Origin of the sequence: Chitinivorax sp. PXF-14, assembly GCF_040812015.1 — a bacterium.
Classification (GTDB): domain Bacteria; phylum Pseudomonadota; class Gammaproteobacteria; order Burkholderiales; family SCOH01; genus JBFNXJ01.
This window is the reverse complement of record NZ_JBFNXJ010000012.1, coordinates 1-112,884: the sequence shown is the minus strand read 5'-3', so window position 1 is coordinate 112,884 and position 112,884 is coordinate 1. Positions and strand designations below refer to the sequence as shown.

The 112,884-nt window shown below is 64.2% G+C and carries 101 protein-coding genes (1 of these 101 only partly in view); 62 read left to right on the top strand and 39 right to left on the bottom strand.

The window, feature by feature from the left end; translation table 11 throughout:
- The 3 genes from gyrB to dnaA form a co-directional block, all read right to left on the bottom strand.
- On the bottom strand, positions 1–1,056 hold the 5' portion of the coding sequence (gyrB, locus tag ABWL39_RS14935; RefSeq protein WP_367792815.1) for a DNA topoisomerase (ATP-hydrolyzing) subunit B. It extends 1,374 nt beyond the left edge of the window; only the first 1,056 of its 2,430 coding nucleotides appear in the window; the start codon lies at positions 1,054–1,056; the stop codon falls past the left edge of the window.
- 107 nt (positions 1,057–1,163) lie between these two features.
- A complete protein-coding gene (gene dnaN, locus ABWL39_RS14930; protein ID WP_367792812.1) occupies positions 1,164–2,270 on the bottom strand; it encodes a DNA polymerase III subunit beta in 1,107 nt (368 codons plus the stop codon).
- Between the two features lie 87 nt (positions 2,271–2,357).
- Positions 2,358–3,719 (bottom strand): chromosomal replication initiator protein DnaA, encoded by a 1,362-nt coding sequence (gene dnaA / locus ABWL39_RS14925; RefSeq protein WP_367792809.1) that lies wholly within the window; start codon positions 3,717–3,719, stop codon positions 2,358–2,360.
- Between the two features lie 246 nt (positions 3,720–3,965).
- Here dnaA and rpmH point away from each other — a divergent pair, with 246 nt between their 5' ends.
- From rpmH to mnmE, 5 genes are all read left to right on the top strand, one after another.
- Entirely contained in the window at positions 3,966–4,100 is a 135-nt protein-coding gene (gene rpmH, locus ABWL39_RS14920; protein ID WP_367792806.1) for a 50S ribosomal protein L34, read from the top strand.
- Between the two features lie 15 nt (positions 4,101–4,115).
- The gene (rnpA, locus tag ABWL39_RS14915; protein WP_367792804.1) at positions 4,116–4,478 is read left to right on the top strand and encodes a ribonuclease P protein component; all 363 of its coding nucleotides are present in this window, start codon (positions 4,116–4,118) and stop codon (positions 4,476–4,478) included.
- Positions 4,454–4,663: a membrane protein insertion efficiency factor YidD gene (gene yidD, locus ABWL39_RS14910; protein ID WP_367792801.1), complete on the top strand. Its 210-nt coding sequence runs from the start codon at positions 4,454–4,456 to the stop codon at positions 4,661–4,663. Before rnpA ends, yidD begins: the two co-directional genes overlap by 25 nt.
- A 22-nt stretch (positions 4,664–4,685) precedes the next feature.
- Entirely contained in the window at positions 4,686–6,329 is a 1,644-nt protein-coding gene (yidC, locus tag ABWL39_RS14905) for a membrane protein insertase YidC (protein WP_367792798.1), read from the top strand.
- Positions 6,330–6,421: 92 nt separating this feature from the next.
- Positions 6,422–7,762 carry a tRNA uridine-5-carboxymethylaminomethyl(34) synthesis GTPase MnmE gene (gene mnmE / locus ABWL39_RS14900; protein ID WP_367792795.1) on the top strand — a complete coding sequence of 447 codons (1,341 nt, stop codon included), beginning with the start codon at positions 6,422–6,424 and terminating at the stop codon, positions 7,760–7,762.
- A gap of 37 nt (positions 7,763–7,799) precedes the next feature.
- Here mnmE and ABWL39_RS14895 read toward each other — a convergent pair whose 3' ends face one another.
- The gene (locus ABWL39_RS14895) at positions 7,800–8,906 is read right to left on the bottom strand and encodes an S-(hydroxymethyl)glutathione dehydrogenase/class III alcohol dehydrogenase (RefSeq protein ID WP_367792792.1); all 1,107 of its coding nucleotides are present in this window, start codon (positions 8,904–8,906) and stop codon (positions 7,800–7,802) included.
- 443 nt (positions 8,907–9,349) lie between these two features.
- On the opposite strand from ABWL39_RS14895, the gene ABWL39_RS14890 reads away from it, so the two are divergent.
- The 8 genes from ABWL39_RS14890 to fabG all read left to right on the top strand — a co-directional run bounded on the left by ABWL39_RS14890 (position 9,350) and on the right by fabG (position 19,850).
- A complete protein-coding gene (locus ABWL39_RS14890) occupies positions 9,350–11,002 on the top strand; it encodes an acyl-CoA synthetase (RefSeq protein WP_367792789.1) in 1,653 nt (550 codons plus the stop codon).
- Between the two features lie 97 nt (positions 11,003–11,099).
- Positions 11,100–11,873, top strand: coding sequence for an ABC transporter ATP-binding protein (locus ABWL39_RS14885; RefSeq protein WP_367792786.1), 774 nt, complete (start codon positions 11,100–11,102; stop codon positions 11,871–11,873).
- A gap of 38 nt (positions 11,874–11,911) precedes the next feature.
- Positions 11,912–12,631: an ABC transporter ATP-binding protein gene (locus ABWL39_RS14880; RefSeq protein WP_367792932.1), complete on the top strand. Its 720-nt coding sequence runs from the start codon at positions 11,912–11,914 to the stop codon at positions 12,629–12,631.
- Between the two features lie 266 nt (positions 12,632–12,897).
- Positions 12,898–14,109, top strand: coding sequence for an ABC transporter substrate-binding protein (locus tag ABWL39_RS14875; RefSeq protein ID WP_367792783.1), 1,212 nt, complete (start codon positions 12,898–12,900; stop codon positions 14,107–14,109).
- 169 nt (positions 14,110–14,278) lie between these two features.
- Entirely contained in the window at positions 14,279–15,181 is a 903-nt protein-coding gene (locus ABWL39_RS14870; RefSeq protein ID WP_367792780.1) for a branched-chain amino acid ABC transporter permease, read from the top strand.
- A 1-nt stretch (position 15,182) separates the two neighbouring features.
- Positions 15,183–16,163, top strand: coding sequence for a branched-chain amino acid ABC transporter permease (locus ABWL39_RS14865; protein WP_367792777.1), 981 nt, complete (start codon positions 15,183–15,185; stop codon positions 16,161–16,163).
- A gap of 80 nt (positions 16,164–16,243) precedes the next feature.
- A complete protein-coding gene (locus ABWL39_RS14860; RefSeq protein ID WP_367792774.1) occupies positions 16,244–18,916 on the top strand; it encodes a 3-hydroxybutyrate oligomer hydrolase family protein in 2,673 nt (890 codons plus the stop codon).
- Positions 18,917–19,109: 193 nt separating this feature from the next.
- Entirely contained in the window at positions 19,110–19,850 is a 741-nt protein-coding gene (gene fabG / locus ABWL39_RS14855; protein ID WP_367792771.1) for a 3-oxoacyl-ACP reductase FabG, read from the top strand.
- 246 nt (positions 19,851–20,096) lie between these two features.
- Here the strand turns inward: fabG and ABWL39_RS14850 are convergent, their stop codons facing one another.
- Entirely contained in the window at positions 20,097–20,684 is a 588-nt protein-coding gene (locus ABWL39_RS14850) for an OmpW family protein (RefSeq protein ID WP_367792769.1), read from the bottom strand.
- A gap of 216 nt (positions 20,685–20,900) precedes the next feature.
- On the opposite strand from ABWL39_RS14850, the gene ABWL39_RS14845 reads away from it, so the two are divergent.
- Positions 20,901–21,701, top strand: coding sequence for a sulfite exporter TauE/SafE family protein (locus ABWL39_RS14845; protein ID WP_367792767.1), 801 nt, complete (start codon positions 20,901–20,903; stop codon positions 21,699–21,701).
- Positions 21,702–21,714: 13 nt separating this feature from the next.
- Here the strand turns inward: ABWL39_RS14845 and ABWL39_RS14840 are convergent, their stop codons facing one another.
- The 4 genes from ABWL39_RS14840 to ABWL39_RS14825 form a co-directional block, all read right to left on the bottom strand.
- Positions 21,715–22,281: a cytochrome b/b6 domain-containing protein gene (locus tag ABWL39_RS14840; protein ID WP_367792764.1), complete on the bottom strand. Its 567-nt coding sequence runs from the start codon at positions 22,279–22,281 to the stop codon at positions 21,715–21,717.
- Between the two features lie 138 nt (positions 22,282–22,419).
- The gene (locus ABWL39_RS14835; protein WP_367792761.1) at positions 22,420–23,187 is read right to left on the bottom strand and encodes an SDR family oxidoreductase; all 768 of its coding nucleotides are present in this window, start codon (positions 23,185–23,187) and stop codon (positions 22,420–22,422) included.
- Positions 23,188–23,293: 106 nt separating this feature from the next.
- The gene (locus ABWL39_RS14830) at positions 23,294–23,437 is read right to left on the bottom strand and encodes a hypothetical protein (RefSeq protein ID WP_367792759.1); all 144 of its coding nucleotides are present in this window, start codon (positions 23,435–23,437) and stop codon (positions 23,294–23,296) included.
- 103 nt (positions 23,438–23,540) lie between these two features.
- Complete coding sequence (locus ABWL39_RS14825; protein ID WP_367792756.1) at positions 23,541–24,947, bottom strand: sigma-54 interaction domain-containing protein; 1,407 nt, start codon at positions 24,945–24,947, stop codon at positions 23,541–23,543.
- A 164-nt stretch (positions 24,948–25,111) separates the two neighbouring features.
- Here ABWL39_RS14825 and ABWL39_RS14820 point away from each other — a divergent pair, with 164 nt between their 5' ends.
- A complete protein-coding gene (locus tag ABWL39_RS14820) occupies positions 25,112–26,518 on the top strand; it encodes a C13 family peptidase (protein WP_367792753.1) in 1,407 nt (468 codons plus the stop codon).
- 294 nt (positions 26,519–26,812) lie between these two features.
- Positions 26,813–28,447 (top strand): methyl-accepting chemotaxis protein, encoded by a 1,635-nt coding sequence (locus ABWL39_RS14815; RefSeq protein WP_367792750.1) that lies wholly within the window; start codon positions 26,813–26,815, stop codon positions 28,445–28,447.
- Between the two features lie 64 nt (positions 28,448–28,511).
- Here ABWL39_RS14815 and ABWL39_RS14810 read toward each other — a convergent pair whose 3' ends face one another.
- From ABWL39_RS14810 to ABWL39_RS14790, 5 genes are all read right to left on the bottom strand, one after another.
- A complete protein-coding gene (locus ABWL39_RS14810) occupies positions 28,512–29,573 on the bottom strand; it encodes an NAD(P)/FAD-dependent oxidoreductase (protein ID WP_367792748.1) in 1,062 nt (353 codons plus the stop codon).
- 1 nt (position 29,574) lies between these two features.
- Entirely contained in the window at positions 29,575–30,114 is a 540-nt protein-coding gene (locus ABWL39_RS14805) for a glutathione peroxidase (protein WP_367792745.1), read from the bottom strand.
- A 235-nt stretch (positions 30,115–30,349) separates the two neighbouring features.
- Complete coding sequence (locus ABWL39_RS14800) at positions 30,350–31,750, bottom strand: exonuclease domain-containing protein (protein WP_367792742.1); 1,401 nt, start codon at positions 31,748–31,750, stop codon at positions 30,350–30,352.
- Positions 31,751–31,775: 25 nt separating this feature from the next.
- Positions 31,776–32,318: a DinB family protein gene (locus ABWL39_RS14795; RefSeq protein WP_367792739.1), complete on the bottom strand. Its 543-nt coding sequence runs from the start codon at positions 32,316–32,318 to the stop codon at positions 31,776–31,778.
- 30 nt (positions 32,319–32,348) lie between these two features.
- Positions 32,349–32,855, bottom strand: coding sequence for a TlpA family protein disulfide reductase (locus ABWL39_RS14790; RefSeq protein ID WP_367792736.1), 507 nt, complete (start codon positions 32,853–32,855; stop codon positions 32,349–32,351).
- A gap of 187 nt (positions 32,856–33,042) precedes the next feature.
- Between ABWL39_RS14790 and cls the strand changes: the two genes are divergently transcribed.
- From cls to ABWL39_RS14775, 3 genes are all read left to right on the top strand, one after another.
- A complete protein-coding gene (gene cls, locus ABWL39_RS14785) occupies positions 33,043–34,470 on the top strand; it encodes a cardiolipin synthase (protein WP_367792732.1) in 1,428 nt (475 codons plus the stop codon).
- Positions 34,471–34,505: 35 nt separating this feature from the next.
- Positions 34,506–34,784 (top strand): PsiF family protein, encoded by a 279-nt coding sequence (locus ABWL39_RS14780; RefSeq protein ID WP_367792730.1) that lies wholly within the window; start codon positions 34,506–34,508, stop codon positions 34,782–34,784.
- A gap of 135 nt (positions 34,785–34,919) precedes the next feature.
- Entirely contained in the window at positions 34,920–35,699 is a 780-nt protein-coding gene (locus ABWL39_RS14775; RefSeq protein WP_367792727.1) for a sulfite exporter TauE/SafE family protein, read from the top strand.
- Between the two features lie 7 nt (positions 35,700–35,706).
- On the opposite strand, the gene ABWL39_RS14770 is transcribed toward ABWL39_RS14775, so the two are convergent.
- Positions 35,707–36,024, bottom strand: a complete 318-nt coding sequence (locus tag ABWL39_RS14770; protein ID WP_367792724.1) for a DUF2322 family protein — start codon at positions 36,022–36,024, stop codon at positions 35,707–35,709.
- An 87-nt stretch (positions 36,025–36,111) separates the two neighbouring features.
- Positions 36,112–36,882, bottom strand: a complete 771-nt coding sequence (locus ABWL39_RS14765) for an FCD domain-containing protein (protein WP_367792720.1) — start codon at positions 36,880–36,882, stop codon at positions 36,112–36,114.
- Positions 36,883–37,251: 369 nt separating this feature from the next.
- On the opposite strand from ABWL39_RS14765, the gene ABWL39_RS14760 reads away from it, so the two are divergent.
- From ABWL39_RS14760 to ABWL39_RS14725, 8 genes are all read left to right on the top strand, one after another.
- Positions 37,252–38,004, top strand: coding sequence for a (Fe-S)-binding protein (locus ABWL39_RS14760; RefSeq protein WP_367792717.1), 753 nt, complete (start codon positions 37,252–37,254; stop codon positions 38,002–38,004).
- The gene (locus ABWL39_RS14755; protein ID WP_367792714.1) at positions 38,001–39,446 is read left to right on the top strand and encodes a LutB/LldF family L-lactate oxidation iron-sulfur protein; all 1,446 of its coding nucleotides are present in this window, start codon (positions 38,001–38,003) and stop codon (positions 39,444–39,446) included. The genes ABWL39_RS14760 and ABWL39_RS14755 overlap by 4 nt, the downstream gene beginning before the upstream one ends.
- 4 nt (positions 39,447–39,450) lie before the next feature.
- Positions 39,451–40,110, top strand: coding sequence for a lactate utilization protein C (locus ABWL39_RS14750; RefSeq protein ID WP_367792711.1), 660 nt, complete (start codon positions 39,451–39,453; stop codon positions 40,108–40,110).
- Between the two features lie 8 nt (positions 40,111–40,118).
- Entirely contained in the window at positions 40,119–43,007 is a 2,889-nt protein-coding gene (locus tag ABWL39_RS14745; protein WP_367792708.1) for an FAD-binding and (Fe-S)-binding domain-containing protein, read from the top strand.
- Between the two features lie 69 nt (positions 43,008–43,076).
- Positions 43,077–44,828 (top strand): lactate permease LctP family transporter, encoded by a 1,752-nt coding sequence (locus ABWL39_RS14740; protein ID WP_367792704.1) that lies wholly within the window; start codon positions 43,077–43,079, stop codon positions 44,826–44,828.
- A gap of 705 nt (positions 44,829–45,533) precedes the next feature.
- A complete protein-coding gene (locus ABWL39_RS14735) occupies positions 45,534–46,652 on the top strand; it encodes a Re/Si-specific NAD(P)(+) transhydrogenase subunit alpha (protein ID WP_367792701.1) in 1,119 nt (372 codons plus the stop codon).
- A gap of 91 nt (positions 46,653–46,743) precedes the next feature.
- A complete protein-coding gene (locus tag ABWL39_RS14730; RefSeq protein WP_367792929.1) occupies positions 46,744–47,037 on the top strand; it encodes a proton-translocating transhydrogenase family protein in 294 nt (97 codons plus the stop codon).
- 12 nt (positions 47,038–47,049) lie between these two features.
- Complete coding sequence (locus ABWL39_RS14725) at positions 47,050–48,429, top strand: NAD(P)(+) transhydrogenase (Re/Si-specific) subunit beta (RefSeq protein ID WP_367792698.1); 1,380 nt, start codon at positions 47,050–47,052, stop codon at positions 48,427–48,429.
- 97 nt (positions 48,430–48,526) lie between these two features.
- On the opposite strand, the gene alaC is transcribed toward ABWL39_RS14725, so the two are convergent.
- Positions 48,527–49,732 (bottom strand): alanine transaminase, encoded by a 1,206-nt coding sequence (gene alaC, locus ABWL39_RS14720; protein WP_367792695.1) that lies wholly within the window; start codon positions 49,730–49,732, stop codon positions 48,527–48,529.
- Positions 49,733–49,883: 151 nt separating this feature from the next.
- On the opposite strand from alaC, the gene ABWL39_RS14715 reads away from it, so the two are divergent.
- Together ABWL39_RS14715 and ABWL39_RS14710 are read left to right on the top strand one after the other, a co-directional pair.
- Positions 49,884–51,134: an exonuclease SbcCD subunit D C-terminal domain-containing protein gene (locus tag ABWL39_RS14715; RefSeq protein WP_367792692.1), complete on the top strand. Its 1,251-nt coding sequence runs from the start codon at positions 49,884–49,886 to the stop codon at positions 51,132–51,134.
- Complete coding sequence (locus ABWL39_RS14710; RefSeq protein WP_367792689.1) at positions 51,131–54,832, top strand: AAA family ATPase; 3,702 nt, start codon at positions 51,131–51,133, stop codon at positions 54,830–54,832. The genes ABWL39_RS14715 and ABWL39_RS14710 overlap by 4 nt, the downstream gene beginning before the upstream one ends.
- A gap of 6 nt (positions 54,833–54,838) precedes the next feature.
- Here ABWL39_RS14710 and ABWL39_RS14705 read toward each other — a convergent pair whose 3' ends face one another.
- Entirely contained in the window at positions 54,839–55,633 is a 795-nt protein-coding gene (locus ABWL39_RS14705) for a substrate-binding periplasmic protein (protein ID WP_367792686.1), read from the bottom strand.
- A gap of 82 nt (positions 55,634–55,715) precedes the next feature.
- On the opposite strand from ABWL39_RS14705, the gene ABWL39_RS14700 reads away from it, so the two are divergent.
- Positions 55,716–56,270: an O-acetyl-ADP-ribose deacetylase gene (locus tag ABWL39_RS14700; RefSeq protein WP_367792683.1), complete on the top strand. Its 555-nt coding sequence runs from the start codon at positions 55,716–55,718 to the stop codon at positions 56,268–56,270.
- Positions 56,251–56,385 carry a KTSC domain-containing protein gene (locus ABWL39_RS14695; RefSeq protein ID WP_367792680.1) on the top strand — a complete coding sequence of 45 codons (135 nt, stop codon included), beginning with the start codon at positions 56,251–56,253 and terminating at the stop codon, positions 56,383–56,385. The genes ABWL39_RS14700 and ABWL39_RS14695 overlap by 20 nt, the downstream gene beginning before the upstream one ends.
- Here ABWL39_RS14695 and ABWL39_RS14690 read toward each other — a convergent pair.
- The 5 genes from ABWL39_RS14690 to amrB all read right to left on the bottom strand — a co-directional run bounded on the left by ABWL39_RS14690 (position 56,366) and on the right by amrB (position 61,199).
- Entirely contained in the window at positions 56,366–57,451 is a 1,086-nt protein-coding gene (locus tag ABWL39_RS14690; RefSeq protein ID WP_367792677.1) for an IS630 family transposase, read from the bottom strand. The genes ABWL39_RS14695 and ABWL39_RS14690 overlap by 20 nt on opposite strands.
- A 185-nt stretch (positions 57,452–57,636) precedes the next feature.
- Entirely contained in the window at positions 57,637–58,677 is a 1,041-nt protein-coding gene (locus tag ABWL39_RS14685) for a diguanylate cyclase (RefSeq protein ID WP_367792673.1), read from the bottom strand.
- A 28-nt stretch (positions 58,678–58,705) separates the two neighbouring features.
- Positions 58,706–59,779, bottom strand: coding sequence for an AmmeMemoRadiSam system radical SAM enzyme (gene amrS, locus ABWL39_RS14680; RefSeq protein WP_367792670.1), 1,074 nt, complete (start codon positions 59,777–59,779; stop codon positions 58,706–58,708).
- 74 nt (positions 59,780–59,853) lie between these two features.
- Positions 59,854–60,399 carry an AmmeMemoRadiSam system protein A gene (gene amrA / locus ABWL39_RS14675; protein WP_367792667.1) on the bottom strand — a complete coding sequence of 182 codons (546 nt, stop codon included), beginning with the start codon at positions 60,397–60,399 and terminating at the stop codon, positions 59,854–59,856.
- Positions 60,396–61,199, bottom strand: coding sequence for an AmmeMemoRadiSam system protein B (gene amrB, locus ABWL39_RS14670; protein ID WP_367792663.1), 804 nt, complete (start codon positions 61,197–61,199; stop codon positions 60,396–60,398). Before amrB ends, amrA begins: the two co-directional genes overlap by 4 nt.
- 242 nt (positions 61,200–61,441) lie before the next feature.
- Here amrB and mnmG point away from each other — a divergent pair, with 242 nt between their 5' ends.
- The 15 genes from mnmG to glmS all read left to right on the top strand — a co-directional run bounded on the left by mnmG (position 61,442) and on the right by glmS (position 76,041).
- Complete coding sequence (gene mnmG / locus ABWL39_RS14665; RefSeq protein WP_367792660.1) at positions 61,442–63,331, top strand: tRNA uridine-5-carboxymethylaminomethyl(34) synthesis enzyme MnmG; 1,890 nt, start codon at positions 61,442–61,444, stop codon at positions 63,329–63,331.
- Positions 63,328–63,951: a 16S rRNA (guanine(527)-N(7))-methyltransferase RsmG gene (rsmG, locus tag ABWL39_RS14660; protein ID WP_367792656.1), complete on the top strand. Its 624-nt coding sequence runs from the start codon at positions 63,328–63,330 to the stop codon at positions 63,949–63,951. Before mnmG ends, rsmG begins: the two co-directional genes overlap by 4 nt.
- 1 nt (position 63,952) lies before the next feature.
- On the top strand, positions 63,953–64,732 hold the full coding sequence (locus tag ABWL39_RS14655; RefSeq protein ID WP_367792653.1) for a ParA family protein: 780 nt from the start codon (positions 63,953–63,955) through the stop codon (positions 64,730–64,732).
- 15 nt (positions 64,733–64,747) lie between these two features.
- Positions 64,748–65,590: a ParB/RepB/Spo0J family partition protein gene (locus ABWL39_RS14650; protein WP_367792649.1), complete on the top strand. Its 843-nt coding sequence runs from the start codon at positions 64,748–64,750 to the stop codon at positions 65,588–65,590.
- A gap of 202 nt (positions 65,591–65,792) precedes the next feature.
- A complete protein-coding gene (locus ABWL39_RS14645) occupies positions 65,793–66,128 on the top strand; it encodes an ATP synthase subunit I (protein WP_367792646.1) in 336 nt (111 codons plus the stop codon).
- 11 nt (positions 66,129–66,139) lie between these two features.
- Positions 66,140–66,943, top strand: a complete 804-nt coding sequence (atpB, locus tag ABWL39_RS14640) for a F0F1 ATP synthase subunit A (RefSeq protein WP_367792643.1) — start codon at positions 66,140–66,142, stop codon at positions 66,941–66,943.
- Positions 66,944–67,004: 61 nt separating this feature from the next.
- A complete protein-coding gene (atpE, locus tag ABWL39_RS14635) occupies positions 67,005–67,295 on the top strand; it encodes a F0F1 ATP synthase subunit C (protein ID WP_367792640.1) in 291 nt (96 codons plus the stop codon).
- 37 nt (positions 67,296–67,332) lie between these two features.
- On the top strand, positions 67,333–67,803 hold the full coding sequence (locus ABWL39_RS14630; protein ID WP_367792637.1) for a F0F1 ATP synthase subunit B: 471 nt from the start codon (positions 67,333–67,335) through the stop codon (positions 67,801–67,803).
- 7 nt (positions 67,804–67,810) lie between these two features.
- On the top strand, positions 67,811–68,347 hold the full coding sequence (locus ABWL39_RS14625; RefSeq protein ID WP_367792632.1) for a F0F1 ATP synthase subunit delta: 537 nt from the start codon (positions 67,811–67,813) through the stop codon (positions 68,345–68,347).
- 8 nt (positions 68,348–68,355) lie between these two features.
- Positions 68,356–69,897, top strand: a complete 1,542-nt coding sequence (gene atpA / locus ABWL39_RS14620; RefSeq protein ID WP_367792630.1) for a F0F1 ATP synthase subunit alpha — start codon at positions 68,356–68,358, stop codon at positions 69,895–69,897.
- Positions 69,898–69,926: 29 nt separating this feature from the next.
- Positions 69,927–70,790, top strand: a complete 864-nt coding sequence (gene atpG / locus ABWL39_RS14615; protein WP_367792627.1) for a F0F1 ATP synthase subunit gamma — start codon at positions 69,927–69,929, stop codon at positions 70,788–70,790.
- A 46-nt stretch (positions 70,791–70,836) separates the two neighbouring features.
- A complete protein-coding gene (gene atpD / locus ABWL39_RS14610) occupies positions 70,837–72,234 on the top strand; it encodes a F0F1 ATP synthase subunit beta (RefSeq protein ID WP_367792625.1) in 1,398 nt (465 codons plus the stop codon).
- A gap of 25 nt (positions 72,235–72,259) precedes the next feature.
- Positions 72,260–72,688, top strand: coding sequence for a F0F1 ATP synthase subunit epsilon (locus ABWL39_RS14605; protein ID WP_367792622.1), 429 nt, complete (start codon positions 72,260–72,262; stop codon positions 72,686–72,688).
- A 102-nt stretch (positions 72,689–72,790) separates the two neighbouring features.
- Positions 72,791–74,158, top strand: a complete 1,368-nt coding sequence (gene glmU / locus ABWL39_RS14600) for a bifunctional UDP-N-acetylglucosamine diphosphorylase/glucosamine-1-phosphate N-acetyltransferase GlmU (RefSeq protein WP_367792618.1) — start codon at positions 72,791–72,793, stop codon at positions 74,156–74,158.
- A 56-nt stretch (positions 74,159–74,214) separates the two neighbouring features.
- Positions 74,215–76,041 (top strand): glutamine--fructose-6-phosphate transaminase (isomerizing), encoded by a 1,827-nt coding sequence (gene glmS, locus ABWL39_RS14595; protein WP_367792615.1) that lies wholly within the window; start codon positions 74,215–74,217, stop codon positions 76,039–76,041.
- 509 nt (positions 76,042–76,550) lie between these two features.
- On the opposite strand, the gene ABWL39_RS14590 is transcribed toward glmS, so the two are convergent.
- Positions 76,551–77,561 (bottom strand): AraC family transcriptional regulator, encoded by a 1,011-nt coding sequence (locus ABWL39_RS14590; RefSeq protein ID WP_367792612.1) that lies wholly within the window; start codon positions 77,559–77,561, stop codon positions 76,551–76,553.
- Positions 77,562–77,685: 124 nt separating this feature from the next.
- On the opposite strand from ABWL39_RS14590, the gene ABWL39_RS14585 reads away from it, so the two are divergent.
- From ABWL39_RS14585 to ABWL39_RS14575, 3 genes are read left to right on the top strand one after another with little or no spacing between them, the layout of a single operon-like run.
- Positions 77,686–78,624, top strand: coding sequence for an alpha/beta hydrolase (locus ABWL39_RS14585; protein ID WP_367792926.1), 939 nt, complete (start codon positions 77,686–77,688; stop codon positions 78,622–78,624).
- Positions 78,625–78,632: 8 nt separating this feature from the next.
- Positions 78,633–79,517 carry an SDR family NAD(P)-dependent oxidoreductase gene (locus ABWL39_RS14580; protein ID WP_367792609.1) on the top strand — a complete coding sequence of 295 codons (885 nt, stop codon included), beginning with the start codon at positions 78,633–78,635 and terminating at the stop codon, positions 79,515–79,517.
- On the top strand, positions 79,514–80,344 hold the full coding sequence (locus tag ABWL39_RS14575) for an SDR family NAD(P)-dependent oxidoreductase (RefSeq protein ID WP_367792606.1): 831 nt from the start codon (positions 79,514–79,516) through the stop codon (positions 80,342–80,344). Before ABWL39_RS14580 ends, ABWL39_RS14575 begins: the two co-directional genes overlap by 4 nt.
- A gap of 415 nt (positions 80,345–80,759) precedes the next feature.
- Here the strand turns inward: ABWL39_RS14575 and ABWL39_RS14570 are convergent, their stop codons facing one another.
- Positions 80,760–81,026: a hypothetical protein gene (locus ABWL39_RS14570; RefSeq protein WP_367792603.1), complete on the bottom strand. Its 267-nt coding sequence runs from the start codon at positions 81,024–81,026 to the stop codon at positions 80,760–80,762.
- A gap of 131 nt (positions 81,027–81,157) precedes the next feature.
- Here ABWL39_RS14570 and ABWL39_RS14565 point away from each other — a divergent pair, with 131 nt between their 5' ends.
- Positions 81,158–82,321 (top strand): dipeptidase, encoded by a 1,164-nt coding sequence (locus ABWL39_RS14565; protein WP_367792600.1) that lies wholly within the window; start codon positions 81,158–81,160, stop codon positions 82,319–82,321.
- A gap of 65 nt (positions 82,322–82,386) precedes the next feature.
- Here ABWL39_RS14565 and ABWL39_RS14560 read toward each other — a convergent pair whose 3' ends face one another.
- The 10 genes from ABWL39_RS14560 to ABWL39_RS14515 form a co-directional block, all read right to left on the bottom strand.
- Positions 82,387–84,870, bottom strand: coding sequence for an esterase-like activity of phytase family protein (locus tag ABWL39_RS14560; protein WP_367792597.1), 2,484 nt, complete (start codon positions 84,868–84,870; stop codon positions 82,387–82,389).
- A gap of 190 nt (positions 84,871–85,060) precedes the next feature.
- The gene (locus ABWL39_RS14555; protein WP_367792594.1) at positions 85,061–86,095 is read right to left on the bottom strand and encodes a porin; all 1,035 of its coding nucleotides are present in this window, start codon (positions 86,093–86,095) and stop codon (positions 85,061–85,063) included.
- A gap of 432 nt (positions 86,096–86,527) precedes the next feature.
- Positions 86,528–87,391: an SHOCT domain-containing protein gene (locus ABWL39_RS14550; RefSeq protein ID WP_367792591.1), complete on the bottom strand. Its 864-nt coding sequence runs from the start codon at positions 87,389–87,391 to the stop codon at positions 86,528–86,530.
- A gap of 139 nt (positions 87,392–87,530) precedes the next feature.
- Complete coding sequence (locus tag ABWL39_RS14545; protein WP_367792588.1) at positions 87,531–88,172, bottom strand: uracil-DNA glycosylase; 642 nt, start codon at positions 88,170–88,172, stop codon at positions 87,531–87,533.
- Between the two features lie 54 nt (positions 88,173–88,226).
- Positions 88,227–89,414: an AGE family epimerase/isomerase gene (locus tag ABWL39_RS14540; protein WP_367792585.1), complete on the bottom strand. Its 1,188-nt coding sequence runs from the start codon at positions 89,412–89,414 to the stop codon at positions 88,227–88,229.
- A 90-nt stretch (positions 89,415–89,504) separates the two neighbouring features.
- Positions 89,505–90,620, bottom strand: coding sequence for an ABC transporter ATP-binding protein (locus tag ABWL39_RS14535; protein WP_367792582.1), 1,116 nt, complete (start codon positions 90,618–90,620; stop codon positions 89,505–89,507).
- 102 nt (positions 90,621–90,722) lie between these two features.
- Positions 90,723–91,670 (bottom strand): carbohydrate ABC transporter permease, encoded by a 948-nt coding sequence (locus ABWL39_RS14530; RefSeq protein WP_367792579.1) that lies wholly within the window; start codon positions 91,668–91,670, stop codon positions 90,723–90,725.
- Entirely contained in the window at positions 91,663–92,556 is an 894-nt protein-coding gene (locus ABWL39_RS14525) for a carbohydrate ABC transporter permease (RefSeq protein WP_367792576.1), read from the bottom strand. Before ABWL39_RS14525 ends, ABWL39_RS14530 begins: the two co-directional genes overlap by 8 nt.
- 384 nt (positions 92,557–92,940) lie before the next feature.
- Positions 92,941–94,146, bottom strand: coding sequence for an ABC transporter substrate-binding protein (locus tag ABWL39_RS14520; protein WP_367792923.1), 1,206 nt, complete (start codon positions 94,144–94,146; stop codon positions 92,941–92,943).
- Positions 94,147–94,552: 406 nt separating this feature from the next.
- A complete protein-coding gene (locus tag ABWL39_RS14515) occupies positions 94,553–96,370 on the bottom strand; it encodes an ABC transporter ATP-binding protein (protein WP_367792573.1) in 1,818 nt (605 codons plus the stop codon).
- A gap of 172 nt (positions 96,371–96,542) precedes the next feature.
- Here ABWL39_RS14515 and ABWL39_RS14510 point away from each other — a divergent pair, with 172 nt between their 5' ends.
- The 4 genes from ABWL39_RS14510 to aqpZ all read left to right on the top strand — a co-directional run bounded on the left by ABWL39_RS14510 (position 96,543) and on the right by aqpZ (position 100,327).
- The gene (locus ABWL39_RS14510) at positions 96,543–98,420 is read left to right on the top strand and encodes a methyl-accepting chemotaxis protein (protein WP_367792570.1); all 1,878 of its coding nucleotides are present in this window, start codon (positions 96,543–96,545) and stop codon (positions 98,418–98,420) included.
- Positions 98,421–98,513: 93 nt separating this feature from the next.
- Positions 98,514–98,978 carry a hypothetical protein gene (locus ABWL39_RS14505; RefSeq protein WP_367792567.1) on the top strand — a complete coding sequence of 155 codons (465 nt, stop codon included), beginning with the start codon at positions 98,514–98,516 and terminating at the stop codon, positions 98,976–98,978.
- A 93-nt stretch (positions 98,979–99,071) separates the two neighbouring features.
- Entirely contained in the window at positions 99,072–99,533 is a 462-nt protein-coding gene (locus ABWL39_RS14500) for a hypothetical protein (protein ID WP_367792564.1), read from the top strand.
- Between the two features lie 98 nt (positions 99,534–99,631).
- Positions 99,632–100,327 (top strand): aquaporin Z, encoded by a 696-nt coding sequence (gene aqpZ, locus ABWL39_RS14495; RefSeq protein ID WP_367792561.1) that lies wholly within the window; start codon positions 99,632–99,634, stop codon positions 100,325–100,327.
- A 75-nt stretch (positions 100,328–100,402) separates the two neighbouring features.
- Here the strand turns inward: aqpZ and parC are convergent, their stop codons facing one another.
- Positions 100,403–102,802: a DNA topoisomerase IV subunit A gene (parC, locus tag ABWL39_RS14490; RefSeq protein WP_367792558.1), complete on the bottom strand. Its 2,400-nt coding sequence runs from the start codon at positions 102,800–102,802 to the stop codon at positions 100,403–100,405.
- On the opposite strand from parC, the gene ABWL39_RS14485 reads away from it, so the two are divergent.
- The 4 genes from ABWL39_RS14485 (at position 102,801) to ABWL39_RS14470 (ending at position 105,007) form a co-directional block, all read left to right on the top strand.
- Positions 102,801–103,028 carry a hypothetical protein gene (locus ABWL39_RS14485; RefSeq protein WP_367792555.1) on the top strand — a complete coding sequence of 76 codons (228 nt, stop codon included), beginning with the start codon at positions 102,801–102,803 and terminating at the stop codon, positions 103,026–103,028. The two genes, parC and ABWL39_RS14485, sit on opposite strands and share 2 nt — an antisense overlap.
- Before the next feature lie 72 nt (positions 103,029–103,100).
- Complete coding sequence (locus ABWL39_RS14480) at positions 103,101–103,928, top strand: M23 family metallopeptidase (RefSeq protein ID WP_367792551.1); 828 nt, start codon at positions 103,101–103,103, stop codon at positions 103,926–103,928.
- On the top strand, positions 103,928–104,107 hold the full coding sequence (locus ABWL39_RS14475; protein WP_367792548.1) for a hypothetical protein: 180 nt from the start codon (positions 103,928–103,930) through the stop codon (positions 104,105–104,107). The genes ABWL39_RS14480 and ABWL39_RS14475 overlap by 1 nt, the downstream gene beginning before the upstream one ends.
- A gap of 63 nt (positions 104,108–104,170) precedes the next feature.
- On the top strand, positions 104,171–105,007 hold the full coding sequence (locus tag ABWL39_RS14470) for an EpsD family peptidyl-prolyl cis-trans isomerase (protein ID WP_367792544.1): 837 nt from the start codon (positions 104,171–104,173) through the stop codon (positions 105,005–105,007).
- A 25-nt stretch (positions 105,008–105,032) separates the two neighbouring features.
- Here ABWL39_RS14470 and ABWL39_RS14465 read toward each other — a convergent pair whose 3' ends face one another.
- Positions 105,033–105,395: a hypothetical protein gene (locus tag ABWL39_RS14465; RefSeq protein ID WP_367792541.1), complete on the bottom strand. Its 363-nt coding sequence runs from the start codon at positions 105,393–105,395 to the stop codon at positions 105,033–105,035.
- Between the two features lie 214 nt (positions 105,396–105,609).
- Here ABWL39_RS14465 and dusB point away from each other — a divergent pair, with 214 nt between their 5' ends.
- The 4 genes from dusB to purD all read left to right on the top strand — a co-directional run bounded on the left by dusB (position 105,610) and on the right by purD (position 109,959).
- Positions 105,610–106,632, top strand: a complete 1,023-nt coding sequence (dusB, locus tag ABWL39_RS14460; protein ID WP_367792538.1) for a tRNA dihydrouridine synthase DusB — start codon at positions 105,610–105,612, stop codon at positions 106,630–106,632.
- Between the two features lie 69 nt (positions 106,633–106,701).
- Positions 106,702–106,938: a DNA-binding transcriptional regulator Fis gene (fis, locus tag ABWL39_RS14455; RefSeq protein ID WP_367792535.1), complete on the top strand. Its 237-nt coding sequence runs from the start codon at positions 106,702–106,704 to the stop codon at positions 106,936–106,938.
- A gap of 53 nt (positions 106,939–106,991) precedes the next feature.
- The gene (gene purH / locus ABWL39_RS14450) at positions 106,992–108,557 is read left to right on the top strand and encodes a bifunctional phosphoribosylaminoimidazolecarboxamide formyltransferase/IMP cyclohydrolase (RefSeq protein WP_367792920.1); all 1,566 of its coding nucleotides are present in this window, start codon (positions 106,992–106,994) and stop codon (positions 108,555–108,557) included.
- Positions 108,558–108,687: 130 nt separating this feature from the next.
- Complete coding sequence (gene purD / locus ABWL39_RS14445) at positions 108,688–109,959, top strand: phosphoribosylamine--glycine ligase (protein ID WP_367792532.1); 1,272 nt, start codon at positions 108,688–108,690, stop codon at positions 109,957–109,959.
- An 86-nt stretch (positions 109,960–110,045) separates the two neighbouring features.
- On the opposite strand, the gene ABWL39_RS14440 is transcribed toward purD, so the two are convergent.
- Together ABWL39_RS14440 and ABWL39_RS14435 are read right to left on the bottom strand one after the other, a co-directional pair.
- Positions 110,046–110,609, bottom strand: a complete 564-nt coding sequence (locus ABWL39_RS14440) for a GNAT family N-acetyltransferase (RefSeq protein ID WP_367792530.1) — start codon at positions 110,607–110,609, stop codon at positions 110,046–110,048.
- A 498-nt stretch (positions 110,610–111,107) separates the two neighbouring features.
- On the bottom strand, positions 111,108–112,568 hold the full coding sequence (locus tag ABWL39_RS14435; RefSeq protein WP_367792527.1) for a Calx-beta domain-containing protein: 1,461 nt from the start codon (positions 112,566–112,568) through the stop codon (positions 111,108–111,110).
- Between the last annotated feature and the right edge of the window lie 316 nt (positions 112,569–112,884).

The following is a 112,884-nucleotide window of genomic DNA, read 5'->3' as shown; positions in this document are numbered from 1 at the left end:
GAGCTTGTCCTTGGTCTGCGAGCTAAATTTCGGGTCCGGCAGCTTGACTGAGAGCACGCAGGACAGGCCTTCGCGCATGTCGTCGCCGGTGGTTTCGATCTTGGCCTTCTTGGCGATCTCGTTCTGTTCGATGTACTGGTTCAGCGTGCGCGTCATCACGTTGCGCAGCGCGGTCAGGTGCGTGCCGCCATCGCGCTGCGGAATGTTGTTGGTGAAGCACAGCACCGATTCCTGGTAGGAGTCGTTCCACTGCATCGCACATTCGACCGACATGCCTTCCTTCTCGCCCAGCGCGTAGAAGATGTGCGGGTGCAGTACGCTCTTGTTGCGGTTCACGTATTCGACGAAGGCCCTCACGCCGCCCTCGAATGCGAAGGTTTCTTCCTTGGCGTTACGGCGGTCGATCAGCTCGATCTTCACGCCGTTGTTGAGGAAGCTCAGCTCGCGGATGCGCTTGGCGAGGATCTCGTAGTGGAACTCGACCAGGCCGAAGGTTTCGATCGAGGCGAGGAAGTGCACCTCGGTGCCGCGATGATCGGTCTGCCCGACCACGCGCAACGGCTCGACGGCAACGCCCTGGCGGAATTCCATCGAGTGCACCTTGCCCTCGCGGCGGATGGTCAGGCGCAGCCAGTCGGACAGCGCGTTGACCACCGACACGCCGACGCCGTGCAGGCCGCCGGAGACCTTGTACGAGTTCTGGTCGAACTTGCCGCCGGCGTGCAGCTCGGTCATCACGATTTCGGCGGCGGAGCGCTTGAATTCGTCGTCTTCCTTGATGTCGGTCGGAATGCCGCGGCCGTTGTCCTCGACCGAGATCGAGTTGTCCGGGTGGATGATGACCTTGATCGTGTCGCAGTGGCCGGCCAGCGCCTCGTCGATGGCGTTGTCGAGCACTTCGAACACCATGTGGTGCAGGCCGGTACCGTCACCGGTATCACCGATATACATGCCCGGGCGCTTGCGCACGGCCTCCAGCCCTTTGAGGATGCGGATGCTGCTGGAGTCGTAGCTGTTGCCGTTTTCGCTTGGTGCCGGGTTCTGGATATCAGACATGGTGCCCTCTTACTGCTTTTGGCTGCGGATTCGCGTTCCGCCGCTCGTTATCTAAAAAACGCTGACGCCGGCTGGAGGCCGGCGTGTGGTGTGATGCGGTGCGTGGACTAGATGCGCATCGGCATCACGACATACTTGAAGCGGTCATTGTCCGGCAGCGTGATCAGCGCACTGCCCATGGCGTCGCCGAACGAGAAATTCATCGTCTCGACCGGCACGTTCGCCAGCACGTCGAGCAGGTAGGTGATGTTGAAGCCGATGTCGAGCGGCTCGCCGACGTAGTCGATTTCGAGCTCTTCCTGCGCTTCTTCCTGCTCGCTGTTGTTGCACAGGATGCGGATCATGCCGTTCATCAGTACCACGCGCACGCCGCGGAACTTCTCGTTGGACAGGATTGCGGCACGCTGTAGTGCCTGTTGCAGCAGCTGGCGGTCGATCACCAGGTGCTTGTCGTTGCGCGTCGGGATCACGCGGTTGTAGTCGGGGAACTTGCCGTCGACCACCTTGGAGGTCAGCACCACGTCCGCGAAGGTGAAGCGCACCTGGTTCTGGCCGATCTCGATGTTGACCGCGTCGTCGCTGTCGCCGAGCTGCTTGTACAGCTCTAGCACGGTCTTGCGCGGCAGGATCAGGTCGCTCTTTTCGACTTCGCCATCGAGCTCGTGGCTGACCAGCGCGAGGCGGTGGCCGTCGGTGGCGACGAGCTTCAGCTCGCGGCCGTCGGTGACGATGCACAGGCCGTTCAGGTAGTAACGGATGTCCTGGTGTGCCATCGAGTATTGCACTTGCGACAGCAGGTGCTTGAGTGTCTTTTGTGGCAGCGCGAACGCGATCTGGCCGCCGGCGGCAGGCGCTAGCTTGGGGAAGTCTTCCGCGGGCAGCGTCTGCAGGTTGAAGCGGCTCTTACCGGCCTTCACGGTCAGCTTGCCGTCGGCGTGGTCGAGCGTGACCGTGGCTGCATCGGGGATGGCGCGCAGGATGTCTTGCAGCTTCTTGGCCGATACGGTGATGGAGAAGTCTTCGCCCGCCAGCTCGCCCGGTGCCTGGGCCACGATCTGGATTTCCAGGTCGGTGGCGAGGAAGGACAGCTGTGGGCCCTTCTTCTCGATCAATACGTTGGACAGGATGGGTAGCGTATGACGGCGCTCGACGATGCCGGTCACCGTGGTCAACGGCTTCAGGATGAGGTCGCGTTCAGCCTGCATCAATACCATTTGCATTCTTCCTGTTCTGTGCTTCGGTCTATGCCGAAAATTTTAATGAAATCAGCAATTTTGATCAAATTTATCTATACCGGGTGATCAGCCCTTGATCATTTGCATCAGCACCTGATAGTCGTGCTTCAGTTGCGGATCCGACTCGCGCAGGTCGGCAATGGTTCGGCAGGCATGCAGCACCGTGGTGTGATCGCGTCCGCCAAAGGCCTCGCCGATCGCCGGTAGCGACATCTGCGTCAGCTCCTTGGCCAGCGCCATCGCAATCTGCCGTGGCCGGGCGATGTTGCGGCTGCGCTTCTTCGAGTGCATGTCGGACAGCTTGATCTTGTAGAAATCCGCCACGATCTTCTGGATGTTCTCCACCGACACTAGCCGGTTTTCCACCGCCAGCACGTCCTTCAGCGCATCCTTGACCAGATCGAGCGTCACCGGGTTGCCGGTGAAGCGCGAGTAGGCGAGCACCCGCTTCAGGGCGCCTTCGAGGTCGCGCACATTGGAGCGGATATGGCGAGCGATGAAGAATGCGACATTGTCGTCGAGCTTGAAGTTCTCCTGCTCGGCCTTCTTGAGCAGGATCGCCACGCGCATCTCGAGCTCCGGCGGCTCGATCGCCACGGTCAGCCCCCAGCCGAAGCGAGACACGAGGCGGTCGTCCATCTCCTTGATTTCCTTGGGGAAGGTGTCGCAGGTGATGACGATCTGCTTGTGCGATTCGATCAGCGTGTTGAAAGCGAAGAAGAATTCTTCCTGTGTGCGGTTCTTGCCGCTGATGAACTGGATATCGTCGACCAGCAGCAGGTCGAGCGAGTGGTAGTAGTCCTTGAACTTATCGAAAGCCTTGTGCTGATAGGCCTTGACTACGTCGGACACATAGCGTTCGGCGTGGATGTAGCGGATTTTGGCCTGCGGGTTCTGCTGGTGCACCAGGTTGCCGATGGCGTGCACCAGGTGGGTCTTGCCCAGGCCCGAGCCGCCATAGATGAACAGCGGATTGTAGGCGACGCCGGGGTTCTCCGCGATCTGCATCGCGGCGGCGCGCGCGAGCTGGTTCGCCTTACCGGTGACCAGATTGTCGAAGGTGTAGGTCGGAATCAGCCGCGTGGTCTCGTGGCTCGCGCCCATCTGCTTGAAGGCGGCCGCCTTGGCCGCCGGCTGCGGCTTGCCGGGCTCGGCACTCGTGCCGTTCCTGGGTTCAGCGATGGGCGCAGCAAGGCTCAGTGCGACGTTGACTGGGCGGCCGTAATACGTGCCTGCGAGCTCTTCGATGCGCGACAGGAAGCGGTCCTTGACGAACTGGATGGTGAAACGATTGGGTGCGATCAGGCGCAGCGCGTCTTCGTCCTCTTCGAACTTGAGCGGCTTGATCCATGTGTTGAACTGCTGAGCTGACAGCTCAGTTTCAAACGTGGACAGGCAAGAAGGCCAAAACTGCTCTTGTAGCGGCATTTCTAGTTTTTTGAGGTCGGAGTGGTTTGTGGTGATGCCGCGCGGCTGTGGAAACCCGCGTCGGGCCTGGCTGGACAAGGCGATGCGCCCGTCCGGGCGGAGTGCGCCCAAGCCGGCAAAGAGAGGCACATTCTAGCCAGTTTGCGAGAACTTATCCACAGCGGGGGGAAAAAATAAGCATTGACAATGCCTTGTGGTTCGGCGTCTAATTTCTCGTTTATTTCGTCCAGCATTTGGGGTAGCAACATGAAACGCACGTATCAACCGTCCGTGGTTCGCCGCAAGCGCACCCACGGCTTCCTGGTTCGCATGAAGACTCGTGGCGGCAAGGCTGTGATCGCCGCACGTCGCGCCAAGGGTCGTCATCGCCTGTCCGTATAAGGTCGGGTAAGCGCTTTGCCGCGCTTTAGCCGTCAGCAGAAGTTGTTAAAAGCGGATGAGTTTTCATCCGTTTTTAATTTGCGCTGCTCGGTTCGTGGCGACCGCCTGCAGGTTCTGGCCCGCCCCAATGGGCTGACCCACGCCCGGCTGGGCATGGTGGTCGGCAAGAAGGTGGCGCGCCGGGCTGTCGCCCGCAACTATATGAAGCGCTTCGTCCGCGAGACCTTCCGTCTCCATGATGGCGACGTGAACGGACTGGATGTTATAGTCTGGCCGCGCTTGGCGTTTGGCCCGGAAGAGGCTGTAGCGGTGCGGGAAGAATTGTTGAGCCTGTTCAGGAGGCTCGCGAAGAAATGTCGCGCATCCTCGTCTTCCTGATCCGCATCTATCAGTACACGATCAGCCCGCTGCTCGGGCCTCGCTGCCGCTTCACGCCGTCTTGCTCGCAGTATGCGATCGAGGCCGTACAAAAACATGGCGTGGTGAAGGGGGGCTGGCTGGCCACACGCCGTATCTGCCGCTGCCACCCGTTCCACCCCGGTGGGCACGATCCGGTGCCCTGACCCGAACCAATACAGGACTTGCATGGAAACCCGTCGTCTTATCCTGTTCATGATTCTCTCGATCGGTATTCTGTTCGGTTGGCAGAAATACGAAGAGAAATACAATCCGAAGCCGCACGCCAGCGCATCCGCGCCGGCAGGCCAGGCGCCCGCAGCGGTCAACACCGCCGCGGCCGAAGCCCGCGTGGCCCTGCAGTCGGCCAGCCGTATGAAGGTCGTCACCGATCTGCTGAATGTCGAGATCGACGCCATGGGCGGCGATATCCGCAAGCTGTCGCTGGTCAAGCATGGGGCGGTGGAGGACTCGAAGCAGCCATTCACGCTGCTCGAAGACGGCAAGGAACGTGTCTACATTGCGCAGACCGGGCTGTTCGGCCAGAACCTGCCCAATCTACCGACGCACCGCACCCTGTTCAAGCTGCCGGCCCAGGCGGTGCAGCTGGCTCAGGGGCAGGATAGCCTGCAGGTCAAGCTCGAAGCGCCGGAAACCGGCGGTATCAAGGTCAACAAAATCTACTCCTTCAAGCGCGGCAGCTATGTCGTCGATGTCGATTACGAGATCGTCAACGGCTCGAACGCGCCGGTCAGCCTGTCGGCCTACTTCCGCCTGCTGCGCGACGGCCAGGCGCCGGTCGGCGACACCCGCATGGTGCATACCTTCACCGGTGCGGCGGTCTACACCGAGCAGAAGAAATTCCAGAAGGTCGATTTCAGCGCCGTCGACAAGGGCAAGGCAGATTTCGTGCCGGCCTGCGACAACGGCTGGATCGGCATCGTGCAGCATTATTTTGTCGCTGCCTGGCTGCCGCAACAGATCAAGCCCAGCGCCGGTGACGATTGCACCAAGCAGCCGGACCGCCGCTACGACATCAAGAAGATCGACAACCTGTATTCGGTCGGCGTGATCCGTGACCTGCCGGCGATCGCCCCGGGCCAGACCGGCAAGATCGGCATGCCGCTGTTCGCCGGCCCCGAGGAATACAGCGTGATCTCCAAGCTCGCGCCAGGCCTGGAGCTGACCAAGGATTACGGCATCTTCACCATCATCGCCTCGCCGCTGTTCTGGCTCTTGGCGCAGTGCCACAAGCTCGTCGGCAACTGGGGTTTCGCCATCATCCTGCTGACCATCATCGTCAAGGTCGTGCTGTTCCCGCTGTCGGCGGCCAGCTACAAGTCGATGGCGCAGATGAAGGCGCTCGCGCCGCGTCTCGAGCGCTTGAAGGAGCAGTTCGGCGACGACCGCCAGAAGATGCATCAGGCCATGATGGAGCTGTACAAGACCGAGAAGATCAACCCGCTCGGCGGCTGCCTGCCCATCCTGCTGCAGATGCCGATCTTCATCGCGCTGTACTGGGCGCTGCTGGCCTCGGTCGAATTGCGCCAGGCGCCGTTCGTGGGCTGGATTCACGATCTGTCGCAGCCTGACCCGTTCTATGTCTGGCCGCTGCTGCTGGCCGGCTCGATGGTGCTGCAGACGATGATGAGCCCGGCGCCGACCGACCCGATGCAGGCGAAGATGCAGAAGATCATGCCGATCGCCTTCTCGGTGATGTTCTTCTTCTTCCCTGTCGGCCTGGTGCTGTACTGGCTGGTGAACAACCTGCTGTCGGTTGCGCAGCAGAAGTTCATCGAGCATCAGCTGCGCAAGGCCAAGAAGCCCGCCTGAGCGACGCGCTGGCTATACTCGAACGGCAGACCGGCATGGTCTGCCGTTTTCGTTTCCCGACCTCAACCCGATTGACGCAAGCGAGCCCAACGATGATGACGAGCGATACCATTGCCGCGATTGCCACCGCGCCCGGACGCGGCGGCGTCGGCGTGATCCGCATCTCCGGTCCCGGTGTGGCGGCGCTTGCACAGGGGGTGCTGGGCAGGCTGCCGGCGCCGCGCCATGCGAGCTTCGCACGTTTCCGGGCTGAAGACGGTGATGTGCTCGATGAGGGCATCGCGCTCTATTTTCCCGGCCCCAACTCGTTCACCGGCGAAGATGTGCTGGAGCTGCAGGGCCATGGCGGCCCGGTGGTGCTCAAGCGGCTGCTGCGCCGCTGCGTCGAGCTCGGTGCGCGGCTGGCCGAGCCTGGTGAATTCAGCAAGCGCGCCTTCCTCAATGACAAGTTCGATCTGGCCCAGGCCGAGGCGGTGGCCGACCTGATCGACGCCAGCTCGGAAGAGGCAGCACGCTCGGCCATACGCTCGCTGCGTGGGGCGTTCTCGGGCGAGATCCGTACGCTGGTCGACCAGGTGATCAACCTGCGCATGCTGGTCGAGGCGACGCTCGATTTCCCTGAAGAAGACATCGACTTCCTCGAGGCGGCCGATGCGCACGGCAAGCTCAAGGGCATCCAGGCCCAGCTTGCCGCGGTGCTCAGGACGGCGCGCCAGGGCAGCATCCTGCGCGAGGGCGTGCATGTGGTGCTGGTGGGGCAGCCGAATGTCGGCAAATCGAGCCTGATGAACGCGCTGGCGGGCGACGAGGTGGCCATCGTCACCGATATCGCCGGCACCACGCGCGATACGTTGCGCGAGCAAATCCACATCGACGGCGTGCCGCTGCACATCATCGACACCGCCGGCCTGCGCGAGACCACCGACACGGTCGAGCGCATCGGCATCGAGCGCACCTGGGCTGCGATCGACAAGGCCGACATCGCGCTGATGCTGCTCGATGCGCGCCATGGCCTGACCGAGGGCGAACAGGCGATCCTCGCGCGCTTTCCCGACAAGCTGCGCCGCCTCAAGGTGTTCAACAAGATCGATCTGTCGGGCGAAGCAGCTGGGCTGTCCGAGCTCGGCGGCGTACCGGTGGTCTATCTGTCGGCCAAACGCGGCGAGGGCGTCGATCTGTTGCGCAGCCAGTTGCTGGCGGCCGTCGGTTACGAGAGCGACGGGCAGGGCGTGTTCATGGCTCGCGAGCGCCATCTCGACGCGATCCGCCGCGCCGCCGCCCACCTCGAACTGGCCGAATTGCAATACCGCCAGATCGAGCTGTTCGCCGAGGAACTGCGGCTCGCGCAGAACGCGCTTAACGAAATCACCGGCGAATTCACCGCCGACGACCTGCTGGGCGAGATTTTCAGCCGTTTCTGCATCGGCAAGTGAGGCCTGCCCCCGCCCGGTGTCCCGCCGATCCGTCCGCTCAGTAGAGCACGACCGAGCGGATCGACTCGCCGCGTTTCATCAGCTCGAAGCCTTCGTTGATGCGTTCGAGCGGCAGCGTGTGGGTGATCAGGTCGTCGATGTTGATCTTGTGGTCCATATACCAGTCGACGATCTTCGGCACGTCGGTGCGGCCGCGTGCGCCGCCGAAGGCCGAGCCTTTCCAGACGCGGCCGGTGACGAGCTGGAACGGCCGCGTGCTGATCTCGGCGCCGGCCTCGGCCACGCCGATGATGATCGATTGCCCCCAGCCCTTGTGGCAGCACTCGAGCGCCTGGCGCATGACCTGGGTGTTGCCGATGCACTCGAAGCTGTAGTCGGCGCCGCCGTCGGTGAGCTGGATGATGTGGTCGACGACGTTGTCGACTTCGTTCGGGTTGATGAAATGCGTCATGCCGAATTGGCGCGCGAGCGCCTCGCGGCGCGGGTTGAGGTCGACGCCGATGATCTTGTCGGCGCCCACCAGCCTGGCGCCCTGGATCACGTTGAGGCCGATGCCGCCGAGCCCGAACACCACCACATTGGCGCCCGCTTCGACCCTGGCGGTGAACACCACGGCACCCACGCCGGTGGTCACGCCGCAGCCGATGTAGCAGACCTTGTCGAACGGCGCGTCGGGGCGGATCTTCGCCAGCGCGATCTCGGGCAGCACGATGTAGTTGGAGAAGGTCGAGGTGCCCATGTAATGCAGCAGCGGCTTGCCGCCGAGCGAGAAGCGCGAACTGCCGTCCGGCATCAGCCCCTTGCCCTGGGTGGCGCGGATCGCCTGGCACAGATTGGTCTTGCGCGACAGGCAGAACTTGCACTGGCGGCACTCGGGCGTGTAGAGCGGGATCACGTGGTCGCCCGCCTTGACGCTGCTGACGCCCGGGCCGGTGTCGAGCACGATACCGGCGCCCTCGTGGCCGAGAATGGCCGGGAACAGGCCTTCCGGGTCGGCCCCCGATAGGGTGTAGTAGTCGGTGTGGCAGATGCCGGTGGCCTTGATCTCGACCAGCACCTCGCCTGCGCGCGGGCCTTCCAGATCGACTTCCTCGATGGTCAGCGGCTGGCCTGCTGCCCAGGCGACGGCGGCACGGGTTTTCATGGCTTGCTCCTTGGTGCGGGTCGTGACGGTGACGGACTCACTATAGTCGGGCGTGGGCCGGTATGCCTTGCAGCAGGCCGCCCATGCACATTGCCGGTGCCGGCTTGTGGCGATTGTCTGGAAAAGCTGACGCTACATGTGCTTTAGAAAAATACCTTTACGAATCAGCTTGTTGCTATGCCGTCGTGCGGTACGCCCAAGGACAACCAGCATCGATGCGTGTCTGGAGAAGCAGACACGGAGAGGCGTGTTTTTACTTAATGATTAGGTTGGCAGCTCTAATTCTGTCTGGATCGGCAGGCAGTTGCCCGCGGTGAAAACAGCCGTCAAGCCCTATGGGTTATCGAAAAATCAAGTAAAAACAATGAGCTGAACGCCCATGGCACGGCTGTTGCTGAGATGGAGGAAAACCCGCGGCCCACAGGGCGCAGAGGATGGAGACCATGACAGACTCGGCAACCGAGCTCAACCCGTATCGCATTGGCCTGGACCCCAATCCGGCCAACTATGTGCCACTTTCACCGATCACGTTTCTGGCGCGTTCGGCCAGCATATGGCCCGACAAGGTCGCCGTCATCCACGGCAGCCGCCGCTACAGCTGGCAGCAGGTGTATGAGCGCAGCCGCCGGCTCGGTTCTGCCCTGCAGCAGCGCGGCATCGGTGTGGGGCAGACGGTGGCGGTGCTGTGCCCGAACATCCCCGAGATGGTCGAGGTGCATTTCGGCGTGCCGATGAGCGGCGCGGTGCTCAATACCATGAACTACCGGCTCGATGCGCGCACGCTGGCGTTCCAGATCGACCACGGCGAGGCCGCGATGCTGCTGGTCGACAGCGAGTTTGCCGAGCTGGCGCGCGAGGCCGTGGCCATGGCGAGCCGCAAGCCGCTGCTGGTGGATGTCGTCGACAGCGAGTTCGATACCGGCGCTCGGGTCGGCCAGTTCAGCTACGAGCAACTGCTCGCCGAGGGTGAGGCGGACTTCGACTGGCTGCGCCCGGACAACGAGTGGGAGGCGATCTCGCTCAACTACACCTCGGGCACCACCGGCAACCCCAAGGGCGTGGTCTACCATCACCGTGGCGCCTACCTCAACGCGGTGGCCAACATCCTTGCAACACAGATGACGCACGATACCGTCAAGCTGTGGTCGCTGCCGATGTTCCACTGCAATGGCTGGTGCTTCGTCTGGACGCTCGCCGCGCTGGGCGGCACCTCGGTCTGTCTGCGCCGGGTCGAGGCGCGCGCCATGTACCAGCTGATCGCCGAACACCAGGTCAACACCATGTGTGGCGCGGCGGTCGTGCTCAATATGTTCATCAATGCACCGCAGGAAGACCGGCGCGCCTTTCCGCGCACTGTGCGCTTCAATGCGGCCGCCGCCCCGGTGCCGGTGCCGATCATCCGCGCGGCCGAGGCGCTCGGCTTCAAGGTGCAGCACATGTACGGCCTGACCGAGACCTATGGCCCGGCCACGCTGTGCCAATGGAAGCCGGCTTTCGATGGGCTGTCGGCGGACGAGCAGGCGCGTATCCTCAAGCGCCAGGGCGTGCGCTACCACATGCTCGAAGCGGTCAGCGTGCGCAACCCCGACACCATGGAGCAGGTGGCGGCGGATGGCGAGACCATGGGCGAGGTGATGTTTCGCGGCAACATCGTGATGAAGGGCTACCTGAAGAACGCCAAGGCCACACACGAAGCCTTCGCCGGCGGCTGGTTCCACTCAGGCGATCTTGGCGTCCTGCACCCGGACGGCTATATCGAACTGAAAGACCGCTCGAAGGACATCATCATCTCGGGTGGCGAGAACATCCCGTCGATCGAGGTCGAGGCCACCCTGTACCAGCACCCGGCGGTGCTCGAAGCCGCCGTGGTGGCCAAGCCCGACGACAAGTGGGGCGAGGTGCCGTGTGCCTTCGTGACACTGAAGGACGGCGCCGATGCCCCGAGCGAGGCGGAGCTGATCGCCTTCTGCAAGGCGCGCCTGGCTGGCTACAAGGCACCGAAGCAGATCGTGTTCGGCCCCCTGCCCAAGACCTCCACCGGCAAGATCCAGAAATTTCTGCTGCGCGACCAGGCAAAAGGGGCGATGCCTGCCTAGCCGGCGCACATCCGTGCTGACCCGTACAGAGGCCGAAGGCCCGGGGGCAGCGATCGCATGAGGACGCGATGCGCGGCATCGCGAAGAAGGAGACGACATGAGCGACATCATTCTGGAAACCCGCGGGCTCACCAAGGAGTTCAAGGGTTTCGCGGCGGTCAGCGAGGTGAGCCTGCAGGTGCAGCGGGGCCACATCCACGCGCTGATCGGCCCCAACGGCGCGGGCAAGACCACGGTCTTCAACCTGCTGACCAAGTTCCTGATTCCGACCCGCGGCACGATCGTCTACAACGGCGTCGACATCACCCACGAGAAGCCGGCTGACACGGCGCAACGCGGGGTGATCCGCTCGTTTCAGATCTCGGCCGTGTTCCCGCACATGAGCGTGCTCGAGAACGTGCGCATCGCGCTGCAGCGCAAGACTGGCCTCTCCACGCGTTTCTGGCAGTCGAAGAAGGTGCTCGATCAGCTCAACGAGCGCGCGATGCTGCTGCTGGACGCCGTCGGCCTGCGCGACTTCGCTGATACCGTGACAGTGGAGCTGGCCTATGGCCGCAAGCGGGCGCTGGAAATCGCCACCACGCTCGCGCTCGAACCCGAGCTGATGCTGCTCGACGAGCCGACGCAGGGCATGGGGGTGGAAGACGTCGACAAGATCACGCGGCTGATCAAGCAGGTGTCTGCCGGGCGCACTATCCTGATGGTCGAGCACAACCTAAAGGTGGTGTCGACGCTGGCCGACCGGCTGACCGTGCTGGCACGCGGCCAGATCCTGTCTGAGGGCGATTACGCCACCGTGTCGCGCGATCCGCGCGTCATGGAAGCCTATATGGGCGTATCGGTCGACGAAACCGAGGAGGCTCAAGCATGAATGCCCCACGAGATTTTTTCGGCAAGGAAGGCCCGATCATGGATATTGCCCAACGCCGCGACGAGATGCTGCGCATCGCCGGCCTGCATGCTTTCTACGGCGAATCGCACATCCTGCATGGCATCGACCTCGAAGTGCGGCGCGGCGAGCTGGTCACGCTGCTCGGGCGCAATGGCGCCGGCCGCACCACCACGCTCAAGGCCGTGCTCGGCCTCGTCGGCAAGCGCAGCGGCTCGATCATGGTCAACGGCCGCGAAGTGATCGACATGCCGACGCACAAGATCGCCCACCTCGGCGTGGGCTGGTGCCCCGAAGAGCGTGGCATCTTCGCCAGCCTCAATGTCGAGGAAAACCTGCTGCTGCCACCCAAGGTGCGCTCGGACGGCATGGGCCTCGATGAAATCTACGAGATGTTCCCCAATCTGTACGAGCGCCGCAGGAGCCAGGGCACACGGCTGTCGGGCGGCGAGCAGCAGATGCTGGCGATGGCACGCATCCTGCGCACCGGCGCCAACCTGCTGCTGCTCGACGAGATCACCGAGGGGTTGGCCCCGGTCATCGTGAAGACGCTGGGCACGGTTATCCGCAAGCTCAAGGACAAGGGCTACACCATCGTGCTGGTGGAGCAGAACTTCCGCTTCGCCGCGCCGCTGGCTGACCGCCACTACATCATCGAGCACGGTCACGTGGCCGAGATGATCGAGAAGAAGGAACTGGCCGCCAGCACGGACAAGCTAAACAAATACCTGGGCGTTTAGTGCCTGCGAGATTTGCCTACGGCAAATCCGCAGGGCACTTATCTGAGGCCGGCCCGTAGGGGCGGACTCAGGTGCATCGGCAGGCACAGGTGGTTCCGAGCCTCGCCGCAGGCGAGGGTTGGCAGGCAGGTATCCGGGGCTGGCCCCAGGTGAAGGGGGCCGGGCAACAAGCAGCATGGCGCGGGCAGGCGTGGCGCCACATAACAGGGGTGCACGGCCACCGGCCGGTGACACTCGAACAGAAAACATTCCAAGGAGACAACAGCATGACTCGCATGACCTCTCTCACCGCATCCCTTGCGCTGGCCTTTGCCTCCGGTGCCGCGCTGGCCGGCCCGGTATCGGGCGACAAGGTGGTGATCGGCGTATTGACCGATATGTCGGGCGTGTATTCGAGCGTGGCCGGCAAGGGCTCGGTCGCCGCGGCCGAGATGGCGGTCGCCGATTTCGGCGGCAAGGTACTGGGCAAGCCGGTCAGCGTGGTGTTTGCCGACCACCAGAACAAGGCCGACATCGGCGTGGCCAAGGCGCGTGAATGGTTCGACAAGGACGGTGTGGACATGATCGCCGACCTGGTCAACTCGTCGGTCGGCATCGGCGTGCAGAAGCTCGCCGGCGAGAAGAAGCGCATCACCATCAACAGCGGCGCCGGCTCGACCGCGCTGACTAACAAGGAATGTACGCCCTACGGTGTGCACTACACCTACGATACCTACGCGATGGCGAACGGCACGGGCCGCGCGCTGGTCAAGCAGGGGCTGAAGGACTGGTTCTTCATCACCGCCGATTATGCCTTTGGCCAGTCGCTCGAACGCGATACCACCAATGTGGTGAAGGAGATGGGCGGCAAGGTGCTCGGCAGCGTGCGCCATCCGCTGTCGACCGCCGACTTCTCGTCCTACCTGCTGCAGGCGCAGAGCTCGGGCGCCAAGGCGATCGGGCTGGCCAATGCCGGCAACGACTTCACCAACGCGGTGAAGCAGGCCAAGGAGTTCGGCCTGACCAACAGCGCCACGCTGGCGGGCATGCTGGTGTTCGACAGCGACATCAAGAGCCTGGGGCTGCCGGTTGCGCAGGGCATGATGTACACCACCGGCTACTACTGGGACATGAACGCCGATACGCGCGGCTTCGCCAATCGCTTCTACTCCAAGACCGGCATGATGCCGAACATGGTGCAGGCGGGGGTGTACTCGTCGGTGACCACCTACCTCAAGGCCGTGCAGGCCGCCGGCACCGATGATTCCGACGCGGTGATCAAGAAGATGAAGTCGCTGCCGATCAACGATTTCTTCGCCAAGAACGGCAAGATCCGCGAGGACGGCCGCATGGTGCACGACATGTATCTGGTGCAGGTGAAGAAGCCGGCCGAGTCGAAGAGCCACTGGGACCTGCTCAAGGTGCTCGAGACCATCCCGGGCGAGCACGCCTACCAGCCCTTGTCGAAGAGCGAGTGCCCGCTGATCAAGAAGAGCTGAGCGTTACTTCGCGATCGCCCGCCTGCCGCCGCCGAGTGCGCCGGGCGGGCCGATGCGGTGTCGCCGCTGTTCCCGCACAGGCCGGTCGTCCTGCCCGGCGCTGCCAGCCAGCGCTTAAGGGCCACGGCTGATCGCGGGGCATCACACCCGGATTCTGGAGGTAGGTTTCATGTCCACCCAAGCCCTGCTGTCGCAACTGATGCTCGGCCTCAACAACGGTGCCTTCTATGCGCTGTTGAGCCTGGGGCTGGCCGTCATTTTCGGCATGCTCAACATCGTCAATTTCGCGCACGGCGCGCTCTACATGCTGGGCGCCTTCGTCGCGCTGCTCGGCGCCGACTACCTCGGCCCCTGGCTCGGCAACCCCGATCTCAAGATGAGCTTCTGGCAGGCGTTGATTTTCGCCCCGGTCGTCGTCGGCACCGTCGGCGTGATCGTCGAGAAGACCATGCTGTCGCGGCTGTACAAGGTCGATCCGCTGTATGGCCTGCTGCTGACCTTTGGCCTCGCGCTGGTGCTCGAAGGCACCTTCATCGCGCTCGGCTTCAATGTGTCGGGCGAGCCCTACAGCGCCAAGCCCGAGAGCCTCGAAGGCGTGGTCAATCTCGGCTTCATGATGTTTCCCAAATTCCGCCTGTTCTCGATCACGCTGTCGCTCGTCGTCTGTTTCGGCACCTGGTACCTGATCGAGCGCACGCGGCTTGGCGCGCTGCTGCGTGCCGGCACCGAGAAGCCCGAGCTGGTGCGTGCCTTCGGCATCAATATGCCGCTGCTGATCACGCTGACCTATTTCTTCGGCCTCGCACTCGCCGGGCTCGCCGGCGTGGTGGCGGCGCCGATCTACTCGGTCAGCCCGAAGATGGGGGCTGACATCATCATCGTGGTGTTCGCCGTGGTCGTCATCGGCGGCATGGGCTCGATCGCCGGCTCCATTGTCACCGGCTTCGGGCTCGGCCTGATCGAGGGCCTGACCAAGGTGGTCTACCCGCCGCTGTCGAATACCGTGATCTTCATCATCATGGCCCTGGTGCTGCTGTGGAAGCCGGCCGGCCTGTTTGGCAAGGAGGCCTGACATGAGCAGGAATACCTGGATCGTACTGGCGCTGCTCGGCGTGCTGGCGCCGTTCGTGATCTATCCCGTGTTCGCGATGGAGATGCTGTGCTTCGCCCTGTTTGCGGCGGCGTTCAACCTGCTGCTCGGCTACGGCGGCCTGCTGTCGTTCGGGCATGCCGCGTTCTTCGGCAGCGGCGCCTACCTGTGCGGCGTGGCGGCGCGCGACTGGGGGCTGACGCCCGAGCTCAGCATCCTGCTCGGTGGTGTGGCCGGATTGGTGCTGGGGCTGGCGTTCGGCCTGGTGGCGATTCGCCGCCAGGGCATCTACTTCGCCATGGTGACGCTGGCGCTGGCGCAGATCGTGTTCTTCGTCGCGCTCAAGACCCCCGTTACCGGCGGCGAGGATGGGCTGCAAGGCATCCCGCAGGGCAAGGTGTTCGGCCTGATCGACCTCGCCACCACCTACGAGGTGGCCGGGCAGAGCCTGCCGCTCAATCTTTATTACTTCGTGTTTGCCGTGTTCGCGGCCTGTCTGTGGCTGATCTACCGCACCGTCAACTCGCCCTATGGCCAGGTGATGGCCGCGGTGCGCGAGAACGAGCCGCGTGCGCTGAGCCTCGGCTACCGGGTCGACCGCTACAAGCTGGGGCTGTTCGTGATGTCGGCCGGGCTTGCGGGCGTGGCCGGCGCCACCAAGGCCATCGTGATGCAGCTCGCCTCGCTGACCGACGTCAGCTGGCAGATGTCCGGCGAAGTGGTGCTGATGACGCTGCTGGGCGGCATGGGCACCATCACCGGCCCGGTGCTCGGCGCGGCCATCGTGCGCTGGCTGCACAACCAGCTGGCCGCGCTCGGCGCCACCTCGGCCGATCTGTCGCCGCTGCTCAAGATATTCCTGTCGGTCAACGTGGTGATCGGCCTGATCTTCATCGCCAGCGTGCTGCTGTTCCGCCGCGGCATCGTCGGCGAGCTCGGCCGGCTGTTCAAGCGCTCGTTCTGACCCTGGATCGCGGTCCCGGCATCGCCGGCCGGGCCCACTGCCTGTTTGCACAAGCTTCGACAACAACACGAGGAAGAGACATGAACCAAGCTGGATTCAAGCTCAAACTGGCCGCCGCGCTGGTGTCGCTGGCGCTGGCCGCCTGTGGTGGCGGGGGCGGTGAGGGCGATGCGCTGAGCGGCACGCTCGGCGGGACGGCGGCGACCGGCGCCGCCATCGCCGGGGCCACGATCAAGCTCAAGGATGCCAACGGCACCGAGCACACCGCCACGACGGGCGCCGATGGCAGCTTCAGCATCAATCTCGACGGCCTGCACGCGCCGCTGATCATCGAGGTGGCCACGGCAGACGGCGTGCTGCTGCATTCGCTGGCCAATGTCGGCGACCTCAAGGGGCCGGTCAACGTCAACCCGGTCACCGAGCTGGTCGTCCAGCGTGTGCTCGGCGCCAATACGGCCGCGGCCTACCAGCAGGCGGCACAGAAGGCGCTGGCGCAGGACAAGCTCACGGCCGCTGACAGCGAGGTGCGCCAGGCGCTGATCGATGGCGGCGCGCTGCCCAAGGATTTCGCCGGCGATTTCCGCCATGGCGCGATGCAGATCGGCGACGACCTCGACCGCACGCTCGACACGCTCGGTCTGCTCAAGGAGGCCACCGTCGGCAACAGTGGCGCGCTCAACCTCAAGCTGATCAACCGCAAGCCGGCCTTCATCAACGGCGACGTGGTCAAGCACAGCTACGACGGCGCGAGCGACGACCTGCTCACTGCTGGCCTCGGCAAGAGCGGCCTGGCCGGCGCGCAGCCGCTCTACGCCAACGCAGCCCAGCCGACAGCCGCCGAGCTGCGCCGCAACGCGATCTGGAACCAGTATCGTGCGCTCGTCGACATCTCCGCCGCCGGTGGCTATGGCCGGCTGTGGGGCCCCAATATCGACAGGAACGGCGTCGATACCCAGACCGAAGGCAAGATCGCCGGCACCGAGTACACGGCCTATGCCGGCGACCGCTCGGGTAACGAGAATGTCGTGCTGATGGTGCAGGTGCCGGCCAGCTTCGATCCCCAGGCGCCATGTGTGGTCACCGCCACCTCGAGCGGCTCGCGCGGCATTTATGGTGCGATCGGCACGGCCGGCGAGTGGGGACTCAAGCATGGCTGCGCCGTCGCCTACAGCGACAAGGGCACGGGCGCCGGCGTCTACGATCTGACCGCCGACACCGTGATGCTGCAGGACGGCACGCGCACCACGGCCGATGCCGCTGGCAAGTTGTCGCACTTCACCGCGCGCCTGTCGGCCAAGGCACGTACCGATTTCAACGATGCCTATCCCAACCGGCTGGCGGTCAAGCACGCCCACTCGCAGCAGAACCCCGAGCGCGATTGGGGCCGTAACACGCTCGATGCGGTGCGTTTCGCCTACTACGTGCTGAACGAGCAGTTCGGCTCCGATGCCGGCAACGGCCTGCACTACCGCGATGGCGTGAAGCCCAAGAGCACGCTCGTCATTGCCTCCAGCGTATCGAATGGCGGCGGCGCCGCGATTGCCGCCGCCGAGCAGGATGGCGGCGGCCTCATCAATGGCGTGGCGGTGAGCGAGCCCAATGTGCAGCCCGACAAGGTCGACGGCCTGAGCATCAAGCAGGGCAGCACGGTGGCGCCGCTGATCGGCAAGCCGCTGATGGATTACATCAGCTACGCCAACCTGTACCAGCCGTGCGCCGCGCAGGCGAGCTCGATCGCCGGCCTCAACGCGCCCTACAACACCGTCAACGTCGCGCGCGCCGCCGAGCGCTGCAGCCAGCTGGCCGCCAAGGGGCTGGTGAAGGGCACGACACTGGTCGACCAGGCGCAGGATGCGCTTGACAAGCTGCACGCCTACGGCTGGACGCCCGAGAGCGACGTCGCCCAGCCGTTCCAGTACGCCTTCAACGCCACGCAGGCCATCGCCGTCACCTATGCCAACGCCTATGCCAGGGCCAGCGTCGCCGACAATCTGTGCGGCTTCAGCTTTGCCTATGTCGATGCCACCTTCAAGCCGACGGCAGTCAACCAGACCGCGCTGGTGCGCGCCTATGCCACGCTCAATGGCGTGCCGCCGTCCGACGGTCTGAGCCTGATCTACAACGCGAGCCTGGGCGGTGCGATCCGCGAGGACCTGGCCTTCAACGCGGCCGGCAAGCAGGACTACAACCTTGACGGCGCGTTGTGCCTGCGCCGGCTCGCCACCGGCATCGACCCGGTCAGCGGTGCCAGGCTGACCGGCCAGGACAACGCGCTGTACGAGCATGTGCGCGATGGTGTGCGGCAGACGCTGCGTAGCGGCAAGCTGCACGGTAAGCCCGTGCTCATCGTCACCGGCCGCTCGGATGCGCTGCTGCCGCCCAACCATGCCTCGCGTGCCTACGTCGCCGCCCACAAGGCGGTGGACGGCGCCAGCAGCAAGCTCAGCTACATCGAGGTCACCCATGGCCAGCATTTCGACGCATTCCTTGCCAGCGGCGACATTGCCGGCGTGGCGAGCGGCTTCGGCACCCGCTTCGTGCCGGTGCACTACTACTTCAACCAGGCGCTCGATGCCATGTACGCCTATTTGAAGAACGGCACGGCGCTGCCCGCGAGCCAGGTGGTGCGCGCTACGCCACGTGCCGCGCAGGCCGATCAGCTGACGACGGCTAACCTGCCTCCGATCGTGAGCACGCCGGCGGCAGCCGATGCCATCGGCTTCAGCGCCAACACGTTGCTGATACCCCAGTAAGGGATCGAGATTCTGTCCACGAAAGGCAAGAAAAGCGGGACCACCCGCGAACGCTGTACGAAAGCGTTGTTTCCATGTCGAGTTAGACCGGCGGGAGCGCCCGTCCCCGCCGGTACTTTTTCGACCTTCCGCGTTCGGCCTGCGCCCGATCTGGCGCCACTGCCGGGCGAACACCAGCCGACATAGGTTCCATATGCGACTCAAAGACAAGGTTTCCATCATCACTGGCGCGGCCAACGGCATCGGCCGTGCCACTGCACTGAAGTTCGTGCGGGAAGGCGCACGCGTCACGCTCGCCGACCTCAACCAGTCCGCGCTCAACGACGTGCTGGCCGATATCCGTGAGCTCGGCGGCGACGCCATTGCCTGTGTGGTCAACGTCACCAGCCAGGTGCAGATCGACGACATGGTGCAGCGGACGCTCGCGCGCTGGGGCCGTGTGGATGTGCTGGTGAACAACGCCGGCATCGTCGCCGACGCCAGGCTACAGAAGATGACCGACGAGCAGTTCGACCGCGTCATCGACATCAACCTGAAGGGCGTCTATCGCTGCACCAAGGCCGTGGTCGACATCATGGTCGGGCAGGGCAGCGGCAGCATCCTCAATGCCAGCTCAGTGGTTGGCCTCTACGGCAACTTCGGGCAGACCAACTACGCCGCTGCCAAGTTCGGCGTCATCGGCTTCACCAAGACCTGGGCCAAGGAGCTCGGTCCCAAGGGCATCCGCGTCAACGCGGTGTGTCCGGGCTTCATCGCCACGACGATACTCGACAGCATGCCCGAAAAGGTGATCCAGCAGATGGAAGAGAAAGTGCCGCTGCGCCGCCTGGGCACGCCGGAGGAAATGGCGAACGTCTACGCATTCCTCGCCTCGGACGAGGCCAGCTACATCAACGGCGCCGCCATCGAAGCGACAGGAGGCGTGATGCTGTAACACGGCGCGCGCAGAATACTCTCCTTGGACACGCGGCCTCCCGCCATTTGGGGCCGCGTCTTTTTTAGTACCGATGAGCTTGGCACCCCGCTTGCGGGGCGCCAAGCCATCGAGTACTTATCTGCCCTCAGCCCCACAGGGGCTGGGGGCAGGCGTACCTACCGCTCCACCCCGCTTGCGGGGCGCCAAGCCATCGAGTACTTATCTGGCACGGGCCCTGCTACGCGGGAAATGGTGCAGTGCGCCTTAGAAGCGCCAGCCATAGCCTACGCTGAGCACGTAGGGATCGAGCTTCAGTTCGGTGACGGTCGAGCCGGCGCTGTCCTTGACGTCGGTCTTCATCCAGATCTTCTTGGCGTCGAAGTTGACGAAGCTGCGCTTGTCGATCGAGATGTCGAGGCCGGCTTGCAGCGCGGGGCCGAAGCTATTCTTGTCGATCGTGAGCGCGCCGTTGGCGAGGCCGATGCGGTAGAAGCGGGTGTAGTTGAGGCCGGCACCGAAGTAGGGGCGAACCGTTGCCTCAGGCGTCGGGTGGTATTGCACGGTCAGGGTCGGTGGCAGCACGCTGACCTTGCCGAGCGATGCGCCGCCGAGCGTGACTTCGTGGCGCGATGTGCCGAGGATCAGTTCGACCGCAGCATTTTTGTGCACGAAGTAGGAGAAATCGAGTTCGGGAATCGTGTCGTCCTTGACGTCGAGATTGGACAGCTTGGACTTCACATCCGGCTTCACGTAGGCGATGCGGCCACGTACTAGGATGTCGCCTTGGTCGGCGTGTGCAACAGTCGGCAGAACGAGGGCGGCGCCCAGCATGGCCATGGCGAAGGTCTTCATATTTCTCTCCCAGAGCGTTATTTGATCGTTGTCATGAATAACCATGAACGTAGTCAGGATATTCCCGCCCGCCGCCCACAACTTTGACTCACGTCAAATCCGATGGTGCGCCGCAGCGCAAATGTTGCGCTGAATCAAATTTTCGATCCCCGGAAAGCCACAATCGACCCACCCTCCGTCGCCACGCACAATCGTCGCTCAGGCAAGGAGATGGGCATGCAATGGTGGCTGGATTTGGCGCTGGGGATGGGGCTCGGTTTCGTTGGTGGCTTGTTTGGCATCGGCGGTGGCCTGATCGCGATCCCGGTGCTGGCCATCGGTTTCGGCCTCGACCAGCAGTTGGCGCAGGGCACGGCGATGCTGATGATCCTGTCCAATGTGCTGGTGGCGATCCGCCGTTACGCGGCTTACCACCGCATCGAGCCGCGCGAGGCACTGTTGATGGGGGCGAGCTCGATGGGTTTTGCCTGGTCGGCTTCGCTGCTCGCGCTGTGGATCTCGGCGGCGGCGCTTGCCAAGGCGTTTGCATTGTTCCTGATGGTGCTCGCCGGCTATCTCGCCTGGCAGCTGCTGCGACCGGGGGCGCCCAAACCCGGGGCTATCCTGCCGGAGGCTATCCAGCCAGGAGCGAGCCGGTCGGGGGCGCCGCAGCCTGGGCCTGCCGTGTCGCGGTGTTGGCTGGGGCTCGTGGGGGCGCTGGGGGGCGTGCTGTCCGGCTTGTTCGGCGTGGGCGGTGGCGTGGTCGCGCCGCCCATCCTCACGCGCTGGTTCGGCAAGAGCCAGACCCAGGCGCAGGGGCTGGCCTTGTGCTCGGTGGTGCCGGGCGCGGTGATCGGCCTGGCGACCTACGCCTTGCATCAGCGCGTCGACTGGTGGCTCGGCCTGCCCTTGTCGCTGGGCGGCCTGTTCACCGTGCCGGCCGGCGTCAGGCTCGCCCATCGGTTGCCAGAACGGCAGCTGCGCCTGATGTTTTGCGGCCTGATGCTGCTCACCGGCACGACGCTGCTGCTCCGCTAAGCAGCGGGCTGACTCAGCCCTGTGGACGAGTCACGGCAGGGGGCTGGCTGCCGCCGATGCCGAGCATCCCGAGTATCATCTGACGGCGGAAGGCGAGCAGGAAGGCCACGTGCAGACCGGCCAGCAGCAACGTGCCATTGGCGATGGCTTCATGGGTTTCCTCCAGCCATTCGTTCCGCTCCCCGCCGGGCAGCAGGCCAGCCTCATCCGATTCGTGCCCGTCGTCATCGGCATGCGCGGCCGGCACGGCCTGTGCCGCGGCGAGCGTCAGCAGGCGCGCATTGTCGACCATCATCATGCCGGTGACCGACGAGCCCACGATGCCGGCCAGCAGCGCCAGCGTCAGCAGGCGGCCAAGCAGGCCGACGCCGGGCTGCCGCAGCATGGTCGTCGACGGCAGCAGCGGCGGCAGGCCGCGCAGGCGGACGATCCACAGCACCACCCGCAGCGCCACCACGGCGATAACGGCATAGCCGAGCCAGGCGTGCAGCAGGCCCTCTTCCTCCGCCGTGACATAGGCCAGCAGGAAGCTGCCCGCGAGCAGCCAGTGCAGCAAACGGAAACGGTTGAACAGTGACATGATCGTGCTCCCGGGCAACAGATGACAGGAGCAGCTTACGGCGCCGAGCTTATGGCGGGCTTAGCGCCGGCAGAGGGCACATCGCATTGCGAGCCCCGCAACACGGGGCCAGTGCGCCGGGGAGGGGGCTGCGCGGCCTTAGTGCCCCGACAGCAGCCGCATCACGCGCGCCGTCATACCATCCGGCGTGAGCTTGGCCAGCCCGTACATCAGCCGGATCGGTAGCGAGACCGGGTTGTGCAGGCTGCGCCGGCGCGCCAGGCCGACGATCTCGTGGGCGACCTGGTCCGGCGTCAGGTTGACGCCCAGGCGCGAGAAAAAGCGTGATTCGCTGGTCTGGCCGTCGATCATCGCGGTGCGCACAAACGGCGGCATGATGTCGCACACGGCGATGCCGTCGCGCCCCCACTCGGCCGCCAACGCCTCGGTGAGCCCGCGCACGGCAAACTTGGTGGCCGAATAGCTGGCGAAATCGGGTGTGCCGAAGATCGCCGAGGCCGAGCTCAGATTGATCAGCAAGCCCCGTGCGGCCTTCAGATAAGCGTGGGCCGCGTGGGCGCAGTTGATGACGCCGGTCACGTTCACATCGACCAGCTGCTTGTGGCGCGCCAGCGCGATGCTCTCGAAGCGCCCCACGCTGAGCAGGCCGGCATTGTTGACGAGCACGTCGAGCGTGCCTGCCGGGCAGAATGCGGCAAGCGCCGTCTGCACCTGCGCGGGCTCGGTCACATCGACCCGATACGCGCTCGTCTGCGGGCCGAGCTCTGCCGCTAAGGCTGCGAGTGGCGCCAGATCGAGATCGGCGAGGCCAACGCGCCAGCCCGCTTGGGTGAAGGCTACGGCAGTGGCGCGGCCGATGCCCGAGGCGGCACCGGTGATGAATACGGAGGAGCTTGGCGTCTTCAAGGTGGTCGCTTGTCATGGTCGGGATGATGGAGCGCCAAGCATAGGGGCGCGGCGGGGGCCGTGGAATGATGTTTGCGGCTGTCTGATCGATAAAAACGGACAAGGGCTATTTAGGTGCCGTCAGCTGGGGCGGGTGCTTTGCCTCTGCATCGAGCCAGCTCTTGAGTACCACGCCGAATACGGTAAACAGGCCCGCCGTGATGGCGACGGCAAGCGGAAGGTAGACGTGCCACGACTGGGCGCGCCGCATCTCGCGATCATGCAGTTCGACGGTGTGCAGCAGCAGTCTGGCCGCATAGTCGGGCGACAGGACGCGGATTTTCTGCTCGTTGCGTGGCGTGGCGGGCAGGGCATCAGCCCAGCCCCAGCGCCGCCCATTTCTCGTAGAACGTGGCGCGCGAGATGCCGAGCAGCTTGGCGGCTTCGGTCTTGTTGCCGCCGACGGCCGCCAGCGCGTTGCGGATGGCCTGGCGCTCCGCCTCGGCCACGACCTCGGCCAGCGGCTTGACCGGGGTGCTGCCGATGGCGGTATCGGGCAGCAGGCGATCGAGGTCGGGCGCGTCGATCACCAGGCTGTCGGACAGCAGGCTCGCCTGTTCGAGCACATTGCGCAACTGCCGCACGTTGCCGGGCCAGACCTGGCGCGCGAGCCGGGCCAGCGCCGCATCGGCGACACCACGGCGCGGCAGGCCGGTGCGCTCGGCGATCTGGCCGAGGATGGTGCTGCACAACGACGGCAGGTCGCCGATGCGCTCGCGCAGCGGCGGCAGGCGGATCGGCAGCACATTGAGGCGGTAATAGAGGTCGGCGCGGAACTTGCCCTCGGCCACCAGGCAGTCGAGATCGTGGCTGGTGGCGGCGATCACGCGCACGTCGATACGTACCAGCTGGTTGCTGCCGAGCGGCTCGATCTCCTGCTCCTGCAGCACGCGCAGCAGCTTGGCCTGCAGGCCGGGCGACAGGTCGCCGATCTCGTCGAGGAACAGCGTGCCGCCGTCGGCAATCTTGAATTTGCCGTCGCGCCCCTTGCGCTCGGCGCCGGTGTAGGCGCCGCCAGCCGCACCGAACAGCTCGACCTCGAGCAGCGTCTCGGGGATGGCGGCGATATTGAGGCCGACGAAAGGCAGGTCGGCGCGCGGGCTGGCCGCGTGGATGGCCTGGGCCAGCAGCTCCTTGCCGGTGCCCGTCTCGCCCAGCAGCAGCACCGTGGTGTCGAGTGCGGCGGCGCGCTGCGCGATCCGTTTCATGTCTTCGCAGGCCGGGCTGCCGCCTACGATGTCGTCGAAGCTGTAGCGCGTCTTGCGGCTCTGGCCGAGCTGGCGCCGTGCCTGCTCGAGCTCGGCCTGTAGCAGCTTGAACTTGGCCATCAGCGGCTTGAGCGGCTCCCAGCGCTCGTACAGCAGGATGCCGACGGCGCCGATGATGCGGTCGTCCTGGTCCTTGATCGGAAAACGGGTGACGACGAAGACCTGATGCCGGTAAGTCATGAAATCGAGCAGGATCGATTCGCCGGTTTGCAGCACTTCGCGTAGCCGCGAATGCGGGATCAGCGCCTCGACCGGCAGGCCGATGGCGTCGAGCGGGCTGTGCAGGCCGAGCAGGCGCGCGTAGCGGTCGTTGATCCAGACCACGCGGCCATCGGCGTTGATCATGATCGCCCCTTCGAACTGGCGCTCGAACAGGTCGTAGAAGATGTCGCGCAGCGTCGGTTGCAGCCGCGCGGGCTCGTCATGCGGCGTCAGGCTCAGGTCGATGGGCATGGTGCTAGCTTATTGCGTCGGCGGGTGTCTGGCAATCCGGACACAAGCAGGCCGGTGGTGCCTGCCACTCTTGCGCCATGGCATGGCCAATGGGGGTGCAGGCCGCGCGTGTCTGTCGCCCGGCGCTATAATGCACGTCGTTTTCCCGCACTTTCGGCCCTGTCATGTCGACCTTACTGCGCGGCCTCGTCCGCAATCTCGCTGCCGCCCTGCGCATGCTGGCGTTGCGCCGCGTCGACGTGCGCGATTTCCTCTGCACGCCCGAGCAGTTCGTGCTGCTGACCTTGCTGTCGCTCGTCGGCGATATCGGCTTCGACATGGTCGAGCACGGCAGCGCCGGCCACCTCGACTGGCAGGCGCTGCCTTTCTATCTCGTCTCCCCAGCGATCGATCTGCTGATCGGCCTGCTGCTGGCACGGCTGTTCAAGCGCCGGCGGCTGTTGCTGTGGTGGCCGGTGGCATCCTATGCCGTCTTCTTCTGGCTCACGCTGTTGTTGCTGCCCATCGAGTGGTGGCAGGCGCGGCACGGCCTGATGGCCGATACGCTGGCGCGGCCCGGCATGGCGTCGCTCGCCGCCACCGGCTGGGCGATGCTGGTCTTGCTGCTGGGCCTGCAGCGGGCGCTGGCCATCTCGCTGCGGCGCACACTGCTGGTGCTGGTGGCAATGCTGCCGCTGCAGGTGCTGGCTGCATCGGCAATGTGGGAGCGCTCGCTCTGGCACAGCACCGCCGAGGCGACCTCCGCCGCCGCGCCGGTTGGCGACGCGGCGAATGAGCCGTCCAATGCACCCTTGCTGCTGGGCGAGGATTTTCTCTACGACGAAGGCCCCTTGCTTGACCGGCAGCTTGCCGCACTGAAGCCGCAGCGTCCCGGCGTGGCCGATACCTATCTGCTGGCCGTGGCTGGTGACGCAGAGCAGCGCGTGTTCAAGCACGAGGCGGTCGAAGTGCAGAAGCTGTTCGACGAGCGTTTCGGCACCGCCGGGCGCTCGCTGCTGCTGATCAACAGCGACGATACGGCCGGGCGGCAGCCGCTGGCGACACGGACCAGCATCGAGCGCGCGCTGCTGCGCCTCGGCCGGATCATGGACCCGGGCGAGGATACGCTGGTGCTCTACCTCACCTCGCACGGCAGCTCCGAGCATGAATTCGTGCTGAGCTACGACCCGCTCGACCTGCCGCCGGTGACGCCGGCCTGGCTCAAGTCCGCGCTCGACCGTGCCGGCATCCGTTGGCGCATCGTCGCGGTGTCGGCCTGCTATTCGGGCGGCTTCATCGCCCCCCTGGCGAACGACGACAGCCTGCTGGTGACGGCGGCCGACAGCACCCACCCGTCCTTCGGCTGCGAGGACAGGGAGGATTTCACCTATTTCGGCGAGGCGATGTTCAATCAGGCGCTGCGCCATACCGACGATTGGCTGGCTGCGTTCGAGCAGGCCCGTAGCGCCATCCGGCAGCGTGAGCTGAAGGAAGGCTACGAGCCATCCAACCCGCAGCTGTTCGTCGGCCAAGCGATGCGGGCAAGGCTGGCGCATCCCGCCGTGGTGCAGCTCACGGCGGCCGGGCGCTAACCCACTGGGCCATCCTGCGGCCGCTGGCCGCCATGGCGGCCTGCCATTCCGCCGTTTGTCCGGCACCAGCGTGGCGGGCACGGCTTTGCTCCTGTTTTCATATATTTGCTTCTCCTGATGCAAGGCATTCTGGTTTCGGCGTCAGGCTGATCTTTATCCAGCGCCTGCCGCGGCGGTGCCTCGCCTGCCATGTGCCTCTTGTTATAGCCGCTACCGCGGTTGCGCCGGGGCGCCATCGTACCTATGGTTAAGCACGGTCCTGCGCAATCGATGTGGCGACTATAGGAGAACAATATGCTACGTACTGATTCCATCCGTTTCCGCATTCTCGTTCTGGTCTGTGTGGCGCTGCTGGCACTGGCGATGCTCGGCGTCGAGAGTGCCTACAAGAGCCGCAATCTGCTGCTCGACGGCCGCAAGGACGCATTGAGGATGGTGGTGCACAGCGCCGAGACGATCGTGCAGGGCTACCAGGCGCAGGAGAAGGCCGGCACGCTATCGGGCGACGAAGCACGCAAACGCGCCATCGAGACACTGCGCTCGGTGCGCTATGGCGCCGAAGGCAAGGATTACCTCTACGTCTGGTCGCTGGACGGCAAGGCCGTCATGCACCCGATCAAGCCGGAGTTCGAAGGCCAGGACATGCGCGACAAACTCAAGGATGGCCAGGGGCGCCTCCTGGTGCGCGACATGCTGGCTGCCATCGAGACGAGCGGCCGGGCCTTCGTCGACACGAGCTTCCCGCGCCCCGGCGGCACCGTGCCGGTACCCAAGATCCAGTACGTGGTGAAGATAGACGGCTGGAACTGGATGATAGGCTCGGGGCTGTATGTGGACGATGTCGATACCGCCTTCCGCCAGGAGCTGATGGTGCTGGCCGGCGTGCTGGTGGTGATCGTTGCCTTCGTCGGCGGCATCGGCATGGTCATCGTGACCAAGGTGCTGCGTCAGGTGGGCGGCGAGCCGTTCGAGGCGATCGCACTGATGGCGCGGGCGGCCGACGGCGACCTGACGGTGCGTGTCGAGAATGCCCCGGCGGGCAGCATGCTGGCGTCGTTCGACAACATGGCGCAGTCGCTGCGCGCGATGGTGGCCGAGATCGACCGCGGCGCGATACAGCTCGACCAGACCGCCGGCGACATCAAACGCAATGCCGACCAGGTGGCCGACGCGGCGCAGGTGCAAACGGACTCGGCTTCGGGCATGGCGGCCGCCATCGAGGAGCTGACCGTCAGCATCAACCACATTGCCGACAATGCGCAGGAATCGGCCTCGATTTCGACCGAATCGGTCAAACGTGCCGAGCTCGGCACCGAGCGTGTGCAGCAGGTCACCGCCGAGATGCAGTCGGTATCCGATGTGGTGAAGGATGCCTCGGCGCGCATCCGCCAGCTCGAAGCGCAGGCCGCCAACATTGGCGCCATCGCCAATGTGATCAAGGACATCGCCTCGCAAACCAATCTGCTGGCGCTCAACGCCGCCATCGAGGCAGCACGGGCCGGTGAGCAGGGGCGCGGTTTTGCGGTGGTGGCCGACGAGGTGCGCGGCCTGGCCGAGCGCACCTCGCAGGCGACCGCCGAGATCAGCGTGAAGCTCGACGCAATCAAGGCCGAGACCGCCGGCGCGGCCCAGGTCATGGATGCGGCGCTGCCACAGGTGCAGCGCGGCGCCGATCTGGCGGTCGAGTCGGCCCAGGCCTTGGCGGAAATCCGCCAGGGGGCCGCCACCACGCTCGAACGGATTCGCGATGTGGCGATATCGACCAAGGAACAGAGCCTCGCTAGCAATTCGATCGCGCAGACGGTCGAGCAGATCGCGCAGATGGTCGAGCAGACCAGCGCGTCGGTCAAGCGCACCGCTGGGTCGGCCACTCAGCTTCACACCCTGTCGGGCGCCTTGCAGCAGCTGGTGGGGCGCTTCCGCCACTAGGCCTGGGGCGCTGATGTACTGGCGACAGCCTGGCAGGTAGACGGGGCCGGGCTGCCACCCCCGCTCAGCTTAGCGAGCTGCCTCGCAGCGGTGTGATGCGGTTGACGCCCGTACGGACGCCGGCCGCGACGCCCTGTATCAGCGAACTATGCGCGGCGAGCAACTGGGTGGCCACCTGCCGGCCGCTCAGGAAGGCATCCTCGACCCGGCTGCCGCGACACCAGTCGCCACAGATACCCAGCCGGGCCTCGTGGTCGAGCAGGTAATCGACGCCCAGCGAGATGCTCGTCTTGGCGTGGCGCCAGCGGTGGGGCTTCAGCAGCAAGGGGGTGACGCGGCGGCCGATAGCCGTCTCGAAAGCCGCATGCAGCAGGGATGCGACGGTATCGGGGGTGGCATCGAGGTGGGTGCGCGACCATTCTGGCGTCGCGTGGACGACCCAGGCCTCCAGCCCGTGCCGGCCGGGCTTGCTGCTGTTGCAGGCGATCCAGTTGATGCGCGGGTCGTCGACGAACGCGCCGCCGAATTCGAGCCCCAGCTTGCGCTGCGGCAGCAGCATCAGTGCCCAGCACGGGTCCATCGCCACGCGCGCGAGCTGCGCCGCCAGCGGCGTCCGCCGGTGCAGCAGCGGTAGCGCCAGCGGGGCGGGGATGGCCATCACCACGGCATCGGCCAGCACATGCGAGCCCGCATCGAAATGCAGCCACCAGCGGCCGTCGGTGCGTTCGAGCTGGATCAGGCGGTGGCCGGGATTGAGCGCCAGTGTCTGCGACAGGCCACGGCACAGGCCGCTCATGCCGGGTGTCCCGACATAGCGGATCTGGCTCGGAGAGGGCGTCACCTTGCCCTCGTGCAGGGCCACCACCGGGCTGGTCCACGGGGCGACCAGGCCTTGCTGTTCCCACTCGATGAGTTGGCGGGCGAATGCGGGATGGCGCACGGTGAAATACTGCGCACCATGGTCGAAGCTCATCTCCTCGCCGCGGCGCGTGGCCATGCGTCCGCCCGTGCCCTTGCTCTTGTCGAATACCTGCACGCTCAGGCCCGCTTCCGTCAGCATGCGTGCGCAGATCAGGCCTGCCAGGCCGGCGCCGACGACCGCGACGTCGCACACCACGGCCGTCATGTCACGCCCCGCCTTTCAGCATGGGCAGCAGTTTCTCCATGACCTTGTCGTCGTCGGGCTCGGTCATCGTGCCGAAGCTGTAGACCGTCTTGCCGTCGGGCGCGATCAGGTATTTGTGGAAGTTCCAGCGCGGCGCGGCGCCGGTGGCGGCCTTCAGCTGCTTGTAGAACGGCAGCGCATCGTTGCCGGTGACCACGCTCTTTTCCACCATCGGGAATTCGACGAAATAGGTGAGCTTGCAGAAACTGGCCACTTCCTCGTTGCTGGCCAGCTCCTGCCAGAAATCGTTGGATGGAAACCCGAGCACCAGCAAGCCGCGATCCTTGTATTGGCGGTACATGCCTTCGAGCTTTTCGAATTGGGGCGCAAAGCCGCATTTGCTTGCGGTGTTGACGACGAGGATGGGCTTGCCCTGGTAGTCGCACAGGTCGATCGGTTTCTTTTGCAGGGTGGTGAACTGCTGGTTGAGCAGGCCGGTGCAGGCGGCATGGGCGGTGCCGACAAACAGGGCAGCCCAGATGATGAGGCTGCGGGATTTCATGGTGTTCTCCGGGGCACGGAATCGGCTCAAGGTTTGTTGTTCGTATCGTTGGCGATGGGGCCGCAATCTAACGGAAATCATCGTCTATTGAGCATAGCAAAGCCCCGCCACCTCAGCGCGGAAAACCGCTGCCGGCGTGCGTGGCTGCGCGCTGGGCAGGCGCTTGCGGGTGAGCGGTGACGGTGCTTGAGCGCCGGGATCGGCGCCGTCGCCATGCGCCAGCGGCAAGCCGGGCTTACAGCTCGACGATGCTGTCGGATGCCGCCTGTTTCAGGTGCTTGCTCAAGAGCTTGTAGGTGTCGATGTCGAAAGCCGGCTGGCCCGCGTTGTCGAGCAGCCCGGGCAATTCGTGCTCGGCGTGCACGGTGCCGAGGTAACACCAGTGATCGACCACGTGCAGCTCGCTGCGGATCGCCAGCGCATCCTGCTCGCGAATGCCGATCGGGCCGCCGTAGGGCCAGGTGGCCATGCGGTGCTTGCTCAGCGCGGTGAGCAGGCGGATGTTGTGCATGCCGGCCTCTTCTCGCCCGATGCAGGCGCCACGGCAGCGCCTGAGCTGATAGGCGAAGCAGGGCTTGCCGCCGCTGCGGTTGGCGGTTTCCAGCCCGAGCCGGATCAGGCAGAGCTGGTTGAATTCGGCGATCTTGCGCAGCGTGTTCACTGCCTCGCGCTGCGAGTGGAACAGGCCGTAGAGGTTTTCCATACGGCCGAAGTCGAGATCGCGCGCGTAGACGAGCCGCGGCCGCAGAAAGCCGTCCGGCATTTCTTCCAGCTGCCAGCTGCACAGCTCGCTGGTGCGGCGCAACCGGTGGTTCAGCGTCGGCTGCCGCTCCTTGATCAGGCGCATTTCCAGCAGCAGCGCGCCGAGCTCGCCGGCTGTCTCGATCCAGTCGATGCGGCGCACTTGCTGGGCAATCTGCATCTCCTTGCCATTGCGCATGTCGGCGGCGAAGTGCTGCAGCACGCGCTTGCGGAGGTTCGTGCTCTTGCCGATGTAGATCGGCAGATCGTTCTCGCCGTAGAGCAGGTAGACGCCGCAGCCTTCTGGCAGGTCGTCAACGACATCGCGGTCGAGATAGGGCGGCAGTGCCGGCTGCCGGATCAGCTCATCCATGGCTTCGCGCAGGGCGGCCGGCTGCTCGTGTTCGAGCTTGTTCATGAACAGCCACAACACGCGCGCATCGGCCAGCGCGCGGTGGCGCGATTCCGCCACGAGCGCGTGGCGGGAGATGATGGCGTCGAGGTTGTGTTTGTATTCCTGCGGGAACAGCCGGCGCGACAGCTTGACGGTGCACAGCACGTCGGCACGGAAGGGCAGGTTCAGCCGCTTGAACTCGTTCTTCAGGAAGCCGTAATCGAAACGCGCGTTGTGCGCCACGAACAGCTTGCCAGACAGCCGCTGGATCAGCTCGGGCGCAATCTCGGCGAAGGTTGGTGCATCCTGCACCATGCCGTTGCTGATGCCGGTGAGGCGCTCGATGAACGGTGGGATGGACATCTGCGGATTGACCAGGGAGCTCCATTCGGAGACGCCATCCGGCCCCATTTCGACGATGCCGACTTCGGTGATGCGGTCTGCGGTGGTCGAGCCCCCGGTGGTTTCGAGGTCGACGAAGACGATGGTTTGTTCGTTCAACGGCAAGCCTTGCTGCTGCGTGGCGTCATGGTTGGGCCGCCCGCGATTGCTGCAGGTGTTCTAGGTGATCGGCCATCTCGCGCTTGTAGTAGATGAAATCCATCTCCGGCACCGGTGCACCGAGACGCGTCGCCACCGCCGAGATCTGACCGCGGTGGTGGGCATTGTGGGTCATCAGGTGCGTCAGCACGTCGCGCACCCAGCTCGTGAATTCATGCTTTTGCGTGTTGTGATAGGTGATGCTGCCTTCGAACCACGCCTCGGGCTGCATCTCGAGCCAGTGTTGCAGCGCCCGTGTCTCCTGCCGCAGCGCCTGCTTCAGGCCGCGCCAGTCTTCGTGCAGCACGGTATCGAGCGGATGGGGTGCCGGCTCGCCCTTGAGCCGCGCCCACCAGTTGAGCTGGCCCACGAGCAGGTGGTTGAGTGTGTGGTGGATGCTGCCGAAGAACATCCCCTGCACGCAGTTGCGGGTCTCGTCGTCGAGACGGTCGAGCGAGCCGAACAGCACATCGTTGGCCCAGTGCTGGTAGTCGACCTGATACAGGAAATGCTTTTTCCAGGTGATCATCGTGCGGATCCTCGTCTCGACTTGTCGGGCTCAGGCCGGCTCGGCCAGTTTCTGTTCCAGCAGCTGATGCAGTTCGGCGAAATTGGGCTCGCCCAGATAGCGGCGCACGATCTTGCCGCGCTTGTCGATCACGAACGAGGTCGGCGTGCCGAGTATGCCGCCGAAGGCCTCGGCCAGCTTGCCTTCGCTGTCGAGCGTGACGAAGAACGGCAGCTGCTTGCTTTGAGCATAGTTCAAGACATAGTTAGGCGGGTCGTAACTCATCGCGATCGATACCGTTTCAAAGCCGCGGGCCTGGTATTTCTGATGCGTGGCGACCAGCTCGGGCATCTCGTGCATGCAGCCCGAGCAACTGGTCGCCCAGAAGTTCACCAGCACCACCTTGCCCTTGAGCCCGGCCAGCGTGCCCGGCTCGCCCTTGATCGAGGTGAAGCTCACGCTGGGCGCCGCTTCGCCCTTGTTCATCGCCAGATAGCCGCCGACCCCGGCTGCGGCAAACGCCACCGCGACGAGCGCGGTCTTGATGCCTGTACTCATTGCCATATCGATATCCACACCTGCTTGATTGACCGGTATTTTCGCCGCTTGCGCCGGGCTTGTCACCCGGCGTTGCTTCCGGGTGAGACCGGGGCTGCGCGAATGTGTTCCCAAACGAGCTGTGCTATAACCGTGCGGGCGGGCTCAGACCTTGGTGGCGGCCGCAATAACTGGACAGGAGGAGAGCGTGCCGGCCAGCGATTTCGGCAGCCTTTACGTGGCGAGCGAGTGGGTCATCCGCTTGGTGATGCTGCTTTACATCCCGCAACGGCGCAGTGCGGCGGCGGCGCGCACCTGGCTGCTGCTGGTGTTCCTGCTGCCGTGGGCGGGCGTGGCGCTGTACGCGCTGTTCGGCCGCATCTACATGCCGAAGAAGCGCATCGAGATGCAGGCCCGCGCCTCGGCGCTGATCCTCGAGGTGCAGGGGCAGATGCCGCCACAATCGGTGTGGCAGGGCGAGGGGCTGCCCGACTACCTGCGCCCTTTGCCTGGCTGGGCGGCGAGCCTAGGCGATTTCCGCGCCTTTCCCGGCAATCGGGTCGAATTGCTGACCGACTATCGCGGCATGCTCGAGCGGCTCATCGCCGACATCGAGGCCGCACGGCGCCATGTGCACCTGCTGTTCTACATCATCGAGGACGATGCCAGTGGCCGTGCCGTGGGCGCCGCGCTGGAGCGTGCGAGACTGCGTGGCGTGGTGTGCCGGGTGCTGATGGATGCCGTTGGCTCGTCCACCGCGCTCAAGCGCCTGGCGCCCGCCTGGCGCACTGCCGGCATCGAGGTCAGGGCGACGCTGCCGGTCGGCGTGTTCCGGCGCAATGCGGCGCGTTTCGATCTGCGCAACCATCGCAAGCTGGCGGTGATCGATGGCCGCATCGGGTATACCGGCTCGCAGAACCTGGTCAACCCGGAGTTCGTGCCCGATCTGCCCAATGTCGAACTCACCGCGCGCATCGAGGGCAGCGTGGTGTCGCAGCTGCAGGCCGTCTTCCTCGGCGACCGCTATTTCGAGACCGGCGAGACGCTGCAGGACGACGACCACTTCCCGATCGACATCCCGCCCGGCGACACGCCGCTGCAACTGCTGCCGAGCGGGCCGGGCTACCAGCGCGAGAATGCCGAGGAATGCCTGCTCGGCCTGATCTACGCCGCGCGCGAGGAAATCGTCATCGCCACCCCGTATTTCGTGCCCGACGATGCTTTCCTGCAGGCCTTGCGGCTGGCCGCGCGGCGCGGCGTCAATGTCAGGCTGATTGCCACGCAGCGCTCCAACTCGCGGCTCACCCACCTGGCGCAACAGTCGTTCTACGAGGAGCTGCTGGAGGCCGGGGTGAAGATCTCGCTGTATCGCAGCGGCCATCTGCATGCCAAGCACCTGAGCTTCGACCGGCGCATCGGGGTGGTGGGCTCGACCAATATTGACATCCGCTCGTTCGAACTGAACGCCGAGGTCATGCTGCTGATCTACGACGCGGCGGTGACGGCCCGCCTGCGCGACATCCAGGCCACCTACGAGGCCGATGCCGAGCCGGTGCTGCTGTCGGTCTGGAGGCAGCGCCCAGCCTGGTTGCGCATTGCGCAAAACGTTGCCAAACTGGCCGACAAGTTGCTGTGATTCCCTTTTCCCGCCCGACCAACCAGGAGACCTCGATGAAATTGATCGCCGCCATGATCGCCGGCCTGATGCTGACCGCTACCGCCGCTCACGCAGCCGATGCACCGACCAAGCAGCAGAGCAAGATGGCCATGTGCAACAAGGATGCCGAGGGCAAGAAGGGCGACGAGCGCAAGGCGTTCATGAGCAACTGTCTGAAGGACAAGAAGAAGGCCCAGCAGGAAAAGATGAAATCCTGTAACAAGGATGCGGCAGGCAAGAAGGGCGACGAGCGCAAGCAGTTCATGTCCGACTGCCTGAAGAAGGAAGGCTGAGTCTCTTCCCTGCCCCGAACAGGCGGCCTGCGGGCCGCTTTTTCATTGCCCGGCGCCGCGCATCCGGTATATCCGCAACTTGCCGGCAGCGGGCGGGCGGCGTAGCGTTGCCGCTTTTACCGCAACACTGAACCGATGCCCGACCTCAGCCTGTTGTCCCTGGCGTTTCTCATCGGCATGGCCTTTCTCGCCGGCCTGGTCGATGCCGCAGTCGGCGGCGGTGGCCTGATCCAGACGCCGGCACTGTTCGGCGCGCTGCCCAGCCACACCCCGGCGATGATCTTCGGTACCAACAAGTTGGCCTCGATCTCCGGCACCGCGACGGCCGCCTACCGCTATGCGCGGACGGTTCGCATCCACTGGCCGGTGGCGTTGCCGGCGGCGATTGCCGCCTTCGTCTTCTCCTTCATCGGCGCGCGGCTCGTCGCCTGGCTGCCGGTCCACATTGTCAAGCCGCTGGTGCTGGCGCTGCTGATCGTGATCGCGCTCTACACGATGAAGAAGAAGGATCTCGGCGAAGTCCACGCGCCGCATCGCTCGGGCAGCTCGGAGCGCTGGATGGCGCTGCTCGTCGGTTGCCTGATCGGCTTCTACGATGGCTTCTTCGGCCCGGGCACCGGCAGTTTCCTGACCTTTGCCTTCGTGCGCCTGTTCGGCTTCGATTTCCTGCGCGCGGCGGCGGCCGCCAAGGTGGTGAACGGCGCGACCAACCTGGCGGCGCTCGCCTATTTCATCCCGACCGGCAACGTACTGTATGCCGCCGCCGTGCCGATGGCCGTGGCCAATATGGCCGGCGCCCATGTCGGCACCCAGGTCGCGATGAAGGGCGGTACGGCCTTCGTGCGCAAGCTGTTCCTGGTGTTGTGCTGGGTGCTGATCGCGCGCTTCGCCTACGACCTGTTCCTGAAGGGCTGACGCCCGATCAGGTGTGGTCGAAGAACTTCAGCATCAGCCGGCCGTTGGCTTCGATCAGGCGCAGCAGGCGGTCGATGTTGGGGTGCTTGCCGGGGTTGGCTTCGGCGTCGGCCGTGTGTTCGGCATACAGTTCGAGGCCGAGCTTGGCGGCTTCGGCGTCGATGTAGTCCCGCCCCTTGGCGATCGCGTGGTAGACCGCGAGCGAGCCGGCCTGGCCGGGCTTGTTCTCGATCCGGTGCTCGGCGCCTTCATGGTCGGTCAGTTCGACTCGATCGAGGTGGGCGACGGTGGGCAGGTTCTTGAGGATTTCCGCGAAGGTTTTCATGTGCTGATCCGCTGTGCTGGGGACAAAGGCCGATAGTGTAGCGGTTTTGGCGCGCGGATTTGAGCCCGCGCCGTGCCCGGCGATGGCTCAGCCCTCGTCGTTCACCAGCAGCTTGAGCCGTAGCTCGGCGCGGGCCTGGCGGCGTTTCTCTTCTTCGAGCTCCATCAGCGTGTCCTCGACAAAGCGCATGTGGTTGCTGCTGGCGCTGCGCGCGGCGGCCTCGTCGCGCGCCATGATCGCCTGATAGATCTTCTCGTGTTGGGCCATGATCTTGTCGCGCGTTTCGTGGCGGGTGTAGAGCCCACCCAGATTGGTGATGACGTTGCGCTTGAGCAGATCGAACAGGCCCTTCATCGTGTGATAGAACACCACATTGTGCGCAGCTTCGGCGATGGCGAGGTGGAAGGCGGCGTCGGCTGCCGCTTCCTTGGCCTGGTCCTGCTCCTGGTAGGTGGCCATCAGCCTGTCGTAGGCACGTGTGATGTTCTCGCGGTCGGCATCGGTGCCGCGCTGGGCGGCGTAGAAGGCCGTTGCCGTCTCGATCGTGTGGCGGAATTCGAGCAGGTCGAAATGCACGCCCTGCTGCTGTTCGAGCAGCGTGATCAGCGGATCGTAGAACGAGTTGCCGAGCTGCTCGGCGACATAATTGCCGCCGCCCTGGCGGCTCGTCAGCAGGCCCTTGGCGGCGAGCTTCTGGATGGCCTCGCGCACCGACGGGCGCGACACGCCGAACTGTTCGGCCAGCTCGCGCTCGGGCGGCAGGCGCTGGCCGGTCTTGAGCATGCCGTCGAGGATCATGCGTTGCAGCTGCTCCATGATTTCATCGGCGACGCGGCGCGGTTTGATTTCCTGGTACATGGCTTCTCCTTTGGTCTGACCAATTCTATTTCTGGCCGGAAAAATAGGCAAACACAGCAAGCGCTTATCCGTTTACCGAACGATTTCTGCTGCCGGTCACAGAAATTTTCGGGTGCGAACCGGCTCACCGATTTTTGTCGATGTCTGGCTCAATGGCTTTGCAGTGCTTGATTTCTACTGCATGCGGGATAGCCGTCGGAATGCCGCCGCTTTCCCCGGATTAAGCATTTAACTCTAATCCTGTTGACAGCCTGCAAGGCTTTGATTTGAATAGATCAACGCCATCGTAAATTGGTAATACCAAATTACCAAGAGCTTGGTTTCAGCAAGCGACGCGGTGGCCCATGACTGATTCAACGAGGAGCCGCCATGCCCGCCACCCCACCCGCCAAGGTCTACCTGTTCGGCACCTGCCTGGTCGACGTGTTCTTTCCGCAAGCCGGCATCGACGCGATCTCGCTGCTCGAGCACGCCGGCGTCGAGGCCGTCTTCCCGCAGGCGCAGAGCTGCTGTGGCCAGCCGGCCTATTCCTCGGGCTATATGGACGAGGCGCGGCGCGTGGCGCTGGCGCAGCTCGACTGCTTTCCCGAGGACTGGCCCATCGTGGTGCTGTCCGGCTCCTGTGGCGGCATGATGGCGCATCACTATCCCAAGCTGTTCGCCGGCGACGCGGCCAACGAGGCGCGCGTGCGGCGCTTCAGCGAGCGCGTGATCGAATTCACCGATTTCGTCGTCAACCGGCTCGGCATCGCGCTGGCGGACCTGGGCCAGCCGGAAAAGGTGGTGCTGCATACCTCGTGCGCGGCGCGGCGCGAGATGGGCACGCTGACCACGGGCCGCGCGCTGCTTGCCAGGCTGGCCGGGGTCGAACTGGTGGAGCAGGACCACGAGTCGGAGTGCTGTGGTTTCGGCGGCACGTTTGCCGTGCGCCACCCGACGATCTCGGCCGCGATGGTGGCCGACAAGACGCGGGCGATCAAGGCCTGTGGCGCGCCCAACCTGGTCAGCGCCGACTGCGGCTGCCTGATGAACATCAATGGCGCCTTGCAGAAACAGGGCGAGCGGCTGCAGGGCGAGCATATCGCGAGCTTCGTGTGGCGCCGCATCGGAGGTGAGGCATGAACGCCCCGCAACCACTGCATTTCGTGCCACCTAGCTTCCGCGAACGGGTGGACGAGGCGATCAACGACGACGAGCTGCGCGGCAACTTCCGCGGTGCGATGGATTTCCTCATGGCCAAGCGCCGCAGCGTGTTCGACGACGAGGCCGAGCTGCAGGCGCTGCGCCGGCTGGGCGAGCATATCCGCCGCCGCGCGCTGTCGAAGCTGCCCGATCTGCTCGAACAGCTCGAAGCGAACTGCGCGCGCAACGGCATCCAGGTGCACTGGGCCGAGACGGTGGACGAGGCCAATGCCATCGTGCACGACATCGCCATGCAGAGCGGCGCGCGCCAGCTGGTCAAGGGCAAGTCGATGGTCAGCGAGGAGATGGAGCTCAACCATTACCTCGAGGCGCGCGGCATCGAGTGCCTGGAGTCGGACATGGGCGAGTACATCGTCCAGCTCGCCGGCGAGAAGCCGTCGCACATCATCATGCCGGCCATCCACAAGAACAAGGCACAGATCGCCCGCCTGTTCGAAAGCCGCATCGCGGGCGTGGACTACACCGAGGATGTCGACACGCTGATCCAGGTCGGCCGCAACGTGCTGCGGCGCAAATTCTACGAGGCCGACATCGGCATCTCCGGCGTCAACTTCGCCGTGGCCGAGACCGGCACGCTGTGCCTGGTCGAGAACGAAGGCAACGGGCGCATGAGCACCACGGTGCCGCGCGTGCACATCGCCGTCACCGGCATCGAGAAGGTGGTGGAGAAACTCGTCGACGTGGCGCCGCTGTACAGCCTGCTGACGCGCTCGGCCACGGGGCAGATCGTCACCACCTACCTCAACCTGATCAGCGGCCCGCGCAAACCCGGCGAACTCGACGGCCCGGCCGCCGTGCACCTGATCCTGCTCGACAACGGCCGCAGCCAGGCCTTCGCCGACGAGCAGCTGCGCGCCACGCTGCAGTGCATCCGCTGCGGCGCCTGCATGAACCACTGCCCGGTGTACACGCGCATCGGCGGCCATGCCTACGGCACGGTCTACCCCGGGCCGATCGGCAAGATCATCTCGCCGCACCTGCTCGGGCTCGACGCGACCCGCGACCTGCCCTCGGCCTCGTCGCTGTGCGGCGCCTGCGGCGAAGTGTGCCCGGTGCGCATCCCGATTCCCGAGCTCCTGGTCCGGCTGCGCGAGGAGTCGGTGCGGCCGCCCGAGGCCGAGCCGCACGCGGTGGCTGGGCAGGGCGCGCGCTACTCACCCGGCGAGACGCGGCTGTGGCGGCTGTGGGCGCTGCTGATGAGCCGTCCCGCGCTGTACCGCGCCAGCACCTGGCTCGCCGCGCGCCTGCGCAACTGGCTGCCGGCCAGGATCGGCCCGTGGACCGACTATCGCATCGCCCCCAAGCCTGCCCCGAAAACCCTGCACGAGCTGGTCAAGGCCCGTGCTGCCAAGCGGAGTTGATCCCATGACCGCACGCGACCGTATTCTCGCCAAACTGCGCCGGCACGCGGCCCAGCCGCTCGACGACAGCGATTACCACATTGCCACCGAGGCCTACCGGTTCACCGCCGACGCTGGCCGCCAGCGCGTCCGCCAGCTGCTGGAGGCCGCCCACGCCGAGGTGCACGAGGTGACGGCCGACGGCTGGCCGGCCAAGCTCGCCGACTGTCTGCAGGCGCGTGGCCTGCGCAATCTGCTGATCGCGCCGCGCACCGCCATCGGTGCCGAGGTGGCCCACCACTGGCAGGGCCGGGCCGATCTGCCCGAGCTGCGCAGCTACGACCGGCCGGTCGAGGAGTGGAAGGAAGAACTGTTCTTCGACATCGATGCCTCTATCACCGGCTGCCTCGGCGCGATCGCCGCGACCGGCTCGCTGGTGCTCTGGCCATCCGCCGACGAGCCGCGGTTGATGTCGCTGGTGCCGCCGCTGCACATTGTCGTGCTCGATGCGGGCAAGATCTGGAACACCCTGTTCGACGCCATGACCGAGGCACGCTGGGCCGCCGGCCTGCCAACCAATGCGCTGCTGGTATCGGGGCCGTCGAAGACCGCCGACATTCAGCAGACCCTGGCCTATGGCGCGCACGGCCCGAAGGAACTGATCGTGCTGATGGTGCAGCCATGAGCGGCGGCATGAGCCAGAAGCACCAGGACTTCCTCGCCACACTCGGGCAGTTCATCCCGGCCGAGCGCCTGATCACCGACCCGCTGCGCACGCTCGCCTACGGGACCGATGCGAGCTTCTACCGGCTGATCCCGCAGATCGTGACCAGGGTCGAGCACGAGCACGAGGTCGTCGCATTGCTCAAGGCGGCGCGCGCGCAACAGGTGGCGGTGACCTTCCGTGCCGCCGGCACCTCGCTCTCCGGCCAGGCCATCTCGGATTCGGTGCTGGTGCTGCTCGGCGACAACTGGCGCGGCATCGACATCGAAGGGCAGGGCGCACGGGTGCGACTGCAGCCGGGCGTCATCGGGGCCCATGCCAACCGCGCGCTGACGCCGTACCGGCGCAAGATCGGGCCCGACCCGGCGTCGATCAACGCCTGCAAGATCGGTGGCATCGCCGCCAACAACGCCAGCGGCATGTGCTGCGGCACGGCGCACAACAGCTACCACACGCTCGCGGCGATCCGCGTCGTGCTTGGCGACGGCACCGTGCTCGATACCGGTGACGCGGCCAGCGTCGCGGCCTTCCGTTCGACGCATGCCGCCTTGCTGGGCCAACTCCAGGCGCTCGCCGGCCAGGTGCGTGCCGAGCCCGCGCTCGAACAGAAGATCCGCCACAAATACCGGCTCAAGAACACCACCGGCTACAGTCTCAACGCGCTCGTCGATTTCGACGATCCGGTGGACATGCTGGCGCACCTGATGATCGGCTCGGAAGGTACGCTGGGCTTCATTTCTAGCATCACCTACCGCACCGTCGAGGAGCATCCGCACAAGGCCTCGTGCCTGGTGGCTTTTCCCGACATGGCGAGCTGCTGCGAGGCGGTGATCGCGCTCAAGCGCACGCCGGTATCGGCCATCGAGCTGATGGACCGCGCCGGCCTGCGTTCGGTCGAGGGCAAGCCCGGTATGCCGGCCTTCGTCGCCGGGCTCGGGGCCGAGGCGGCGGCACTGCTGATCGAGACGCGCGCGCCCGACGTGGTGGTGCTGAACACCCAGATCGCGGCGGTCAACGCTGTGCTCGCCGGCTTCACCACCGAGGCGCAGGTGCCGTTCACCGCCGTCGAGGCCGAATACGGCAAGCTGTGGGCCATCCGCAAGGGCATGTTCCCGGCCGTGGGTGCGGTGCGCGAGACCGGCACCACGGTGGTGATCGAGGACGTGGCCTTCCCCATCGAGGCGCTGGCGCACGGTGTGGCGCGGCTGCAGGCGCTGTTCGCGCGCCATGGCTACGACGAGGCGATCATCTTCGGCCATGCACTCGAAGGCAATCTGCACTTCGTGTTCACCCAGGGCTTCGAGACGGCCGCCGAGGTCGAGCGCTACCGCGCCTTCATGGATGAGGTGGCGCAGCTCGTCGCCGGCGAATTCGGCGGCTCGCTCAAGGCCGAACACGGCACGGGGCGCAATATGGCGCCGTATGTCGAACTCGAATGGGGGCGCGAGGGTGTGGCGCTGATGTGGGCTATCAAGGCCGCCTTCGACCCCGAGGGCATCCTCAACCCCGATGTGATCGTGTCGCGCGATCCCGACATCCATCTGAAGCACCTGAAGGCGCTGCCGGCCGCGCATGCATTGGTCGACAAGTGCATCGAGTGCGGTTTCTGCGAGCCGGTGTGCCCGTCGCACCAGCTGTCGCTGTCGCCACGCCAGCGCATCGTCGCCTGGCGCGAGATCCAGCGGCTTGGCCGCAGCGGCGACGACCCGGCCCGGCTGGCCGAGCTCGAACGCGCCTACCAGTGGCAGGGTGTCGATACCTGCGCAGCCACCGGCCTGTGTGCCCTGCAGTGCCCGGTCGGCATCAACACCGGCGAGCTGATCCGCGACATCCGTGCGCGGCAGCAGGCTGGTGCCGCGGGCCGTGCCGAGTGGGTGCGCTACCGTTTCGCCGGGCTGATGCGTGGCGCCCGCGTGATGCTGACGCTGGCCGACAGCCTGCATGCCCTGCTCGGCACGCGCGGCATGGGCCGGCTTGCGGGCAGCCTGCGGCGGCTCAGCGGTGGGCGGCTGCCGGCCTGGACGCCAGCCATGCCGCGCGCCGTGCAGCCGATCGCGCTGCCCACGCCGACGGCAAGCCGCAAGCCGCGAGTGGTGTACTTCCCGAGCTGCGTGAACCGTGCGATGGGGCCGGCACGCCACGATGCCGAGCAGATGCCGCTGGTCGACAAGACTGTCGCGCTGCTGCGCAAGGGTGGCTACGAAGTCGTATTCCCCGATACGTTGGATGGCCTGTGTTGCGGCCAGGCCATGCTGTCCAAGGGCTTTCCCGAGCAGGCGGCGGCGCAGCTCGAGGCGGTCGAGGCGGCGCTGCTCAGGGCCAGCCGCAACGGCCTCGATCCGGTCTACCTCGATACCAGCCCGTGCGCGCTGCGGCTGATGCGCGGGCTCGACCCCCGGCTCAAGCTGTACGAGCCGGTGGGCTTCATCGAGCAATATCTGGCCGACAAGCTCGAATTCGTGCCGCAGGACGAGCCGGTCGCCGTGCACGTCACCTGCAGCACCACGCACCTGGGCCAGGGTAACGCGCTGGTGGCGCTGGCCCGGCGCTGCGCCAGGCAGGTGATCGTGCCGCCCGATGTCAGCTGTTGCGGTTTCGCCGGTGACAAGGGCTTCACCGAGCCGGCGCTCAATGCCCACGCGTTGCGCCACCTCAAGCCGGCGCTGCCCGCCGACTGCCGCGAAGGCGTCTCGACCAGCCGCACCTGCGAGATCGGCCTGAGCCACCACAGCGGCATCGACTACCACGGCATCGTCTACCTGGTGGACCGCTGCACCCGGCCCCGCGCCGCGCAGGCCGCGCCGCCACCCAAGCTCAAGCAGGAGGCACAGTGTGAAGACCTGACCCTCGACGCCTGATGTGCCAGCCATAGGCACACGTACACAACGACACCTCATTTGAACATCACCACTTGATTGGAGGGTGACATGGAACTCTGGACGCAAGTCTACAACCCGCTCGGGAACATCTGGCTGTCGGCGCTGGTCGCGGCGATCCCGATCGCATTCTTTTTCGTCGCGCTTACCGTGCTGCGCTGGAAGGGCTATCTCGCCGGCCTCGGCACCATCCTGATCACGCTCGTGATCGCGCTGACCGTCTACGGCATGCCTGCCGGCCTCGCCGTGCGGGCCACCGCGACCGGCATGGCATACGGCCTGTGGCCGATCTCATGGATCATCGTGACAGCGGTGTTCCTGTACAAGCTGTCGGTCAAGTCGGGGCAGTTCGAGATCATTCGCTCCTCGGTGATCTCGATTACCGGCGACCAGCGGCTGCAGGTGATCCTCATCGGCTTCGCCTTCGGCGCCTTCCTCGAAGGCTCGGCCGGTTTCGGCGCGCCGGTGGCGATCACCGCCGCGATCCTCACCGCGCTCGGCCTCAACCCGCTGTACGCGGCCGGCCTGTGCCTGATCGCCAATACTGCGCCGGTGGCGTTCGGCGCGCTCGGCATCCCGATCCTGGTTGCCGGCAAGACGGCCGCGCTCGACCCGATGCACATCGGCCAGATGGCGGGCCGCCAGCTGCCGCTGCTGTCGCTGTTCGTACCCTTCTTCCTGGTGTGGCTGATGGATGGCTTCAAGGGCGTGCGCGAGACCTGGCCCGCGCTGTTCGTGGCCGGCGGCTCGTTCGCGGTGACGCAGTATTTCACCTCCAACTACATCGGGCCGGAACTGCCCGACATCACCTCGGCGCTCGTCAGCCTGCTGTCGCTCGCCGCCTTCCTCAAGTTCTGGCAGCCCCGCCAAGCTTTCACCTTCAGCAGCTCGCACCAGGCTGCGGCCAACCCGGCAAGCATCGCGCTCCGCGGCCCGGGCATGCAGGCCGTGGGCCAGCGCCGGACCCCGGAACAGCGCAAGCACGAGGCCGATACGGCGTTCGGCAGCGCGACGACCCGCTACAGCGCAGGGCAGATCCTCAAGGCCTGGTCGCCGTTCATCATCCTCACCGCGGTGGTGGTGGTGTGGAGCCTGCCGCAGTTCAAGGCCTTGTTCGCCAAGGATGGCGCGCTCTATGCGAGCACCGTGTGGAGCCTGAAGGTGCCGGGCCTGCACGACATGGTGGTGAAGACTGCGCCGATCGTGAAGGCGGCCAAGCCCTACGAAGCCATCTTCAAGATGGAATTCCTGGCGGCAACCGGCTCGGGCATCCTGCTCGCGGGTTTCCTGACGATGGCCGTGCTGCGCATCTCGATCCGCGACGGCATCGACGCCTTCAAGGAAACGCTGGCCGAGCTCGCCAAGCCGATCTTCTCGATCTCCTGCGTACTCGGCTTCGCCTACATCGCCAACTACTCCGGCCTGTCGTCCACCCTGGCGCTGGCGCTGGCGTCCACCGGCAAGGCCTTCCCGTTCTTCTCACCGGTGCTGGGCTGGCTCGGCGTCTTCCTGACCGGCTCGGATACCTCGAGCAATGCGCTGTTCTCGGCGCTGCAGGCGATCACCGCGCAGCAGATCGGCGTCTCCGACGTGCTGATGGTGGCGGCCAACACCACCGGCGGCGTGACCGGCAAGATGATCTCGCCGCAGTCGATCGCGATCGCCTGCGCGGCCGTCGGGCTGGTGGGGCGCGAATCTGACTTGCTGCGCTTCACGGTCAAATACAGCTTCTTTTTCCTGCTGATCGTCTGCGTGATCACCTATGTGCAGGCCTACTTCCTCAGCGGCATGATTCCGCGCTGAGGCCGGCCCCGGCATCACGGCCCGTCCGGCATGCGCCGTGGCGGGCCGTGGCCTTGCCAGGGTTGTGATCGGGCCCAAGTCCGGTAAGATGCAAAATCCCGGCTGCGGGCAGCGTCGATGCTGCGCCGCAGCAAGTGCGAGAAAACCCGTATTGACGCGCTTCGGTTTATTTTCGAAAACGCGCTTGACAAGGCAAAGCCTTCTATCACACACTCGCATTAACGTTTAATACGAGCGTTTGATCGACACCATCGATGACCCAACAATCATAGGGTTAGCTCGTTATTTCGGTGCTCGCTCTCGTGCCATGCGCAGGCCTTGCCGGTTTGTGCGGTGCAAGACGGGTCAGTTCAAGCAGTACCAGCCATAAAAAGACTGGTTGACCCCAGCTTTGTGACAATCCAGCAGGAAAGGCCGCTACCCCGGCCGCCCGATTGGATTGACTGCCTCCGCCAACGCGGGGGTGACGCAATGTCATGCCGATGCCGGCAGCGGCCGTGCACCTGCCATCCGCAGGTAGCACTCCAGGGCCCGCCTGGCGTCGCGAGTAGTTCGCGGACATCCCGCGGCAATTTAGCTGTGCAAAATAATGTCGCACCTCATCAGCGTGAGCGTGCGATTTTGGTGTCGGTTGAGAGCCGTATGCCCGGGGGCGTGTCGCCGCTTGGCACAACAAAAAGTTTGATACAGGTAGAGGGAATTAACATGCAGATTGGGATTCCAGCGGAAGTCCTGCCCGGCGAGACCCGGGTGGCGGCGACTCCGGATACCGTGAAGAAGCTCATCGGCCTCGGCCAGAGCGTCGTGGTGCAAGCGGGGGCGGGCAAACTGTCGGCGATTACCGACGAAGCCTTTGTCGCAGCCGGTGCCAAGATCGGCTCGGCAGCCGATGCCTTCAACAGCGACATCGTCTTCAAGGTGCGCCAGCCGCAGGCCGACGAAGTGGCGCAGATCAAGGACGGTGCCGCCGTCGTTGGCCTGTTTGCCGCGCACAGCAACACCACGCTGCCGGACCTGGCCGCGAAGAAGCTCAACTGCTTCGCCATGGAGCTGCTGCCGCGCATCACTCGCGCGCAGTCGATGGACGTGCTGTCGTCGCAGGCCAACATCGCCGGCTACAAGGCCGTGCTGCTGGCGACCCAGTACTACCCGAAATTCATGCCGATGCTGATGACTGCCGCCGGCACCGTGAAGCCAGCCCGCGTGCTGATCATGGGCGTGGGCGTGGCCGGTCTGCAGGCGATCGCGACCGCCAAGCGCCTGGGCGCCGTGGTGGAAGCCTTCGACGTGCGCCCGTCGACCAAGGAACAGGTCGAGTCGCTCGGTGCCAAGTTCGTCGAAGTGCCGATGACCGATGAGGAAAAGAAAGCCAACGACGGCGTTTACGCCAAGGAAATGTCCGAGGACTACAAGCGTCGCCAGGGCGAACTGGTCGCCAAGCACGCGTCCAACGCCGACATCATCATCACCACCGCGCTGATCCCCGGCAAGCCGGCACCTGAGCTGATCAAGCCGGAAGTCGTGGCCTCGATGAAGCCGGGCTCGGTGATCGTCGACCTCGCGGCCGAATCGGGCGGCAACTGCAAGCTGACCCGCGCTGGCGAAGTGATCCAGTCCGACAACGGCGTGACCCTGGTTGGTACCACCAACCTGGCCGGCCTCGTCGCGCAGGATGCCTCGTCGCTGTACTCGCGCAACCTGCTGACCTTCCTCGGCGAAATGCTGAAGAAGGACGCCACCGCACTCGACATCAACATGGACAACGAAGTGGTCGCCAAGACGCGCATCGTCGGCGACGGCCAAGTCCTGTACAAAGCGAACTAAGGGGGAAAAGATGGACGCACAACAAGCCGTCGCCCAAACGACCGAAGTGGTCAACCAGGCTGCCCAGCAAGCTGCGCACGCCGTGCATACGATGGATCCGTTCACCGCCAGCTTCACGATCTTCGTCCTGGCGATCTTCGTCGGCTACCACGTGGTATGGAACGTGACCCCGGCCCTGCACACCCCGCTGATGGCGGTGACCAATGCCATTTCCGGCATCATCGTGGTCGGTGCCATGCTGCAGGTGGTGTACATCGATGGTGAAGCGATCACCCTGACTTCCGTGCTCGGCGCCGTCGCCGTGTTCCTTGCCAGCATCAATATCTTCGGTGGCTTCATGGTCACGCAGCGGATGCTGGAAATGTTCAAGAAGAAAAAGAAGTAAGGGAGATCCAAGATGCAATTCCTCGCGCAATACGCGGACTGGGTCTACCTGGTTGCAGCGGTTCTGTTCATCCTCGCGCTGAAGGGCCTGTCGAGCCCGCTCGGCGCCCGTCAGGGCAACGCCTACGGCATGATCGGCATGGCACTGTCCATCCTGATCACCTTCGCCGTGGCGCCCAACCCCAACTTCGCGCTGATCGTCGGCGCGATCATCGCCGGTGCGGCGATTGGCGGCTACCGTGCCAAGACCGTCGAAATGACGCAAATGCCGGAAACCGTTGCGCTGATGCACTCGCTGGTGGGCCTCGCTGCCGTGCTGATCGCGGTGGCTGCGGTGTTCCATACCGGTGTCGAGCATGATGGCGTGCATCGCTTCGAGCTGTTCATCGGCTGCTTCATCGGTGCGATCACCTTCACCGCCTCGGTCGTCGCTTACCTCAAGCTGTCCGGCAAGGCCGGCTCCAAGCCGCTCAAGGGCGGCTGGGTGAAGCCGGTGCAGACCATCCTGGCGCTCGCCATGATCGGCCTCGGCGCGGCTTACTTCATCACCGAGAATCTGCAGGCCTTCATCGCGATGACCGCAGTTGCGCTGGTGCTCGGCTACTTCCTGATCGCCCCGATCGGTGGTGGCGACATGCCGGTAGTGGTGTCGATGCTGAACTCGTACTCGGGCTGGGCGGCTGCCGGTATCGGCTTCACGCTGAACAACTCGGTACTGATCATCGCCGGCTCGCTGGTGGGCTCGTCCGGTGCGATCCTGTCCTACATCATGTGCAAGGCGATGAACCGTTCGCTGCTGTCCGTGATCTTCGGCGGCATGGGCACCAGCGATGCGGGTCCGGCAGCCGCTGGTGGCGGCGCGCAGAAGAACTACAAGTCCGGTTCGGCTGAAGATGCATCGTTCCTGATGGGCAATGCCGACAGCGTGATCATCGTTCCGGGCTACGGCCTGGCGGTATCGCGTGCCCAGCATGCGCTGCAGGAATATGCCGAGCTGCTGCACGAGAAGGGCGTCAACGTCCGCTACGCGATTCACCCGGTCGCCGGCCGTATGCCTGGCCACATGAACGTGTTGCTGGCCGAAGCCGAGGTGCCGTACGACAAGGTGCTCGAAATGGAAGAAATCAACACCGATTTCTCCAACACCGACGTGGTACTGGTGATCGGCGCCAACGACGTGGTCAACCCGGCTGCACAGAAGGACCCGCAGAGCCCGATCTATGGCATGCCGATCCTGGACGCGCACAAGGCACGCACGATCATCGTGGTGAAGCGTTCGATGAGCGCCGGTTATGCCGGCCTCGACAACGACCTGTTCTACATGGACAAGACCATGATGGTCTTCGGCGATGCGAAGAAGGTCGTGGAAGACATGGTCAAGGGCCTGCACTAAGACAGCGCCCGACCATCGGGTTGCCGCCAAGCAACCCTCTGGGAACAAAAAGACCCGCCGAAAGGCGGGTCTTTTTGTTGGTGCCAATGCGGCGGGATCAGGCCGGCGTCAGCAGCCCATCCTGCTTGAACATGGCCTTGATGCCGCGCAGCGCCTGACGGATGCGTGCCTCGTTCTCGATCAGCGCGAAGCGCACATACTCGTCGCCCTGGTCGCCGAAGCCGATGCCCGGTGACACACACACCTTGGCGCGTGCCAGCAGCAGCTTGGAGAACTCGAGCGAGCCCTGCTTGCGGTAAGGCTCGGGGATGCGCGCCCAGATGTACATCGATGCCTTCGGCAGCTCCACCGGCCAGCCCAGCTCGTTGAGGCCGCGGGCCAGCACGTCGCGGCGTTTCTGGTACTGGTTGCGGATCTCGGCCACGCAGCCCTGGTCGCCCTCGAGTGCGGCGATGGCGGCGATCTGGATCGGCGTGAACATGCCGTAGTCGTGGTAGCTCTTGATGCGCGCCAGGGCCGCCACCAGCTCGCGGTTGCCGACCATGAAGCCGATGCGCCAGCCGGCCATGTTGTAGCTCTTCGACAGCGTGAAGAACTCCACCGCGACATCGCGCGCACCCTCCACCTGCATGATCGACGGCGCCTTCCAGCCGTCGTAGACGATGTCGGCGTAGGCCAGGTCATGCACGACGAGGATGTTGTACTGGCGTGCGAGCTTGATCACGCGCTCGAAGAAGTCGAGCTCCACGCATTGCGCGGTCGGGTTCGACGGAAAGCCGAACACCATCATCTTGGGTTTCGGATAGCTGCCGCGCACCGCCTTTTCGAGCTCGGTGAAGAAATCCACGCCCGGCGCGATCGGCACCGTGCGCACATTGGCGCCGGCGATCACCGCGCCGTAGATGTGGATCGGGTAGCTCGGGTCGGGCACGATCACCGTGTCGCCGCGGTCGAGCGTGGCCAGCATCAGGTGCGCCAGGCCCTCCTTCGAGCCGATGGTGACGATGGCCTCGCTGTCGGGGTCGATCTCGACCGCGTAGCGCTCCTGATACCAGTGGCTGATCGCCCGGCGCAGGCGCGGGATACCCTTCGAGGCCGAATAGCCGTGCGTGTCGGGGCGTTGCGAGGCCTGCACCAGCTTATCCACGATGTGCTGCGGCGTGGCCCCGTCGGGGTTGCCCATGCTGAGGTCGATGATGTCCTCGCTACGGCGGCGGGCGGCCATCTTCAGTTCTGCGGTGATGTTGAAAACGTAGGGCGGAAGGCGATCTATCCGCGGGAAATTGCGCGAAGAAGTGCTCATGATGTCCTGTTTACGTAAGCGCCCGGAGCCGTCCGAGCGACGCCGGCCCGCGAGCATGCAGGCCGTGCGGCAGTCTACTGCGAAGCGGGCGCGCACGACAAGCGCCGATGCGGCCACCACGGCGCCGCAGGCTTGCGGTAAAGTCGCGCCCATGCGCATTCTCCACACTGCCGACTGGCACCTTGGCCACAGCTTTCACGACCAGCCGCGTGACGACGAGCACCGTGCCTTTCTCGACTGGCTGCTCGCCACGCTGATCGAACACGGGGTCGATGCCCTGATCGTCGCCGGCGACGTGTTCGACCACGCCAACCCCTCGGCACAGGCCGAGGCGCTGTTCTACGGCTTTCTCGCGCGCCTCGCCCGCCAGTTGCCGCAGCTCGGTGTGGTGATCGTCGCGGGCAACCACGATTCGGCTGCGCGCCTTGCCGCGCCGCATCCGCTGCTGGCTGGGCTCGGCATCCACGTGGTGGGGGCGGTCGGCAATCCGCTCGCCGAGGCCGACATCGAGCGGCTGCTCGTGCCACTCTGTGGCCGCGACGGCGAGATCGGCGCCTGGTGCGCCGCCGTGCCATTCCTGCGGCCGATGGACCTGCCGCGCATCGAGGCCGACGACGCCATCGACCCGCTGATCGAGGGCGTGCGCCGGGTCTATGCGCAGGTGCTCGACGCCGCCCGTGCGCGCTGCCAGCCGGGGCAGGCGCTGGTCGCCACGGGCCATTGCTATATGGTCGGCGGCGCCTTGTCCGAGCTGTCCGAGCGGCGCGTGCTCGGCGGCAATCAGCATGCGCTGCCGGCCGACCTGTTCCCGACCGACCTCACCTACGTCGCGCTGGGCCACCTGCACCGCGCGCAGCGTGTCGGTGGGCGCGAGCAGGTGCGCTACAGCGGCTCGCCCATCCCGCTCGCCTTCAGTGAGGTCGATTACCCGCACCAGGTGGTGCTGGTCGAGCTACCCGGCGAGCCTGGCGCGCAGGCCAAGATCGAGGCGCTGCGCGTGCCGCGCCATGTCGAGCTGCTGCGGGTGGGCCACGATGGCCGGCTGGCGCTGGCCGAGGTCGGCGCCGCGCTCGATGCACTGGCGCTCGATGACACGCTGCCCGAATCGCGCTGGCCCTACCTCGAGATCACGGTACGACTCGATGCGCCCGAGCCCAGCCTCCACCGCCTCCTCGGCGAGCGCCTGGCCGGGCGGCCGGTGCGGCTGCTCAGCATCCGCACGCGCTACCCCGGCAAGGGCGAGGCATTGGCCGACGACACGGCCCTGCCCGAGCTCGGCGAGCTGCAGCCGGAGACGGTGTTCGCCCGCCGCTACCGGAGCCAGTTCGACGCCGAACCGCCCGAGCCCCTGCACGCGGCCTTCGACGAACTGCTGGCCAGCCTGGCGGAGGGCGAGCGATGAGAATCCTGGCCTTGCGCGGCAAGAACCTGGCGAGCCTCGACGCCTTCGATATCGCCTTCGACAGCGGGCCGCTCGGCGGTGCCGGCCTGTTCGCAATCACCGGCCGCACCGGTGCGGGCAAATCGACCCTGCTCGACGCCATGTGCCTGGCGCTGTATGCGAGCATGCCGCGGCTGGAGGGGCGCGAAAGCGTGACCATCGGCCGCGCCGACGAGCCCGAAGCCAACCGGCTGCATGCCGCCGACCCGCGCGCCATCCTGCGCCGCGGCTGCGGCGAGGGGTATGCGGAGGTGGATTTCCGCGCCAGCGACGGCCAGGCCTATCGCGCGCGCTGGACGGTGCGGCGCGCCAGAGGCCGCGCGGACGGCCGGCCGCAGGACTATGAAATCGCGCTGACGCGGCTCGCTGACGGCGCCATGCTCGGCGGCAAGCGGACGGAGACGCTGGCGCGCATCGCGGCGCTGGTCGGGCTCAGCTTTGAGCAGTTTCGCCGTGCCGTGCTGCTGGCCCAGGGCGACTTTGCCGCCTTTCTCAAGGCACGCCAGTCCGAGCGCGCCGAGTTGCTCGAGCGCATCACCGGCACCGAAATCTATGGTGAGCTGTCGCGGGCGGCCTTCGAGCGCGCGAAGCTCGAGGAGGGCCGGCTCACGGCGCTCGAAGCCGAGCTGGCGGGCGATCTGCCGCTGTCCGACGAGGTCGCGGCGGAGACCCGGCAGCAGCTTGGCGCGGCAGCTGCGCAAGGTGACAGCCTGGCGGGCAGCGTGCGCGAGATCGAGGCGGCGCTGGCCTGGCACCTAAGCCTGGCGCGACTGATTGCAGTCCGCGATGCGGCCCGCGCCACGCTCGATGAAGCCACAATGCACGCGGCGGCGGCCCGCGCACGCCGCGAGCAGCTTGCGCAGATCGAGTCAGCCGTGCCGCTCGCGTTACCGCTGCAGCAGACCGATGCCGCAGCCGCACGCCAGGCCGCGGCCCAACTCGCCGTCGACGGCGCCACGCAGGCGCGGCAGCGGACGCAGCAGGCGCGCGATGCCGCCCAGGAGGCTGAAAGCGCAACCGCACAAGCCCGCCAGCAGGCCGTTGCGGCGCTCGATGCCGCGCAGGATGAGCTCGCGGCCGCACGGCTGCTCGATCACCAGCTCGGCGAAGCCGAACAGGCATGGCATGCCGCCCGCGAGCAGGCGGCCAAGGCGGATGCACAACTGCAGGCTGGCATCACCGGACGCCAACGCCTGGCTGACGAACAGACGGGCTTGCTCGCGGAGCAGACGCAGTGCTGCACCGGGCTCGACCAGACGGCGCGCTGGGCACCGCTGTCGGCCGAGTGGGGGCGCTGGCAGGGTGAGCTGCGCCGGCTTATTGCAGCCTCGGCCGACGGGCGGCGGCTGCAGGCCGACATCGCGACGCAGGAGCAGCGGCTGGCCTCAGCCAGTCGCCGGCGGGACGAGACCAGTACGCAGGTGGCCGCGGCCCAGCCGGTGCTCGACCAGGCACAGGCCGAGCTGGCGCAGGCCGAGCAACTGACCGCCACTATCGATGGCGCGGCGCTGGCAAACCGGCGCCAGGCGGCACTTGCGCGCCAGCAGCGCTTGCAGGCCCTGCAGCAGCTGCTTGACCGTATCGCCGCCGACATGGCGCGCGAGGCCTCGCTGCGCGGCGAACGCGACGACACCGCCGGGCAGCTGGCAGCCCTCGCCGAGCTGCTGCGGCAGGCCGAAACCGCGCTGCCGGCACTGGCGGCGCAACAGGCCGAGGCGCGCCGGGCCTATGAACAGACGCTGGCAGCCGGCCACCTCGACCAGCAGCGCAGCCTGCTCGTCGATGGCGAACCCTGCCCGCTGTGTGGCGCCGAGCAGCATCCGTGGGCCGTCCACACGCCATTTGCGCCCTTGCTCGCCAGCCTGCAGACGCGGGCCGACGAGTTGGCCGGCGGGCTGGCGGCGGCACAGGCCGAGGCGCGTAGCCTGGGCGCACGACACGAGATACTGTCGGCGCAGTTGGGCCGGCTCGAACGCGAACTGACGCCATTGGCGGCCAGCCTGGCCGAGTTGCACGGCAGCAGCCGAAACGAGGCGGGCGAGCTTGGCCTGGCGGGGCTGTTTCTGACCGACGAGCTCGATCTGGCGCTGGCCGCACAGGCCAGCGTGCTGGCTGACATCGATAGCCGGGAGGCGGCCGGCAGGGCCGCCCAGGCTGCCGTTGCCACACGGCGCCAGCAGCTCGATGCCGCGCGTGCCGCGCTCGACACCAGCAAGCTCGGCCTGCAGCAGGCGCAAGAGGCGCTGGCGGTGCTGCAACAGCAGTTCGCGCAATGGCAGCTCAAGGCCGAGTCGGCGCAACGGCTGTGCGACGAGGCCACGGCCGAGCTGGCCGTGCCATTCGCGGACTGGCCCGAGATGCGCTTGCGCCTCGCCACTGCCGCTGATGCGGTACTCGCCGAGGCCGAGCAGGCGCTGGCCACGCGCCGGGCCGACGAGGCGCGGCTGGCCGGCGTGCAGGCGATCCTGGTCGAGCTGTCTGCGCGTCTGCAGCTGGCGGACAGGGATTGCACCCACGCGACACAGCAGCAGACAGCCGCCAGCGTGCAGCTGCAGGCCTGTGCCACGGCCCGCGATGCCCATCTGGCGCGGCGTAGCGGCCTGCTCGGCGGTGCGCCTGTGGCCGAGTTCGAAGGGTGCCTGAAACACGCGCTGATGCTGGCCGAGCAAGGCCATGAAGCGGCACGCGCGGCGGCCAGCCAGGCCGAGGCCGAGCTTGCCGCTACCGGCGCGGCGCTGGCCGAGGCGGCGCAGCGATTGTCGCAGGCCGAGCAGGAGCGCCACGCGAGCGCCGATGCGCTGGCGGCACAGCTGACACCGCTGGGCATCGATCTGGACACCCTCAGGCAGCGGCTTGCCCATGGCCCGGCCTGGGTCGCTGCCGAACGGCAGTCCCTGCAATCGCTCGCCGACGCACTGACGCAGGCCGAAGCGGTGGGACGGGAACGCGAGGCGGCGCTCGACGAGCACCGCCAGGCCTGCCCGTCGGCCCTGCCCGAGGATGAGCTGCAGGCACAACACGGTGAGTTGCGCGCGCAATGGCTCGCCAGCCAGGATGAAGCCGCGCGGCTGCGCGAGCTATTGCGGCAGGATGAGGCGCGGCGTTCGCGCATGCAGGCGCGGCAGGCGCAGCTCGCCGAGCTTCAGGGTACGGCGGCCGTCTGGCGCCAGATGCGCGAGATGATCGGCTCGGCGGACGGCAGGAAATTCCGCGTCTATGCGCAGAGCCTCACGCTCGAGGTGCTGCTCGCGCACGCCAATCATCATCTGGCGGAACTGGCCCGGCGCTACCGGCTGGAGCGCGCGCCGGGTGCCGACATGGAAATTCAGGTGATCGACACCGATATGGGTGACGAGGTCAGGACCGTGCACAGCCTGTCCGGCGGCGAGTCGTTTCTCGTGTCGCTGGCCCTGGCGCTGGCGCTGGCATCGCTGTCGTCGAAACGCACCCAGGTCGAGTCGCTGTTCATCGACGAAGGCTTCGGCAGCCTCGATGCCGATACGCTGGCAGTGGCCATGGATGCGCTCGACAACCTGCAGGCCGGCGGCCGCCAGATCGGCGTGATCTCGCACGTGGCGGCGCTGCACGAGCGCATTCCGGCGCAGGTGCGGGTCGAGGCCAAAGGCGGTGGGCGCAGCTCGGTGAGCGTGCAGGGGTGAGGGCGCTCAGCGCCCGGTGTAGCGCTTCATCAGCGACTTGAGTTGGCCCGATTGTTCGAGCCGGTCTATACCCGTATCGAGCGCCTTGAGCAGCTCGTAGGCGCGCGGGAGGTTGCGCGTGACGAGAAAATGCGCGCGCAGCCGGGTATTGCCGGGCAAGGGGATGTAGGCCAGCCGTGAGTCGGCCAGGTAGTCCTTGCCGATGACCTTGAAACCGGCGATCGCCTCGATGGTTTCCGGGAAGTAGTCGCAGCGGCTGGCCATCAGCTTGCGCAGCAGGATGTCGTAGCTCGACGAGCTCTGGTCGAGCTCACCGGGCTTGATGCCGTACTGGTCGTAGACGAAGCCGCGCATGCCGCAGCCGGCGTAGCGCTTGAGCTCGGCGGGGGTCAGCCCGCCCAGGCCGTCGGGAAATTTGCGGCGGTCGTAGAAGAAATGCGGTGTCAGCGTCAGGTAGGGCTTGGAGATCAGGTAGTCCTGCAGCCTGTCGGGGGTGACGTAGGCGTTCAGCACGATCTGCATCTGGCCCGATCTGGTTTCGGCCAGGCAGCGCGCCCAGGGCACCAGCCGGATGTCGAAGTCGATGTCGGCACGGCGCAGGATGTCGCCGATCACCTCGACGCTGTAGCCGGTGACGGCGCCGGCCTTATCGCCGGCGGGGTTGCGCGGTGTATAGGTGAACGGGGGCCATTCTGCACTGTCGTCGCATACGGTCACGGTGTCGCCCGACGCATGGGCGGGCAGGCTCAGGCCGAATAGCAGTGCCGCGAGCGGGAGCAGGATAGGCAGACGTTTGATCATCGAATTCGATTGTACCCACGCAGGGTGGTCGAGACGAGGTGTTTTGGCGCCAGGCAGCCAGGGCGCTTGATTGGGGGAGGGGATGATGCTGATCGGCAGTACCAGGCTGGAACTGAGCGTGGGCGACATCACGCGGCTGGCGGTCGATGCGATCGTCAATGCGGCGAACGAGAGCCTGCTTGGCGGTGGTGGCGTCGATGGCGCCATCCACCGTGCAGCCGGGCCCGGGCTGCTGGCCGAGTGCCGCACGCTGGGCGGCTGCCCGACCGGCGAGGCGCGCATCACGGCAGGCTACGGGCTGCCCGCGCGCCACGTGATCCACACGGTCGGCCCGGTCTGGCACGGCGGCGGCCGCGGCGAGCCGGCGCTGCTGGCGGCCTGTTACCGCGAGAGCCTGACGCTGGCGTATGCGCACGGGCTGCGCAGCATCGCCTTTCCGGCCATCAGTTGCGGCGTGTTCGGCTACCCGGTGCGCGCGGCCACGCAGCTGGCGCTGGAGACCGTACGCGAGGTGGTGCTGGCGAGGCCCGGCCTCGATCAGGTGATGTTCGTCGCCTTCGGCGCCGAGGTCGAGGCCAGCTACCGTGCGGCGCTGGCGCTGCTGGAAGGGAGGGACGATGGACCGCAAACCGCTTAATTCGAGCCGCATCCGCTCGGTGGGCTACGACGCCGGCCAGCAGGTGCTCGAAATCGAGTTCCGCGACGGCAAGGTCGAACAATACAGCCGCGTGCCTAGTGTTCCGTCCCGTTAATTCGCAGGCAAAGTCGCTCGATTTTCTCCAAGATGGATTCGGCGGTGGCCGTCCAAGAGAAGGGTTTGCTGTCGCTGTTGTAATGGGCGATGAATTGTTCGATTTTTTCGATGAGCTCAGGGACGCTGCCGAATGATCCGCGCCGGATGGCCTTGTCGGTAATCAGGGCGAAGAAGCGTTCAACCTGATTGAGCCAACTGGCCGACGTTGGTGTGTAATGCACATGCCATCGAGGATGTCGGGCCAGCCAGGCTTTTACCTTGGCATGCTTGTGAGTGGCGTAGTTGTCGCACACCAGATGCACATCCAGATTGGACGGAACAGCACGCTCGATGTGGCGCAAAAAAGCCAGATACTCCTGATGCCGATGGCGTGGTTTGCATTGCGCGATGACTGAACCGTCGAGCACATTCAGGGCGGCAAACAGGGTTGTAGTGCCATGGCGGGTGTAATCGTGCGTCACCCCTTCTACATACCCGAATCCCATTGGAAGCAAGGGCTGTGTGCGCTCAAGCGCCTGCACCTGGCTTTTCTCATCCACGCACAGAACGATGGCATTGTCTGGCGGGGAGAGATACAGCCCCACCACATCGCGCACCTTCTCAATAAAGTACGGGTCAGTCGAGAGTTTAAACGTCTCTTGGCGATGAGGTTGTAGGCTGAACAACTGGAGCAGGCGGTGCACAGAGGACTTGGAGATCTGTGTCTGCTTGGCCAGATCACGAACGCTCCAATGAGTACCGCCTTCGGGTCTGCTCTGTAAGGTCTTGTTGATCAACTGAGCCAACAACTCATCGCTGATGCTGCATGGTTTGCCCGGACGTGCCTCGTCGTTCAGACCGGAAAACCCGGCTTCGATGAAGCGTCGGCGCCACTTCCCGACCGTGGCCGGATGGGTGTTCAGCGTCCGGGCCACCTCACTATTGGGCTGCTGCATACACCCCAACACGATTTTGGCGCGTAACACCATGGCCGCAGGCAGACTGCGAGAACGTGACATCGACACAAGCTGCTCACGATCTGCCTCACTCACGACCAACCCCGCTTTCGGTCGTCCTTTGCTCATAAGGTATCTCCTGTCAAAACGATACCTGATTCCAGAGCAAAAATTATGCTGACAATTAACGGGACGGAACACTAGCGAGGTGCAGCGCCGCTTTCTGGCCGCACCGTCGCCCGACAGCTTCTTCCGCGACCGCATCGAGGAAGATTACACCGTCCGGCGGGTGCGCTGAGCGCCGCCCACGGCTGTCACCGCCACTCGCTGACGACGCAGTTGCGGCCCGCTGCCTTGGCTCGGTACAGCGCCCGGTCGGCCGCCGCGATCAGCGCATCGGCGTCGAGCTGGTTGTGGTCGATGGCGACTGCGACGATGCCGACGCTGGCGGTGAAGTGAATCTGCTCATCGCCGAGGTCGAGCGGGCCGTCGGCAATTGCAGTCCGGATGCGCTCGCCGATGGCGGCCGGCTCTTCGCCCCCCGGCTCGGGGAAAATCAGCAGAAACTCCTCTCCGCCCCAGCGGCCGAGCGAGTCGTAGCCGCGAATCACGCTGCGCATGCGGCGTGCTGCCTCGAACAGCACGGCATCGCCGACTGGATGGCCATGGTTGTCGTTGATCCGCTTGAAGTGATCGAGATCGACCATGGCGAGCGTCAGCACGCCGTGCTGGCGTACCGATTTGTCCAGCTCGCGATGCAGGATGTCGCTGATCGCGCGGCGGTTCCAGGTGCGCAGCAGCGGGTCGATCATGCTGTCGCGCCGCGCTTCGTCGAGCTCGGACAACAGGTCGCGCTGGGTGCGGCTCAACTGCCGGACCAGGAAGGTGGTCTCCACCCAGTGCGCCAGGTCGTGCAGGGCCCGCACGTCGGCCGCGCTGAAGTCGCGCGGCTGGTAGTCGAGCAGGCATAGTGTGCCGACCACATAGCCTTCCGCGTTGGCGACCGGCCGCCCGGCGTAGAAGCGCACCTGCGGGTCGTGCACGACGAAGGGGTTGTCGGCGAAGCGCGGGTCGAGCCGGGTGTCGCGCACGATCGTCGGCTTGCTGTCGAGGATGGTGTGGCCGCAGAACGACAGCGAGCGCGGCGTTTCGCTGACCGCCATGCCCACGGCCGATTTGAACCACTGCCTGTCATGGTCGATCAGCGTGATCAGCGAAGTCGGCATGTTGAACAGCCGCGCGGCGGTGCGTGTGATGCGGTCGAAGCTGTCCTCGGCTGGCGTGGACAGCAGCTGCATGCGCCTGAGCGAGACCAGGCGGGCATCTTCGTTATCGGGTAGGGGGGCCGCTAGCATGGGTCTCCAGATGCGTGGCCGGCGGGCGTCACAGGCTCATCCGGATCGGAATCCGGCGGCGCCCGAAAGCATGGTCGAAATGCGTGAAGCGGCCGGGGATCGCGGTGTCGCAGGCGGGGCAATGGCCGTTGTCGGTGAGCCGGTATTCGAGGATCGCGTGCCAGTCACGCACAATCAGCGGCTCGTGGCAGGCGGGACAGTAGGTGGTTCCGCCCTCCGGGTCGAACACATTGCCGGTATAGACATAATGCAGCCCCGCGTCCAGCGCGATGCGGCGTGCCCGTTGCAGGGTGGCGGCCGGCGTGCGCGGGAGGTCGGTCATCTTGTAGTCGGGATGGAAGGCGGTGAAGTGCAGCGGCACATCGGGGCCCAGCTCGCGCATGATCCAGGTGGTCATGGCCTTGAGTTCCGCATCCGAATCGTTTTTGCCGGGGATCAGCAGCGTGGTGATCTCGAACCAGACGTCGGTCTCGTGCCTGAGGTAGCTCAGCGTGTCGAGCACCGGCTGCAGCCGCGCGCCGCACAGCTTGACGTAGAACTCGTCGGTGAAGCCCTTGAGGTCGACATTGGCGGCATCCATCGTGGCGAAGAAGTCGCGCCGCGCTTCGGGGTGGATATAGCCGGCGGTGACGGCTACCGGCGCGATGCCGCGCGCGCGGCAGGCTGCGGCGATATCCATCGCGTATTCGGCAAAGACCACCGGGTCGTTGTAGGTGAAGGCCACGCTGCTGCAGCCGGCGCGCACGGCCGCGTCGGCGATGGCCTCGGGCGAGGCGGCATCGGCCAGTGTGTCCATCTCGCGCGACTTTGATATGTCCCAGTTCTGGCAGAATTTGCATGCCAGATTGCAGCCAGCCGTGCCGAAACTCAGGATGCTGGTGCCGGGCAGGAAGTGGTTCAGCGGCTTCTTTTCCACCGGGTCGATGCAAAAGCCGCTGGAGCGCCCGTAGGTGGTCAGCACCATGCGGTCGTGTTCGCGCATGCGCACGAAGCACAGCCCGCGCTGCCCCTCGTGCAAGCGGCAGTCGCGTGGGCACAGGTCGCACTGCATACGGCCGTCGTCGAGCATGTGCCAGTATCTGGCGGGGTGGTTCGTGTCCATATAGCCCTCTGTTGTGTGGCAACGATGTCCGGGGCTTTGTTGGTCTTGTTGGTCCGGTGGGTTTGGCTTGACGCCTATTCCTTGAATTTTTCGACGCCGTAGCGCGACAGCTGCATCCGCTCCGACCAGTAATGGGCCGGCAGCCCCGCCTTGCGCTTCAGGTGGCCCAGGAACTCGCGCGGGTCGGGCAGCTGCTCCCATACCTGCGGCAGAAAGGTGGCACGGTGCCAGTCGCATTCGAGGATGATGCCGTCCACCTCGGGGCGCAGCTGCGCAAGCGCATCGGCCTCGTCGGCGAATGCCAGCGGGGCCGCGTTGCTGAGCACCGATACCTCGACGCGCGTGTAGCCGAATTCGTCCCACGTCAGCGGCGCAAAGCGCGGGTCGCGCAGCGCTGAGGCCACCGCGTTGTGGCGCACATCGTCGGCCAGCGGCCGGTGGGCTTCGAGCGTGCCCATGCAGCCACGCAGATCGCCGCGCTGGGTCAGCGTCACGAAACTCGCGCCGGGCTGCAGCAGTGCCGCTGGCGCCGGCTCGTCCTGGGCGGCCTCGCCCAGCGCCTGTGCGATGGCGGCACGGGCCAGGCGCAGCAGTGTTGGGCCGTGTTCCGCGAGCGTCATGGCTGGCTCTCCACGAAGGCGAACGAGGCATAGCCGACCACGCGATCCTTGTCGCCGGCGGTGTCGCCCGAGTTGCGCAGGTCGAGCAGATAGGGCTGCAGGTGATGGCGCCTGGCCGCGCGCATCAGTCCGCGAATCGGCGTGGCGCCGCAGGCCTGCTGGTGGTCGATGGCTTCGCCGAGTTCGAGGATGGTGTCGCAGGTATCGCGGTCGACACGCTGGGCCAGCGTGTAGGGTAGGTAGTGCGACAGGTCCGAGCTCACCACGATCAATGTTTCCGGGCCGCCCCACAGCAGGTCCAGCACTTCCGCCACCTCGTCCGGCGTGGCATCGCCGACCGCGAGCGGCACCAGGCTGAAATGATCGAGCACATGCTGCAGAAAGGGCAGGTGCACCTCCAGTGAGTGTTCCAGCGCATGGGCCGACGGGTTGACTGCGACCTGCGGCAGCTCGCTCAGGCGCCGGCAGGCCGGCTGGTCGAGCGGCACCGTGCCGAGCGGGGTGGCAAAAGCCTCGCCACCGGGCAGCGCGAGCCCACGCACCGGTACGCGGTGCACCGGGCCGAGCAGCACGACGCGGCTGATCTGCCCGTGCAGCGGGCGTAGCGCGGCATAGGCGTTGGCGGCGATCGGCCCCGAGTAGACATAGCCGGCATGCGGTGCGATGACGGCCTTCGGTGGGCGCGGCAGATCGCGAAAGCGGTCAGCGTCGACCACGAGGTCGTCGACGGCGCGCATCAGCTCGTCGTGTTGCCCCGGATAGAAGCTGCCGGCAACGGCTGCGCGACGGATCGTGCTCATGTTTGGCTCCCGCAATATTCGCCTGGCGATGATTACCAGATTAGGTCGATTCGGCTGCCTTCAAGTTCATTGAAGGCAAGAAGTTTTGTCTCGGCAAGCGGATATTCTCGATCTCGTATGTTGCTTTGCTAATTTGACAATAAGCCCATGTTTTTATTGTGTAACTTTTGTTATCGTCTGGCGTGCTTCGGCGATTTCACGTAAACTTGTGCGCTTTTTGCATTCTTCCCCGGGACTGAGCGATGTTGTTCCCCACCGAATTCGACGTGATCGTGGTTGGCGGCGGCCATGCCGGCACCGAAGCGGCCCTGGCTGCCGCGCGCATGGGCGCCAGGACGCTGCTGTTGAGCCACAATATCGAAACGCTCGGCCAGATGTCGTGCAACCCCTCGATCGGCGGCATCGGCAAGGGCCATCTGGTGAAAGAGGTCGACGCGCTCGGCGGTGCCATGGCGCTCGCCACCGACATGGGCGGCATCCAGTTCCGCACACTCAATTCGAGCAAGGGCCCGGCTGTGCGCGCCACGCGGGCCCAGGCCGACCGCGTGCTGTACAAGGCTGCGATCCGCGGCATGCTGGAAAACCAGGATAACCTGACGCTGTTCCAGCAGTCGGTCGACGACATCCTGCTTGACGGCGATCGCGTCGCCGGGGTCGTCACGCAGATCGGCATCCGCTTCAAGGCCCGCGCCGTGGTGCTGACCGCCGGCACCTTCCTCGGCGGCAAGATTCACGTCGGCCTGGAAAACCACGTCGGAGGTCGCGCCGGCGATCCGGCCTCGATCACGCTGGCGCAGCGCCTGCGTGAGCTCGATCTGCCCGTCGGCCGCCTCAAGACCGGCACGCCACCGCGCATCGATGGCCGCAGTATCGACTATTCGGTGCTGGTCGAGCAGCCCGGCGACAGCCCCGAGCCGGTATTCAGCTACCGCGGCTCGCGCGCCCTGCACCCGAAACAGCTGCCGTGCTGGATCACGCACACCAACGAGCGCACGCACGAGATCATCCGCTCGGGCTTCGACCGCTCGCCGATGTTCACCGGCATCATCGAAGGCGTTGGCCCGCGCTACTGCCCGTCGATCGAGGACAAGATCAACCGTTTCGCCGACAAGGACAGCCACCAGATCTTTCTCGAGCCGGAAGGCCTGCAGACGCACGAGATCTACCCGAACGGCATCTCCACCTCGCTGCCCTTCGACATTCAGCTCGCCGCCGTGCGCTCGATGCGCGGCCTGGAAAACGCGCACATCCTGCGCCCAGGTTATGCCATCGAGTACGACTACTACGACCCGCGCAACCTGAAGTCGAGCTTCGAGACCAAATCGATTGCAGGCCTGTTTTTTGCAGGTCAAATCAACGGAACGACAGGCTACGAAGAAGCCGCCGCACAGGGCCTGTTTGCCGGCATCAATGCCGCGCTGCAGACGCAGGGCAAGGATGCGTGGTGCCCTGCGCGTGACGAAGCCTATATCGGCGTGCTGGTCGACGACCTGATCACGCGCGGCGTCACCGAGCCTTACCGCATGTTCACCAGCCGCGCCGAATTCCGCCTGCAGCTGCGCGAAGACAATGCCGACCTGCGCCTGACCGAGATTGGCCGCCAGCTTGGCGTCGTCGGCGACGCGCAGTGGGAGGCCTTTTGCCGCAAGCGTGACGCCATCGCCACCGAATTCGAGCGGCTGAAGTCGACTTGGGCCAATCCGCGCCTGGTCAGCCAGGAAGACGCCGAGCGCGTGCTGGGCCAGGGCATCGAGCGCGAGTATCGGCTGGCCGACCTGCTGCGCCGCCCCAATGTGAGCTACGAATCACTGATGACCCTGCCGGTGGCCGCGCCCGGCGTCAGCGAGCGCGAGATTGCGGAGCAGGTCGAGATTCAGGTCAAATACGAGGGCTACATCAACCGCCAGGCCGACGAGGTGGCTCGCCGCGAGGGCCTGGAGGACGTCAAGCTGCCGACCGATCTCGACTATGCCGTGGTCAAGGGACTGTCGAAGGAAGTGCAGCAGAAGCTCAACAAGCACCGCCCGGAAACCCTGGGCCAGGCATCGCGCATATCCGGCATCACGCCGGCTGCGGTGGGCCTGTTGCTGGTGCATCTCAAACGCGGTATTGAAGGAAAGAAGTCTGCATGACCTTGGCCGAACAACTTGCCGCCGGCATTGCTGAACTGGGCCAGAGCCTGTCCGACGAGGTCCAGCGCAAGCTGCTCGACTACATCGGCCTGCTCGACAAGTGGAACAAGGTCTACAGCCTGACGGCGATCCGCGAGCCGGAACGCATGGTCAGCCTGCACCTGCTCGACTGCCTGGCGGCGATCCCGCATCTGCATGCGCCGCGCGTTCTCGATGTCGGCTCGGGGGGCGGCATGCCGGGCATTCCGCTGGCGATCGTCGATCCCGCGGTCGAGGTGACCATGCTCGACAGCAATCAGAAAAAGACCAGCTTCCTGCGCCAGGCCTTGATTGACCTTGATCTGCCCCGGGCACGCGTCATCACCGACCGCGTCGAGGCCGTGCACGACGAGCAGGGGTTTGGCTTGATCACCTCGCGGGCATTTTCCGACCTCGCCGAGTTTGTCCGCCTCACGCGCCATCTGCTGGCTGGTGGTGGGCGCTGGGTGGCGATGAAGGGCGTGCACCCATACGAGGAGATTGCCCAGTTGCCCAAGGATGTCATCGTGAAGCAGGTGATCCCGCTGCGCGTGCCGGGGCTCGATGCCGAGCGCCACCTCATCGTGATGGAGGTGGGCTGACATGGCGAAGATCATCGCGATCACCAATCAGAAGGGCGGGGTCGGCAAGACCACCACGGCGGTCAACCTGGCCGCCAGCCTGGCAGTCCAGGAAAGCCGAGTGTTGCTGGTCGACCTCGACCCGCAAGGCAACGCCACCATGGGTAGCGGTGTGGCCAAGGGCCAGCTGCAACGCTCGGTCTACCACGTGCTGCTCGACGTCTGCGGCGTCGGGGAGGCTATCCTGCGTTCCGAATCGGGCGGCTATGATCTGTTGCCGGCAAACCGCGAACTCGGTGGGGCCGAAGTCGAGCTGGTCGAGATGGCGGGCCGCGAGTCGCGCCTGCGGGCGGCCCTTGAAGGTGTGGCTGGCGATTACGACTTCATCCTGATCGATTGCCCGCCGTCGCTCAATCTGCTGACCCTGAACGGCCTGGTCGCTGCCGAGCGCGTGATGATCCCGATGCAGTGCGAATACTACGCGCTCGAAGGCCTCACCGATCTCGTCAACACCCTGCGCAAGGTCCGTGCCAGCCTGAATCCGAAAATCGATATCGAAGGCTTGCTGCGCACCATGTTCGACCCGCGTTCCAGTCTGGCACAGCAAGTGGCCGAGCAGCTCAAGCAGCATTTCGGCGACAAGGTCTACGATACGGTGATCCCGCGCAATGTCCGTCTGGCCGAGGCGCCAAGCCATGGCTTGCCGGCGCTGGCCTATGACAAGGGCTCAAAGGGCGCACAGGCCTATCTGGCGCTCGCGCAGGAAATTTTGCGCAAAATGCCGACTGCGGCAACTGTTTAAGCAAAGCAAGGAATTATGGCGAAATTGAAGGGACTGGGGCGCGGCCTCGAAGCATTGCTCGGCGACAGCGCCCCCGAAAAACAGAGCGAACAGCTGCTGACGCTGCACGTCGATCATTTGCAGCCCGGTAAGTATCAGCCGCGCACGCACATGGATCAGCAGGCGTTGGTCGAGTTGGCCGCGTCCATCAAGGCGCAAGGCTTGATGCAGCCGATCCTGGTGCGCCCCTTGGTGTCCGGCCGCTACGAAATCATCGCGGGGGAACGTCGCTGGCGTGCCGCCCGTCTGGCCGGTCTCGACAAGGTGCCGGTGGTTGCGCGCAGCGTGGCTGACGAGGCCGCGCTGGCAATGGCGCTGATCGAAAACATCCAGCGCGAGAACCTCAATCCGCTTGAAGAAGCGCAGGGTATCCAGCGCCTGATCGACGAGTTCGGCATGACGCACGACAGCTGCGCGCAGGCGCTGGGGCGCTCGCGCAGTGCGGTGTCCAACCTGTTGCGCCTGCTCAACCTGCCCGAGCCAGTGCGCGACCTGGTGTACGCCGGCCAGCTCGATATGGGTCATGCCCGCGCGCTGCTGAGCCTGCCCGTGGTCCAGCAGATTGATACTGCCAATCTGGTGGCCGACAAGGGCATGTCGGTGCGCGAGACGGAGCGCCTGGTGCAGCATCTGCTCGCTCCAGCGCAGGGTAAGCCTGCACGCCAGATCGATCCCGACGTCGCGCGCCTGCAGGAGGAGGTGTCCGAGCGCATCGGCGCGGCCGTCAAGATTCTCTCCGGCAAAAAGGGGCGGGGGCGTATCACGATCGAGTACGGAACGCTGGATCAGCTCGACGACCTGCTCTCCAAGCTGCGTTAGCGGTAGAAAATGATGCACTGCAAAAGGGCATCTGTACTGGAAGATGCCCTTTTTTAGTTCATGCAAACATCAAAAATCGCTGATAAATCAGTCACGCCAAGTCTTTAGTGGGAACATCGTATTGACTATTAAGGGTTTTTATGACTACAATACTTCGGTTTGTTGAGACGGGGTCCGGCTCTTGAGTGGGCAAGTTCGCCGCGTGATTTCGCTGCAGGTGCTTTTTGTTGTATTGCTTGCGGCCAGTCTGGCGGGTCTATTTGGGTCAGCCCCAGCCGTATCGGCGGTTGCCGGTGGTGTCATCGGCATTGTCTCCAGCTTGGTTTATGCGGTGATCGCGTATCGCGGTCGCCCTCTTGCGCCTCAAATGGTTATGAAGGCGCATTTCGCAGCAGAAATGTTCAAGATGATCGCGGTGGCGCTGTTATTTGTGCTCGCGATCGTTTTTTTGAAAAACGAATTGTCCGCGCCCGGTTTGTTCGGAGGATATCTCGCAACGACTGCGGGGTATTGGGCGGCGCTCATGTTTAAAAACTAGTGGTTGAAAAAATGTCGGCTGAACACGCATCCGCACCCGCTAACGCGACTGAATATATCAAACACCACCTGACCTTCCTGCAGTCACATGGGGACGGTTTCTGGCGTTTCAACCTTGACACCTTCTGGATCGCTTTGTTCCTGGGTTTTGTCTTCGCGTCGATTTTTGCCGTCGCAGCCCGCAGCGCGACATCCGGCACGCCGGGCCGTCTGCAGAACTTCGTGGAACTGATCGTCGAGATGGTCGACTCCCAGATCAAGGATGCTTTCCACGCCAAGAGCAAGGTCATTGGGCCGCTGTCGCTGACGATCTTCTGCTGGGTATTCCTGATGAACGCCATGGACTTCCTGCCGGTTGACCTGCTGCCGAAGGCTGCTGGCGCACTGGGGGTCCACTATCTGCGCGCAGTTCCAAGTGCAGACGTGAACCAGACCTTTGCCATGTCGATTTCCGTGATGTTCCTGATCATGGGGTTCAGCATCAAGGCCAAGGGCATCGGCGGCTATGGCAAAGAGTTGCTGACTGCGCCGTTCCACGCGAGCGGCCCGATTGGTACGCTGATCCTGGCCCCGGTCAACCTGGCATTCCAGACGATCGAATTGCTGGCCAAGCCGATTTCTCTTGCTCTGCGTCTGTTCGGCAATATGTACGCAGGCGAACTGATCTTCATCCTGATTGCAATGCTGCCATGGTATGTGCAGTGGGTTCTGGGTGCGCCGTGGGCCATCTTCCACATCCTGGTCGTCACGCTACAGGCTTTCGTGTTCATGATGCTGACCATCGTGTACCTGAGCCTCGCGGTAGAAGACCACTAAGTTTCGTTTCAAGTTTGTTCAAACCCTTTTAGTCACACATCCTTCAACTAGGAGATAGTAAATGGAAGCAGCACAACTGATTGCTAACGTACAAGGCCTGACCGTTATCGCCGCCGCCTTCATCATCGGCTTGGCAGCGATCGGCACCGCTCTGGGTTTTGCGATCCTCGGCGGCAAGTTTCTCGAGTCCTCCGCTCGCCAGCCGGAAATGATTCCTGTGCTGCAAACCAAGCTGTTCATTATTGCCGGTCTGCTTGACGCGATCTCCATGATCGGTGTTGGTGTTGCAATGCTCTACACCTTCAACAACCCGTTCCTGGGCCCGATCCTGGCTAAGCTGGGCGCTGCCTAATCATTCTCCCGCCCCGTTAGACTGAGGAAAAACAAACATGGATATCAACGCATCACTGTTGGGCCAAGCGATTACGTTTGCGCTCCTGGTGATCTTCACCATGAAGTTTGTTTGGCCTCCGCTGACCAACATGATGGACGAGCGCGCCAAGCGTATCGCTGACGGCCTGGCCGCGGCGGACCGTGGCAAGCAGGATCTGGAGCTGGCTGAAAAGCGTGCGGCTGACAAGCTGCGCGAAGCCAAGCAACAGGTCGCCGACATCATTGCCCAGGCTGAAAAGCGCGCTGCCCAGATCGTCGATGAGGCGAAGGATGTAGCTCGTGTAGAAGGCGAGCGTCTGATTGCTGGTGCAAAGGCGGAGATTGATCAAGAGGTGTATCGAGCCAAGGAGTCGCTGCGTGCGCAGGTCGCTGACCTGGCGGTAGCCGGCGCAGAGAAGATCCTGCGCAAGGAAATCGACGCATCCAAGCACGCCGGTCTGCTGGCTTCGATTCAAGCGGAATTGTAAGAATCTCATGGCAGAAATCGTTACAGTCGCTAGGCCTTACGCGGAAGGATTGTTCCGCCTCGCGAAGGACAGCAATGCGTTTGCCAAATGGTCCGAGGCACTAGGGCTGCTGGCGGCCGTGGTTGAGAACGACGACGTTAAGGAAGTCGTGACCAACCCGAAGTTTTCCTCCGAACAAGTGAAATCGCTGCTTTCAGCAGTGCTTGGCGCCAAGGCCGATGCCGAAGTGCTCAACTTGATTTCCGCTTTGCAGGAAAATGGCCGTCTGGTTCTGCTGCCGGAAATCGCGCTTCAGTATGAACAGCTGAAGGATGCACAAAACGGTACCGTCGAGGCACGCGTTGTGTCCGCATTCCCGCTGGACGATGCACAGTTGAGCGCACTGGTTGCCAAACTCGAGTCCCGCTTCAAGCAGAAGGTCGACGCCAAAGTGAGCGTGGATCCCGAGCTGCTGGGTGGCATTCGTGTCGAAGTAGGTGACGAGGTAATCGACGCATCGGTACGCGGCAAGTTGCAGGCGATGGCGTACAGGCTTAAGAGTTAGGAGAGATCATGCAGTTAAACCCCTCTGAGATCAGTGATCTGATCAAGAGCAAGATCGCAGGCCTGGCCGACGGCGCGGAAACCCGCACCAAAGGCACCGTGGTCTCGGTCACCGACGGTATCGTCCGCGTCCACGGCTTGTCCGAAGTGATGCAGGGCGAAATGTTGGAATTCCCGAACAACACGTTCGGCCTCGCGCTGAACCTCGAACGCGACTCGGTGGGCGCCGTAATTCTCGGTGACTACGAGCGCATTTCCGAAGGTGACGAGGTCAAGTGTACCGGTCGTATTCTGGAAGTGCCGGTTGGTCCGGAACTGAAGGGCCGCGTGGTGAATTCGTTGGGTCAGCCGATCGATGGCAAGGGCCCGATCAATGCCAAGCTGACCAACCCGATCGAAAAAATCGCCCCCGGCGTGATCGCACGTCAGTCTGTTGGTCAGCCGCTGCAAACCGGCACCAAGGCGATTGACGCGATGGTTCCGGTCGGTCGTGGCCAGCGTGAGCTGATCATTGGCGACCGCCAGACTGGTAAGACCGCCGTCGCACTCGATGCGATCATCAACCAGAAGGGAACTGGCGTTACGTGTATCTATGTTGCGATCGGCCAGAAGGCTTCTTCGATCGCCAACGTGGTACGCAAGCTGGAAGAGCACGGTGCGATGGATCACACGATCGTCGTGGCTTCGTCCTCGTCCGAGTCGGCCGCCATGCAGTTCATCTCGGCTTACGCCGGCTGCACCATGGGCGAATACTTCCGCGACCGAGGCGAAGATGCACTGATCGTTTATGACGATCTGTCCAAGCAAGCCGTGGCCTATCGCCAGATTTCGCTGCTGCTGCGCCGTCCGCCGGGCCGTGAAGCTTACCCGGGCGACGTGTTCTATCTGCACTCGCGTCTGCTTGAGCGCGCTGCTCGCGTCAACGAAGAATATGTCGAGAAGTTCACCAACGGTGAAGTGAAGGGCAAGACCGGTTCGCTGACCGCCCTGCCTATCATTGAAACCCAGGCGGGTGACGTTTCGGCCTTCGTTCCGACCAACGTGATCTCGATTACCGACGGCCAGATCTTCCTGGAAACTGACCTGTTCAACTCCGGCATCCGTCCTGCGATCAACGCAGGTATCTCGGTATCCCGCGTGGGTGGTGCAGCTCAGACCAAGGCGATCAAGAAGCTGTCCGGTGGTATCCGTACCGACTTGGCGCAGTACCGCGAACTCGCGGCATTTGCCCAATTCGCGTCCGATCTCGACGAAGTGACCCGCAAGCAGCTTGAGCGTGGCCGTCGCGTGACCGAGCTGATGAAGCAAGGCCAGTACCAGCCGATGAAGGTGTCGGAAATGACCCTGACGCTGCTCGCGGTCAACAAGGGCTACTACGACGACATCCCGGTTGAAAAGGCGCTGGCATTCGAAGCGGCATTCCGCTCGTACGCCAAGGCTAACCTGGCTGACATCCTGCAGCGAGTCGACGCTTCCGGCGAACTGTCTTCCGATGACGAGAAGAAGGTTTGCGCCGCGATCGAATCGTTCAAAGCAAGTTCGGCTTACTAATCACCAACTTCTTTGGATAGGTTCTGATCATGGCAAGCGGAAAAGAGATTCGCAATAAGATCAAGAGCGTGCAGAACACGCAAAAGATCACGCGTGCCATGGAGATGGTTGCTGCATCCAAGATGCGCAAGGCGCAGGACCGCATGAAAGCGGTCCGGCCTTACGGCGAAAAGGTGCGCCGCGTAGCGGCCCACCTGAGCCAGGCATTTCAGGATTATCAGCATCCGTTCTTCGTCGCTCGCGACACGGTCAAGCGTGTCGGTCTGATTGTCGTGACCTCTGACAAGGGCCTGTGCGGCGGCTTGAACACCAACGCGATGCGCGTTGCCGTGGCCAAGCTCAAGGAATGGCAGGCTGCAGGAGTTGAAGTCGATGTCACCACGATCGGTGGCAAGGGCTTCGGTTTCATGCAGCGTATCGGCGCCAACGTCGTGTCGCATGTGGCCGGTCTCGGCGACAAGCCTCACATGGAAACGCTGATCGGCCCCGTCAAGGTTCAGGTTGACGCCTTCCTCGAAGGCAAGATCGACGAATTGCATGTCGTGTTCAACCACTTCATCAATACGATGAAGCAGGAGCCGACTGCAGAGCAGGTTCTCCCCATCAAGGGCGAGAAGCTGGGCGACCGCGATCACGCTTGGGATTACCTGTACGAGCCCGATCCCAAAACCGTCGTCGAACAGTTGTTGCTGCGCTATATCGATGCCCTGGTTTACGGCGCTGTCGCCGAAAACATGGCATCCGAGCAGAGCGCGCGGATGGTGGCCATGAAGGCCGCGTCCGACAACGCAGGCAACATCATCGATGAACTGAAGCTGGTCTACAACAAGACCCGCCAGGCTGCGATTACGAAAGAACTTTCGGAAATCGTGTCCGGCGCTGCAGCGGTTTAATGATCGTCTGTCAGGTATCCGACATTAACGTATTTAGGAAGCAACGATGAGCCAAGGTAAAATCGTTCAGATCATCGGCGCGGTCGTCGACGTGGAATTCCCCCGCGACACGATGCCGAAGGTTTATGACGCGCTGAAGTTGGCCGACGGCGATCTGACGCTGGAAGTACAGCAACAGCTCGGCGACGGCGTGGTCCGTACCATTGCAATGGGCTCGACCGACGGCGTTCGCCGCGGTACAGCCGTCAACAACACCGGCGCACCGATCTCGGTACCGGTTGGCAAGGCTACGCTGGGCCGTATCATGGACGTACTGGGTAACCCGGTTGATGAAGCCGGCCCGGTCGACAGTGAAAACAAGTGGGCGATCCACCGCAAGGCACCGGCATTCGACGAACTGTCGTCGGCGACCGAGCTGCTGGAAACCGGCATCAAGGTTATCGACTTGCTGTGCCCGTTCGCCAAGGGCGGTAAGGTCGGCCTGTTCGGTGGTGCCGGTGTGGGCAAGACCGTTAACATGATGGAACTCATCAACAACATCGCGAAGGCGCACAGTGGTCTGTCCGTATTCGCCGGTGTAGGTGAGCGTACCCGTGAAGGTAACGACTTCTACCACGAAATGAAGGACTCGAACGTTCTGGACAAGGTCGCGATGGTTTACGGCCAGATGAACGAGCCGCCGGGCAACCGTCTGCGCGTTGCGCTGACCGGTCTGACCATGGCCGAGTACTTCCGTGACGAGAAGGATGCTTCCGGCAAGGGCCGCGACATTCTGTTCTTTGTCGACAACATCTACCGCTACACGCTGGCCGGTACCGAAGTATCCGCGCTGCTGGGCCGTATGCCGTCCGCGGTAGGTTACCAGCCGACGCTGGCCGAAGAAATGGGCCGTCTGCAGGAGCGTATTACCTCGACCAAGACCGGTTCGATTACTTCGATCCAGGCCGTATACGTACCTGCGGATGACTTGACCGACCCGTCGCCTGCTACGACGTTTGCCCACTTGGATGCAACCGTGGTTCTGTCGCGTGACATCGCTGCGCTGGGTATCTACCCGGCAGTTGACCCGCTCGACTCGACCTCGCGCCAGCTCGATCCGCAAGTCGTTGGCGACGAGCACTACTCGGTTGCCCGCGGTGTTCAGCAAACGCTGCAACGCTACAAGGAACTGCGCGACATCATCGCGATTCTGGGTATGGACGAATTGTCGCCGGAAGACAAGCAAGCCGTTGCGCGTGCTCGTAAGATCCAGCGTTTCCTGTCGCAGCCTTTCCACGTTGCAGAAGTATTTACCGGCTCGCCCGGCAAGTACGTTCCGCTCAAGGAAACCATCAAGGGCTTCAAGGGCATCATCAACGGCGACTACGACCACCTGCCGGAACAGGCGTTCTACATGGTCGGCACCATTGACGAAGCAATCGAAAAAGCCAAGTCGCTGCAATAAGCACCTTCGATAACTGGGAGGGATTATGGCAATGACCATGCATGTAGACGTAGTAAGCGGCGAAGAGTCGATCTACTCCGGTGTGGCTGAATTTCTGGTCGCACCGGCAGACGGCGGCGAAATCGGCGTCTACCCGCGTCACGCGCCGCTCCTGGCGATGATCAAGCCTGGCCCGGTACGCATCGTACCGGCCAACGGCGGTGGCGAAGACGTTTTCGTCTTCGTTTCCGGCGGCATGATCGAAGTCCAGCCTCATGTGGTGACCATCCTGGCCGATACCGCGATTCGCGGTGCCGACCTGGACGAAGCCAAGGCGCTGGAAGCCAAGAAGCGTGCGGAAGAAGTGATCGAGAAGCGTGCAGCGGACCTCGATCTGGCAAAGGCTCAGGCCGAGCTGGCCGAAGCCGTGGCGCAACTCGCGGTGATCCAGAAGTTGCGCAAGCGGGGCCACTGAGCCTTGAGTGCAGCGAGCGATCGCAGTTTGTGATAAAAGGCAGCTTTACGCTGCCTTTTGTCTTTTCCCGCATCAGCACTTCAGAATGCGATGATGAATACGATGAACAATCTATCCTGTGTGATTCTCGCTGCCGGCAAAGGCAAGCGTATGTACTCCGATCTACCCAAGGTGCTGCATCCGATCGCCGGGCGACCCATGCTGCGCCATGTCGTTGATACCGCCTGCTCGTTCAGCCCGTCTCAACTGGTCATCGTGTACGGCCATGGTGGCGAGCTGGTACGGCAGTCGCTCAGTGACGTGGCATGTGAATGGGCGCTGCAGGAGCAGCAACTGGGAACGGGCCATGCCGTACAGATGGCCCTGCCGTTTCTACCCGACAATGGTGCAACCCTGGTGCTGTACGGCGACGTGCCGCTGATTGGCCTGGATACGCTGCAGGCGATGGTGGAGGCGGGACAGGGTGGTAAGCTCGTGCTGCTGACCGACATCATTGACGACGCCGCGGGCTATGGGCGTATCGTCAGGGATGGCGAGGGTCGCGTAATCCGCATCGTTGAGGAAAAGGACGCGACCGAAGCCGAGCGCCACATCCGCGAGATCAATACGGGCATCATGTTGCTGCCGAACCAGCACGTGCGCCAATGGCTGGGCAGTCTGTCCAACCAGAATGCGCAAGGCGAGTACTATCTGACCGATGTGGTCGGCATGGCCGTCACGGATGGTGTCGAGATCGCAACCGCCAATCCGCGGCAGAGCTGGGAAACCTTCGGCGTCAACAGCCGGGTGCAGCAGGCCGAGCTGGAGCGCATCTATCAGCTGGAACAGGCGCGCAAGCTGCTCGAACAAGGCGTGACCCTACTTGACCCGGCCCGGCTGGATGTGAGAGGCAGCCTCAGTTGCGGGCGTGACGTGGTGATCGATATCAGCTGCGTCGTTGAGGGCCGGGTGGTGCTTGGTGACGGCGTGAAGATCGGCCCCAATTGCGTGCTGCGTGACGCCGAGATTGCCGCCGGTACGGAAATCGCCGCCTTCTCGCATATTGATGGTGCCATTGTCGGTGTGGGCGGTAAGATCGGGCCCTATGCGCGCCTGAGGCCGGGGGCGGAACTGGCGGGTGAGGTGCACATCGGTAATTTCGTCGAGATCAAGAAAACCCGGATTGGCCAGGGATCCAAGGTCAATCACCTGAGTTATGTCGGCGATGCGTCGATCGGCGCTGGCGTCAACGTCGGTGCTGGCACTATCACCTGCAATTATGATGGTGTGAACAAGCACCTGACGGTAGTCGAGGATGGTGCCTTCATCGGCTCTGGCACCATGCTGGTAGCGCCGGTGACGGTTGCCCGCGGGGCAACGGTTGGTGCAGGCTCGACCATCACCCGCCATGTACCGGAAGCTCAGCTGACCGTGGCGCGCGCCCGGCAGACGACGATCCCGGCGTGGAAGCGCCCGGAAAAGAAAGACTAGCGACTCGCCATTTGATGGCCATGGGCCGGGTCGGCCCGAATCTGGAGAATGACAAGATGTGTGGCATCGTCGGGGCTATTGCCCAACGCAATGTAGTGCCGGTACTGGTGGAGGGCCTCAAGCGCCTGGAGTACCGCGGTTATGACTCGGCCGGCGTCGCCGTGCTGGATGGCGACATCAAGCGGGTACGCCGGGTGGGCCGGGTGGCCGAGATGGAGAATGCCGCCGCCGCAGTCGGCCTGCATGGCCAGCTTGGCATCGGCCACACGCGCTGGGCCACTCATGGCGGCGTGACTGAGCCGAACGCTCACCCGCATGTATCCGGCGAACTGATCGCGGTGGTGCACAACGGTATCATCGAGAACCACGACGAAAAGCGCGCGTCGCTGAAGGCACTCGGCTATGTGTTCGAATCGCAGACCGATACCGAGGTCATCGCTCACCTGGTGCATTACCACTATCTGCAGAGCCGCGATCTGTTCGCAGCCGTGCGCGCTGCTGCCAAGGAACTGGTCGGTGCCTACGCGATCGCCGTGCTGGCGAAGGATCAGCCCGATGTGATGGCGTGCGCGCGCATGGGCTGCCCCTTGCTGATCGGCTTGGGTGAGGGTGAAAATTTCATCGCCTCCGATGTCTCCGCCATCATTTCGGCGACGCGGCGTGTGATTTTCCTGGAAGAGGGTGATGTCGCCGCGCTGCGTCGTGATCAGGTGACGATCCTGGACAAGTCTGGCCAGCCCGCCGAGCGCAAGGTCCATGTCAGCGACGTGTCGCTCGCTTCGCTCGAACTCGGCCCCTATAGCCACTTCATGCAGAAGGAAATCCACGAGCAACCCAAGGCGCTGTCCGACACCATCGAGCCGGTGCTGGAGCTGGGTTTCTCGTCGAAGTTGTTCGGCGACCAGGCAGAGTCCATCCTGTCTAAAGTCGAGGGTGTACTGATCCTCGCCTGCGGCACCAGCTACTATGCGGGGTCGGTTGCGCGTTACTGGATCGAGTCGATCGCCCGCATTCCTTGCCAGGTCGAGATCGCCAGCGAATACCGTTACCGCGATGCTGTCGCCAATCCAAACTGGCTCGTCGTCACCATCTCGCAGTCGGGCGAGACGCTCGACACGATGGAGGCGCTCAAATACGCCAAGTCGCTTGGCCACGACAAGACGCTGTCGATCTGCAATGTACGCGAAAGCGCCATACCGCGTGCCTCCGAGCTGGTGTTCTATACACGGGCGGGCGCCGAGATCGGGGTGGCATCGACCAAGGCCTTTACCACCCAGCTGGTCGCACTGTTTGCCTTGACTGGCACGCTCGCCAAGCTGCGTGGCCACCTCGATGCCGAGCGTGAAGTTGCTTACCTTGACGACTTGCGCCGCTTGCCGGGCAGCGTGCAGCATGCGCTCAACCTCGAACCGCAGATCGCTGGCTGGTCAGAACGCTTCAGCCCCAAGGAGCACGCGCTGTTCCTCGGCCGCGGCCCGCATTATCCGATCGCGCTCGAAGGCGCACTTAAGCTCAAGGAAATCTCCTACATCCATGCCGAGGCCTACCCGGCGGGCGAGCTCAAGCATGGCCCGCTCGCGCTGGTCGACGACAATATGCCAGTCGTGGTGATCGCGCCGAACGACGCCTTGCTCGAAAAGGTGAAGTCGAACATGCAGGAAGTCCGCGCGCGTGGCGGCGAGTTGTTTGTCTTTGCTGATCTGGACAGCCACTTCGCCGAATCCGAAGGGGTACACGTCATTCGCACTCCGCGGCACGCCGGGGTACTGAGCCCGATCGTACATTCGATCCCGGTACAGTTGCTGGCTTACCATGCCGCATTGCAGCGCGGCACCGATGTGGATAAACCACGGAACCTGGCAAAATCGGTGACGGTGGAGTGAGTTGGCACTCATCCCAACCATTGTTCCGCGCATTGAGGTCGTAAACAGATCAATCAAGTCGTAAGTATGAAATTAGTCTGATTGAGAGCCCATTCCTGAGTGAATGGGCTCTTTTTCATCTTCTTTTCTGCTTGAGCGGCTGCATTGTTGCAATAAGAAGCAATGAATTGGACTGGATTTGGCCGGTGTTTCTGACTATTTAAGTCGTAAACAAAGCACAGCGCGGCTTAATTGGCCCGATGAACTTGTGGTTGAATATGCAGCAAGCCTTTGCAGAGGGCATAAAACCTGCTGATGGGGCCCCGATTCGTACTGCAGGGCCCATAGTTGCTCGTTTACGACTTTGCTGGCAAACATTCGTCCGCACTCCAGACGGAACCCGCCAGTGGTTCGTGCTCGTTCTCAACGGCTCTCCTGCTCATTGGAGAATGTCGGCCCACAGCGAGCTCAAAACTCCTACCGTGGTCGCCCAGGCCACCAGCCAGGCAGAGCCCCGACAACTCGACGCGTCACGGTTGCAAGCGTTGCCGCGCCTCCTGCGGCGTTTCCCCCGTCCACTCGCGGAATGCCCGGGTGAAAGCGCTGTGCTCCGAATATCCGAGCAGCAGGGCGATATCCACGATCTGCAGGCGCGGATCACGCAGGTAGGAGGCGGCAAGCTCGTGGCGTACCAGATTCAGTTCCCCTCGAAAGCTGGAGCCGGCCTCCAGCAAGCGGCGCTGCAAGGTCCGGGATGAGCAGGACAGCTTTGCGCTGATTTTTTTGAGGTCGGGCTCGCCTTCTCGCAACGCATCCGAGATGGTTTTGCGCAACTGTTCGACGATTTCAGCCTGTTGAGGTAAACGCGCCAGAAGCGCGTCGGCATGCTGCTCCAGTAGCGCGATGAGCGCTCGATCGGGGCTCCGCAGCGGCATGGTCAGCAGATCCAGGGCGCAGCGCACACCTGGCTCAGGCTGATTGAACAATACCGGGCAACCGAAAAACGCCTCGTAGGGGTGCACGTCGTCGGGAGCCGGGTGGGCGAAGCGCACCAGGAGTGGCGTTACAGGCTCCCGGACGATGTTTCGGGCGAACTGGATCAATACAGAGTACCCCGTCTCCTCGACCAGGCGGCCGGTCAGGTATTGGCTGCTATCCCAGATCAGCTCGAACCAATCCGGCCCAAGCCGCAGGTTCATGGGCACCACGTCGAAGATCAGCCGCTGATATCGCTCCAGGCGCTGCAGGGCAGCCCCCAGGTTGTCGCAAGCCAGTAGCACCGCCCCCAGGATACCGAGATGCGGGGAAGTGATCGTCTGCCCGACGTGGAGCCCCAGCAGCGGGTCCGCCAGATGGGTTGACGCGCGCTGCAGCATCCGGTCCCAGCGTTCGACGTCGACGCTGCCGATACCATCCGGATCCAGCCTTGGCCACGGCTCCTCCAGCACCGCCTCGGGCAAATGCCCGCGCACCTCCAGGTAGTCGTAGAGTAGTTGCACGTAAGTCGCGGGCACAACGCGCCGATGCAAGGGCTTGCCCATCTCCCGTCTCCGTCGGAAAGTGTGGCGTAAATTGTCAAGCGAGCCGGCGGGGAGTGTCAAGAACGCAAGGGCTATCGAATCGAGAATGGACGCCATCCCCCTTTTCGATATGACGGATACCGACATGCCCAAGACAGCCGCTGATCTCCTGGCGCCGAGCACGGTCAGCTTCAACTCTGGCGGCCTGCGCTGCAAAGCCGATTTCTTTCGTCCACTGGGTGCCGGCCCGTTCCCTGTGATCGTGATGGCTCACGGCCTGGGCGGCACCCGCAAGATGCGCCTGCAGGCCTTTGCCGAGCGATTCTCCAAGACCGGATACGCCTGCCTGGTGTTCGACTACCGTCACTTCGGCGACAGCGACGGTTATCCGCGCCAGTTGCTGGACATCGGCCGCCAGCTTGAGGACTGGCAGGCCGCCGTCACCCATGTTCGCAGCCTGCCCAGCATTGATCCGACGCGCATTGTCCTCTGGGGCACCTCCTTCAGCGGCGGACATGTGCTCGCCACGGCAGCCGCCGACAAGCAGATTGCGGCGGTCATCTCGCAGTGCCCATTCACCGATGGTCTCTCGTCCAGCCTGGCGATGAGCCCCGTCACCTCCTTGAAGGTCACTACGCTGGCCGTACGCGACCGCCTGGGCGCACTGTTCGGCGCCAAACCCGTCACGGTGCCCCTGTACGCACGGCCGGGAGAAACGGCGCTGATGAACTCGCCAGACGCTTACTCTGGGACCCTTGCCCTGCTGCCTCACGACCATGAAGTGCCTAACTATGTGGCTGCCCGCTTCGCCCTGGACATCATTCGCTACTACCCCGGGCGCAAGGCGGCAAAGATTCAGGCCCCCATTCTCTTCTGCGTCTGCGACAACGACACGGTTGCGCCGGCCAAGGCCGCGCTGCGCCACGCCAGCCGTGCGCCGCGCCACGAGATCAAGCACTACGCCGATGGCCACTTCGAGATCTATGTCGGTGAGGCATTCGAGCGCGTCGTCAGGGATCAGCTCGAGTTTCTCAAGCGCACCGTCCCGACCAATCAACAAGCCACTACCACTGGAAAGCTGTGAGCAAGCCCATGCAATACGATCTCAACGGTAAAGTTGTTCTGATCACCGGCGCGGCCGGCGGCATCGGTGCCGCGACAGCCCGTGAGCTCTACGCACTTGGTGCTAACCTGGTGCTGACTGACATGCAGCAGGCTGCTGTCGACAAGCTCGCCGCCGAATTCGACCCATCGCGCGTCCTGCCCATGACGCTCGACGTCACCGACGCCATAGCGACAAAGGCTGTCGTCCAGAACGCAGTCGAGCGCTTTGGCCGCCTCGACGTGGTGCATGCCAACGCAGGCATCTCGTGGCGCGACGGCGCTTCAACGGTTGCCAGCTGCGATGAAGCGGAGTTCGAGAAGATCATCGAAGTCGATCTGCTAGGCGTCTGGCGCACCGTCCGCGCGGCGCTGCCAGAGGTCGTTCGCAACAAGGGGCAGATCCTCGTCACCTCTTCCATCTACTCCTTCTTCAATGGCATGGCGAATGCGCCGTATGCCGCGTCCAAGGCCGGGGTGGAAATGCTGGCGCGCTGCCTGCGTGCCGAGATTGCCTACACTGGCGCGACAGCCAGCGTCGTCTACCCCGGCTGGACAGCCACGCCGATCGCGAAAGTCGCCTTCGGCGGCAACGCCATCGTCACACGGATGAATGAAGTTGGAGTGCCGGCGTGGTTACGTCAGCCCATTTCGCCCGAACACATGGCGCGCGCCATCGCCAAGGGTGTACAGCGGCGTCGGCCACGCATCTTTGCACCGCTGCGTTGGGTGCCGTTCTCGCTGTCCCGCGGGATATTCAACCTGATCACCGATGCCATGGTGGTTCGTCACGAGAAATTGCAGGGTCTGATCCAGCAGCTCGAAGCGGAATCCAGGCACACTCAGAAGCAACACGACAGCAGGAAACCACGATGACACGGTATGACCTGAACGGCCGCGTGATCGCGATCACCGGCGCAACCGGCGGCCTGGGCCTCGCTGCAGCGAAGGCCCTGCGCAACAGGGGCGCGAAGCTCGCTCTGTTCGACCTCAACCTTGAAGCCTTGCAGGCACAGGCTAGGGAGCTCGGTAGCCCCGAGGTCGCCGCCGGCTGGGTCGCCAACGTGCGCTCGATGGATAGCCTGAGCGCAGCCATGGCAGCGGCCGCCGCACACTTCGGCGGTATTGATGTGGTGATCGCGGGCGCCGGCATCGGTATCGCTGGTTCGCTGGAAACCATGGACCCGCGCGAGTTCGACCGCGTCATCGACATCAACCTCAATGGTGTCTGGCGCACCTTCCGTGCTGCCTTGCCACATGTGAAGGCTCGGCGTGGCTACCTGCTGGCCATCTCATCCATGGCCGCCTTCATCCACTCGCCGCTGAACGTGCATTACACAGCCAGCAAGGCGGGCGTCTGGGCGATGTGCAACAGTGCACGCCTGGAGCTGAAACACGAGGGCGTGGGGGTTGGTACCTTCCATCCCACTTTCTTCAAGACACCCATGATGGACGCCATTGTCGACGGTCCCTGCTCGACCCTGGTGTGGAACAAGCACCAAGGTATCTGGCAGTTTGTTGCGCTGGAAGAGGTGGTGAATGCGTTGGTGGACTGCATCGAATATCGCCGCGAGACCGTCACCGTGCCCAAGCGTAACAACGTGGTGGCGCATGCCCCTGGCTTTGCACGCAAGCTGATCGAGCGCATTGGTTTCAATGACGGGCGGATCGCTCAGGCAATGAAACAGCACAACGAGGGCTGAAACGATGAGCGAGCAGGCTTCTTCTCAGGAAACGAACTCGACGATATACGGCACGAATGGCTACAACGGTGTCGCTGATTACGTGTGAAGCGAGGCAATAATACGGGGCCAAACGGATGTGCTTTGGCATGATATTGGCCCCGAACTTGTAAGGCCGCACGAGCGGGGCTGTAACGTAGCGCTCAGTTAGCTTGGTCAACGCTTGCGGTGCTGTGCCCAGAACGCTTCCCGTTTCAAAAAAGAACCGGGTGGCTGTGTTTCATGGCCCCGTTGGGTAATTCAAGCTGGGCGGGTTGAATGGGATCTGGGCAGGTTCCCCTGCCTGCAAGATGCATTTCTGCCTGTTTGCGACTTCAATCGCGTGGAATGACAAAAAGGTGGCTAGCGCCACCTTTCTTTTGACTTGATTCGGACCTTAGCCTGCCAGCCCTTTGCGCAGCAGCTCCGCGACCAGCTCGTTCATGCCCTGTTCGTGCTGGGCTGCCTGTGCCTGCAATTCGGCAATCAACTCCTTGTCGAGCTTGACCGCGAACGGCAGCAGGCCGGCAGCCTGGTCGAGCTTTCTTTGTTCGCGCCGGTCGGCGACGACCGAGTCCTTGCCGAAGCGGCCCGGCGTTGCCGTCTGGCGCAACTGGCCGTTGATCTTGAGTCCGAGGTTTTTTGCCAGGTCGGTTCTTTTCACGCTGGGCTCCTTGTCGATGCAAATGCCGCATTGTACGCGTGATGGGAGGCGTGCGGCGTGTCACGAAACTGTCACGGCGGCATGGCCAATGCTTGCCTAGCATGAAGCCAGGGTGGCTGGCGGAGTGATCGATGGACGCGTGGGTGTGGCTGGGTGTGTCGGTGGTGCTGGCGGGCGTGCTGTTGTTCTACCGGGTGGCGCCGGGGTGGGTGGAGCGGGCGCTGAACCCGGTGGTGCAGCCGCCAGCCGCCGTTAGCTCCGCCGCGCTGGCATTGCATGGAAGGCTGCGGATTGCTGATCTGCACACCGACAGCCTGCTGTGGGGCCGTGACTTGCTGGCGCGCTCGGGTCGTGGCCACGCCGACATTCCACGCCTGCTGGCGGGCAATGTCGCGCTGCAGGTGCTGACGGTGGTGACGAAAACCCCCCGCCACCAGAACATCGACCACAACGACGACTGCACCGACAACATCCTGCCGCTGGCGCTGGCCCAGCGTTGGCCGATGCGCTGCTGGGGCAGCCTGTGCGAGCGTTGCCTGTACCAGTCGTGGCGGCTGCACGACATGGCCCGGCGCGCCGAGGGGCGCCTGCTGCTGATCAAGTCGCAAGCCGATCTGCGCGCCTATCTGCAGCGGCGGCAGCGCGAGCCCGGCATCATCGCCGCCTTGCTCGGGATCGAGGGGGCGCACGCGCTCGATGGCGATCTGGCCAATCTTGAGCGGCTGTACGACGCCGGCTTCCGGTTGATGTCGCCGAGCCACTTCTTCGATACCGACATCGGCGGCTCGGCGCACGGCATGGCGCAGGGCGGGCTGACCGACAAGGGGCGGCAGTGGCTGGCCTGGATGGAGGCGCACGGCATGGTGGTGGATCTGGCCCATGCATCGGGTGCGACGCTGGACGACGTGCTCAGGCTCGCGCGCAAGCCCGTGGTCGTCTCGCATACCGGCGTGAAAGGCACCTGCGCCAATGCCCGCAATCTCAGCGACGCGCAGCTCGAGGCGGTAGCGGCCAACGGTGGCCTGGTCGGTATCGGCTTCTGGGACACGGCGACCGGCGGCAATGACGTGGCTGCCATCGTGCGTGCCTTGCGTCATGCGGTGGATCGCATCGGCGCCTGCCACGTAGCCCTGGGCTCCGACTGGGACGGTGCTGTGGCCGTGCCGTTCGATGCCGCGCGGCTCGCCGAGCTGACTGACGGCCTGCTCGGCGCCGGTTTCAACGAGGACGAGATCGCCAGCATCATGGGGGAAAACGTGCTGCGCTATCTGGCCCAGGTGCTGCCGCCAGGCTGACAGCCTTCGACCAACAAAAAAACGGGGGCACCGGGCCCCCGTCAAATGCCTACCATCGGTTTTTCTTATTTGCCGAGCTTGAGCGCCTGCGGCAGCCTGATCGTGACGAACTCGTTGTCGTCCGGCGCCTTGCTGCCGACGTGGCGGCCGACGCTGAACGGGTAGTTGTTGTCGTCGATCACCATCAGCGTGCGCTCGTCGAGGATCACGATATCCTCGATGGTGTTGAACGGCATGGCAAAGGTGTCGCCCAGGCCGATGTCACCGTTGGTTGCCTTGCCGCTGATGCCGTAAGGGTCCTTGATCGCCATCAGGTTCACCAGCTCGCCCTTCTCCACCGCTTCGCCCGCCTTGCCGAGCTTGATCTTGAACAGCTTCTTGAAGCCGTTCATGTCGCCCTGGCTGCCGTCGCGCTCGATCACGATGCCTTCGTCGCTGTTGAACAGGATGAAGTCGCCGATATTCGTGCCCTTGGCGTCCAGCGTGTACTTGAAGGTCTTGCCGGTGAACTTCTTCGTTGTCAGGTCGAACTCGTGGATCATCAGCGTCTTGCCGTCGTGGCCGGTGAGCGGCTTCTCGAGCAGCGGGTAGAGCTTGCTGCCGTCGGCCGACAGCGCCATGCCCTCGAAGCCGCCACTGGTCTGGGCGCGGAAGGCATTGCTGGTGACGGTCGAGCGATAGGGCCAGAACATGCCGTTCATCCATGGCGTGTTCTTGCCGGCCTCGTCCTGCATATTGGTGCCGTCGTCGCTATCGGGGCCGTTGTAGATCGGGAAGTCACCGAACAGGTAGACGGTGCGGATCGCCGGGAACTTCTCCTGCACGCGGAACAGCGTGCGGAAATCGAAGCTCTGGATGTCCGCGCGGTCTTCCATGTGGTTGGCGACGATCACCCCGGCCAGCGTATCGGCCATCTGCTCGAAGCCCACGGTGCGGTCCTTGTAGACGTTGCCGTGTGCATCCTTGTCCGAGCGCGGGTTGACCTTGGTCTCGATGTTGAAGCGCACCTTCTTCGCATTGGCGACACGGCGGGCTGCGTCGGGATGCGTCTTGCCGGCACCGTTCGAGTAGTAGTCGATGTAGGCGGCCACCAGGTCGAAGATGTCCTGCGCGGTCGGCATCACATAGGGGCTGACATAGCCCTTCCTGGCCGCGAGGCCGGCGGCGACGGGCGACAGGGCCAGGTCGTTTTTCTGATCCGGGCCGCGGAATAGCTTGTCGCAGATGAAGGTCGACTGGATCTGTGCCCGTGTCAGGCTCTTGATCAGCGTCTCGTCGGCGAAGCCGTAAGGCTGGCCGTCAGCACGGCGGCACTTGCCCGACTCGATGTAGGGATCGTGCTTGACGATCGACACGCCATCCTGGGTGATGCCGGTATCGGTCTCGATCGTCGTCATCAGGTTGTCGAGCGCGACTTCATACGCCGGCATGGTGTTCTCGGGGCGCAGATTGCGGCCGCCGCGATGGCCCTGGGCGTCGAACTTGCTGATGTCGATCAGGCCGTCGCCGGTCAGGTAATCGCCGGCCTTGCCGTCGCCGTTGGCGTCGTATTCCGCGACAGCCTGATACAGCAGGTCCGGGCGGTCGGAGATGATGCCGCTGACGCCGGCCTTGAGCAGCCGCGTCATGGTCGGCTTGTCGTTGACGGTCCAGGTCACCACCTGGTAGCCGGCGTTCTTGAGCGAGGCCACGTCGAAGGTATCGGATGCGGCGGCCTTGAGATCGGTTGGCGTGTTCTTGCCGCGCGCATAGTGCTCGTCCGGGCTCGACTGCACGCCGTTGGTGTTGTACTTGAGCTCCACCCAATACGGCGAGAATACCGGCGCACGCTTGTTGCCATGGGCCTGCGCATGGGCGCGGGCGGCGTTCATGATGCGGATGGCCGAGGCTTCTTCGTTGTACGGGTTCTGCGGCGAGCGGATATCCTTGCCGGTGTTCTCGAAGTCGGGCAGCGCGATCGGCGCTTCCAGCAGCACGCCCTTGGCGTCGGTGTGGATCAGGAAGGGGCCGAACTCGTCGCCGAACCACAGCGAGCCATCCGGCGCGCGCTGCATCGATTCGATGTCGAAGTCGGCACCGGTCAGCACGCGGTCAGTGGTGAACTGGTTGACGATGGTGAAGGGAATCTGTTTGTTCGGGTCTTTCAGCTCGATGAAGCTGTTGACCTTGACGCTGCCATCGCCCGTGTTGCGGGTCTTGGGATTGCTGGCGACGGTGTAGACGCGCAGGTTGAAGTCGGCCGAGTTCTCGATCGAGCCATAGCCGTTGTCGGGCATGACCAGATAGCTGCCGTCGGGGTTCCTGAGCACCGCGGAGAAGCCCTGCACCGGCTGCTTGGCGAAAGGCGCGCTCTGGCCGTTCAGGTTGCCGCTCAGGTACTGGCCCGATACCGGGCCGTCGGCGAAGGTGGCGGCGGGCAGTACGGCGCGGCCAGCCAGGATCGGGGTATCGAAGGAATCGTCACTGCTATCGCTATTGCAGGCCGTGAGCAGGGTCGCGCTCAGGGCCAGGAGCGTCAGGTGCGGTAGCACCCTGCGCTTGATGGACATGGTCAATCTCCGTTGTTGTAGAAAGCCGCAACATGCTAGCCGGGCCCGGTGACGGGCCGTTGACGTGGAGATTGCACGAACATGTCAGTGCTGAGGCCGGGGCTCGCGCTGCCCGGCCATAAAGGCAGCCGGCCCGGCACCACCCCGTAGAAGTGCCGGGCCGGGCTGGCGTGGTGCCAGCGGGTGAGGCTTAGAAGCTATGCATGATCAGCACGCCATGGGCTTTCGGGTCTTTGCCGACCGTCGCGCCCAGGCTGTTGACGCCAAAGTTGAAGTTGGCCGCGCTGTCGTTGTCGATGCCGGTGCTGTAGGCGAGCAGGCCGGTACGCTTGGAAAACGCATAGTAGACGCCGGCCGCGTACTGCCGCGCACCGCTGTCGGCCTGGCTGCCCTTGTCGCCGAGCACGACGTAGGCCGCGCGCAGCTGCACCGCATCGCTGACCTGGTAGGTGCCGCCCACGGCCCAGCCGGTCTGGCGTTGCTTGCTGGTGGTGGCGGTCTTCTCTGTCGTGGTGTCCACCCCGACGCCGAGGCGTGCCGGGCCGAACTGGGCCGACACATAGGCAAACACGCCTTCCGCCTCGTTGCCGTCGGCGACGTTGAAGGCCACGTCGGCATCCTGATGCTTCTGGTAGGCGATGCCGCCCTCGACCGCCGCCTGCGTATAGGTCAGTGCGGCGCCCCAGAGCTGGCTGTTGAGGCCCTTGCCATCCTTGTTTTCGGCGGTCGCCCACATGGCCTGGCCTTGCAGCCCGTCGACGGTGGTGCTTTGCAGCAGCACCGAGTTCTTGGCCCGCACGTCCATGCGGTGAAACGGCGCCGGCGCACCGTAAAAGTCGGCGGTGGTGCCGCCGAACGGATTGAGCACGCCGCCGATGTCCTTGTAGGGGCTGTCGATACGGCCCAGCTTGACCGAGCCCAGGCTACTGGCGAGCCCGACATAGCTGTTGCGCGTGGCGAAGCCATCCGTCGGCTGGGCCTCGTCGGGACGGATCAGGCTTTCCACCTGCCAGATCGCCTTGAGGCCGTTGCCTAGCTCCTCATTGCCCTTGAAGCCGATACGCGAGGTCGCGTTGGCGACGCGTGTCTTGCTGACGTCGCCGTTGTCGGTGTACTCGACGCCGACGTTCATGCGGCCGTAGATCGTGACATTGCCGGCATCGGCATGGGCCACGACGGGGGCGATGACTGCACCGGCCAACAGGGCCGCGGTGAGTTTCTGCATACGACTGATCTCCTGCATCCATTGTGTTGTGGACGGCCTGCTCAACGGGCCGTACCTCATCCTTGGGGTGAGGCGGCGCCATCATAGGCGGCCCCAGCTTTCAGATCGCTTTCAACACATGCAGCGCAGATCGGCCGTCGGTACCGCGCCCGAGCGGGAATGCCGGCCTCGAAATGGCCGGGCCGGTAGTAGGCAATGAGCGGCGGGCCCGACTCGGCGGCAGTACCGAGAATGTGGAGATCGGGCTCGGGGTGGATGGGGCGGGTGCAAGGGCGGCGTGGCTCACGTCGCGGGCGAACAGCGGCGGCGTGTGAGCAGGGCGAAGGGCGCCAGGCTGGGTGCATGGGCGCCTGCATGAAAATCGGCCTGGGTGCTTGTCGTTCCACCCAGGCCGGCGATCGCCGCCTCAAACCGCGGCAGACAGGATCTGGATCAGAGGTCCTTGAGGATGTCGATGCGCTTCTGGCGATACTCGTCGTCGCTCACTAGGCCCTTGTCGCGCAGGCCCTGCAGCGTGCGCAGGCGTTCTTCCACGCTGCGGCCGTCGCGCATCATCGGCATGGCCATCGGTGCGGCGGCGGGTGCGGCCGGTGCCGTTGCGCTGGGGACGGGAGCCGGTGCGGGCGCCGGGCGTGCCGCCGGTGCCGGTACGGCGGCGGTCAGCGGCAGGGCCACCCAGTCGCCGCGCAGCAGATGGGCACCCGCGCCTTCGGCGCCGGCTGCCAGCTTCAGCTGCACCTTGGAGGCCCGGCCCCGCTCGCCGAGCTGGAACGGGTACATGAACTTGGTCATGCGGTACTGCGACTGGTATTCGACATGCGCGTCGCCGACGATCAGGTTGAGCATGCCGTCGCGGATGAAGACGCGGCCGCTGGTGCCGAGCTTGGGCGCGAGCAGGCCGATTGCGCCGTGGCGGTCTGAGCTCAGGAACACCATGTCCTGGCTGGCACCGGCGCGGGCAAAGCCACGGCTGAAGGCGTCGCCGAGCGTGGCGCGTTCTTCGTCGGTGAACAGCGGGTAGCGGTGCTTACCGTCTTGCAGCTCGACCAGCTTGAGCGTTGCGCGTACGGTTTCGACATCGACCGTGGCTGGCTGCTGGTTGCCGCTACCATCAGCCGGCACCAGCTTGACGTAGTCAAATTCCGAATCCTTGAACAGCGTGTCGGAGTTGGCCTGGGCCTGATTGTCGTTCGACTTGCCGAACAGCGAATTCAGAATGCCCTCGGCCTGGGCTGCGGGGGCCGCCAGGCCGAGTGTCAACAAGAGAGCCGGGATAAGGCTTACGCGGCGGGGCATGTATTGTCTCCTCGTTATCGTCGATGGTGGCGACCGGGTGTGGGCCCGGGCGCGGCCTGATGGCGGACAAGGCCGCCCCAGGCTGGTTGTTGTAAAACTACCTGAATCACCTGCCCGGCATTCTAGCGCGTTTCCGGTTTCAAAGCGTGGCTGCGATCTGCCGCATGCCGTCGCGGAACTGGTTGGCGCCGCCCATCGCCGGGTGGCGCACCGCCGCATAAGGCGTGACGCCGATCAGTTCGAGCGCTTCACGCGCCTTGTTGCCGACGGCGATCAGCTTCACGTCCGGCTGCAGCATCGCCAGCAGCATTGCCAGATAACCGGCACCGAGCTTGATCTCGCTGGTGCTGGGCGTGCGGTTGCTGAGCGCCTCGCCCTTGATCGGGTGAAACGGCAGCGTATTCCACAGGATAGTCGAGTCCTGCAGCCCCAGCTCGTACAACGCGCCCCAGACGATGGTGGCCGAGGGCTCGCGGAACGGCCGCTCGCGGCTGGTCAGCCGGTGATCGAGCCTTGGCAGGCGCGGCAGCGCGCGTTCGAGCATCATCGCTTCGCTGGTGAAGGTGATGCCCGAATAGCGGCAGCCCTGATAGCCGGCGGCCTCGCCGAGCAGCACCAGTCTGGCGCCGGGGTTGTCGAGGTGCGCCTTGAGGCGCGCTGCCTTCTGCTGCGGCGCGTCGTCGAACAGGTCGTACTCGCGGCAGCGTTCGCGCCACGGGTTGAACAGGCGGTCGTTGCCTTCGAAGGCTTGCAGTTCGGCGATCAGTTGGTCTGGCGTCATGGTCGGGCGTGGGCAGTCGAGAGGCCCGCAGCATAACCAGCGCGCGCTGGCATGTCACGCCCCGGCCGGCAGCGCGTTGAGCACCTCGTAGCAGGCCCCCATCGTGTGGTAATCGGTCTTGCCAGCCGGGCTCTTTTCGTCGCCGAGCTTGTGGTTGTCCGGGCTCAATATGCGGTACCAGGCGCCATGCCGGTGGTCAACGAGATAGCGCCAGCTGTAGTCCCACAGCCGCTCGTAGTCGTACCAGAAACGTGCCTCGCCGGTGCGCCGGGCGAGCAGGGCGGCGGCGGCCAGGCTCTCGGCCTGCACCCAGAAATACTTGTCGCCGTCGCAGATGCTGCCATCGGGGCCGAAGCCGTAGTGCAGGCCGTCGTGCTCGCGATCCCAGGCGTGGCGCATCGCCGCGTCGAACAGCTCGACCGCGCGCCCGGCAAGCCACGGCGTGGGGCGGTGGCGTTCGAGGATCAGCAGCAGCTTGGCCCACTCGGTCAGGTGGCCGGGCTGGTAGCCCCAGGGGCGGAAGATGTTGCTCTTGTCGTCGCGGTTGTAGTCCCAATCCACCGACCAGTCGGCGTGGTAATGCTCCCAGATCAGGCCGCCCGCCAGTGCGGCCTGGCGCCGCGTGATGTGGTCGGCGAGCTGGTAGGCACGCGCCAGGTAGGGCGCTTCACCGGTTGCCTCATAGGCCGCCAGCAAGGCCTCGCAGCTGTGCATATTGGCGTTCTGGCCCCGATACGGCGACAGCGTGGACCAGTCCGCGCTGGCCTCGTCTGCATACAGGCCGTGCCGGGGCTGCCAGAAGCGCTGCTCCATCAGCGCATAGGTTTCGTCGAGCCAGGGGCGGGCCTCGGCGACACCGGCCATCACCGCATGCGCATAGGCCAGCAGCACGAAGGCCAAGCCGTAGCAGTGGTTGGTGCCGTCGGCCACCTGCCCGTCCTGCAGCAGCCAGGCATAGCCGCCGGTGTCGGCCTGGCGGTGCCGTTCGCGCAGGAAGCGCAGGCCGTGGCGCACTGCGGCGAGATAGGCTGGATCGCCGAACTGGCGGTAGGCCATCGCATAGTTGAAGATGAAGCGCGTGCTCGATACCAGGTGGCGCTGGTGGCGGTCGTACACGCTGCCATCGTCACGGAAGAAGTGGTAGAAGCCGCCGGCCGGGTCGATGGCCTGCGGGTGGTAGAACGCCATGGTGCGGCGGATGTGATCGAGCAGGAAGTCGCGGGAACGGAAATCGGCGGACATGGTGAATCTCGGCTGGCGCTAGGAAAACGGGCCGGTTGCGCGAGGCAGGCCGGCCCGTGTCTGGTCGCATGCGAAGGCGGGCGTCGCCGTTCAGGCGATGCGCATCTCGCTGCTCGGGTCGAAGTAGACGGCCTTGGACATGTCGAAGGCGAGCGCCATGTTCTCCCCCGGGCGGCGGGCCTCGGTCGGGTGCACGCGGCAGACCGCTTCCTTGCCGTTGAGCGTGATGAAGACCAGGGTATCGGGGCCGGTCGGCTCGGTGATCTCAACCTTGCATTGGGCGCGGGTCACGTGCGGGTTGTCCTGCTGCGTGTTGACCGTGCCGGTGATCTGCTCGGGGCGGATGCCGAACACCACATCCTTGCCGACCCAGCTGCCGAGCTTGTCGCTGGCGAGCTTCGCCGGCAGCACCATGCGGTTGTCGCCGGAGTCGATCTGCACCCCCACACCGCCGTCATCGGTGCGCACCACCGGCGTCTTGACGAAGTTCATCGACGGTGAGCCGATGAAGCCCGCCACGAACATATTGGCCGGGTTGTCGTAGATTTCGTTCGGGCTGCCGAACTGCTGGATCACGCCATCCTTCATCACCGCGATGCGGTCGCCCAGCGTCATTGCCTCGATCTGGTCATGCGTCACATAGACCACGGTGGTCTTGGTGCGCTGGTGCAGGCGCTTGATCTCGGTACGCATCTCGACGCGCAGCTTGGCATCGAGGTTGGACAAGGGCTCGTCGAACAGGAACAGGCCCGGGTCGCGTGCCAGGGCGCGGCCCATCGCCACGCGCTGGCGCTGGCCGCCCGACAGCTGGCCGGGCTTGCGGTCGAGCAGGTGCTCGATCTGCAGCATCTTGGCGACGCGCGCGATGATGGTCTCCTGCTCGTTCTTCGGCACATTGCGCATTTCCATGCCGAAGGCGATGTTCTGCTTCACGTTCATGTTCGGGTAGAGCGCGTAGCTCTGGAACACCATCGCGATGTCACGGTCCTTCGGCGCGACGTTGTTGACCATGCGGTCGCCGATCCAGATTTCGCCGCTGGTGGTCTGCTCCAGGCCCGAGATCAGGCCGAGCAGCGTCGATTTGCCGCAACCTGACGGCCCGACCAGGATGAGGAACTGGCCCGGGTCGATTTCCAGGTTGATGCCCTTGAGGATGTCGTGGCCGCCATAGCTCTTGCGGATGTTCTTGATCTTGAGTGCTTGCATGATGTGTCTCCTGCGCGGTGCGGTCGGGCCGTCACCTTTGATTCATGGAAAACCGCTCATGGCCTGGCGCGATCGCCGCGCAGCAAGGCCGAGGGCTGTTTCTTAACCCTTGACCGCGCCGGCCGTCAGCCCGCGCACGAAGTACTTGCCAGCGACGACGTAGACGAACAGCGTCGGTAGGCCGGCGATGATGGCCGCAGCCATGTCCACGTTGTATTCCTTGACACTCGACGAGGTGTTGGCGAGGTTGTTCAAGCCCACCGTGATCGGCTGCGAATCGCCGGCCGAGAACACCACGCCGAACAGGAAGTCGTTCCAGATATTGGTGAACTGCCAGATCAGCGTCACCATGATGATCGGCGTCGATAGCGGCAGGATGATGCGGAAGAAAATCTTCCAGAAGCCCGCACCATCGAGCGTGGCGGCTTTCACCAGCTCATCGGGGATGCCCACGTAGTAGTTGCGGAAGAACAGCGTGGTCGAGGCGATGCCCATGATGCAGTGGACCACGATCAGGCCCAGCACCGAGCGCGCGAGGCCGAGCCAGCCCAGCGTCTGCGCCATCGGCAGCAGGATCACCTGCAGCGGCATGAACACGCCGAACAGCATCATCGCGAAGATCACCTCGGAGCCGCGGAAGCGCCATTTCGACAGGATGTAGCCGTTGATCGCACCCATCATGGTCGAGATCAGCACGGCCGGGACAACCATCCGCACCGAGTTCCAGAAGAAGCCCTTGAGCCCCCCGCACGACACGCCGGTACAGGCCTCGCCCCAGGCCTTGACCCAGGCGGCCACGGTCGGGTCGGTCGGCATCGACAGCAGGTTGCCGGCGCGAACCTCGTCCATGCTCTTGAGCGAGGTGACGAGCATGACGTACATCGGCAGCAGGTAGTACAGCGCGACGATGAACAGCACGGCGTAGAGGATGAAGCGGCCCGGCTTGGGCAGCCAGCTGTGCGCGGCGGCCGTCTGCCCGCCGTCTGCGGCGCGCGGCGTGCCCATGGCCACGGTATTGGCGGAAGCCGCCAGCGTTTGCGTATTAGCCATTTTTGCTACCTCTGAGTTCGGAATACAGATAGGGCACGACGAGGGCGGCGATGGTGGCCAGCATCATCATCGCCGATGCGGCGCCCATGCCGATCTGGCCACGCGTGAAGGCCATCGCGTACATGAAGGTGGCCGGCACGTCGGAGGCGAAGCCGGGGCCGCCGTTGGTGAGCGCCATCACCAGGTCGAAGCTCTTGATCGCCAGGTGGGCGAGAATCATCAGGGTCGAGAAGAACACCGGGCGCAGGCAGGGGATGATGATGCGCCAGTAGATTTTCGGCAGGCTCGCGCCGTCCACCTGCGCCGCCTTGATGATCGAGTCGTCGATGCCGCGCAGGCCGGCCAGGAACAAGGCCATCACGAAGCCCGAGGATTGCCACACGCCGGCGATGACCACGGTGTAGATCGACATCTCGGGGTTCACCAGCCAGTCGAAGGTGAATTGCTCGAAGCCCCATTGGTGCATCAGGTGCTCAAGCCCCAAGCCGGGGTTCAGTATCCACTTCCAGGCCGTGCCGGTGACGATGAAGGACATCGCCATCGGATACAGGTAGATGGTGCGCAGCGCGCCTTCCATGCGGATCTTCTGGTCGAGCAGGATGGCCAGGAACAGGCCCAGCGCCATCGAGATGCCCATGAACAGGCCGCCGAAGATACCGAGGTTCTTGACCGCGACCCACCAGCGTTCGTTGTCGAACAGGCGTTCGTACTGGATCAGCCCGGCCCACTCGTAGTTGGGCAGGATGCGCGACGGGGTGAACGACAGGTAGCCGTTCCAGATGATGAAGCCGTAGACGAACACCAGGGTAAGCGCGAACGCCGGGGCCAGCACCAGTTTGGGCAGCCAGCGTTCGAACCCGCCGTAGTTCGCGGTTTGCGTTGACATTGTGTACTCCTTGCCGAGTGATCGGCGGACTAACGGTAGGGCGAGCGTTCGAGCTTGTGGGCGGCCGTGTGCTCGTTCAAAAAACAGGCAGATGGCCGCTAGACCGCTTGCCCGAGAACGCTTTGCTCGATTTTGCCGAGCGGGTGTCTTGCCTAGAAAGTCCCGGTGGCGTGGCCGCCACCGGGGCTATGAACCCGGAATCCTCCCCGGGGCCTCAGCAGTGAGGTCGGGGGCTTCGGGCGTGCCTCGTCTGCTGCCGCATGGCTGTACGGCAATCGCAGCTTGAGCGCCACCCTCAACCTTGCCGACCACGGCAGGGACTGGTCGTAACTCGATTGATTCGGGGTAGAACGGGGGAAGGCAGGCCTTCCCCGCGACAGAGGCTTATTGCACCTTAGCAGCCGCTGCGAGCTTTTCCACCGCTTGCTTGGCGGTCATGCTGTCGGTGTTCCAGAACTGCGAGATGGTGTCCTGGAAGGCGCCCTGGGTGGCCGAATGCATGGCCATGCCGTGCGCCCAGCTCGGTACCAGCGTGTTGCTCTTGGCGGTGGCGACGAAGTCCTTCGACGATTGCTTGCCGCAGTCGTCGAACTTGCTCATGTCCATGTTCAGGCGCGCGGGGATCGAGCCCTTGTTGAGGTTGAACACCTCCTGGAAGGCCGGGCTCATGATGGTGGCGGCCAGGTCCTTCTGCGCCTTGGCGGCGTCGCCGGTCAGCTTGAACATGGCGAAGCTGTCGATGTTGAAGGTGTAGGCATTGCTGGTGCCCGGTGCAGCGGTGCAGATGAAGTCCTTGCCCGGCACCTTGCCCGCGGCGAGGAATTCGCCCTTGGCCCAGTCGCCCATGATCTGCATGCCGGCCTTGCCCTGGATCACCATGGCGGTGGCCAGGTTCCAGTCACGGCCCGGCGCGTTCTTGTCGGTGTATTTCTTCAGGCTCTTGTAGGTGCTCAGCGCCTCTTCCATCTTGGCGCTCTTGATCGTGCCCTGGTCGAGCTGGATGAAAGCCTTCTTGTAGAATTCCGGGCCGCCCACGCCGAGTGCCACGGCTTCGAATACGGTGGCGTCCTGCCAGGCCTGGCCTCCGTGTGCCAGCGGGATGAAGCCGGCTTTTTGCAGCTTCTCGGCCGATTCGCCGAACTCCTTCCAGGTGGTCGGGATCTTGGCACCAGCCTTCTTGAAGACTTCCGGGTTGGCCCACAGCCAGTTCACGCGGTGCACGTTGACCGGCGCGGCGACATAGTGGCCCTTGTACTTCATCACGTCGGCCACGACCTTGGGCAGCACCTGGTCCCAGCGCTCGGCCTGGGCCACGTCGTCGAGGTTGGCCAGCACGCCTTCATCGCCCCATTCCTGAATGGCCGGGCCCTTGATCTGGGCGGCTGCCGGCGGGTTGCCGGAGACGACGCGCGACTTCAGCACGGTCATCGCGTTGTCGCCGCCACCGCCGGCCACCGCGAAGTCCTTCCAGGTATGGCCCTTGGATTGCATCATCTTCTTCAGCTCGGCGGCGGCTTTTGCTTCGCCACCCGAGGTCCACCAGTGCAGCACTTCGACTTCGCCGGCCTTGGCGGCCAGGGCCACCGTCACCAGGCCGGCGACGGATAGCAGCTTGAATACTGTGGAGGCTTTGTTGGACACGTTCTTCTCCTTCCGATCTCGTGGAATGTATTGTTTCGTTTCGTGTTTTGGTTGTTAGCGCTGAAACCAACCGGAGCAAACTATAGTAAAGCTCTAATTTTTTGTAAAGTTAAATGTAAGAATTGCGTAAGCATATTGTTGGGTAGGCGCAATGAGATGGCCGGATCGTCTTGCTGGACGCGGCCTGCAGCCCGGCTGCAAGCGCCGCTGGGCGTGCCTCGGGTGAGACGATTTGGAGCATTACTACGGATTTCGGAGCGGAGAGGCGCGTGCCTGCCGGCGAGGGCGACAGGCACGGGGAAGGGTATCGAGGTGCCGGTAGGCGACGCCTCAGGAGGGGGCTGGCGGGGTGAGGCTAGCTGGCGAGCGCCGCTTCGGGCCGTTCGCCGGTCTGCAGCCGCCACAGCGCGGCGTATTGGCCGTTGCGCGCGAGCAGCTCGTCGTGGGTGCCCGATTCGACGATGCGGCCGCCATCCATCACGCAGATGCGCTCGGCGTGGCGCACCGTCGACAGCCGGTGCGCGATGATGATCGAGCTGCGGTCGACCACCAGCCTGTCCAGGCTGCGCTGGATCGCCGCCTCGGTCTCGTTGTCGACGGCGCTCGTGGCCTCGTCGAGCACCAGGATGGGCGGGTTCTTGAGAATCGCGCGCGCCAGCGCCAGGCGTTGTCGCTGGCCGCCCGAGAGCTTCTGGCCGCGTTCGCCGACATGGGTGTCGTAACCGTGCGGCAGCGCCATGATGAACTCGTGCGCCTCGGCCGCCACAGCGGCGGCGATCACGTTCTCGCGTGCCGCGTCCGGCATGCCGTAGGCGATGTTCTCGGCCACCGTGCCGTCGGCGAGGAAGGTGTCCTGGCTTACATAGCCGATGGCGCGGCGCAGGTCCTGCAGGTCCAGCTCGCCGATCGGCGTGCCGTCGAGCAGGATGCGCCCCTGCTGCGGCTCGTAGAAGCGCAGCAGCAGCTTGACCAGCGTGCTCTTGCCCGAGCCGGTGCCGCCGACGAAGGCTATCGTGTGGCCGGCCGGCACGGTCAGCGAGATGTCGTGCAGCACCTGCCGGCCCGTCGCGGCGGCGTCGGGCCGGCTACCCTGGCCCGCCTGCGCACCATAGGCGAAACCGACCCGCTCGAACACGATCTCGCCCCTGACCTGCTGCGCCGCCAGCCGGCGGCCTTCGTAAGGGATGCGGATCGGCGTGTCGAGCAGGTTCAGCGCGCGTTCGATCGAGGCCATCGAGCGTTGGTACAGATCAGTCATGTCGGCGAGCCGCGTCATCGGCCACAGCAGGCGCTGCGTCAGGTAGACCAGCACCGAGTAGCTGCCCACCGCCAGCTCGCCGCGCAGGGTCAGCAGGCCGCCATAGAGCAGCGTGGCGATGAAGCCGGCGAGAATGGCCATGCGGATCACCGGCGTGATCGCGGCCGCGAGGCGGATCGCCGCGGCGTTGCGCACGCGGTAGTCGTCCGAGCCTTCGCCGATCTTGCCTGCCTCGAACTGCTCGGCGGCATAGGCCTTGATCGTGGCGACCCCGAGCAGGTTGTTGTTGAGGCGGCCGTTGAGCGCCCCGGCGGCTTCACGCACCGAGGTGTAGCGCGGCGCCAGCTGGTGCTGGAACCAGAACGCGCCGTACAGGATGAACGGGATCGGCACCAGCGAGATCACCGCGATGGCCGGTGTCAGCACGAAGAACACCGCGCTGACCAGGATGGATGACACGAACACCTGCAGGATGTCGTTCACGCCGCCGTTGAGGAAGCGCTCCATCTGGTTGATATCGTCGTTGATGATGGACAGCAGGTTGCCGGTGCGCTGGTTCTCGAAATAACCCATCTCCAGCCGCTGCACGTGGCGGTAGGTATCGAGCCGCAGGTCGTGCTGCAGGCGCTGCGCCAGGTTGCGCCATTTGAGCGAATACAGGTATTCGAACAGCGATTCGCAGATCCAGATCACCGCCGTCAGCAGCGCGAGCCAGATCAGCTGGTCCTTTGCGTCGACGATGCCGATCTTGGCGAGGAAGGACGACTCCTTGTTGACGACGACATCGACGGCCACGCCGATCAGCACCTCGGGCAGCACATCGAAGAACTTGTTGAGAATCGAATACAGTGTCGCGAGCACGATGTCGCGCCGGTAGGGGCGGGCGTAGCGGAACAGGCGAAGGAACGGATGCATGGGGGGCGTCAGCGAAAAAACGGCCAGTCTAGCGGCGTGCCGCCAGGGCTGCCTAGGCACAGTTGCCGCGAGCTTGCTGCAATGCAGTCCAGATGCCGCTTGCGCCATGCCCGGCGTGTGCTAACTTCAATCATATGCCCGTATAAAAATATACTCTGTTTGGAGACCGCCAATGCAATCGCTGAGAGCCCGGCTCACCCTGTTCGTTTCGATCCTGATCGCGTTCACGGCCTTCCTGCTCGTCGCCGCCGCCTATAGCGGGATGAAGAACGAGGTCATGAATGGCCTGACGCTCGAGAGTGATCAGGCCATCAGCGGCTATGGCACGCAGATTCACGATTGGATGGCGGACAAGGCGCGCATGACGGTCAACGCCGGGGCGGCCGTGGCGCAGGCCGAGCCCACGCCTTTCCTCAAGATGATGGAGCAGGCGGGTGGCTTCGATCTGGTCTATTTCAGCACACCAGACAAACAGACCAAGTTTTCCACCGAGCAGAAGCTGCCCGAGGGCTATGATCCGACCTCGCGACCCTGGTATACCGGCGCCGTGCAGAAGGACGGGGTCAACGTCACCGAGCCCTACCAGGATGCCGCGAGCGGCATCCTGGTGCTCTCGTTCTCGGCACCGGTCAAGGAGGGCGGCAGCCTCAAGGCCGTGGTGGCGAGCGACATCCAGCTCGACAAGATCGTCAAGGGCGTGCTCGGCATCAAACTGCGTGCCCAGGGCTACGGCTTTCTCGTCAGCAAGGCCGGCAAGCTCATCGTGCACAGCGACCAGGCGCGTGTGCTCAAGCCGATCACCGACATCGCGCCGGAGCTGACGCCCAACCGCCTCGCCGCGATCGCCAGCAGCGGCGAGCTGGCCGAGGTACGCATCGGCGACCGTGACGACTTCCTGCGTCTGGCACCGATCGAAGGCACCGACTGGTATCTCGGCCTGACCATGAGCCGCCGTGATGTGCTCGCGCCGCTACGTCAGTTGCTGTTGCTGAGCCTGGGCGGTGCCGTGGTGCTGATCGCCATCGTCGTTCCGCTGGCCGGTGTGGTGCTGGGCCGCCTGCTCAAGGATCTGGTGCGCGTGCGCGACGCCATGCGCGAAATCGCCCAGGGCGGCGGCGACCTTACCCGCAACATCAGGGTGCACGGCCGGGGCGAGATTGCCGATACGGCCGATGCCTTCAACCGCTTCCTGGGGCAGCTGCGCGACATGTTCCTCCGGGTGCGCAGCGAGGCCGAGAACCTGACCCTGGGGGTCAACGAGCTCAATGGCACGGTCAAGCAGGTGGCCTCGGATTCGCAGCAGCTGTCCGATATCTCGAGCTCCAACGCCGCAACGATCGAGGAGATCACCGTCAGCATCTCGCATATCGCCGACAATGCCGGCGATGTCGAACAGCTGATGCAGACTACCGGCCAGCTCTCGCACCAGAGCGGCGAAACCATGCAGCGCGTGGCGAGCGAGGTCGGCCGCTCGGCCGACGAGGTGCAGAAGCTGTCCCAGGTGCTGGGCGAGCTGGAGCGGCGCTCGCAGCAGATCAGCGGCATCGTCAACGTGATCAAGGAAATCGCTGACCAGACCAATCTGCTCGCACTCAACGCGGCCATCGAGGCGGCCCGTGCCGGCGAGCAGGGGCGCGGCTTCGCGGTCGTCGCCGACGAGGTGCGCAAGCTGGCCGAGCGCACCGGCCAGGCGACGGTCGAGATCGGCACCATGATCAACGCCATGCGTGAAGAGACCAACCGCGCCACCGTCAATATGGGCGGCACGGTCGACTCGGTGACGCGCGGCGTGAGCATGTGCGAAGAGGCGGCCGGTGCCATCAACGACATTCAGCGCAATATGCAGGATGTGGTCGAGAAAATGAGCGAGATCGCACTGTCGACCAACGAACAGAAGCAGGCAACGACAGCCATGGCGCAGAGTGCCGAGCGCATGACCACGCGCATCCAGGCCTCCGACTCGGCCATGCAGGGCGCGCGCGGCACGTTGAACGACCTCAACGCGCTCGCAGGCCAGCTGCGCGAGATGATCGGCGGGTTCAAGTTATAAGTAGGCGAGATGGGGTGCTGCGTGCGGTATCGCATCTCTTGTCAACTGAGCGGAGTGCGGCATGACCTTCGACAGTCAGTGGGCTTCCACCGCATGCTGTATGTAGCTGGCTTGGCTTTGTTGTTTGGCCTGTCCGTCAGCGCGTACGCCGCGACGGATTGGTCTCCTTTGTTGGACTGGGTAGGGAAATACCCGTCAGAAAAAGTAGGGGCTCGCACTTCCCGATTGATTGACCAGCCTGCTTTGGCGACTGTGCTCAAGCGGCTGCTGCCTCCGCGCGAATGGACTGCCTGGTCTCATTTCGACGTCGAGGTACCGGTGCGCCAGGTGGAAGGATTTCTAGTCGTGGACCGGTGCGTGCCCCACAACTGTCCATCAGATATTGCTACGGTGGCGATCGATGTTCAAAGGCAACGCGTGTGGGCCGGATTCTTTTCCAGGGAAGCTGGACGAGTTTCTACACGCTGGGACGGGACGGGCGAAGATTATTCTGTGTTGCCAGAGGAGATAAGAAAGGCATTTTTGACTCGTCATGGTGACGGTGATCCAACGCAATAGCGAACCAAGACATATCCGGTCAGGCGGCAGCCACCTGATCATGCTGGCCAGCTGGCTGGCTTGGATGGATGGGGCCCCGTGCGGCGCTTTTTCATGTTCCTTGCCCCTCGTCGTTCCAGTTGCCAGCGTGGCCTGACCGAGGCCGAGCGTGCGCTTGCTGCGTCGGCCTTCATGCGGGCTTTCGGTGGCGACCGTGGTTTCGACTACGACGCGGTGCGCCTGATCGATGGCCGCTTCGTGCCATGGCAATGGCCCCGCTATGTGGTGACGCCGGGCAACCGGATCTACTGGCCCGGCTTGCCGCCTTGCCTGGCATCGTGCGCCGCGCCGCTGGCGGCGCTGTTCGTGCATGAGATGGCCCATGTCTGGCAACACCAGCATGGCGTCAATCTGCTGCTGCGCGGTGGCCTCTCACAGTGCGCCCATTTCCTCTCTGGCAAGCGCTGGAACCCTTATGTGTTGCCGCTCGGCGTGCCGTTCGCACGGCTGAACCTGGAGCAGCAGGCGCAATACGTGAGCTACCAGCTGTTTCCCGACTGCGTGCCGACGCGATGACGAGATTGCCCCTGCCGCCCGCGGCGCGTGGGTTGTCATTTCACATTCGGCTCCTATGCTGGAATGGTGTCCATTTCATCCACCCCTAGGAGTCTTGCATGCCTCTGTCCAAACGCTTGTTCGCCGAGCTGCTCGGCACTTTCTGGCTGGTGCTCGGTGGTTGCGGTAGCGCCGTGCTCGCCGCCGCCTTTCCCCATGTCGGTATCGGCCTGCATGGCGTGGCGCTCGCCTTCGGCCTGACCGTGCTGACGATGGCCTACACCATCGGCGGCATCTCCGGTTGCCATCTGAACCCCGCCGTGACGGTCGGTGTCGCTACGGGCGGCCGTTTCCCGCTCGGCGAGGTAGTGCCTTACATCATTGCGCAGGTAATCGGCGCGATCGTGGCCGCCGCCGTGCTGGCCCAGATCGCCGGCGGCAAGGCCGGCTTCGACCTGGTCGCCAGCGGTTTTGCCGCCAATGGCTATGGCGAGCACTCGCCGGGTGGTTACGGCATGTTCGCCGCACTGCTGACCGAGGTGGTGATGACCTTCATGTTCCTCTTCGTCATCCTCGGCAGCACCCACCGGCGTGCGCCGACAGGCTTCGCGCCGATCGCCATCGGCCTGTGCCTGACCCTGATCCACCTGATCTCGATCCCGGTCACCAACACCTCGGTCAACCCGGCCCGCAGCACCGGCCCTGCGCTGTTCGTCGGTGGCTGGGCCGTGGAGCAGCTGTGGCTGTTCTGGCTTGCCCCGATCGTCGGTGCGGTGCTGGCCGGCCTCGTGTTCCGCGTATTCGAGCCGGATTGAGGCATTCCGCAGCAACAAAAAACGGCGCAGTGGATGCGCCGTTTTTTGTTGCAAGGGCCGTCAGGCCAGATCGCCTCAGCCGTTGCCGCTGGCCGGCACAAAGCCCGCCGGCACGAAGCTCAGGCTCAAGGCCTTGCCCTTGCGCCCGCGCTTGCTCTGGCATTGCGCCAGCTCCAGCGCATCGAAGCGTTCGTTGACATCCTTGCCACGCGGGCTCTTGCCCGTGATGCGGATCTCGTGGCCGGTGGTGAAGGTCAGGTCGATCAGCCTGTCCTTGTCGTCCAGGCTGAGTATCTGCACGCCCTTGCCGCCGCCGGCGAGTTCCTTCACCTCGTCGCGGGTGAATAGCAACAGCCGGCCTTCCTGCGATAGAGCGGCGAGGAAGGCCGGTGTCGCGTCGTCGAAGGGCATCGGCGGCAGCAGCGTATCGCCGTCGTCGAGCGTGATGTACTGCTTGCCCGCCTTCTGGCGGCTGACGAGGTTGTCGAGTTTGGTCAGGAAACCGTAGCCATTCGTGGCCGCCAGCAGGTAGCGCTGATCGCCACGGCCGGCGACAGCCTGGACGATCTTCACGCCGCTCGGCAGGTCGGTCAGCGTGGCGATCGGCACGCCATCGCCGCGCCCGCCGGGGATCTGCCCGGCCAGTAGCGAGAACACACGGCCATTGCTGCCGAACAGGATCACCTGCTCGACCGAGCGGCATTCGAGCGCGGCGAACAGGCTGTCGCCTTCCTTGAAGCCGAAGTTCTGCGGGTCGTGGCCCTGGCCCGTGCGCGAGCGGATCCAGCCTTTTTTCGACAGGATGATGGTCAGCGGCTCGTCCACCACCTGTACCGCGATCGTGGCGCGCTCGGTGGTTTCGATCAGCGTGCGGCGGTCGTCGCCGTAGGTTTTTGCGTCGGCCTTGATCTCGTTGACGACCAGCTTTTGCATTGCGCCTTCGTCGGCCAGCAGGTGCTCGAGCTCGGCCTTTTCGCCACGTAGCTTGCCCAGCTCCTGCTCGATCTTGATGCCTTCGAGGCGGGCCAGCTGGCGCAGGCGGATTTCGAGGATGTCTTCGGCCTGGCGGTCGCTCAGCTGGAATGCGGCGATCAGGTCGGCCTTCGGGTCGTCCGCGTTGCGGATGATGCGGATCACCTCGTCGATATTGAGGTAGACGATCAACCGGCCTTCGAGGATGTGAATGCGGCTGTCGACCTCGCCCAGCCTGTGCTGCGTACGGCGGGTGACGGTCTGGAAGCGGAACTTCACCCATTCGGCCAGGATCTGCTTCAGCGACTTCTGCTGCGGCCGGCCATCGATGCCAATCATCACCATATTGATCGAACACGAGCCTTCGAGGCTGGTGTGCGTCAACAGCAGGTTCATGAATTCTTCGGGGTTCTGCCGCGACGACTTGGGCTCGAGCACGAGCCGCACCGCCTGGTCCTTGCCCGATTCGTCGCGCACGGTGTCGAGCTGGCTCAAGAGCAGCTGCTTGGTCTGCATCTGCTCCTGCGTCAGCGCCTTCTTGCCCTTCTTGACCTTGGGATTGGTCAGATCCTCGATTTCCTCGAGCACCTTTTGCGACGAGGTGTTGGGCGGCAGCTCGGTGACGACGATCTGCCACTGGCCGCGCGCGAGGTCCTCGACCTTCCACTTGGCGCGCACCGCGAGCGAGCCACGGCCGCTTTCATAGGCCGCCTGGATGTCGGCGGCCTTGGAGATGATCTGCCCGCCGCCCGGGAAGTCCGGCCCCTGCACGTATTCGAGCAGTTCGGCGGTGCTGATGGCAGGCTTCTTGATCAGTGCGACGGCCGCCTCGGCGACTTCGCGCAGATTGTGCGACGGGATTTCCGTCGCCATACCGACCGCGATGCCGGATGCGCCGTTCAGCAGCACCATCGGCAGCCGTGCCGGCAGCAGCTTCGGTTCTTCGAAGGCGCCGTCGTAATTGGGCACGAAGTCCACCGTGCCGCGGTCGATCTCCGACAGCAGCAGATCGGCGATCTTGGTCAGCCGTGCCTCGGTGTAGCGCATGGCCGCCGCGCCGTCGCCGTCGCGCGAGCCGAAGTTGCCCTGGCCGTCGATCAGTGGGTAACGCAGCGAGAAATCCTGCGCCAGCCGCACCATCGCATCGTAGGCCGAGGTGTCGCCGTGCGGGTGGAACTTGCCGAGCACTTCGCCGACAACGCGTGCCGATTTCACCGGTTTGGCGGTCGGCGCCAGGCCCATTTCGTGCATCGCATACAGGATGCGGCGCTGCACCGGCTTCTGGCCGTCGCAGACGTCGGGCAGGGCGCGGCCCTTGACCACCGACACCGCGTATTCGAGATAGGCGCGCTCGGCGTAGAGGCCGAGCGGTACGGCGTCATCGTTGAAATCGGTCAGGGCCGGCGGCGGGCCGTCGTGCTGGCCGTTGCCCGCGTCGGCGACCGGCGGTTCGGCCTCTCTGGGCTCGAACAGGTCTTCACTGCTGTTGTCGATCTGATCCATGCGGTTCTTCGTGCGGTTGGTTCTGGGGAGCAAGCGGGGCGGTGGCCGGCCGCTTGTCGGGGCGGGGCGCTGCTGGCTGCGGCTGGCGGCCGGATTTCACGCGCCCCTCCGGGCTGCCGTGCTTGATCAGGAGCTTCGCCATCTCGCCCGCCTCGCTAAAAAAGATGGCGGCATTATACCCGAGGGATCGCCGTCATCCTGGCTCAATGGTGTGCCGCGCGAGTAACGGCGCGCGCATGTCGGGCTGCTATACTGGCGCCGACCTTGCCGCCCGATCAAACCGAGCCTCCTGCGCATCATGCCGACCATCCCTTCACACCGCCGACAGCCGGGCCGAGCCGATTACCTCGTGCGGCAGCGTCGGCTATCGTGGATCGTGTCGCTTGGCCTGGTCGGCTTGATCGGCGCCGGCTTCTATCTCTGGCAGGCAGAGCCGACGTGGATGGGCGCGCCGCCCGCCACGCCCGGCGAGGCGCCGGCGGACCAGGGCGACGACACCTCGCCCGAGTTGCTGCAGGCACGGCTGCAGGCCTTGCAGGACCAGTGGCGACGGATGGAGCAGCTCGAATTGTCGCAGCTTGATCGCCCCGCCCAGCGCATGAGCCCGGCCGTCGCACTGGCGTTGCAGCCGATGCGCAAGCTCGAGCAGGATGAGCTGCGCCGCCGCGTCGATGTGCTGACGCAGGCCCTGGGCGAGCGCCTGGCCTCGCTGCCGAGTTTCAAGCGCGAGGGTGGGCAGCGCCTGCTGCCGGTGGCCGGCGTGCGGCCATCCTCCGATTTTGGTCTGAGGCAGGACCCGTTCACCCACCGTCTCGCCGTGCATAACGGCATCGACTTCGTTGCCCCCATCGGTACGCCCATCCTGGCTGTCGACGCAGGTGTCGTCAAAAGCGCCGGGCTGACGCCGCAGTTTGGCTGGTCGGTGGAGCTCGATCACGGCCATGGCGTCACCACGCGCTATGCGCACGCCTTGCGGGTGGTCGTGGTGGCAGGGCAACAGGTCGCCGAGGGGCAGAAGCTGGCTGAGGTGGGCTCGACCGGGCGTTCCACCGGCCCCCATCTGCACTTTGAGGTGCGCTATAACGGTGTGCCGCTGAACCCGCGACGCTTTCTGGCGCTCAAGTGATGCTGGGACGCATGCTCAAGGTATTGCTGCTGGCGTTGGTGCTGGCCGGCATCTTCAAGTGGCTGCTTGCGCCGGACCAGCGTGCGCGCGTCAACGAGTTCACCGGCACGGTGGCGCGAGCGCTGTTGCTCGGTTCCGTCATCATTCTTGTGCTTTACTACCTGGGCGTGTCGCTTTGAGTTGCGGCATGTCAATGCTGTTATCATAAACGACGTTGCCTAACTGAGCCTGACGGAGTCCCCATGCGCCGAATTCCTTTGCTGATCTTGTCCCTGCTGGCTGTTTCCGGTTGCGACCGCATCGTAGGCAAGGCGGACGACAGTCCGATACTGGCGCGTGCCAATGGCGCGGCGATCACGCAGCGGGAAGTCGATCTGGCGCTACAGCGTGGCGGGCTGCAGAAGGATGCCGGGAAGCAGATGCTGGAGTCGCTGATCGACCAGCAGATACTGGCCAGCGCGGCGCAGGACGACAAGCTCGACCAGAACCCGGGTGTGCGCGATGCTCTGGAGGCCGCGCGCAAACAGGTGCTGGCGCAGGCTTACCTGGAGAAGCGGATGGCCGGCCAAGGCAAGGCCACCGACCAGCAGGTCGAGGACTACTTCAAGCAGCATGCCTCGATTTTCGGCCAGCGCAGGGTCTATGCGTTTCACAGCCTGACGGTGGTGAATGCCAAGCCTGGGCTGGAGCAGGAGTTGCGCAGCGAGATCGACGCCGGCAAGGGTATGAATGAAGTCGCCGCATCGCTTGGCGCAGCCGGCTACCGCTTCAGCTCGGCGAGCGGGACGGCTGGTGCCGAGCAGCTCCCCGCCTATCTGCCCGACCTGCTCAGCAAGGCTGAGCCCGGCCAGACCGTTGTTGCCGGCAGCGGCAACACGCTCACCGTGATGAACGTTCTCGATGCCAAGCCGCGCCCGCTGTCGCTGGACGAGGCCAAGCCGGTAATCCGCCGCTATCTCGAGGGAAGCGCCCGTGCCCAGATCGCAAAACAGCTACTACAGGACATGCGGCGTACGGCGAAGATCGAATACAGCAGTGGCGGTACGTCGGACAGCATCATGACGACCGCGCCCAAATAACAGGCGCGGCCGCCGGCGGGGTGGCTCAGGCCACCCGCGAGTGCTGGTAGCTGCGGCTCCAGGCACGGGTCGACGCGACGGCGACGTCTTTCCAGGCCAGCATGGTGTGTACCAGACAGTAGGTCTGCAGGTCGACCACCTTGGCCAGGGTGCCCGTATCGGGGTTGCAGGCTTGGTAGATGCGCTCGGCGCAGGCGCTGGTCCTGGCATCGCGAATCGCGCCTTGCAGGGCCTCGACGGCTGCCTGCCAGAACACGGGCGAGCCGTGCTGATGTTCGGGAAGACGGCGCTTCGCCGTATCTACGGCCGATTCCCACAGTGCGCGGGTCTCGGTTTCATCCAGCCCGGCACGTTTGCCAAGCCAATGCAGAATCTTGGGATCATCCATGATTCGCTCCTTTCTTGCGGCGCAACATATTTTCACTCTCCCGGATGGGAGAATCCAGCATTTCACGGATTATATTTTGTGCGATGCAATATGAACAAATGCTGAAAACCCTGATGCCGCCCTCTAGAGCGGCGCGCCTATTTTTTGTGCAAATAATTTTGGCGGCGAGCACGGAAACGTTTAAAATTAGGGGTTTTCCGCGTCCTCGCTCTCCATGCAGATTGGCCCCTATACGCTCAAGAACAACCTGATCGTCGCGCCCATGGCTGGGGTGACAGATCGGCCATTCCGCATATTGTGCAAGCGTTTTGGTGCAGGCCACGCGGTGAGCGAGATGATCACCTCGAACTCCTTGCTGTGGGGGTCGCAGAAGACGCAGCGCCGCGCGAATCACGCCGGCGAGATCGCGCCGATCTCAGTGCAGATCGCGGGCGGCATCCCCGAACAAATGGCCGAGGCGGCGCGCATCAACGTCGCACATGGCGCACAGATCATCGACATCAATATGGGGTGTCCGGCCAAGAAGGTGTGCAATGTCATGGCTGGCTCCGCGCTGCTGCAGCAGGAAGAGTTGGTTGCGCGCATCCTCGATGCGGTGGTCAAGGCCGTCGATGTGCCGGTCACGCTGAAGACGCGGCTCGGCTACTGCAACGGGCAGGAAAACATCCTGCGCATCGCGCGCCGCGCGGAAGAGGCCGGGATCGCCGCCCTGGCGATCCACGGCCGCACGCGTGAGGACATGTACAACGGCCAGGCGCGCTACGAGTTGATCCGCGAGGTCAAGGGCATGCTGGGTATTCCCGTCATTGCCAACGGCGACATCGATTCGCCGCAAAAGGCACGCGAGGTACTGGCCGCGACGGGGGCCGACGCGATCATGGTGGGGCGTGCCGCGCAGGGGCGCCCATGGATCTTCCGCGAGATTGCCCATTACCTCGCGCATGGCGAATTGCTGCCGGCGCCCGAAGTCAGCGAGATCCGCCAGGTGCTGGCCGAGCACCTGGAAGAGCTGCATCAGTTTTATGGCGAGTACTCGGGCGTGCGCATCGCACGCAAGCACATCGCCTGGTATACCAAAGGCCTGCGTGACTCCAACGAGTTCCGCCAGGCCATGTACAGGCTGGAGACCACGCAAGCTCAGCAGCAGGCGGTGCAGCAGTATTTCGACCAATTGGCCGAACACCATCACCGGCTGGTCTACGAACAACAAGAAGACGCGCTCGCTACGGCAGCGTGAAAATTGCTTGGTGACCCGAGCTCCCGCAGATGGGGCAAGCATCAAGACCAATACGGATTAGGGAAGGGTATGCAAGGTAACGACCAGATTTCGGCCGCCGTGAAGCGGGCGATGGAACAGTATTTCCAGGATCTCGACGGCGAAGCGCCGGCGGCGATCTATGAGATGGTGCTGGCATGTGTCGAGAAGCCACTGTTGGAAGTGGTGCTCGCCCAGGCCAAGGGCAACCAGACGCGAGCCGCCGAGCTGCTCGGTATCAACCGCAATACGCTGCGCAAGAAATTGAAAGAATACGACCTGGCTTGAGGCCGGGCCGCCACCATTTTGTTTTGATTCAACCTGTATTGACGATAGCCATGATGACCAAAATCCAACGTGCCCTGATCAGCGTTTCCGACAAGACCGGCGTTCTCGAGTTCGCCCGCAGTCTCGCCGGTTTCGGTGTCGAAATCCTTTCCACCGGCGGTACTGCCAAGCTGCTCGCCGACGCCGGCCTGAAGGTGATCGAAGTCGCCGATTACACCGGCTTCCCGGAAATGCTCGATGGCCGCGTCAAGACGCTGCACCCGAAGATCCACGGCGGCATTCTCGGCCGCCGCGACCTCGCCGCGCACGTCACCACCATGGCTCAACATGGCATCGGCAACATCGACCTGGTGTGCGTGAACCTGTACCCGTTCACCCAGACCGTGGCCAAGCCGGATTGCTCGCTCGAAGATGCGATCGAGAACATCGATATCGGTGGCCCCGCCATGGTGCGCTCGGCAGCCAAGAACCACGCCCACGTTGCGATCGTGACCGATGCCGCCGACTACGCCACGCTGGTTGAGGAAATGCAGGCCAATGACGGCGCGCTGGGCCTGCCCACCCGCTACAAGCTGGCTTGCAAGGCGTTCTCGCATACCGCCGCGTACGACAGCGCGATCAGCAACTACCTGACTGGCCGCGATCAGGACAACAAGCCGACCGCAGACTTCCCCGATCGCTTCAACATCAACGTCGAGAAGGTGCAGGACATGCGCTACGGCGAGAATCCGCACCAGAAGGCCGCGTTCTATCGCGATCTCGTGCGCATTCCCGGTGCCATCGCCAACTACACCCAGCATCAGGGCAAGGAACTCAGCTACAACAACATCGCCGATGCCGATGCCGCCTGGGAGGCCGTCAAGACCTTCGACCAGACCGCCTGCGTCATCGTCAAGCATGCCAACCCGTGCGGCATCGCCGTCGCGGTCGACACACTGACCGCGTACAAGCTCGCCTTCGCAACCGACACTACCAGTGCCTTCGGCGGCATCATCGCCTTCAACCGCGAGGTCGATGTGACGACGGCCGAAGCCGTGTCCGCCCAGTTCCTCGAAGTGCTGATCGCGCCGGCCTACACGGCAGAAGCGCGCGCGCTGCTGGCCAAGAAGGTCAACGTCCGCGTACTCGAAGTGCCGCTCGAAGCCGGCGCCAATCCCTACGATCTCAAGCGTGTCGGCGGTGGCCTGCTGGTTCAGAGCGCGGACATCAAGAACGTCGGCCCCGATGAGCTGCGCGTGGTCACCAAGCGTCAGCCGACGCCCGCGGAGCTGCAAGACCTGCTGTTTGCGTGGCGTGTGGCGAAGTATGTGAAATCCAACGCCATCGTTTTTGCCAGGAACGGCCAGACCGCCGGTATCGGTGCTGGTCAGATGAGCCGGGTCGATTCCACCAAGATCGCGGCCATCAAGGCGGCCGGCGCAGGGTTGCCGCTGCAGGGCGCGGTTGCTGCATCCGATGCATTCTTCCCGTTCCGCGATGGTGTTGACGTGATCGCCGAGAACGGCATCAAGGCCATCATCCAGCCTGGCGGCTCGATGCGTGATGAAGAGGTATTCGCCGCAGCCGACGAGCACGGCATCGCCATGGTACTGACCGGGACACGCCATTTCCGCCATTGAGCGGCGGCCCCGGCTGGTTGCGGGCGTGCAGCGGGTGGGGGGGCTGGCAGTACTGCCTCGCTGACCATTGCTGTGACGGCTGGATCGGCGGGACGCAAGACTAGCATTCAGTTTAAGACAAGGGAAACCCATGAAAATCCTGGTGATCGGCTCTGGTGGCCGTGAACACGCGCTGGCGTGGAAGCTTGCCCAGTCGCCGAAGGTGCAGCGAGTCTATGTCGCACCCGGTAACGCCGGTACGGCGCAAGAGGACGGGCTGGTCAACGTCAACGTGACCGCCATTCCCGACCTAATTGCACTGGTCAGGCGCGAGAGTATCGAATTGACGGTGGTTGGCCCGGAAGCGCCGCTGTCGCAGGGGGTCGTGGATGCTTTCCGTGCGGAAGGATTGAAGATCTTCGGCCCGACCCGCAATGCAGCCCAACTCGAATGGTCGAAGGACTTCGCCAAGGCATTCATGATCCGCCATGGCATTCCTACCGCGCAATACCGCACCTTTGCCGATGCAGCCCAGGCGCATGCCTATGTTGACGAGCGTGGTGCGCCGATCGTGATCAAGGCCGATGGCCTGGCTGCGGGCAAGGGCGTGATCGTCGCGATGAGCCTGGACGAGGCGCATCAGGCCATCGACCTGATGCTGCTGGATAACAAGATGGGCGATGCCGGCGCCCGTGTGGTGATCGAGGACTTTTTGTCTGGGGAAGAGGCCAGCTTTATCGTCATGGTCGACGGCAAGAATGTGCTGTCGCTGGCCACCAGCCAGGATCACAAGCGCTTGCTGGATGGCGATCAGGGCCCGAACACCGGTGGCATGGGGGCTTATTCCCCGGCGCCGGTCGTGACGCCCGAGGTTCACGCGCGCGTGATGCGTGAGGTGATTCTGCCGACGGTTGCTGGCATGACCAAGGACGGCGTGCCCTATACCGGTTTCCTGTATGCGGGCCTGATGATCGCGGACGATGGCAAGGTCAGCGTGGTCGAATTCAACTGCCGCATGGGTGACCCGGAAACGCAGCCTATCATGTTCCGCTTGAAATCGGACCTGGTCGACCTGCTCGAAGCCGCGGTGGATGGGCGTCTCGACAAGGTCGAAGCAGAATGGGATCGCCGTGTCGCGCTGGGCGTGGTGCTGGCTGCGGCGGGCTATCCGGACAGCCCGCGCAAGGGCGACGTGATTACTGGCGTGCCCAAGGCCAGTGCGGATGCCCATGTGTTCCACGCCGGTACTGTGGCTAATGAACAGAATCTGGCCGTAACGAGCGGTGGACGTGTGCTCTGCGTGACGGCGCTCGGCGACAGCGTGCGTATTGCACAAAAGCGTGCCTATGAAGTCGCCGAACAGATTCACTTTGATGGCATGCAATACCGCCGGGATATCGGTTTCCGCGCCTTGAAGAAGTGATCTGCTACATCGCAGATGCAGTGGGCGGCCATGTGCCGCCCATTTGTTTTCCGGGCCCGATCCGCCAGTACACGGGGTGCGGAGAATCAGCCGAAAGGCGGTTTCGTCGCCGGATTGGTGAGTGAGGTCAAAATATGGTCGCACCACTGCCCGTTGATGAATAGGTAGTCGCGGGCATAGCCTTCGACGGTAAACCCCAGGCGCTTGAGTAAGCGCCCGCTTCGCTCGTTGCTTGGCAAGTAATTGGCCTGGATGCGATGCAGCTTGAGTTGATCGAACACATAGCGGATGACCTGCTCGATCGCCTTGCCCATCACCCCCTTGCCCTGTTCTGACTCGGCCAACTCATAGCCGAGAAAACAGGCCTGAAAAGCTCCTCGCTGAATACCGGATAAGCCGATCGAGCCTGCCACGCTTGTGCCCTTGAACAGATAGAGCTTGCAGCTACGGTCCTGCGTGAAATCTTCATGCTGCTGCCGCAGGCGGCCGAGCCAAGCTGTGGCGTCGAACATCGAGTCCGGCCAGGGCGGGGAATAGGGCCGGAGGAACTCCTGATTTGCCGCGTAATAGGCTAGCAGGGCAGGAATATCCTCATCGTTGGCCATGCGAATCGTCAGGCCGGCGGCTTTGAGTTTGGGTGGGATCATCATCGGGGCGGGGGAGCTGAATCTCGTCGGAGAGGGCTCGAGTGATGCCCCATCTACCGGCGCTGAGTGCAGAGAGGCTCGCCATCTTTTGCAGATATTTCTTCCCGGTAGCCGGTTCGGTGCCGATGTGTTAAGCGGTATCTGCTACCGAATGGTACATCCGCTCCTTGTACCTGGTGGTATGAACGGTGTGCCATCGGCGCCTGATCCTGGCGCCGACCCCGGCAATCGGCGACTCGCCCAGCACGAGCAGGAAAGGCAACGGGGTATCTCGCTGCAATCTCCCCTGGTGAGCGCCATCCGGTTCGGGGTGGCCTGGGGAGCCTTTCTCTCATTGGCGCCCCCTCTGGGCTGCAGGGCCACGGAAGAAGGCAGGCCTGGTCGCTCAGCTATATGGGCGACAGTTCACGCAAGGTGATAGGTCGCCATCTGTATGTTGACTGGTGTACCGGCTACCGCAAAGATAGCTGGCGGGGCAGGCACTGCGCCCACCCCTGGTTCTCAGTTCGACTGCTTCTTGCGCCGCCACAATCCAAATGCGGCAAGCCCCGCGAGTACCGGCAGCATGGGGTCCAGCGGGCCAGCTTTTCCGACGGTGCAGCCCTTGGCATCATTGTCGTCATTGAGCAGGGTGATCGTCGTTTGGGTCTGGGTGCCAAGTGCGTGGCCGTCGCTTGGGGAGTTCAGGCTGAGAGTGAAGTCTTCGTCACGCTCGATGCTCTTTTCCCCCAGGATGCGAATATTGATGTCCTTGCTCTGCTGTCCAACATCAAATTCCAGCAAGCCCTTCGTTTCCTCGAAGTCGACATTGGTAAAGGCTGTCCCGCTGGCTGTCTGATAATGGACCGATGCCTTGGAATTCGGGTTGCCAGTGCGTACAACGGTAATCGCGATGAATTCGTCCTTGGTATCACCCTCGGGGGTGATGTAGTGGGCTTCCTTGATATGAAATGCCGGGTGATTGATGAAGTCGCCCGTCGAATTGCTGCCCATGCCGACGGCGATCTTGCGCATCCCCAGCGAGGCGGAGCTGAGGATCTGCAGATCGGTTGATGCCGGGTTGGCCAGCGCGACATTGTTATTGTCGCCAAAGGCTTCCAGCGCCATCGCCCTACTATTGGACTGAATCGCGCGCGTCCCCTTATCCATCTGGCTCGGGGTGAGTGTGTAGATGTTGTCGTCCGCACCAGCCAGATAGAGGTCGATATTGGCCAGGCTGTACGTGCCCTGCAGGGCAAATGCCGAGGCCGATGTACCCATCGCCAGCAGGTCAAAGGGCAGGTTGACCGAGGTAACTGTAGCGGGCGATGAGCGCCCATCTACCTGGGTGACGTGGCGGGTGTCGGCAACGAAGAATACCGAATAGTCGTCGCCGCTGTTAGCGATGCTGATCGGGCTGCCTGGCATGGTAAAGGTCCCGGAGACGCTTTTTGCCGACGTGTCGATGACCGAGACGTTGTTGGAGCCCCGGTTCGCCACATACAGCTGTTTGCCATCGGTGCTCAGACGCAAATAGCTGGGTTGCGTACCCGCCGGAATGGTATTAAGCAGGGTATAGCTGGCCGTATCGATAACGGAAACCGTATTGTCTGCCGAGTTGGCAACATATAGACGGGTACCATCCTGGCTGATGACTGCCGCAAGCGGTGCTCGCCCCGTGTTGATGGTACCAATGACCGAATAGTTGGTCGCATCCACTACCGTGACTTGATTGCTGTCCCGGCGTACAACATAGGTTTTGACGCCATCCCGGTCGCTGACCGCTGCGACCGGCGCACCGCTGATCGGTATGGTTGCAACAATCTGCCCGGCTGTTGACGCCCTGGTTGCATCGCTCGCCATATCGACTACCTTGACCGTATTGAGGTCGGCGTTGCACAAAAAGGCAAACGGTGCGGCCGATACCTGGGTGGCCAGCCCCATCGACGCCATCGCCAGCGCCGTCAGCAAGCTACGCTTCATTCTTGTTTCCTCGTCTATTTCTCTGGTTATCTAATATATTGTGACTTCGGCAGTTTGGGCTGCCGGAGTGATTGCTTTTCTCCTTGAGGACTGGGCGGGCGCCCATCCTTAAGATGTCGTCATAGTATATGGGAATCCATGAAATGGGTTGCACTCCCGTAAAGGTCGGTGAGCGAAGCAGACTCAAAAGACCGCTCACGGCCCATTACTATTAAGAGGAAAGCGCTAGCGTTAGAGGGCCCATGCGTGGAAAGGTCACCTGCTTTCAAATAATTTAAGTTTTTTGAAAAAGGGTGTTGACGAGGCCGGGTGGTGG

What these genes read in the sequence shown, in the direction of transcription:
- ABWL39_RS14890 (WP_367792789.1), top strand. Translation starts at nt 9,350, where the DNA reads ATGACAGACTCGGCAACCGAGCTCAACCCGTATCGCATTGGCCTGGAC.
- ABWL39_RS14585 (WP_367792926.1), top strand. Translation starts at nt 77,686, where the DNA reads ATGCCCAAGACAGCCGCTGATCTCCTGGCGCCGAGCACGGTCAGCTTC.
- ABWL39_RS14625 (WP_367792632.1), top strand. Translation starts at nt 67,811, where the DNA reads ATGGCAGAAATCGTTACAGTCGCTAGGCCTTACGCGGAAGGATTGTTC.
- purH (WP_367792920.1), top strand. Translation starts at nt 106,992, where the DNA reads ATGACCAAAATCCAACGTGCCCTGATCAGCGTTTCCGACAAGACCGGC.
- ABWL39_RS14575 (WP_367792606.1), top strand. Translation starts at nt 79,514, where the DNA reads ATGACACGGTATGACCTGAACGGCCGCGTGATCGCGATCACCGGCGCA.
- alaC (WP_367792695.1), bottom strand. Translation starts at nt 49,732, where the DNA reads ATGAGCACTTCTTCGCGCAATTTCCCGCGGATAGATCGCCTTCCGCCC.
- ABWL39_RS14690 (WP_367792677.1), bottom strand. Translation starts at nt 57,451, where the DNA reads ATGAGCAAAGGACGACCGAAAGCGGGGTTGGTCGTGAGTGAGGCAGAT.
- ABWL39_RS14725 (WP_367792698.1), top strand. Translation starts at nt 47,050, where the DNA reads ATGCAATTCCTCGCGCAATACGCGGACTGGGTCTACCTGGTTGCAGCG.
- ABWL39_RS14875 (WP_367792783.1), top strand. Translation starts at nt 12,898, where the DNA reads ATGACTCGCATGACCTCTCTCACCGCATCCCTTGCGCTGGCCTTTGCC.
- ABWL39_RS14700 (WP_367792683.1), top strand. Translation starts at nt 55,716, where the DNA reads ATGATGCTGATCGGCAGTACCAGGCTGGAACTGAGCGTGGGCGACATC.
- ABWL39_RS14565 (WP_367792600.1), top strand. Translation starts at nt 81,158, where the DNA reads ATGGACGCGTGGGTGTGGCTGGGTGTGTCGGTGGTGCTGGCGGGCGTG.
- ABWL39_RS14825 (WP_367792756.1), bottom strand. Translation starts at nt 24,947, where the DNA reads ATGCCCATCGACCTGAGCCTGACGCCGCATGACGAGCCCGCGCGGCTG.
- rsmG (WP_367792656.1), top strand. Translation starts at nt 63,328, where the DNA reads ATGACCTTGGCCGAACAACTTGCCGCCGGCATTGCTGAACTGGGCCAG.
- ABWL39_RS14510 (WP_367792570.1), top strand. Translation starts at nt 96,543, where the DNA reads ATGCAATCGCTGAGAGCCCGGCTCACCCTGTTCGTTTCGATCCTGATC.
- ABWL39_RS14740 (WP_367792704.1), top strand. Translation starts at nt 43,077, where the DNA reads ATGGAACTCTGGACGCAAGTCTACAACCCGCTCGGGAACATCTGGCTG.
- atpB (WP_367792643.1), top strand. Translation starts at nt 66,140, where the DNA reads ATGTCGGCTGAACACGCATCCGCACCCGCTAACGCGACTGAATATATC.
- fabG (WP_367792771.1), top strand. Translation starts at nt 19,110, where the DNA reads ATGCGACTCAAAGACAAGGTTTCCATCATCACTGGCGCGGCCAACGGC.
- dnaA (WP_367792809.1), bottom strand. Translation starts at nt 3,719, where the DNA reads ATGCCGCTACAAGAGCAGTTTTGGCCTTCTTGCCTGTCCACGTTTGAA.
- ABWL39_RS14845 (WP_367792767.1), top strand. Translation starts at nt 20,901, where the DNA reads ATGCAATGGTGGCTGGATTTGGCGCTGGGGATGGGGCTCGGTTTCGTT.
- ABWL39_RS14465 (WP_367792541.1), bottom strand. Translation starts at nt 105,395, where the DNA reads ATGGATGATCCCAAGATTCTGCATTGGCTTGGCAAACGTGCCGGGCTG.
- amrB (WP_367792663.1), bottom strand. Translation starts at nt 61,199, where the DNA reads ATGAGCACGATCCGTCGCGCAGCCGTTGCCGGCAGCTTCTATCCGGGG.
- yidC (WP_367792798.1), top strand. Translation starts at nt 4,686, where the DNA reads ATGGAAACCCGTCGTCTTATCCTGTTCATGATTCTCTCGATCGGTATT.
- ABWL39_RS14605 (WP_367792622.1), top strand. Translation starts at nt 72,260, where the DNA reads ATGGCAATGACCATGCATGTAGACGTAGTAAGCGGCGAAGAGTCGATC.
- ABWL39_RS14590 (WP_367792612.1), bottom strand. Translation starts at nt 77,561, where the DNA reads ATGGGCAAGCCCTTGCATCGGCGCGTTGTGCCCGCGACTTACGTGCAA.
- dnaN (WP_367792812.1), bottom strand. Translation starts at nt 2,270, where the DNA reads ATGGTATTGATGCAGGCTGAACGCGACCTCATCCTGAAGCCGTTGACC.
- parC (WP_367792558.1), bottom strand. Translation starts at nt 102,802, where the DNA reads ATGGATCAGATCGACAACAGCAGTGAAGACCTGTTCGAGCCCAGAGAG.
- ABWL39_RS14765 (WP_367792720.1), bottom strand. Translation starts at nt 36,882, where the DNA reads ATGTACCAGGAAATCAAACCGCGCCGCGTCGCCGATGAAATCATGGAG.
- mnmE (WP_367792795.1), top strand. Translation starts at nt 6,422, where the DNA reads ATGATGACGAGCGATACCATTGCCGCGATTGCCACCGCGCCCGGACGC.
- ABWL39_RS14745 (WP_367792708.1), top strand. Translation starts at nt 40,119, where the DNA reads ATGAGCCAGAAGCACCAGGACTTCCTCGCCACACTCGGGCAGTTCATC.
- ABWL39_RS14530 (WP_367792579.1), bottom strand. Translation starts at nt 91,670, where the DNA reads ATGGCTAATACGCAAACGCTGGCGGCTTCCGCCAATACCGTGGCCATG.
- ABWL39_RS14505 (WP_367792567.1), top strand. Translation starts at nt 98,514, where the DNA reads ATGCTGTATGTAGCTGGCTTGGCTTTGTTGTTTGGCCTGTCCGTCAGC.
- ABWL39_RS14790 (WP_367792736.1), bottom strand. Translation starts at nt 32,855, where the DNA reads ATGAGTACAGGCATCAAGACCGCGCTCGTCGCGGTGGCGTTTGCCGCA.
- ABWL39_RS14715 (WP_367792692.1), top strand. Translation starts at nt 49,884, where the DNA reads ATGCGCATTCTCCACACTGCCGACTGGCACCTTGGCCACAGCTTTCAC.
- glmU (WP_367792618.1), top strand. Translation starts at nt 72,791, where the DNA reads ATGAACAATCTATCCTGTGTGATTCTCGCTGCCGGCAAAGGCAAGCGT.
- ABWL39_RS14760 (WP_367792717.1), top strand. Translation starts at nt 37,252, where the DNA reads ATGCCCGCCACCCCACCCGCCAAGGTCTACCTGTTCGGCACCTGCCTG.
- ABWL39_RS14805 (WP_367792745.1), bottom strand. Translation starts at nt 30,114, where the DNA reads ATGAAATCCCGCAGCCTCATCATCTGGGCTGCCCTGTTTGTCGGCACC.
- ABWL39_RS14535 (WP_367792582.1), bottom strand. Translation starts at nt 90,620, where the DNA reads ATGCAAGCACTCAAGATCAAGAACATCCGCAAGAGCTATGGCGGCCAC.
- atpA (WP_367792630.1), top strand. Translation starts at nt 68,356, where the DNA reads ATGCAGTTAAACCCCTCTGAGATCAGTGATCTGATCAAGAGCAAGATC.
- ABWL39_RS14655 (WP_367792653.1), top strand. Translation starts at nt 63,953, where the DNA reads ATGGCGAAGATCATCGCGATCACCAATCAGAAGGGCGGGGTCGGCAAG.
- ABWL39_RS14750 (WP_367792711.1), top strand. Translation starts at nt 39,451, where the DNA reads ATGACCGCACGCGACCGTATTCTCGCCAAACTGCGCCGGCACGCGGCC.
- ABWL39_RS14650 (WP_367792649.1), top strand. Translation starts at nt 64,748, where the DNA reads ATGGCGAAATTGAAGGGACTGGGGCGCGGCCTCGAAGCATTGCTCGGC.
- ABWL39_RS14545 (WP_367792588.1), bottom strand. Translation starts at nt 88,172, where the DNA reads ATGACGCCAGACCAACTGATCGCCGAACTGCAAGCCTTCGAAGGCAAC.
- ABWL39_RS14870 (WP_367792780.1), top strand. Translation starts at nt 14,279, where the DNA reads ATGTCCACCCAAGCCCTGCTGTCGCAACTGATGCTCGGCCTCAACAAC.
- purD (WP_367792532.1), top strand. Translation starts at nt 108,688, where the DNA reads ATGAAAATCCTGGTGATCGGCTCTGGTGGCCGTGAACACGCGCTGGCG.
- ABWL39_RS14630 (WP_367792637.1), top strand. Translation starts at nt 67,333, where the DNA reads ATGGATATCAACGCATCACTGTTGGGCCAAGCGATTACGTTTGCGCTC.
- ABWL39_RS14470 (WP_367792544.1), top strand. Translation starts at nt 104,171, where the DNA reads ATGCGCCGAATTCCTTTGCTGATCTTGTCCCTGCTGGCTGTTTCCGGT.
- ABWL39_RS14550 (WP_367792591.1), bottom strand. Translation starts at nt 87,391, where the DNA reads ATGCCCCGCCGCGTAAGCCTTATCCCGGCTCTCTTGTTGACACTCGGC.
- fis (WP_367792535.1), top strand. Translation starts at nt 106,702, where the DNA reads ATGCAAGGTAACGACCAGATTTCGGCCGCCGTGAAGCGGGCGATGGAA.
- ABWL39_RS14755 (WP_367792714.1), top strand. Translation starts at nt 38,001, where the DNA reads ATGAACGCCCCGCAACCACTGCATTTCGTGCCACCTAGCTTCCGCGAA.
- ABWL39_RS14780 (WP_367792730.1), top strand. Translation starts at nt 34,506, where the DNA reads ATGAAATTGATCGCCGCCATGATCGCCGGCCTGATGCTGACCGCTACC.
- glmS (WP_367792615.1), top strand. Translation starts at nt 74,215, where the DNA reads ATGTGTGGCATCGTCGGGGCTATTGCCCAACGCAATGTAGTGCCGGTA.
- ABWL39_RS14560 (WP_367792597.1), bottom strand. Translation starts at nt 84,870, where the DNA reads ATGTCCATCAAGCGCAGGGTGCTACCGCACCTGACGCTCCTGGCCCTG.
- amrS (WP_367792670.1), bottom strand. Translation starts at nt 59,779, where the DNA reads ATGGACACGAACCACCCCGCCAGATACTGGCACATGCTCGACGACGGC.
- atpG (WP_367792627.1), top strand. Translation starts at nt 69,927, where the DNA reads ATGGCAAGCGGAAAAGAGATTCGCAATAAGATCAAGAGCGTGCAGAAC.
- ABWL39_RS14865 (WP_367792777.1), top strand. Translation starts at nt 15,183, where the DNA reads ATGAGCAGGAATACCTGGATCGTACTGGCGCTGCTCGGCGTGCTGGCG.
- ABWL39_RS14895 (WP_367792792.1), bottom strand. Translation starts at nt 8,906, where the DNA reads ATGAAAACCCGTGCCGCCGTCGCCTGGGCAGCAGGCCAGCCGCTGACC.
- ABWL39_RS14555 (WP_367792594.1), bottom strand. Translation starts at nt 86,095, where the DNA reads ATGCAGAAACTCACCGCGGCCCTGTTGGCCGGTGCAGTCATCGCCCCC.
- mnmG (WP_367792660.1), top strand. Translation starts at nt 61,442, where the DNA reads ATGTTGTTCCCCACCGAATTCGACGTGATCGTGGTTGGCGGCGGCCAT.
- ABWL39_RS14795 (WP_367792739.1), bottom strand. Translation starts at nt 32,318, where the DNA reads ATGATCACCTGGAAAAAGCATTTCCTGTATCAGGTCGACTACCAGCAC.
- ABWL39_RS14695 (WP_367792680.1), top strand. Translation starts at nt 56,251, where the DNA reads ATGGACCGCAAACCGCTTAATTCGAGCCGCATCCGCTCGGTGGGCTAC.
- yidD (WP_367792801.1), top strand. Translation starts at nt 4,454, where the DNA reads ATGTCGCGCATCCTCGTCTTCCTGATCCGCATCTATCAGTACACGATC.
- atpE (WP_367792640.1), top strand. Translation starts at nt 67,005, where the DNA reads ATGGAAGCAGCACAACTGATTGCTAACGTACAAGGCCTGACCGTTATC.
- ABWL39_RS14485 (WP_367792555.1), top strand. Translation starts at nt 102,801, where the DNA reads ATGCGGTTCTTCGTGCGGTTGGTTCTGGGGAGCAAGCGGGGCGGTGGC.
- ABWL39_RS14475 (WP_367792548.1), top strand. Translation starts at nt 103,928, where the DNA reads ATGCTGGGACGCATGCTCAAGGTATTGCTGCTGGCGTTGGTGCTGGCC.
- ABWL39_RS14880 (WP_367792932.1), top strand. Translation starts at nt 11,912, where the DNA reads ATGGATATTGCCCAACGCCGCGACGAGATGCTGCGCATCGCCGGCCTG.
- dusB (WP_367792538.1), top strand. Translation starts at nt 105,610, where the DNA reads ATGCAGATTGGCCCCTATACGCTCAAGAACAACCTGATCGTCGCGCCC.
- ABWL39_RS14710 (WP_367792689.1), top strand. Translation starts at nt 51,131, where the DNA reads ATGAGAATCCTGGCCTTGCGCGGCAAGAACCTGGCGAGCCTCGACGCC.
- ABWL39_RS14480 (WP_367792551.1), top strand. Translation starts at nt 103,101, where the DNA reads ATGCCGACCATCCCTTCACACCGCCGACAGCCGGGCCGAGCCGATTAC.
- ABWL39_RS14885 (WP_367792786.1), top strand. Translation starts at nt 11,100, where the DNA reads ATGAGCGACATCATTCTGGAAACCCGCGGGCTCACCAAGGAGTTCAAG.
- ABWL39_RS14515 (WP_367792573.1), bottom strand. Translation starts at nt 96,370, where the DNA reads ATGCATCCGTTCCTTCGCCTGTTCCGCTACGCCCGCCCCTACCGGCGC.
- ABWL39_RS14770 (WP_367792724.1), bottom strand. Translation starts at nt 36,024, where the DNA reads ATGAAAACCTTCGCGGAAATCCTCAAGAACCTGCCCACCGTCGCCCAC.
- ABWL39_RS14440 (WP_367792530.1), bottom strand. Translation starts at nt 110,609, where the DNA reads ATGATGATCCCACCCAAACTCAAAGCCGCCGGCCTGACGATTCGCATG.
- ABWL39_RS14435 (WP_367792527.1), bottom strand. Translation starts at nt 112,568, where the DNA reads ATGAAGCGTAGCTTGCTGACGGCGCTGGCGATGGCGTCGATGGGGCTG.
- ABWL39_RS14685 (WP_367792673.1), bottom strand. Translation starts at nt 58,677, where the DNA reads ATGCTAGCGGCCCCCCTACCCGATAACGAAGATGCCCGCCTGGTCTCG.
- aqpZ (WP_367792561.1), top strand. Translation starts at nt 99,632, where the DNA reads ATGCCTCTGTCCAAACGCTTGTTCGCCGAGCTGCTCGGCACTTTCTGG.
- ABWL39_RS14580 (WP_367792609.1), top strand. Translation starts at nt 78,633, where the DNA reads ATGCAATACGATCTCAACGGTAAAGTTGTTCTGATCACCGGCGCGGCC.
- ABWL39_RS14525 (WP_367792576.1), bottom strand. Translation starts at nt 92,556, where the DNA reads ATGTCAACGCAAACCGCGAACTACGGCGGGTTCGAACGCTGGCTGCCC.
- ABWL39_RS14735 (WP_367792701.1), top strand. Translation starts at nt 45,534, where the DNA reads ATGCAGATTGGGATTCCAGCGGAAGTCCTGCCCGGCGAGACCCGGGTG.
- ABWL39_RS14820 (WP_367792753.1), top strand. Translation starts at nt 25,112, where the DNA reads ATGTCGACCTTACTGCGCGGCCTCGTCCGCAATCTCGCTGCCGCCCTG.
- ABWL39_RS14775 (WP_367792727.1), top strand. Translation starts at nt 34,920, where the DNA reads ATGCCCGACCTCAGCCTGTTGTCCCTGGCGTTTCTCATCGGCATGGCC.
- ABWL39_RS14830 (WP_367792759.1), bottom strand. Translation starts at nt 23,437, where the DNA reads ATGCGGCGCGCCCAGTCGTGGCACGTCTACCTTCCGCTTGCCGTCGCC.
- ABWL39_RS14540 (WP_367792585.1), bottom strand. Translation starts at nt 89,414, where the DNA reads ATGTCCGCCGATTTCCGTTCCCGCGACTTCCTGCTCGATCACATCCGC.
- atpD (WP_367792625.1), top strand. Translation starts at nt 70,837, where the DNA reads ATGAGCCAAGGTAAAATCGTTCAGATCATCGGCGCGGTCGTCGACGTG.
- ABWL39_RS14810 (WP_367792748.1), bottom strand. Translation starts at nt 29,573, where the DNA reads ATGACGGCCGTGGTGTGCGACGTCGCGGTCGTCGGCGCCGGCCTGGCA.
- ABWL39_RS14860 (WP_367792774.1), top strand. Translation starts at nt 16,244, where the DNA reads ATGAACCAAGCTGGATTCAAGCTCAAACTGGCCGCCGCGCTGGTGTCG.
- ABWL39_RS14500 (WP_367792564.1), top strand. Translation starts at nt 99,072, where the DNA reads ATGTTCCTTGCCCCTCGTCGTTCCAGTTGCCAGCGTGGCCTGACCGAG.
- ABWL39_RS14815 (WP_367792750.1), top strand. Translation starts at nt 26,813, where the DNA reads ATGCTACGTACTGATTCCATCCGTTTCCGCATTCTCGTTCTGGTCTGT.
- ABWL39_RS14840 (WP_367792764.1), bottom strand. Translation starts at nt 22,281, where the DNA reads ATGTCACTGTTCAACCGTTTCCGTTTGCTGCACTGGCTGCTCGCGGGC.
- ABWL39_RS14730 (WP_367792929.1), top strand. Translation starts at nt 46,744, where the DNA reads ATGGATCCGTTCACCGCCAGCTTCACGATCTTCGTCCTGGCGATCTTC.
- amrA (WP_367792667.1), bottom strand. Translation starts at nt 60,399, where the DNA reads ATGACGCTCGCGGAACACGGCCCAACACTGCTGCGCCTGGCCCGTGCC.
- ABWL39_RS14705 (WP_367792686.1), bottom strand. Translation starts at nt 55,633, where the DNA reads ATGATCAAACGTCTGCCTATCCTGCTCCCGCTCGCGGCACTGCTATTC.
- ABWL39_RS14850 (WP_367792769.1), bottom strand. Translation starts at nt 20,684, where the DNA reads ATGAAGACCTTCGCCATGGCCATGCTGGGCGCCGCCCTCGTTCTGCCG.
- rpmH (WP_367792806.1), top strand. Translation starts at nt 3,966, where the DNA reads ATGAAACGCACGTATCAACCGTCCGTGGTTCGCCGCAAGCGCACCCAC.